Raw genomic sequence first — 94,556 nt, 5'->3', positions numbered from 1 at the left:
AAAAAACGCAGAGTTTGCAGAGATACACAACTACTACACAACAAGGATCAAGAATCCCCTGAAGAAGAAACAATCACTAATTGCCTTAAGCTGTAAACTAATTCGGGTGTTCTATGCAATATTAACAAAAGGTACAGAATACGATCCAGAAAAGCTAATTAAGGACATTCATCGTCCAGTTGAGCATTTAGCAGCGTAATTAGAATAGCAGCGAAACCATAAGAAACAAACGATCTGTGGGTTAAAGCGTCACCACAGAAGCGAGCAATCCAGGTAACCTAGCAAAACAAAAGAGCTGGTAGTCAGTCGCATATTTTTCCATTAGAGCAAGGACTCGGTAGAGGAGCATAACTGACACCCAATCATGGATAGGTGGAACGAAGGAATTTAGGGCAGATTTATAATCTTGACCCTGTTAGACATGGGAGGTTTACCACCGTGAGAATCATGGGTTTACAACGGCCAACATATCCACAAATAGTAGACGTTGGCTTTGCCATATCCAATTTCTCCGAATTAGACATTTTATGCGAATTCTATCCGTGGTGAGCTAATTTGGTTAGCTAGGAATTCTATGAAAATACGAGATATCTAAAGAAAATATCAAGATATTATAGGGAGGATTATTTATGGCCTTTTGTACAAAATGTGGTTCTAAACTTGTTGAAGGAGAAACACATCAATGTCCGATGCAAAGCGCTGTTTCGCAACAGACAATATCAGAAGATCAAACCGCAGCAGTAGCATACACGTCAACAAGTTTAGCACCTATGATGGGCAAAATTAATCTACATCAAATAATAGCGCTTATAAAAAACCCCTTTTCCAGTATTGAGCTGACTGCCGAAACAGGTATTAGTTATGGAGTACTTGGATTGATAACGAGTGCTCTAGGGATGCTTTTTTGGTTTGCGGCAGTTTATAATAACATTACTTCAGACATTATAAACTTAATTAGTCTAGGTAAAGCTTTTGGCTTGCCAGGTGGTTCAAGTATTCAGAGTTTGCTACAACTAAGCTATATCAAAGATTTTTTTGTGGTTGCCCTAATGGTAGTAGTTTATATTGCTTCTATGCACTTTATCTCAAATGTCATGGGGTTACGGAAAAAAGATATAAAGCAAACGGTTGCTGTTTTGGGATCAACCCAATTGATTGCTACTGTGGGATTTATTGTATCGGCATTAATCTCTTACGTCAGTATTCCGACTTCAATTTGTTCATTAGTGATTGTTTTAATTACGAATATAATAATCGTCACTATAGTTGCTTGTGATTTTTATGATATTCCAACCAGTAAAAAAGTTGGGGTCGCAGCTTTGACAATTGCAGTAAACATCATAATCTCTGGATTAATTCTCCAATACTTCTTTAAAACAGAAATGCTTTCAATGATTAATACAATATTCAAAACGAATTATTTTTCATTTAATGATTTTTACTCAGCTATGATGCAAAACATTTTTAGGGGGTTGTAATAATGTTCTGTGGATCATGTGGACAAGAAGTAACAAATCAAGACAAGTTTTGTGGTTCATGCGGTGCCGCAGTGCCCCAAGATATACTGGAAGGAGGTATTTTAGAAGGCCAAAATACGCCAGGTAAAAGGGAATTTATACCTGAGTCTGTTACACAAGTAATAGAAACTGTTAATCAGATTTCTGAAACTGCTCAAGTACCTATTCAAAGGGAAGTTACTGTAAAAACATCGATGAGTAAAAAATCAAAAGTTGTAATCGGTGTTGTTGTCGTTATTGCCCTGATGCTCTATGGGGGGTATCAATTTGCACGTAGCAAATTTATCATTGTATCGCCATTTTTGTTGCAACAAAAGTTTACCATGGCAATTAAGAGTCGAGATATGACAACACTTAGTTCTCTTTTAGACTCTGAAAGTTCCGATTTAAAAAATTCTAATTCGTTAGCAGCATTTAAAACGAGTCTGACTGATGATGTTATGGCCTCTTATTTACAAAAGCTTCAACAAGAAGTTGACCAAGTTCAAAGCAGGAATGCTTATGCTTCGACTTCAGATCATGGATGGCTTACTATTAAACAAAAATCAACTTGGTTAGGAAAAAGTTGGGTTCTACATATAGCTTCAGTTGGTGTAAAAGCTAAGCCTATCGCACAAGATACTGTCGCGTTTTCAATTGGTAATCTTAAGAGTGCAGACGGAGAGATTGCTCATTTGTGGCCATCTTCATATGCATTTAAAGGGACAGTATCGAATGATTATGCAAAGCAAGATGTTTCGGGAAATGTAAGTTTTTTGGATCAACTGGGAAATATTCAGGCTTATGGGGCTTACGATGACAGTCTTGATATGAGTGGATATATAACGAGCAACTTAACTTTAAATGTGCCCGATAGTATATCTAATCCACAGGTTCTAATTAATAGCAAGGCAATTTCGATTCCAAATAACGGGATAAATATTTCACCTGCCCCTTCAACCGGCACACTAGAATTAAAAGGTACTGTGTTAGGAGTAAGCATCGATGAAAAAGAGCCATTTGATACTCCAAATATAGACTTGAGCAATTTGATGAATAAGGGTATTGCGAAGCACGCATTAGCCGTCATTTATAATGCACAATCTAGTGAATACAAAGCTTATAATGATGGAAATGCTTCCGAACTGACTAATGCAGACCCTAATGGCAGTTATTATACGCAAAATGCTTCTTATATAAATGGATTTACTGCGCCCCCCTCAAAGCAAGTATTACAAAAAGTAATAGTAGATCCTCAATCCGTGCAAATTAGCAATAATACAATATCCATTCAAGACTCAGAGTATTCTAATAACTCATCGGACGCTGTTAATATGACTTATTCTCTGCAGCAGGGGCCAAGTAAAAAAGAGTGGTGGGTTACTCAAGCCTTTAGTAGTTATCAAACAGTCAATGATCCAACTGGTAACTTTACGAAAAGCAGTTAGATCACGTGATTTAACGACGTGAGTCAAGAAGTCCTCCACCTCTTAGCGTTCATTGCTCGCGACAGCGAGAGCGTAGGTTGGGGATGAATCAATCAGTGGTTGAAACTAGAACAGCTTTGCGAAGGCAGGCGTGCTGAGTTTGGTTATGTAAAAGCCCATAACAATCATTTTGAAAACGAATATTGTAATTTGATGGCTCGGAAAAAGTGTGAATCTATGAAGTTGGAAATTTGAATTGTGAAGGCAAGTGGCGTAACTTCCGATTATTTGTAAACCTCCAGAGTGATGCATGTTATCACATGGAGGTTTTTATTTGGCATTGTAGAAGCAAAAACATAGCTAATTTGGAGTATATTCTATTAACTATAGGTATGGAATAAAAAGGAATGACGAGTAAAGATTGGTGGGCTAAACACGTATTTAATAGGGTGTAGACTCTACGGGGCGTGGATTGTTTTCATTATGGGCAGCATATACAATAAAGCCGAGGTGAACAAAATGGATATGAGAAGAAAAAAGCAACTTCTTGAGGAATATAAAAATAGACGACCCGAAATGGGCGTGATTTCTTACCGTTGCATAGCAACTAATGAGTCTTTCTTAGGTATTTCCAAAGATACGAAGGCCGATTTTAATAGTACCAGCGCCAAACTTGATGGAAACTATCATCCTAACAAAAGGCTCCTAGAACTTTGGAATCATTACGGTATGAAAGGCTTTGAGCTTTCCGTAATGAAAGTCCTTAAATATGAAAACCTCGCCGAAGATCACACCGCCGAACTGGAAGCGCTGCGTGAGCAGTGTCTGGCACAGGACAAACAAGCAAGGAGAATTTGGAAATGAACAAGGATATTGTAATGATTGCCGATCAGTATGACCGTATCGATGGGAGAAACGCCTATAAGTCAGATATCAAACGGCTGACACTGGGCGCACCAACTTTGGAAAGCAACAAGAATATGCAAATTGCAGTGCAAATCTGGAAACAAGAAGCGAACGGCGAATTAGAACTCAGTGCTGAGCTTCCCATACATCAGGTGATTGATCTGATGATTTTTCTAAGCCGCACCCTGATGTATTTTCGTGAAGCCTATAGGCTGCCGTTGTTATACGACCCGGAGAAGCCGATAGTGGAACGGATTGGTGTGCAGGGCGGCGTAATGCCAATCGCAGTCTATACCGAGAATCCGAATATAGACGAGGATATCCAAAAGTTTTCACAGGCGCTAAGCGATTTAGGAGAGCTGAATGGCGAACGGCTGCGCGTGCTGTCTCGTATATTTGAGGAAATGGAGTATTATTAAAATGGAAAATCAATGGCTTCTGTCCCCTTCCAGACAGTTGACGGAAGTAGAAAGATCTCTTGTTTGGCAAAAGCCTGTCACCCACATTGAAAGTGACGCTGAACGCCGCATATGTTCAGAAGTAAAGCGTAATTGGACGCGCGGTGAAATGAAAATTACAAATATCCTTTTAGAGGGAGACGCCGGTTCCGGCAAGACACAGCTTGCCAAAGCTCTCTCCGCTGACTTTGGACTTCCCTATACTAAGGTGACCTGTTTTGCGGATATGGACAAATCCGACGTCTTAGGTTCTATCCTGCCGATGCTGCCGGAGGATGAAAACAATACTAAAGGCGTAACTTACAAATATTATCCCTCAGAAATTGTGCGAGCTTATGAAAACGGCTGGTTGCTGGAAATTCAGGAGCCTACAGTAATTCGTGACGCAGCGGTACTGATGGCACTGAACTCGGCGTTGGAGGCGGACGGCAGCATCAATCTGCCTACTCGGATTGTGCATCGTCATCCTGATTTTATCGCTGTTATTACTACAAATCGGGGCTACAATGGCTGCCGCCCGTTGAACGAGGCCCTGCGTGACCGTGTGCAGCACAGTGAAAAGATGGATTTACCCCCCATTGAAGTTATGTCGGCAAGAGCGGCGGCTAAAACCGGCTGTACTGATGAAGAATTGCTATTGACCTTTGCCCGTGTAATTGTTTTATTGGATCAAACTGCCAAGGCAAACGCCATCAAGGGTGTTGCAGGTATGCGCTCCTATTTTTTCTGGGTGGACGCTGTACTTCAGGGCTCGGAGGCGGTGGATGCACTATATCACAAGGTAATTTATAAAATTACTACCGACCCCGATGAAATCGTTATTCTGGAACAAGCCTTATCAAAGCATGGAGTGTTATCAGAACTGGAAGAGATATCGGAACGGCAAATCAATACCAACGGCCAGGTTATGGAAATCCATACTGAAGGAACTATGGAGACAGAGTTCTTTAACACTATTCCGGATGACATCCCGGAGGTAGTCCTGCGAAAGTCAGCTGACAATGAAGGTCATTTAAATGATGATGCGGAAACCGCAGCCGATACGCAAAGCTCAGACCACGGCGAGGACGGAGACCCTATATATCACGAGTTGCAACAAAAAAACAATGTGGAATTAGAGCAGCAAAGGCGAGATTTTCGCAAACATCTGAATCGTCAAGCACGGGAAATAGTTAAGGGTTCTTCCCATGAGAAAGTCAATTTGATTGTTCACAGACCGGAAGCAACGATCGCCCATCACCGTGAATATCATCAGATTGCCTCGATGCTTATGCCAATAATCCGGGAGTTGGTACGAAAAACCCTTCCGCTTTTGGAACACGAAGTATCCGCGGAGTTTGCAAAATCTCGTCTTTACGGGACGAAATTCCATGCGGAAAAGCTGGCATCTCCTGATTTTCACTACTATTCCCAGAAATGTCCGCCGGATGAAGAACCTTCTCTTGCGGTGGCACTACGAATTGACGAGTCGGCCTCTATGAGCGCTTTTGGGCGATTGGATGCTGCCAAGCAGGCTGCGGTTGCTGTTTACGAATTTTGTGAAAGCTGCAAAATACCCATGCTGATTTATGGGGATACTGCAGACCGCTCATCTCTGGAGCAGATGTCGCTTTACTCCTATATCGACTACGAAAATCCAGCCTTGAACGACAAGTATTGCCTGATGGCGATACAAGGGCACAGCAACAACCGAGATGGCATGGCGCTGCGAATCCTGGCAGAAAAACTAATGAAAGCATCGCAAAATGCGAAGCTGCTCATCAGCATTAGCGACGGTCAGCCAAAAGCTATGCCCAACTATAGCGGTGAGACAGCCATAAGTGATATGAGAGAAGTAATACAGGAATATAAGCGCAAAGGGATAGTGTTTTTAGCCGCTGCCATAGGGCAGGATAAAGAGACTATTTGTGATATTTACGGACAGGAACACTTTTTAGATATCACTGATTTACGGCAGCTTCCGGCGAGGCTGGTTCAAGTTATTGCTAAATATCTATAGCATGGGATAAACTCTTAAGATACCAGAGGTGATTAATGTGGACTGCGCCAAGGTTGGGCGTTTAATTTTTCATCTACGAAAAGAAAAGGGTCTGACACAGCAACAGGTTGCAGATTTACTGAATATCAGCAATAAGACCATATCCAAATGGGAGTGTGGTTTGGGTTGTCCCGATGTAACGCTCTGGTCTGAGCTCTCGGCAGTCTTGGGTGCTGATATTCAAAAAATGCTGGAGGGAAAACTTGATCCAAATCTGCCTGACATAGGAAAGATTGATAAAATCCGATTCTATGTATGCCCCGGCTGCGGAAACATTCTAACGAGTACAGGGAACGCCTCTATTTCTTGCTGCGGGCGAAAACTGCGACCGTTGAATCCGGTGCCTCACACAGCAGAACATGAAATTACAGTGCAAGAAATGGACTTAGACTACTATATATCCATTTGTCATGATATGATGAAGGACCACTATATCACTTTTGTGGCGTATGTGCTTTACGATAGAGTATTTCTCATCCGCTTGTATCCTGAGCAGAGTGCAGAAGCCCGTATTCCAATGATTAAGAAGGGTGGAGATTTATATTTGTATTGTACAAAGCATGGTCTGCAAAAATACTCTGATCTTTGCAACTAACAACCGTGTTCTTTCACTACGGTATATTAAAGAACGCAGTTAATAAAAGAGATATTTCTATGCGAAATTCCGGTTTGATTTATTCCAGATAGTTAAAGTTGAAGAACCCGTCTCTTAATAAGATGGGGTTATCAAATGATCACTTAATGCTATTCTATTCCATTTTTGCGAATTGATCCGAGTCGAAAACAAATGAAAGCACCAATGCCGTAGAAAGTAATACAGCAGCAGTCCAAATAGCCTTTTCATGAAAAATTCCCGATTCTAAAGCTCCTATGGCAGCTCCTGCTAAAAAGGAAATCAGAATACAACTATATTTTAATGCCCTTTTTAGAGCCTGCTTATCCTTTCTTACAATTCCTTTGTAGTAATTATCAACACAAGAACGCATATTTCCACTGCAAAATATACTCGCGTAATTTTCATCTATTCCAAATTTACGAAATGCACAGTATTGAAAGGATGCTGCAAAAGCAATAAGAGAATCAGCTATTATGTTCGGATAAGAGCATGGAATAAATCCAGTAAAAAATAAGATAAATATTGAAGTTGCCAGTATTCTACGCTGCCATAATAGCGGATTTTCTTTAGAAAGCGAATAAAACATATGCCATGCCACAAAGAACCCTGCCCAGAACGACATAATAGGCACAAAGGGATGAATCATCCCTAAATAATTTTTCTTTGACAACTGGAAAGCAACGAGTACGAAATTTCCTGTCTGTCCTGTAGCAAACACTTGTCCACGAACAGTATAAGAATATACATCCATTAAACCACCTGCCGAAGCAAGCAACATTCCAAATCCTAACTTTTCGGTTATTTGTATATTATTTTTTTTACAGCCCAATTTATGCACCTTAATTCTCAAATTAGTATTTGAACCCCACTTCTTATTATATACTTGCTACTTCATAAATTAAAAGGGTGGCAAATTACCATGCCGACCGGAGAAAAGCTTTAACACAGGACTCCACAAACCTCAAGTAGAAATATCCTCTTGATAAAGGTAGACGGAGGGGGTTAGTGGGGAATTTACAATCGTGAATTAAAGGGTCAGATCATCGCCAAGGGCACGGGAACCTTTTTCTATAAAGGTAATTTGTTAAGCGAGTAAATTCTTAGCTATAATCAATCTGAATGGTCATTTTAATATTAATAGCCATCTTCTAAGAAGATGGCTTAATATATTTTGTTCTAATTACCCAAAAAGACGGAGACCAATAACAAAATTATAGTCACTGTCTTTTTTGTCTGATATTGTGATTTTGCAATAGCATTCTTTATGATAGAATAAGGCACTTACACTTTTGGGAGCTGTTTTTGCCTTTTTCCTGACCGTTGGGCTTTATATTTCTGGTGTTCTTCCTTTTTTAGCTGCTTTGTCAGGATTCTTTATATCCTCAAGCATTTTTACAAAATTACGTGCAGAGGGTAGCTTATTTTGTGGCAATAAAATCATAAAAAATCAGCTTAAAATGTATGTCGGAATACAAAATAGGCAAGTGATGAAAGTGAGATAAGAGGATGGCTGTGATTGTTTTAACAGATAGCACAAGCTATTTGAGTGAAAAGATCAGAAAAGAGTTAAATATTAAAATGGTATCTTTAAATCTTTCTTACGGAAATGACAGCATGAGAGAAATTGACATGGATAATGATCGGTTTTATAAAATGATGGCCTCGAATGGAATTCCAACATCCTCACAGCCTTCAGTGGGGGATATATATAGAGAAATGCTTGATGTGGTAGAGAAGGGTGATAGTCTATGCTGTATTTTCTTATCATCTGATATGAGCGGTACTTTTTCAACAGGTCAAATAGTAAAAAAGATGGTTTTGGAAAAACATGAGAATGCTATGATAGAGATTGTTGATTCTAGATCCAACTGTATGCAGCTTGGCTTTGCTGTTGTCATGGCAGCGCGAGCAGCACAAGCGGGTAAGTCCTTGGAGCAGGTTAAAGAAGCGGCATTAGACAATATTAAAAGAAGTCGGTTCTTATTTATTCCTGAGAACTTAGACTACTTAAAAAAGGGTGGAAGAATTGGCGGCGCTAGTGCTTTGCTAGGAAATCTATTTAAAATTATCCCGATATTGACTGTAGAAAACGGCAAGACAACAGTTATGATGAAGGTAAGAACTAAAAAAAATGCAGTTTTGGCTATGATTGATACAATGCTGCAGGATATAAACAGCTTTGATTTAGGTGAGGTTGTTGTTCATCATATCAATTGTCTGGACGAAGCAAAAGAGCTTGCAAACGTGATTAAAGAACATCTTAAAGTAGTCGTAGATATAATGGATATTGGTCCAGTCATTGGATTACATGTTGGACCAGGAGCAATCGGAATTGCTTATTATACGCTAAAGGCTATGAGATAACTTTGGAGACATCAAAGATTATTTTGAATACCTCGATTAAAACAACCTTTACCTCATGTTTATTTTAATGATATAATGTTACTTAAAAGGAAACTCCCGTTTTATTCTTGAAGTGTCATGACAATTAAGTTTTCTTAATAATACCAAGTTTAAGATGAGAAAAAAGTGAAGAAGGTGCTCTATGAGTTTTGAACACAGTGATGTAAAAATTAAATTTGATGAAAATGCCAGTCAGTATGATGGTCAAAGAAAAAAGCTTATTCCCTGTTTTGATGATTTCTATTCTATAGCAATTTCACTTGCAGAAACTAAAACTAAAAACCCCCAAATATTAGACATTGGTGCTGGAACTGGCTTATTATCTTCTTTCATATTGGAGAAATATCCGGATGCCTTTGTGACTTTGATTGACCTGTCTGAAAAAATGTTAGATATGGCAAAAGAAAGGTTTGTCGCTAATCAGAATATCACGTACATAATTGATGACTATACCAAGATTAAATTCGATAGAAAGTATGATGTCGTGATTTCTTCACTTTCAATACACCATTTATCTGCTGATGAGAAAAAACAGTTATATCAAAATATCTATTCTAGTTTAAATCAGGATGGAGTTTTCATTAATGCAGACCAAGTTCTGGGGCAAACCCACTTCATGGAATCGTTGTACAAAAACGATTGGAAAAATAAGGTCGAAAGAAGCGGCTTGTCTAAGGAAGAAATTCAATCAGCATATGAAAGAGCAAATTTAGATAGAATGTCAACATTATCAGACCAACTGAAATGGATAGAGGATAGTGGCTTCTTAGATGTAGATTGCGTTTACAAATATTATAATTTTGTAGTTCTTTTTGGAAGGAAATAAATATCAGAACGAGCCTCGCGAGATGAATGATAACTTCACATCCATATTCCAAACAGCTGCAAGCTAGAGGCCAGTTTGTTTATAGGTAGATTGAGCATTGTTTATGACGATGCTCTTTTCGTTTTTGCACCATCCTGCGAGAAAAAATAATAAAAAATTATTATCATAGGAGGAAATTCTTATTATATCTCGAATATATAAAATATACAGAATTACAGAAAGAAGATGAATTTATGGACTACAAAGAGGTGTTGAATTTATACATTCCCCTCGTGGATTTTATTGCAGACATCATCGGTCCCCATTGCGAAGTGGTTTTGCACGATATTATAGATGTAGAAAACTCTGTGATTGCAATTCGTAATGGATATATAAGTGGGCGGTATATAGGATGCCCTTTAACAGATCTGGGATTTAAGTTATTACAACAAAAGACCTTTTTGAATCAAAATGCCCTTGTGAATTATCGAAGCCGTACTGCCAGCGGCGAAAATTTAATATCTTCGACCTATAAAATTAAAGATGCAAAGGGTGAATTGATAGGAATGCTCTGTGTGAATATCTTAAATTCTCCCGATGATCTCATTAATAAAATTCCAACTGAATTTCCATTAACTGCAATGTTGGGTAATGTAGTTCGTATGGATGACACTGAAGAGGTAAAAGAGTCATTAAGCACGTCTTTGGATAGCGTGGTTGATGATGCGATAAAGAGCATAATAACCAAGTACAAGATTTCTGCAGAAAGAATGTCCAGCGAAGAAAAAAGTGCAATTGTTCAAGAACTTCGTGAAGACGGAATTTTCAAGATAAAAGGTGCAATTGCGAAGGTGGCTGCTACTTTAAGGACCTCGGAAAGCACAATTTATAGATATTTAGCTATGAAAACAAATTAAGTTACTTATCTCTAAATGGTTCTTGCTAGTTTTCGGGGTTCCCTTGATTGCAGCAGTGTAGTGATGAAAAACACTGTATTGTAAGCAGTGGTTACTCTGATTGAAATATAGATTATGGGGTACAAATAAAAGACAAGGAGAAATTATTATGAACGAAGCGATCAAAACAGAAAAAGCTCCTAAAGCTGTCGGTGCCTATTCCCAAGCTATAAAGGCTGGAGGTTATCTTTACACGTCGGGTCAGATCCCCATTGATCCTAAAACGGGTGTTTTTGTCGAGGGTGGAGTTGAAGCTCAGACGAAACAGGTCATGGAAAACTTAAAACAGGTTATTCAAGAAGCAGGGTTAGACTTTGATGATGTTATAAAAACCACTATTTATATTCTCGATATGGGAGATTTCGCTGCTGTTAATAAAGTTTATGAACAATACTTTACGAAGACTTTACCAGCTCGCTCTTGTGTCGGTGTCGCCAGCTTGCCGAAAGGGGCTTTGGTAGAAATTGAACTTGTTGCATCCTACCAAAACAAATAAGGACGTGATGAAATGTCGGCCTCATTGAAAGAAATACAAAGGGCTCGAGAAACACTAAATGGCGTGATTTGTAGAACGGGATTGGCATATTCTAATATCATCAGCGAGATGAGCGGCAATAGTGTTTATCTAAAAATGGAAAACCTCCAACGTACAGGTTCGTTTAAAGTCAGGGGGGCCTACAACAAAATAGCGAATTTAAGTGAATCTGAAAAGAAAAACGGAGTCATCGCTTCTTCTGCCGGGAATCATGCTCAGGGGGTAGCTCTTGCAGCAACCACGTTCGGTATCAAGTCGACCATTGTCATGCCGAAGCATGCGCCGTTGTCCAAGGTGATTGCTACGCGTGGGTATGGAGCAAACGTAGTCTTATATGGCGATATTTACGATGATGCCTATGCAGAGGCCAAACGAATTCAGGCGGAAGAAAACGCCACCTTTGTTCACCCCTTTAATGATCCTTTGGTCATGGCGGGGCAGGGAACAATTGCCTTAGAAATGTTAGAGGATTTGCCAGATGTAGAAGTGGTGGTCGTGCCAATCGGTGGAGGCGGCCTAATCTCCGGGATGGCGGTAGCTATAAAGGAATTAAACCCGAAAATAAAAATTATTGGAGTACAGACTAAAAATTGCCCTGGCATGGCGGAATCAATCGCCCAGAAGCACGTAGTAACTGTTGATGGAATCCCGACCATCGCTGATGGCATCGCTGTCAAAACACCCGGGGATTTGAGCTTTGATATCTGTCAGCGCTATGTCGATGATATTGTTACGGTCGATGAAGAAGAGATAGCGAGTACAATTTTATTGTTACTCGAAAAGGTCAAGACTGTCGCTGAAGGTGCTGGTGCTGCAAGTGTCGCCGCTGTCCTGAATAGGATTTCTGACTACAAGAACCGTAAGATAGCAGCGGTAATCAGTGGCGGAAATATTGATGTCAATACTATGACACGCATCATTAACAAGGGACTCGTTAAGTCTGGACGAAAGGTGTTTTTTGACACTGTTATTTCAGACAAGCCGGGCGTGCTCTGGCAATTGTTGCAGTTAGTTGCTGATGCAGGCGCGAATGTACTTGCTGTTACACATAGCAGGGAAAATAGAGATGTGGCTTTGGGTTGTGCGAGAGTGGAGTTGGAACTGGAAACTGCAGATGAGGAACAAATTCAGACTATAAAGCAATTAATGGAACAACGTCAGTATAAGGTAAATATTCGATAAGAAGGACGTGTAATAATGCAAGAAAAACAATTAACCAGAGGACTTAAGGCTCGGCATATTGAATTGATTGCACTCGGCGGCACGATTGGCGTTGGTTTGTTTATGGGGTCGGCGAGTACCATAAAATGGGCTGGGCCCTCTGTGTTACTGGCCTATGCCTTGGCTGGGATCATTATGTTTTTCGTCATGCGTATCATGGGAGAAATGCTGTTCCTCGAACCAGTGACAGGTTCCTTTGCTACCTTTGCGAATAAGTATATAAGCCCTTTGGCTGGATTTATGACCGCTTGGAGTTATTGGTTCTTATGGGTTACGGTGGGGATGTCGGAAGTAACTGCAATCGGGATTTATGTAAACTATTGGTTTCCGAGCATTCCTCACTGGCTGCCGGCTTTGGTCGGGGTAGGAATCGTTGCAGCAGCAAATTTAGCTGCTGTGAAATATTATGGAGAATTCGAATTTTGGTTTGCTATGATCAAAGTCATCGCCATTGTCTTTATGTTGGTTATTGGTACAGGCGTGATTTTTTTCGGGTTAGGTAACGGTGGTCATCCCATTGGTCTTTCAAATCTCTGGAGCCATGGCGGGTTTTTCGCCGGTGGGCTCAACGGTTTCTTATTTTCCCTTTGTATCGTAACGGCAGCCTTCCAAGGCGTAGAATTAGTAGGGATTACAGCAGGTGAAGCGGAAAATCCTAAACGAACGCTGCAAAAAGCCATTAAGAATATCATCTGGCGTATTTTGATCTTTTATGTGGGTGCTATTTTTGTCATTGTTACCATTTATCCTTGGAATCAAATAAGTATACTTGGCAGTCCCTTTGTGTTGACCTTTGCTAAAGTAGGGATTGTTGCCGCTGCTGGCATCATTAATTTTGTTGTCCTTACAGCAGCTATGTCAGGGTGTAATAGTGGGATTTATAGTGCGGCGAGAATGCTCTATACCTTAGCCAGTAATGGCCAAGCACCTAAATTCTTTGGTAAAGTATCTAAAAGTGGTGTGCCCAGAAATAGTATTGCAACGACGATTGCCTGTTTATTGTTGGGAGTTTTGTTAAATGTCATAGCTCCAAATTCAAAATTGTTTATCTATATTTATAGTGCCAGTATTCTTCCAGGAATGGTTCCGTGGTTTGCCTTAGCTTTCAGTCAATTTAAGTTCAGGGAGAAATGGAAAAATGAAATCAATGATCATCCCTTTAAGTCTCCCTTATTTCCGATCAGCAATTATATCACCATTATATTTTTGGCACTCGTCTTGGTTGGAATGTGGTTCAATCCTGATACTCATTTATCATTAATAGTGGGAGCAGTATTTCTCCTGATTGTCATTGTGGGGTACTACGCTTTTGGCATGGGAAAAAGACAGACAAACGAAGAATCAGAGACTAGACAAGAGGTTGCTAAATAGAATCCCCATGGCCGTGATTTAACATCTTCCAGAGAGGTTATGAATCAATCCATAACCTCTATTTTATTTCAAAATCAGAAAGAATCGAAAGAAGGGCAAATTTTCATGACAAGAACGATGCAAACGATGGACGGGAATACAGCTGCGGCTCACATATCTTATGCTTTTACCGATGTAGCGGCCATATACCCCATTACCCCATCAACAAATATGGCAGAGCATGCGGATGAATGGTCCACCCAGGGTCGTAAAAACATTTTTGGCCAAACGTTAAAACTTGTTGAAATGCAGTCAGAAGCAGGTGCAGCGGGAGCCGTTCATGGTTCCTTGCATGCCGGCGCGTTAACGACGACGTATACTTCATCCCAAGGCCTGTTGTTAATGATCCCCAACATGTATAAAATCGCAGGTGAACTTTTGCCCGCGGTGTTTCATGTCAGTTCTCGAGCGCTTGGGGCAAATGCAATCTCTATCTTTGGTGATCATCAAGATGTAATGGCCACACGCCAAACCGGCTTTGCTTTGCTCGCTGAAAGCAGTGTGCAGCAAGTCATGGATTTGGCAGCAGTAGCTCATTTGTCTGCCATTAAAGGACGAGTCCCGTTTTTGAACTTTTTCGATGGATTTCGGACGTCGCATGAAATGCAAAAAATAGAAGTCCTTGACTATGATGAATTGGCTCAACTAATCGATCGGGATGCTGTCGATGAATTTAGAAGAAGAGCACTAAATCCTGATCATCCGGTTATCAAAGGGACAGTCCAAAACTCGGATATCTATTTTCAGCAACGAGAAGTTTCCAATCGGTATTACCAAGCTCTTCCTGAGATAGTGGAAAACTATATGGCTGAGATCAATAAACTTACAGGTCGGGATTATCATCTTTTCAATTTCTATGGTGCACCTGATGCTGAACGAATGATTATAGCTATGGGTTCGGTATGTGAAGCTATAGAGGAAACTGTTGATTATTTGAACGCCCATGGCGAGAAAGTAGGTCTATTGACGGTTCATTTGTACAGACCTTTTTCCCTAGAACATTTCTTAAAGTACATTCCTAAAACTGTGAAAAAGATTGCGGTTTTGGACAGAACGAAAGAGCCGGGGGCTTTGGCAGAACCGCTGTATTTGGATGTTAAAGCAGCATTTTATGGTAGAGAATGGCAGCCGGCAATCGTTGGCGGTCGCTGTGGCGTTGGTGGCAAAGATGTTGTTCCTGGCCACATTCAGGGGATTTTTGAAAATCTGAACCAACAGCAGCCCAAGGACAATTTCACCGTGGGTATTGTGGACGATGTTACTAATACCTCCTTGCCGTTTGGTGAAGATATTGATACCACAGCGCTTGGAACGACGGCTTGTAAATTCTGGGGGCTCGGTTCGGATGGAACAGTTGGCGCTAACAAAAGTGCTATTGCCATTATTGGCGATCATACCGATATGTATGCCCAAGCGTATTTTGCTTATGATTCTAAGAAATCCGGTGGTGTTACCATTTCCCATTTGCGCTTTGGTAAAAACCCTATAAAATCACCTTACTTGATCAATAAAGCAAATTTCATCGCTTGCCATAATCAGTCTTATGTCGATAAATATAACGTATTGGAAGGTCTAAAGCAGGGCGGAAATTTCCTTTTGAATTGCAATTGGACGGAGCAAGAACTGGATGAGAATCTACCGGCAGCTATGAAGCGTTACATTTTCAAGAAGAATATTAATTTTTATACCTTAGATGCTATTGGTATCGCTCAAAAAATTGGTCTGGGTGGAAGAATTAATATGATCATGCAAGCTGCCTTTTTCAAGATTGCCAATATTATTCCCGTGGAAGATGCAGTGAAATACTTGAAAGATGCTGTCGTAAAATCCTATGGCGCTAAAGGTGAAAAAGTTGTCAAGATGAACCATGATGCCATCGATAAAGGGGTGCAAGGCATCGTGAAAATTAGTATTCCCGCTTCCTGGGAAAAGGCTCAAGATAAAAGCAGGACTGAGGATAACGTGCCAACATTTATTAAAAATATTTTGATTCCCATGAACAGGCAAGAAGGTGATCAATTGCCGGTTAGTGCTTTTGTTGGTATGGAAGACGGCACCTTCCCAATGGGTACTGCGGCTTATGAAAAACGCGGTATTGCCGTTAATGTTCCTTGCTGGATACCGGAACATTGTATTCAGTGTAATCAATGTTCTTATGTATGTCCCCATGCTGCTATCAGACCTGTGTTGATTAATGAAGAAGAAATGAAAAACGCTCCTGCAGGTTTCGTAAGTATTGCCGCCAGTGGTGCGAAAGGCTTGAACTTTCGCATGGCCCTTTCAGTCTACGATTGTACGGGTTGTGGAAACTGTGCCCAGATTTGTCCAGCCAAACAAAAAGCCTTAGAAATGAAGCCCCTCGAAACTCAACTTGAGCAAGCTGAGTTGTGGAATTATGCTCTGACTGTATCGCCAAAAGTCAATTCCTCAAATACGCTTACTGTAAAAAGTAGTCAATTTGAGCAACCACTTCTTGAATTTTCTGGTGCTTGCGCAGGGTGTGGTGAAACTCCGTATGCTAAACTCGTGACTCAATTGTTTGGCGACAGGATGATGATTGCCAATGCTACAGGTTGTTCTTCCGTTTGGGGCGCTAGCGCACCATCTATGCCTTATACCAAAAATCATAGCGGGCATGGACCAGCCTGGGGTAATTCGTTATTTGAAGATAACGCCGAATATGGGCTAGGCATGTTACTTGGCCTAAATCAAGTCCGGGCAAAATTAGCCCAGGACATCCGAGAAGCGCTTAAATTAAATATTGGAACAGAATTCAACACTGCCTGTGAAGAGTGGTTGGAAAATATTGATCAAGGTGAAGACACCCGTGCCAGAGCAGATAAACTTATCGCCCTTCTGGAAAAAAATAAAGGTAATAATCCGCTGCTTAATGAAATCTTCAAGAATAAAGATTTTATGGTCAAGAGATCCCAATGGATCTTTGGTGGAGACGGCTGGGCTTATGACATTGGTTTTGGCGGCTTAGATCATGTCCTGGCATCGGGTCAAGATGTGAATGTTCTGGTTTTTGATACCGAAGTCTATTCCAATACGGGGGGGCAGTCCTCCAAATCTACGCCCACAGCGGCGATGGCTAAGTTAGCCGCGAGCGGTAAACGTACTAAGAAGAAGGATCTTGGCATGATGGCCATGAGTTATGGACATGTCTATGTCGCACAAATCTCTATGGGTGCTGATAAGAATCAAACTCTTAAAGCCATCGCTGAAGCAGAAGCTTATCCGGGACCATCCTTGATTATTGCTTACGCACCTTGTATCAATCATGGGCTAAAGGTGGGTATGGGATGTAGTCAGTTGGAAGCTAAACGGGCCGTGGAAAGCGGTTATTGGTCGCTGTATCGCTACAATCCTCAATTGAAGGATGCGGGTAAAAAGGCATTTGCACTGGATTCCAAAGAACCAACGCTGAACTTACAGGAATTCCTGATGGGAGAAGTGCGTTATTCTTCTCTGAAAAAGAAATTTCCTGAGGTAGCCGAGGCTATATTTGAAAAAACCGAACAGGACTCGGCTGAAAGACTGGAAAGCTACAGGAGATTAGCGGGTCAATAGACGAAGCAGCACGTTGAGATTGTTATTGATTTAGAAAACAGTTAGGGAAGTCATAGCCAGAGAGTTTACTCTCTGGCTTTTGAATTATTTATTTCAGTAAGATGAAATTGATGAAGTCTAAATATCATAATTGTGGTAAAATAGTTAATACGGTTATTTTAGCCCTTTTTTATAGCCGAATTTAAAACTAAAAAAATATAAAGCCTTTTTACGACGGGTAAATCGCAAAATACTGTATTTTAGTCTGCTGGTACAGGCATAGAGAAAGACGTATAACCCTTGGCTTTGTGTTTTTATAATGGAGTGTAATTTTCTTGATGTTAAAAGTTGATAAAATAAGTGAAGAAACCTATTATTCGTTTATTTCTCAAGCCGATTTAGGCAATTTTATGCAGTATCCTTCCTGGTCCAAAGTTAAAACTGACTGGACCAGCGATTTATTGGGGTGGTTCACCTCGGATAACAAATTGGCAGGGTGTGGTTTGGTTTTATATCGGAAAATGCCCTACCTTAACCGCTACCTGGCTTATTGTCCCCGCGGCCCGATTATTGACTGGCAGAGCTCTAACCTCAAGGAATGGTTTGAACCTTTTTTTGCTTATTTGAAAAGCAAGCATGTTTTCAGTGTTAAAATTGATCCACCTGTGGTACAGGCAAAATGGTATACTCCCACAATTAAAAAGTTCTTAGAGCAAGCTCGCGAACAGGGCAGCTCGGGAAAAGTTTTGCGTGATTTGCCACCTGATGAGGACTACAGAACGGCTAAACAGGTGCAGCAGCAATTAAGGCAAATCGGTTGGCAGAAGCAGCAAGGTGATACGGGTTTCGCCGTGTCCCAACCCGAATATGTTTACCGCCTGCCCTTAAAGGGACGCAGCTTGGATGAGGTCTTCGCCTGTTTTCATACTAACTGGAGGCGCAACGTTAAAAAGGCTGATCGTTTAGGCGTCAAGGTCCGAGTCGGGACAGAGCAGGATTTACCGGCTTTTTATGAGTTGCTGAAGGTAACTTCAGAACGGGATCAATTCAAGGTGCGCAGTTTCTCCTACTTTTCTAATATGTATCAGTCATTAAAGGCCGAAGCAGCAGACCGTATTGCCCTTTATCTGGCGGAAGATGAAGAAGAATTACTGTCTGCCACTTTAGCCGTCCATTCCAACTTCCACTCGTGGTATCTTTACGGGGCCAGCAGCAATGTAAAACGGGAGAAGGCCCCTAATCATGCAATCCAGTGGCGTATGATTCAGGATGCTTATCAGCTTAAAGCTCACACTTATGATTTCAGAGGCATCAGCCCTACTCTGGATGAATCTGACCACCTGTTTGGGTTGTTGCGATTTAAATTGGGCTTTGGAGGCGAGGCCTGTGAAATGATTGGTGCTTGGGACTATCCCCTGCAGCCTTTATTACACCGGGCTTTCCTGCTGTATTTAAAACGGCGGTAGGGTGCTGAAACAAATGGGGGTTGCCCTCACATTGCTCCTTGTTCTGTGGCTGAATAATATCAGCATAGAATAAGGAGCTGTTTTATTATGGTGCGAAAATTAAAAAGGGAAAAGTCAGGAATGCGCATAATTGTATCATTTCTGTTGATGGTTGGAATAAAGTTCCGGCCCGTGGAACACGAATACAATTGCTAAACGGACACCGTGGGAGGCCTCACGGACAGGTGGAAACAGCGTATGAAACCTCGTTGAAACAAGATTATAGTGTGATAACATTTAGGTCATCGGGAACGTAGAGATTTCCGCAGTAGTATTTTTTCCCCTCGGCTGTATATAGCTCTTTTCGATGAGTTATATTCGTGTCTTCTGTATGCCATAGTACAAGGTTTTTAGCATTAAGGTGAGCAGCAAGTTCACAAGCATCTTTAACCGTGCTGTGATGTTTCTCATAGGGTTTGAATTTTTCTCGGTCATCATATAGACAGAAAGCCTCACATAAAAGCCAATCGCTGTTTAAGACATATCTCTTACATAATTGGTTAAAAGGTTCGTCACCTAAAAAGGTCAGAACTTTTCCGTTACTCAGTTGAACCGTAAAACCAAACTGTTTTACCTTGGTTGAGTGAATATCAAAGAAAGTAAAGTTTTGACCTATGAGGTTTTTCGATTGCCCATCGGTAACAGGGACAAGAATAATTCGATTTCCGATTAAGTCCGTTAATTTTTCATCAAGTGTTGATTCTACGAGAGTAATGATATTGTTAATTAACTCCTCATGGCAATAAATCTTTAGGTTATCGTGATACTGACCTGATAGCATGGACGAAGCGATCATTCGAATAATCCAAACTATCCCGAGCAGATGGTCGGAATGCTTATGACTTACAAAAACGTGATGAATCTCGGTTAAATCAATACCGACTTTTTCTAAAGCTGTCAAGATGCCATTACCACCTCCGGCATCGACTAATAGATATTCATTGTTCTCATTTGCGAGGGCAAAACATGTGTTAAAGCACTTAGTTACTCCAGCATGTCCGGTTCCTAAGACAAATAATCGATTCATTGGTCTTCACTCCATTGTCAGCTTAATTTTGCATTGAGTAAATTTAAGATTCTATTTGTGGCAATAACTAATTTTAATAAATTACAATTTATGGAATCTTACTAAGATAGCACGTTGAATTTAAAATTAACTTTTCTTATTGCCCCTGTCAATAAACAATTTTCCAGAATTGAAGTTTTGAAGTTTAAATATGATGGAAAATGTCAATAATTGCTGAAAAAATGCTCTCTCAAAAGTATAATTAGTTGAAGACCATAATCATTAGTATTTACTGTGGGTTATATATAATTTCTGTTGTCGTCAGTGATTCTTAACCATTGATCCAGTTTTTAAGTCCCCCACTTCAATAAGTGGGGGTGTGTCCTTCGTTAACTTCAGGTGGGGTAGAGTCCCCCTTCGCCGCTAAGTATTCCTATTGAGAAAGGCGGCTCGGCAATAATGTCCACTGGACATTATTGTATCTGAAGCCCCGAGTTCAGCTTTGGCTGAATGAGTTCACTGAGAAGGATTTAGTTTAAACTTTGTGGGAGGAGAGTTATGATGGAGCTTTTGGAAATGGACGGCCTTATAAATGTGAATTTAAAAAAGGCTCATATATTATCCGGCAAGGTGAAAAGATGGATTATGTATATTACTTAATAAGCGGCACCTGTTATCGAACGTTAATTTCAGAAAAGGGTGATGAAGTAATTTATGGTGTTAAGGAATCCAATAATTCGTTTCAATCGGTACTAGGGGCCTTAACGATATTTGAAAATGGATTAAGTGATTATGACTTTATTGCTAAGAGCAAGTGCATTTGTTATAAAATACCGAAGGAAATATTTTGGCAATATGTGCAAAATGATCCGGTTGCCTTAAGCCAATTATTGCAAATGGCGATAGGACTTATTCGGGAGTTAGTTGACTCTTTGCAAGCCAGGAACGAGGGTAAGGTAGGCAACCGTTTGTGTAAATTTCTGCTGACGAATTCTCAAGTTGATCAGGGTTTGCTGCTGGTCGATAAGCGCTTTACTAATGCGACAATCAGTCGTTTCTTAGGTATCCATAAGGTTACAGTAGCTAAAATATTAAGAGCTTTGAAGAGTGAAGGTATTATCAAGAAAGAAAAAGAAGGCATTATAATTCTCGATGAGAACAAATTAGAAAGCTATGCAAATGATGAGGGAGTTATTGATTACTAATCATGTGGATATAAGTACACGTTTTATATTTAACTCAGGGCGCGAGGGAATGCAGTGTTCACCTCTCGCCCTTTCGTTGTTTAAACGGAAAAATAAACTTAGGCCGCAAGAAGATCAATATGTGTGCAGACAGAGCATTAGGGGCAGAAGCTCGTTTTCTTTATTCGAAAATTTAATAGCAGCATAGGTTATTCTAAAACGATAGTCTATGCTATTTTCTGTGAAATCTTATAACTGTTAAAATGTCGCTAAGACGACAACCTGCAGGAAATTTTTTGATACAGGGGAGGGAAATAGAGGGGCTTAAGTGCTTCGAACTTAAGAGTTAGGGGAAATTCCATTTTCTAAAAATCGGTATCTATATCTATCGTTGTTTAGATAAGTACTTGAGAATACAAGGACAATTGGAGGTTATTTAAGATGGCAATTGGAACAGGAGCAAATTCCATCGCCGAAATGCCGGATTGCGTAAGTACTCTAACCGGAAAAAAGGTAAACAATTACTTTGATGGTTTAACAGTATGTAAGAAACATAAAATGATCTTCATGATCATTATGGTAGCTTATTTCTTTGAGCAGATTACAAATTGGAATTTTGGATTTATTGCACCTTCTTTGATTAAGTCCTGGGGGCTGACCATGGCCGATATCGGGAGAATAAGCTTCGTGTATTTCATGGCCATGACGTTCGGAGGCCTCCTGGGGGGGGTGATATCTGATTCAATTGGTCGCAGAAAAACGTTCCTCGGTTCAATTTTTCTCTTTTCAGTCGCTTCTATACTTAACGGGTTCGCCAATAATGTGCTGACCTTTACAATATTTCGGGCATTAACGGGATTCGGCGTCTTTTGCTTAATGGTAACTTCACAAGCCTATTTTTCGGAGATGGCCCCGGCTGAATGCCGAGGAAAATGGCAGAGCCTTTCCGCTGCAGTGGGATTTACCGCTGCCCCCATTATTGGCGGATTGTGCAGTTTGATTATTCCTTTAAGTCCGCAGGCGTGGCGGTATATCCTCGTTTTGGGGGGGGTGGGGCTGGTTCCCTTTGTCGTTGGATTAAAATATTTACAAGAGTCACCGCGTTGGCTGGTAGCCGAAGGGAAGGTCGATCTGGCGGAAAAAGTTGTTTGGGAAGTTAGCGGCATTCCGGTGAGTTTACAAAATGTGCCTTTACCCTCAGGAAAGAAAGAAAGTTTGTTAGGAAGAATAACTGGAATGTTTTCCAGGAAGTATCTTGTACGCACCTTAGTTCTCTTAGCCTTTGTCTTGTTAACTACGCCGGCAACTTTTGTTGTCACAAATTGGACCACAACTCTTTTGAATCAACGCGGATTAGATGTTACCGAAAGTTTGCGAGTTTCGTTTATTCTGATGATTGGCGTTCCGGTTGGCTTATATATTTCTTCGTTTATTGCGGATAAAGGCGGCAGAAAAATACCCATGGTGATCCTTTGCGCTTTGGCAAGTGTGCTTGCTGTCATGTTTGGGAAGGTTGCGGGATTTTGGCCGATTTCATTGATTGGGTTCCTATTGATCGCGGCAATCATGGCGTTTGCCTTTATCTCCTATAGTTATATTGCTGAATCATACCCAACAAGCCTGCGAAATACGGCTGTAGGGATTCATAATTCCGTGGGCCGTTTTGCCACGGCAGCCTTTCAATTGGTCATCCCGTTGATTTTTGCTCAGTATAAGTTTGTAGGGATCTATAGTATTGTAGCGATTATGATTTTGGTTCCTGCTGCGATATTAGCTATTTGGGGTGTTCGTACAGGGGGCAAATCGTTAGAAGAAATAAGTTAAAAGAGAATTGGTACTGGTTATGGAAGGAAAAACATTGAGGAGTGATTACGTTGAGAAATTTTTTAGAAACAGAAAAACACCTAATTACGTTACAACATGAGTCCGAAAAAAGATTTTTAACTGAATTTCGTTCCGGCAGCTATACCCAGGAAAATCCGCTGGTCGTCAAAAATCCATATCTGATTAACCCTCTTTCTGCCGTCATTTGTTTTAATACAGCTGAAGCAACGACAGCGGAAATTACGGTTAAAGGTAAGGCCAAAGAAGGCGATATAACTCATACTTTTGCTGCAAGTAAAGAACATATTTTGCCGATTTACGGCTTATATGACAATTACACCAATACGGTAGTGATAACGCTTGGCAATGGAAAAACATCCGACGTTAAAATTGAAGTCGAAGAATTGAATGTTAACAGAGCTCTGTATTGTCATACTACACCGGAGTATTTCGGCAAGGATCTCATGCTGATCTCCTCGACAACTCCCTTAATTGATTCTGCCAAAACGGTTGGTTTCGACTATGCAGGGGATTTAAGATGGATAATCACTAACAAACAAAGTTGGGATATTAAAAAACTAGAAAACGGAAGACTTCTTTACACATCCTATCGAACTGTCCAAAAGCCCTATTATACAGTTGGCTTCATGGAAATGGATTTCTGTGGCAAAATCTATAAAGAATACCGCTTACCAGGTGGTTATCATCATGATGGCATAGAATTGGAAAATGGTAATTTCCTAGTCGCTTCGGACAATGACTTTGAGGAATCGGTTGAAGATTATGTCGTCGAAGTCGATAAAACAACAGGGGAAATCGTTAAATCCTGGGATCTTCTTAAGATTTTGCCTAGAGAAAAAGGCAACGCGGGGGATTGGAATCACCACGACTGGTTTCACAACAACGCAGTTTGGTATGATAAAGCCACTAACTCCATTACGATGTCCGGACGACACAAGGATGCCATTATTAATTTTAATTATGACAGTGGGAAATTGAACTGGATACTGGGCGATCCTGAAGGCTGGGGCGAAGAATGGCAAAAATACTTCTTTAAAAATGTCACTAAAGGTGATTTTGACTGGCAATATGAGCAACATGCTGCCCGAATTTTACCGAATGGCAATGTCTTCGTTTTTGATAATGGAACTTATCGCTCGAAAAATAAAGCAACTTGGATTCCGCCCGAGGAAAACTTTTCGCGTGGCGTGATTTATCGAATCGACACAGATAAAATGGAAATCGAACAAGTATGGCAATACGGTAAAGAACGCGGAGCTGAATTCTATTCTCCCTATATCTGTAATGTTGATTATTATAGCGAAGGCCACTATATGATTCACTCAGGGGGAATTGCGACTTACCGTGGCAAGCATACAGACGGTTTGGGAGCTATGCTTCTTAATAAATATAAAGATGAACATATTCATCTAACCTTAGAATCCATCACTGTGGAAGTCCAAAATGATGAAGTGAAGTATGAAATGAAAGTTCAAGGCGGCAATTATTATCGGGCCAGAAGACTTTCCTTATATGATGAAAAGACCCATTTTACACTTGGCAAGGGAGAGTTTTTGGGCGGCTTTGGCGTAACATCGGAGTTCGGAAAAGTAAAATTCAAAGATGCCGAAGGCGGAGTCCCGGCCAAACATAATTTATCGTTAATTCTGGAGGAGGATCGTCTGGCTCTTCGCGCGGCCTTTAAAGAAGGATCGGAAGTGTTTCTGGAATTAAAAGGTGCGAGCGAAGTGAAGTTCTATTCCATACCAACCGTAGTTCATGATGTGACAGCTGCCTGTGTCTCCTTTGAAGAGCAAAAAGACAACGACTTCCAATTCTATGTCAGTAGGGAAGGATTAGCGGGAGACTTTGATATTTACCTGAATATTGATAACAAAAGGTATGATACCGGATTCTCAGTAAAGATATAATAGCCAGGATCATCATCGGATAAGAATATAATTGGAGGATGCTCCCCAGAAGCAGGCAGGAACGATTAAACAATCTGTTGGCTAAAGGGGAGTTTTCTCTGCCAATACATTAATAGGAAAGTAATTCTAGGAGCAACCTTCACTTACAAGAAGTAGGAGTTCTTACTAGGATAAATGATTTTGAAAAAGCCAAGGGTTTTTACGAAAATGTCTCAGGCATTAAATAATTTTATGGCTTTGATTATTAAAAGAATAACATGTGTTATCAGTTTTTTCCTATTTAGATGTCTATAATAAATACGAGTTTCGGGTATTTAAAAATCAAAACAACACAGGACCTAACGAAAAATTTTTAATAAAGAGGAGCGTTGTTCTATGGGTCAACCATTTGTTCATCCTACAGGAGTGACTATTTATAATCCCGAAAAGTGTTTTAATGGTTATACTATCATGGCTGTAAAAAAGCTTGGCTGCGTTCTTATCGATATGAACGGCAATGTTGTCCGAGTTTGGCAGGATTTGCATGGGTTTCCCAATAAGCTGCTTCCCGGTGGCTATGTTTTGGGAAGCCGTGGTGTAAGAGACCCTAAATTCGGTTATCAAGACCAAATTGACCTCGTTCAAGTGGACTGGGAAGGTAACGTGGTTTGGAAATTTGACAGAAAAGAATTGATCGCAGATGAAGGGCATGAACCTCAATGGATGGCGCGTCAGCACCATGATTATCAACGGGAAGGGAATCCGGTTGGCTACTATGTCCCGGGTATGGAATGTCAAACCAACAAAGGGAATACATTGATCCTTGTTCATGAGAATTGTTTTAATAAAAAGATCTCCGACAAAAACCTGTTAGATGATGTCTTTATTGAAGTTGACTGGGAAGGCAATATCGTCTGGGAATGGCATGCCAGTGAGCATTTTAAAGAGTTTGGTTTTAGTGAAGCGGCCAAGCTTGCACTTTATAAAAATCCCAACATGCATGAAGCCGGCGGTGGAATGGGTGACTGGATGCATATCAACTCCATGAGCGTCCTCGGACCCAATAAATGGTACGATAAAGGAGATCAACGTTTCCATCCGGATAACATCATTTGGGATTCTCGTGAAGCGAACATTATTGCAATTATTTCTAAGGAAACCGGAAAAATCGTCTGGAAAATGGGCCCTGATTATTCAGCCGATAAAAAGCTTGCTAAGATCGGGCAGATCATTGGACAACACCATGTGCATATGATTCCCCAAGGTTTACCGGGAGCAGGAAATATTCTTATTTTTGATAATGGCGGTTGGTCAGGCTATGGCAGCCCAAGCAATATTTCTAAAGATGGTACAAAAGTTAATATTTCTGACCGGTCCCGTATCCTCGAACTCAATCCTGTGACCATGAAAGTAGTCTGGCAGATCCTCGGAAGTGAGCTTATGGGATATGGTCAGCCCGGAATCTCCGACTATCGTTTCTATAGCCCTTTAACCAGTGCAGCTCAGCGTCTGCCAAACGGCAATACCCTGATAACCGAAGGAGTGGGCGGACGGTTCTTTGAAGTAACTCGCCTGAAAGAAGTCGTCTGGGAATTCATTTCTCCATTTACAGAAAATCCATCAACCATCTATTATCGTGCTTATCGTTACCCTTATAGTTATATTCCTCAACTTCCTGAACCCCAGGAAACCCCTGTACAAATGCTCGATATTCGCAAATTCCGTGTATCGGGCGCGGCGGATTGTGAAGTTCAAAATGTGGTGGGTGTTGAAGGAACCACAGGCTATCCTGCCATCCAACAAGCTTGTGTTGCCGCAGCCGATCAGGATTTGTCCTTAAAGGATGACGATGATGATGACGAGGATAGTTTCACGAAATTTTAGTGAATGAAAAACTTCTAAGGAGTGAGGAAAATGTCGTTGGAAAAGTTAAATGCCGATCAATTTGAAAAGATTATTTATAATAATGGTGAACCTTCTTTAGTGATTTTCTCCAGAAAAAGTTGTCATGTCTGTCAAGGAGTTATCCCTGTTTTAGAAGATCTAAAGCCAAACTATGAGGGGAAATTCGGGTTCTATTATGTTGACGTCGAGGATGACAAAACATTATTTCAAAGCTTTTCCCTTAAAGGTGTTCCTCAAATCCTATTCTTTAATGAAGGGGAATATCAAGGAAAGCTCGCAGGAGCCGTTGACGAAGAAAAAGTCGAGGATAAGATTGCGGACGTCCTTGAAGGGTAAAACCTCAGCATTTAGAGAAAGGAAGTCGTAGAGGAGTATGGGAGACATAACAAGTACCTATGATTTAATCATTGTGGGCGGTGGCCCGGCAGGACTTACGGCGGCTATTTATGGCGGAAGAGCCAAGTTAAAAACCTTGGTCATCAATAAAGGCACCGTTGGCGGGTTGGTAAATACAACGCGGGAAATTGTTAACTATCCCGGGTATGGACAAATCAGCGGGGAAGATCTCATGAAGGACTTTAAAAAGCACGCTGAATCCTTTGGGACAGATTTCTTACGTGATGAAGTTGTTAGAACGGATTTCTCACAGGAGGATAAAGTAATCACTACGAAAAAAGGCAAAGTCTATTCATCTAAAGCAGTTATTATCGCCTGCGGCAGTGAACCGAGACTTTTAAATATTCCCGGCGAAAAACGGCTCCAAGGCAGCGGGGTAGCATACTGTGCTACTTGTGATGCCGAGTTCTTCGAAGGTGAAGATGTCGTCGTCGTCGGCAGCGGGGATCAGGCCATTGAAGAAGGTATGTACATCACGAAATTCGCTCGTAAAGTCACTGTGATTGTGCTCCATGACGAAGGAATTCTTGACTGCAATAAAGTGAGTGCAGAGAGAGCGTTCCAAAATCCAAAAATGGATTTCATCTGGAATTCAACCCTCGAAGAAGTTCAGGGTCAAGATAATGTTGAAGGGGTTAAGATCAAGAACTTAAAAACCGGAGCTTCAACGGAACTTGCCTGTCAGGGTGTCTTTTTCTTCGTGGGCATGGTGCCTTCGACCCATTTTCTTCAAGAAAGCGGCATCGAGATCGATAAAAGAGGCTATATCCCGGTCAATGAATTAATGGAAACGAACCTCGAAGGGGTTTATGCAGTTGGAGACAATCGGGTTAAATATCTGAGACAAGTGGTTTCCGCAGCCGGGGATGGAGCTACGGCAGCTGTTGCCGCCGAACGCTATATTGAAGAAATGAAAGCGTTCAATTCAAACGTTTTGGAAAGTGATAAGCAAGTTCTTTTACTCTTCTTTAATGCCCAAGATAACAGTAGCTTGGAATTTGGCACTTTGTTAGAAGAAGTAAACCAAGAACTGCAGGAACGATACAAGATTGTAAAAGTTGATCTGACCACGAAGAAAAATCTCGCCCAGAAATATGGTATCGAAAAGGCTCCCTCCGTTGTGGTATTAGATAAGGGTCAAGAAGTTAAGCGATTGGATTGTTTAACGACTATAGAAAATCTGAAATCCCAGTTGTGTTAAAAAATTAATCAGTGGTGACATATGTGCTAGTGATATGCTCCCTTCCGGTTGTAGGTTAAATCATAAACTTATAATCGGAAAGGGGCATATCATTTTATTATTTCCTGAATTTTCAATTAAAACTTCTCTGAAAATAATACTATTCACAATCTTAATTAGATCCTTGCAGGCATAGCATATAAAGGTAGGTCGTGTTATGTGTCCTTACCCATTCCTAATAAAAAAATTATAAAAGAAAGGATGCAGATATGAAAAAAAGGGATTAGTTTTTCTTACCATTCTATTCTTGATAACTTCTTTTTTGTATCCAGTGAAAAAAGCATCAGCTGATTTTGATCGCGAACAACTTAAAAAGAGTGTCTTCAAAGTATATGTTGATTATCTCGTCAATGTAGATGGTTTAGGAGCTGCGACCATTAGTGTCCACGGGACAACGTTTGCTATTGGTAAAAAGGGAGAAAAAATAAAATATCTGATTACGAACTACCATGTCATGGATCAAAACAAGGTTATTCAAGATGTTGCCAAACAAATTGTTGATGCTCTTCAAGCAATAGGCCGATATACTTCCATCGAGAATGTTGCCAAGTATGTACATATTGAAAAAATGCATCCTTATATTATGCTTTATGACGCCCCTATCGATATAAAACTTACGAAAGCGATGGAGGTTAATGACCTGGCAGTAATTGAAATCGTCAATGATAATGAGCGCTTAAACGTAGACCCATTGGTTTTTGGTGATCCTAATACCGTTAAGACCGGAGATAAAGTATATGCCTATGGATTCCCAGGTATTGTTGACCAGCTTAATGGTTTCTATCTTGGCCGAGAAAGGGCAACGGCCCGTCCCAGTGACGTCTCTTACACAAATGGTGAAGTGAATCAAAAAACCCAGATTTCAGTTCAAGGCTCTTATCCTCTTGATGTGATCCACAGTACAGTGCCAATATCAGGGGGGAATTCGGGCGGGCCTTTGGTGAATGAAAACGGCTATGTCATTGGTATTAATACCTACGGCAGTACACAAGGAAATAATTATAATGTGGCTATGGTTCCGACCTATCTCTTGTCTTTGCTAGATAATATTGGAATATCCTATGAAAAAACCAATGGTTCAAGAAATGTTTCTTCATCATCATTTATCGGCAAGTTGACTGGCAATCCAATAGTCATCCTAGCAGCCGTAGTTTTAATTATCTTAATAATTCTTGCTATTGTGCTTATAGCTATAAACACCAGTCGCAAAAAGAATAAAGTCAACCAAGTTGAAACCTTACCGCAAAACCCTATTCAAAATAACCCGGTTCAAAATAACTTGATTCATAATCAGCCCAAGCCGCTTTTAATCGGAGTTAGTGGACATTTTGCAGGGAATAATCTTAGCGTACATGGAGCACTGATCATTGGCAGAGATCCGGCCCAATGTCAAGTGGTTTTCCCTGCTAATAACACGGATATTAGTCGCCGTCATAGTTGTCTATCTTATAACTCTGATGCGCAAAGTTTTGTTTTGGAAGACCTGAATTCTTCGAATGGAACCTATCTTTTTAATGGGCAGCGTGTAATCCCAGGACAGCCGCACTATCTGAAAAGCGGCGAGAAATTTTACCTAGGTGTGCCAAATAATATGTTTGAAGTACGAGTATAACCTAAAGTGATTGTGAGGTTTTTATATTTAGTGGGGGTGTAAGGACATGGACCTTTTACGCTGTAATCAAGGACATTATTTTGATGCTTCTGTATATCCGAGCTGTCCCTTTTGCAGTGGTCAAGGACCCTCGTCAGGGGTAACTCAACATATCAATAACCCTTCTCCAGTTAATGATATTCCCAAAACCCAACATACAGCTTCAAATGTCCCAAATGGGGCAAGCGATATTCCCGTTACCCGGGCGCTTAATACCAACGGAACTCCAAGTCGCGGAGAGAAAACAGTTGGCATTATTAAAGCGAAGACTGGGATTGATCCCGTCGTCGGCTGGCTCGTCTGTGTAGAAGGCGCTAGTAAAGGACAGGATTATCAGATCATGAGCGGCCAGAATACAATCGGCCGAGGACAAACCAATATCTCCATCAAGGGTGACGATTCAATCTCCCGCGAAAAACACGCTGTCATTATTTATGACCCTAAGCATAATCGCTTCTTTATCCAAGGAGGAGATGGGCGCGATCTTATCTACATTAATGACGCACCGGTTTTGGCGGTTACGGAATTGCATGCGTATGATGCGATTGAAATAGGTAAGTCGCGCTTGCTGTTCATCCCGTTTTGCGGGGAGGAGTTTAAATGGGACTAAAAAAAGCAGTAAGCAGCCTTATTGTTGTACTGTTAATTAGCCTAATCCTTTTAGAACCTGCTGTTACTAAGGCTGCCAACGACTCTAATTTTAATATTACACAGGTCGACTCGAAATTGCCGGACTTAAAGTTGTTTGTACGCTTGGATAACATCAATCTGGATAATGCCCAGCTTAAAAATGCCTTGAAGATCAAAATTAACGATACTCCTACCCAATTAACGGATATTCAGGATGTTAAATCCGATAATGGAGGCACGGTAAATACGTCTTACCTTATACTTGTTGACACATCTGTTTCTATGGGAAGTGAAAACCGGGCAAGTCAACTCAAGGTTATGCTGGAAAAATTGTTTGAATTTGTTGGACCGAACGATCAGCTTGCAGTCTTTGGTGTTAGCAATAAATTAGAAACAATCAAGGATTTCGCAGTGAGCGATTCTTCACAAAGCACTATTAAAACAATTCAAAATAGCATTTCTGTGGGTAGTGGGACAGGGACACATCTATATTCTGGGATACGTGACGCTATTGAGATTGGTCGGACCGCTAAGGATATTCCTGAACAGCGTATAGTTGTCTTGATTACTGACGGTGGAGTTGATGGGGACAGCTTTAGCAGTGAAGATGCCCAAAAATATGTAGATATTGACCGCTTGCCTGTTTATACCTTGATCATGAATAACAAAAACTCGCTGGAACAAGAGTTCAAGGTCGCTGCGGATCAAATAGCCCAGAAGACGGGTGGTCAATACTTCATCAGCGCGAGCGGAAAAGAGTTGTTTTCTAATTTTAAATCGTCGATCGAGAAATGCAAGGTCATTAATCTACGCTGTGAAAATTTCAAGGTCTTTAATCAACAGGCTGTTATTAATGTAGCGTTTAAAGACAGCCATGGAGAAATCCGGCAAGCCGCCAAATTCACGGCTGTGCCTGCCTTAACAGATAAAGACAACTCCAGCCAAGTTCTGGCGAAGCCTAAGCAAGAACTCAGAACTAGCTATTTTGGCGCGGCGATGATTTTACTTCCTTTTATTCTCATCACTTTGTTCCTTATCCTTGTAATGATGTGGTTATTTAAAAAGCCTAATGGCGAATCACAACGGAATAAAACAGAATCTAATGACGGCAATGAACCAAGAAACACAACCATGCTTGTCCAAAATTCGCAAGGAAGAATTTCCTTCAGTATCGGGTTGGAAGTGTTGCAGGGTCCAAATAAAGGTGAAGTGATCCAGATCCAAGCTGATCTGAATCCCCTGATTGGATCTGCACCTGAATGTGCATTACAAGTTGGTTACGACAAAAAGATTATTGGACATTTTTCGGTTATCGATGAAATGATCGTAATCCATAGTCAGATACCGGGAGAGATATATGTCAATGGAACTCCAGTGCAGGGAAGCTGTGCCTTGCAGAATGGCGATTTAATTCGGGTACCTGAGATGATGTATAGAATTGTAATGTAAGGAGTGTTTCAGTTGCGGGTTAATCACGTTCCGAAAATTTATTTAACACCCGGAAATGCGCAGCATATTGGTTCTAGGGAAGAACAGCAGGATGCCTTCTACTTCTCTGATTTTTTTGATGCACAATCCATTCAAGATAATGGTATCTTAGCTGTTTTGGCTGACGGTATGGGCGGGCACGACATGGGGAAAACAGCTGCTTCGATTGCTATAGAAACTTTTGTGGATAGCTATCAATTGTCCAACATTCAGGATTCTGTTCCCGGCCGGCTGGCTAAGGCTATCGACGCCGCCAACCAAGCAGTTGCTAAATTAGGGCTGGAGGTTAATGTCGATACCGGTTGTACTTTGATTGCCTCTGTGGTCAAGGAAGGATTATTATATTGGGTTGGAACCGGTGACAGCAGAATATATCTCTGGTGTCAAGGCCGATTGGTTAGAATTACCAGTGATTTCACCTTTGCCAGGAATTTGGAAAAATTAGTAGCCGAACAATATATCTCAGAAGAAGAGGCTATGAAAAACGACCAACGTCATTATTTGTACAGTTATATTGGTGTCCGTGATAATTTTAGGTTCGACGTTTGTCAAAAGCCTATTTTTCTTAAACAAGGGTACAAACTTCTCTTGTGCAGTGATGGATTATTTGGCACATTAAGTGAAGCAGAGATAGCTGAGGAGATGTCCGCTTTACCTCAACAAGCTGCGGATAAATTGCTAGATAAAACACTTCGTAAGAATATCCAGCATCAGGATAATGTCACTATCCTAATTATTGGGTGTTAAGCTCTTAATAGTCATTGAATAACATTCCAAAATGAAGAGACGAGGTGATTTTCTTGGAAGTTAATGCCAACTTTTGGAAACGCCTTTTAGCATATTTTATTGATAATGCGATTTATAGTACCATACTGATCCTCTTAACGGTTCCATTTTGGTTAGCGACTGCCCTCGGAGGATGGCAGCTGCTGTTGCTCTTGAACATTATCGTTGGGTGGTTATACTTTGCTCTTATGGAAAGCTCTGCGAAACAAGCTACATTAGGAAAGTTAGCTCTAGGAATTATCGTTACAGATTTGTTTGGGCAACGTATTTCCTTTGGAGTGGCAACCGGGCGTTATTTCGGGAAAGTACTATCCTTGGTTCCCTTATGTGCGGGTTTTGTGATGGCTGCATTTACGGAAAGGAAACAAGCCCTTCATGATGTCTTATTGGGAACCTTGGTCTTGAACAAAAACAGCAGTGTCGTCAATAATCGTCCACATCAGATGCCCCAAGGACAAAATGTCCGACCAATTTTATGTGGAGTTACCGGGAATTATGCGGGCCAAATGATTCAAATTGATGATAAAGGATTAATTATAGGAAGAGATCCGCTCTCCTGTAATATCATTGTCCCATCGGAAGCAATAAGCCGTATGCATTGTATTATAAAATATGATCCAAGGCAAAACAGTTTTACCTTAACAGATACTTGTTCGTCTAATGGAACTTTTCTGGCTTCGGGAGTTCGGCTGGGAAAAGGGCAAGCAATCATTCTTAAAAGTGGCGATCGATTTTTCCTTGCAGTGAAAGATAACATGTTTGAAGTGAAGGCGTAGTTGCTTTATCTACATGGAAAAATGGGTGAGAGGAGAATGATGTTGGACAATAATAATGATTTTATTAATGATGCCAACAATCTTTGCATGGGTTGTATGCAGTTACGTGGTCAAAATGAGCAATGCCTGAATTGTAATTGGGTAGAAGGTACACTGTCTGATTCACCGCTTTATCTACCGCCGCGTACTGAACTGAACAACCGCTATGTGATCGGACGTGTTTTAGGGCATGGAGGTTTCGGTATTACATATCTGGGCTGGGATCAGGAATTACACCTAAAAGTTGCCATCAAAGAGTATTTGCCGGACGGCTTAGGAACAAGAGCTTTAGGTAATAAAACCGTTTCTGTTTTTAGTGGGCAAAACGGACAGGATTATGAATATGGCCTGGAAAAGTTTCTGGCGGAAGCGAGGACCCTGGCGCGTTTTCAAAGTAATCCTAATATTGTCTCAATCATGAACTTTTTTAAGGAAAACGGTACTGCCTATATCGTGATGGAATATGTGGAAGGAATCTCTCTAAGTCAGCTTTTACAGAATAGTAATAAAGGTCGCATGCCCTTGGATGAAGCACTAACCTATATTATGCCTATTGCTGATGCCCTTTCCCTTGTTCATGCTGAGGGAGTCCTGCACAGGGACATTAGTCCGGATAATATTTATATAACGAAAAATTTTCAAGTCAAGCTCCTGGATTTTGGCGCGTCACGAAAAATCGTGAATGATGTCAACAAGAGCCTATCCGTACTTTTGAAACCAGGCTATGCGCCGATTGAACAGTATACTTCTAGAGGCGTTCAAGGCTCTTGGACGGACGAATACTCTTTAGCGGCAACTTTTTACAAATTACTCAGTGGTAAAACTCCTCCGGAATCGATTGATCGCATGCAAGGTATTAAGCTTGAGAGTTTAGTGGATCAGGATGTAAACTTGCCCTCCGTTGTAGAATTAGTTATCTTCAAAGCTTTAGCTATACAACCTCAGGATCGTTTTCAAAATATCGATGAGTTCAAAGCAGAACTGAACAAAGCACTCTCCATAGGAACCAGCCCTGCTAATACGGTAGACAAGGCGACGAACATTGACTTAGAAAGTCACCGGTCTGAGCAGAAAATTGAAGCGCCTGTCAAGAATAGCCAAACTGAAGGTGGAGGCAATCAGAATACGAGACCTGCGAGTCTTAACGGCAGTCAAAAGCTGATAATTGTATTAGTAGCTGCATTAATTTTGGTTATACCTGCCACGATTTATGGAATAATCAAATTCAACAGGCCCAAACCGGCTGATCGAATAGTTGACTCTTATCAGGGAAATATTCAAGCTAACAATACTCAGGTTAATCACAATCAATCAATCGTGTCTGAAAGCGGGAATCAACCTATTTCTACACCAAAAATTACAGATAAACAAGTAAGTAATAGAATTGTATTTTCTGTATTAGAAAACATCGTACGTCAAGACTCCAAAGGTTCATATTTCATGTACCTCCGTGACAATACGACTAAGGAAGAATATGCGAATAGCGAAGCTAATGACTCAAAAGTTGCAGGGGGGTTAGTTTATATACCAATCATGACCACAGTACTTATTGAGCATTTTAATGGTAATTTGAACTTGGATAAACCAATTACCGTTCAAGGAATTGCCGGAGGTACAGGAAAACTTACTCGACAAGATAGCGGTAGAAGCCTATCCGTTAAACAATTGCTCGAATTAATGATGCGCTATTCTGATAATACCGCGGCAAATTTACTGATTGATGAACTTGGAGGTCTGGAAAGGATCAACAATACGATGAGGTCCTTAAATATTGATGGTATCGTACTGAATAGAAAGCTCATGGACCAGCAAGCCATGAATAGAGGATTGGAAAATTACTGTTCGCCTCGGGGTATTGGATCTTTGCTAAGTTTACTAGCCGAAAATAGAATTATGGCAGCTCAAGATTGTGAATATTCTATCAGTATTATGGGGAATAACGATCATACTGGAATGGCGAAATACTTGCCTGATAATATCTTGATAAGTCATCAGACCGGTATTTTAACTGGCGTTTTTAATGATGCTGGAATTATTAATACTCCAAAAGGACGAGTTGTCCTAGTCTTAATGGGAGAAAAGGTAGACCAGGATACAGCAGCAGAAATATTTGGAAAGGTGGCCAGAGCTGTTGTTGAACAAATCCAGAAATAGCAATAGATTCGATCGCATCATCAAAATTGCCTTATATGTGGTTTTATTGTTGTTAGTATTTACTGTTATATTATTTACATATGAGGTCACAAAAAAAGAAGCGACTGCAACAAGTAAATCTGATTTAACGGACTTCGCAGTTGATTCCGGCAAGCAGTCCAGTCCAGATAATGATTCCGAAGGTAATGAATCGACTCTGGAAAAAAGTAATATACAAACTTCAAACACTGGCAAGAACGTTAAGAGTACAACTGATAAGTTGACAAGGGATATTAAGAAGATTATCCAGAACGAACGTGGTTCATATTCTATATCCTATCAAGACACGATTTCTAATAATAATTTGGTCATAAATCCCCAAAAAATGACTGCAGCAAGTATGATTAAGTTATTTGTCATGATTGAATCCTATAATCAAATTAATGAAGGGGTGATTAATGAAAATGAAGAAATAACGCTTACCAGTAGTATGAAAGTAGGCGGAACAGGCTCTTTATCAAGCAGAAAAGACGGTACTGTCTTAACAATAGACCAGCTAATCTACTTAATGATAACGCAAAGTGACAATACGGCAACAAATATATTGATCGATCGAATTACTATGGACAAAATTAATACTACTGTTCAAAAATTAGGCTGCCTTGATACCGTACTTCAAAGGAAGATGATGGATTTTAAAGCTCAAGGTGAAGGAAAAGAAAACTATACCTCTGCTGCCGATTTGTGCAATATTTTAACAAAACTATATAAGAATGAATGTCTCGGTGAGAAGTATGATCCAATGATGATTGAAATTTTAAAGAGACAGGAAAATAACACCAAAATACCACTTTTGCTTCCTGCTGGAACAGTCGTTGCACATAAAACAGGTGAACTTGATAAGGTGGAGAACGATGCCGGAATAATATTCACTCCCAAGGGTGCCTATGTTTTATGCGTTTTGTCTAGTGGTATTGTAGCTGGCGATGCAAGAACAATAATCGCCAAAGTGTCCAAGGTTGTATACAACGATACCTTGCATACTAGCTGAGGTGTGACCTCCTTAAAAATGTATTTCCAAACGGTGGGAACAGTGTTAAAATTATGTTTAAAAGGAGGAGGATTTTATGAGAATAGCTATAGTTTATTATAGTAAGACTGGTAATACCAAAAAGGTTGCAGATCTCATAGCTGAAGGTGCAAAGAAAATCGATAATGTTGATGTAAAAAGTATGTCGATCGAAGAAATTGACAATGAATTCTTGAACGAAGCCAAAGTAGTTATCTTTGGATCACCGACGATTGCGGGAACCTTTGCATGGCAATTAAAGCAATGGTTAGACGCAGCTAAAAATGTTAGCGGAAAACTCGGAGCTGTTTTTGCTACAGCAAATTATGTTGGCGGTGGTGCAGAGGTAGCGGAACTCTCAATGATTGCTGAAATGTTAGTAAAAGGTATGTTGGTCTACTCCTCAGGTGTTGCTGAGGGACAGCCTTTCATCCATTACGGAGCTGTGTGCATTAAAGATGGGGATGATGGGCAAAAAGAGCGAGCAAAAATATTTGGCGAAAGAATTGCTAGAAAAGCCGTAGAATTATTTAACTAATACACTAATCTAAGAAAGTTACATCTTGGGGCTGAATTGTTGAAATAATTAGTTTTATAGCGAGCTTTTATTGCAATTAAGGTATTTATGTGCAGACAAGTTTGTATCAACGCAATATGTTGTGTTATTAACAAAAATGAAGTATGTTTCTTCACACATTTCGAGTAGTGCGGGGAGACATATTTTTTTGTAATTCATAACAAACTTAGTTGAGAGCCTTCCTGAAGATGATCAAAGAACTGAGATCGGCTTCCAGGTTATTTATTATCCTTTCTCCATTTTTCAAAACCAACTATAGCAGCACCTAGGGCGCCAACGATCTGTGGTTGACTTGATATATTGAATTTCATCTTGAATGCGCTGGATAAAATTTTACATATCTTTGGATTGTTAGCAACTCCGCCAGAGAATGTGACCTCTTCCCGCAAGGGAATTTTTGAAGCGAGACTCAACATTTTATTTGCAATGGTTTGGACTATTCCGGAAGCAATTGCTTCTTTGGGCACCTCTTGAGCAAGGAGGCCGATAATCTCTGACTCAGCAAAAACCGTGCACATGCTATTGATGCTTACTGGTTTGCTGTTCGAAGCCAGTTGACCTAATTCATCTAATGTAATGTCAAGTATTCCCGTCATTACTTGTAAGAAGCGTCCTGTCCCGGCAGCACATTTGTCATTCATGATAAAATCAGCAACTGTCCCATCTTCATTGACTGCGATTACTTTGCTGTCCTGACCGCCGATGTCGATGACTGTTCTAGTTTGCGGAAAAAGGAAATTCGCCCCTTTAGCGTGACAGGTTATTTCAGTAACTTTTTTATCGATGAAGGGAAGGGAAACACGTCCATAGCCTGTTCCTACGATAGTATTGATATCCATTTCTCGCAGACCTGCCATGTTGAGTGCTTCCAGAAGAACTGACCGCCCGGCTTCTTTCGGGTTCCAGCCTGTGGGAATTATAGCTGCACTTCTAATGGTTCCATCAAAAATAACGGCTTTCGTTGCCATAGAACCGACATCAATACCCGCGCTGAGCACTTAACTCACCTTCTTTGTAAATTATCATCAGTTGGATTAACTAACACTGATGTAACAAAAGCCTACCTATTTAATACTCGGGCTATAAGTCTTATTTTGTCAATAACTTATTAGCTATATATTAACATGATTATTATATTATCTATTGCCATAGAATAAAATAGAAAATGAGGAATAAGAATTAAGTTTTCAGTTTTCAGTTTGAAATGACGCGTTTACGGCCTTTTTAACTTTGGGGTTATTTGAGAAAAGAATCCCAACTCATTCTTTGCAAAAGAGGATAGGATAAATGCTCCATCAACAAGAACGAACGGGCTATCATCAATTAAGATGATAGCCCTCAAAATAGTAATTATTAGAAGATAACGCCTAAAGCGATAAGAATTAAAATAGCGATGGCAATAATTCCGGCACCGATGCAGCTTCCTCCGCCGCCAACTGGAGCACAACATGCTCCGCCCATGCCATATCCACCATAACCCATTCCATAGCCCATTCCGTACATTAATTTTTCTCCTTTCAAATTAGAATACGATCCCCATTGCAATAAGCAGAAGAATAATAACTACCACTATACCGATTCCTGCTCCATAGCCAAAGCCTGTTCCACAAGCACCTGCTCCGCCAGCGCCTCCAAATGCCATTTCCTTTTCCTCCTTTTCACGAGATAGTACATTGTATGTTAGAGATGGTCTATATGGCACAATATGGAAATAGAGAAAGTACAAAATATAATTGAGAGCTCAAGAACGCTTGGATTCGTTCGGATCTTGATTCGAACAGTCAACTTTACTGAGATAAAGTTTACAAAAGAGGACAACAAAAGCGAGGACTTAATATACTGGGAGGTGTATGATTTTTACAAGGAGGTGAAGAAATGGAGTGGCTAAAAAATTTGAGCAACGCAATTGATTATATTGAAGACAACACCCAGTTGCCAAAGGGTGTGTTGGGAGTTACCGCATGCCAAAGATGGGATTGCTTCTAATTATTTTGTTGCTATTTATGACAGCGTTTTTTATGGCAAGTCTTACTTATGCTATTAGTCTTTGCTTACCGAATGAAGTCATATACGAAAAAATGATGAACGCAATTGTCCTGCCAATCTTTTTCCTTAGCACAGCGTTATTTCCTACAGATAACTTATCCGGCGAATTGTCAATTGCTGTTAATATAAATCCGTTTACTTATGTAATTAATGTTTTACGAGCTTTGATTTTACAAGGCAATATTGCTGCACGTGATATTATCTTCGTCTTGATTTTACTTTCGATGATGTGCGTTATCAGTTTATCTTGGGCATTATATAGGTTAAAAAAGGAAACAAGCTTATAATAACGTACTACAAGCGCTGCCTTTCAGCACAAAATGATTAAATTATTTTATCGTTTCATGACTTTTCTTAAATATATTAAGGTGACAGATATTGTCGAACTCATTGATTCTAATCAACACCTGGAATATAATAGCAATTGCGTTAAAATAATGTCTAAAATTACCATATGGGGTGAGACGATGAATGAGTGCTGTTGAAATATTGAAGTCTATTGAGATTGTACGAGAAAAATTAAATACTTTAGGGTCAAATAAATCACTTGTCGACCCTGAAGTTATTCAACTTAGCCAGAGGCTCGATTTATTATTAAATATATACTATAGCATGAGAGATGTTGCTTAAGTTAAAATAGTTATATAAAAGCTATCGTACATTCTTAATATGAAAACATAAAATTACGTATTGGAGTGCCTGGAAGGGTGATGAATTCTTTTAATCCCATCGCAGCGTTTTTGGCGTTTCCAATTGAATTGCTGCCGAGATTAAGTCAATCCAAAACTTTTTATGGAGAATATAAGAATATGAATAAAAGAATAGCACTATCTATTGTTATTTCGCTTAGTGTTTTATTAACTGGTTGTGGAAGTAAGCAAGTAGAAAATCCCTCAGGAACCCAAAATATTGAGAAAAAAACAATTGCAAATCTGACAGCACAGAAAAAGGCAAACGAGATAAAAAATTCTGTGGTGCCTAATTTCGAAGGAATATATAATAATACGGTTGAGATCGATGTCAATTTTAGCTCGAATGGTATGTACAATAATGAAGCTATTACAATCAAAGATTGCAAAATGTTATCCGATATTTTAACAATGATTGGAAAAAGTCAATTGGTAACAAATGAGTCAAAAATTAAAACTATGAGTGGAATAGCAACTAAGAACAATAGATTGATTCTTGTTGGCAGGGATGGGAGCAAAAAGGAAATCAAATTTGCTTTTGATGACCCGGCATTTGCAGTTGGGTATTTAGAAATTGATCACCAAAAGTATGACCCTGGTTTTAGTTTCTTCAGGTATATAAGGGATCTTACAGAATATAGGCAGTTTGATACAAACATAGACAATCAGATTGAACAATTGTTTGGAAAATATAATTGGACTGTCGACTATAGAGTTAACACTATCGATGAAACACTCCCAGCTAATCTTAAACATGAGGCGGGGGAGTATCCTGTTAAGATATACTGGGCATACAATAACGAACTATCTAAAAATATCGGGCTGGATTATAGCAAATATTTAGGGGAGAAAGTGAAGGCTGACATATATAGGCTTAGGGAGCTGCTGCCTGATTACATGAAGCCAAGAATGGATGCTCGAGGAATCGTTTTGAAGTACGATAACAAAATCGTTGGGGCGTATATTGATGCTGGTAGGCATAATTGCTTTGCCTGCTCACTCGATCGGAAAAGCTTGAATGACATTACTGGTAAAGATTGGGATAATTGGATTAGTGACTATATAGATTATAATAATGAACTAGAGCTTAAATTGTCTAAAATGAAACCGGAGGATATCATAAAACAGTATTATGATGCTTTAGACAGCCATGATCAAAAAATGCAGTTTTCATGTTTGACCCGGCAGAATTTATGTCATTATCTATCTGTAAACATGGATAATAATCTTCTGTTTAACAAGGGTTTTAATAATGCTTATGCAGATGGAGAACAGAATGTAAAATCAGCAAAATTTATTAATTTGCAAGAAGTAAGTGGCCTTGGCAATCCAGAGGGGACTGTGGAGTATGCAGTAACCATATATTTTAAATTTAAACAAGAGATAACTTCTAACAGTGGGAAACAAACCAGATTTATTATTCTTAAAAAAGAAACGGCTAAAAGTGGTTGGAGAATTGATAGCGAAGGAACAGGACCGTGAATAATAAGTAGGACTTACTGAATAACCCAAAGATCTAGGAATAACATGGTTTCAAGGCTCTAGTCGAATGGTTCACTTTCGTAAGCGATTAGATAATCCTCTTTCCTGATGAGTTTATCCAGTTTTTAAGACCCCCACTTCTTGTAAGTGGGGGTGTGGGTCCTTCGCTTTAGTTGAACGAGTTCACTTAATTATTGGCGAATTGAGAACTAGGTTCATAACTAGGAGCTATTTTGCGGTAAAATGCACTCGCATTAGATATTAATCCAGTCGCTTCGAACGAATACCTTTCTAGAACACTGGAATAGTCGTTCGCTTGAGTAACAAGGAGTTTAGCCATATTTGCAGCGTCTTCTAAAGTGTTAAAAATAAAAAGATTATACATAAATAGTACCCTGTTTTTTACGCGAAATACTAGGTGTGGTATTCCGCTCTTTTGAGCGAGCGAAATTAACACAGGTCTTTTGCCGATACTCATTAAAATACTTAAAGCCTCTAAAGAAATACAGTCTTTTGTCATAGATATAGATATAGCTTTTTGCATATTACACTTGTTGTTGATTTCAAGATCAATATTGTGTTCTTCTGCCCACTCGTTTGTCATTTTGTTGTACAAATCTCGAACCCCTACAACCGCAAGCGTGAACTTACCAATTAATGACTCTGGCATATTATCGAATTCTACAGGAGTAACGCCAATGATTATATTTCTTTTCCCCATTTAGTCCACCTCTCAACATAATTTTTGTGATGTATAAATTGCAAATTATATTGAAACATGTCAGCCTAAATTTTATATTACAAACAATTCAAATAATTCATATTAGTTTAACTTTTCTTAACTATAACACTCCTTGCAAATTAAATAAAATGACCATTTTGTATTATTCAATAAGAAAATAAAATTATACAAGATAAACAATTAACTAGAGGACTTAAGGCTCGGCATAATAAAAAACGATGAATCTCTGTACACTCGTTCAGGGATTCATCGTTTACATAGGATTGATCGTGTAATTTACCTAACTTATTATGGAGTTTGTTTTATTACTTAATTTATTCTTAGGCGCAGGCGCATAATTAAAAGTATTCTTAGTAAAAGTTCCCTTTAAACATGAACTGCATAATACAATACATAGTATTATAGGCGTTGTTATTATCAAAACTGCAATTAGGAATGAAAATGTGTAACAAATAATTCCCAATAAACCAAAAAACATTAAAACAACCTCCTGTATATTATTTTAACGCGCACAATCATCATATGCTCAAATTAAATACAAATGACGAACGCCAAATATTCTAAATATTCTTTACAATAATGGTCGATTGAATTTACTAGCTATGTTCTATGGGCGGTTGTTTAGATTTGATGCGTAGAAAACTTTCCATTTAGAACATGGCCATGAAGGTCTTGCTTTAAAGAAAGGGCAGCTTAAAGCGCAGCCTTTATGGCTGCGCTGGTTATCCTCGGTTGAGGAGCGGGGCTTCAATCACAGATTTTTGAATTCAAGTATGATTATCAATTATAAACATTCTTCAATATAATATAGAATGTCAATTGCCCTAATAATTCCTATCGGCTTTCCTCCCTCCAAGACTGGCAGTATATTGATTTTTTTAGTCATCATTATTCGAATTGCATCAGAAAGATTTTGCTCTGAATGAACAAATTCAGTTACTAGTGGACGTATTGCATCTGCAACTTTAGTATTAACGCTATAACCTAAGGAACTCTTACGATAAAAGTTTCCCCAAGACACTGGAAAATTCTCAGCGGTATCATTATTATTCAGTGTTTTTACTTTTATGGCATTGAGTATATCTCGCACTGTTAAAATACCGGCAAGCCTCTCCTCATTCCCTTCTCTTTTTAGGACTATAATGGACCGATGTTTTTTACTCTCACCTGAATAGTCTTTAAGAACTTTTATGGCGTCTCTTAAGGTATCGGTATTATAGACTACAGGATATTCAGATGAAGATGAAGATGAAACTGGAACCATTAAGTCCTTAACTTTTTTTGTTTCAGGCATAGTTAGTTCCTCCTCTTCTAATTTATTAAATATTTAGAATATACTTATTTTTATTCTATTCCTAAACGTTTGTGACATATGCCAAATATAATTGCATTCGATAGTTACATTTAAAACCAGAATAACGAAGACATATACCCAGCAAGGGCTAATTTCGCTTAAGAAACGCGATTTGCTAATCTCAAGAAGGAATTTAGTCTAACAACTTATGAATGTAAAAACTTAATAATAATTGACATATGTTCAAAAAGAACTATAATAGAAATTAAAAAGGGCATATGCCAATAACCAAAAGGAGGTAATTGCCATGCCAGGTAGGGATGGGTCTGGTCCAAGGGGACGTGGAGCAGCAAATGGAAAGGGCTTCAGTGTTTGTTCTGGAGATAATGTGAATGTACGTCGTAGGGGTAATGGAGTAGGTCAGAGACAAGCTCAATGTCAGGGGCAGGTTCAAGGTCAAGGAAGGGGTTGCAGGCGAGGTTTAGGAAGAGCACTTACGACAGCTGCTTCTGTCAATTATTGATGGATTAGCCGGGTATAGGCTGTCCGGTTAAGCATCTCTATATTCCAATCCATCCCAGTTGATAGATTACTAATTGTGACTTCTTCGCAACACGTGATAAAGGTTTGAGTGAACGTTTTGAGGGTGATTGGCTAGAGAATATAACAACTATGTTAGATAAAATGGAGGAAAAGAAAAATGAAAATTGCTGTGGCAAGTAAGAATGGAATGGTAACAGAACACTTTGGGTATTGCGAGAGTTTCAATATTTTTGAAACAGAAAACAATCAAATAGTTAAGAGTGAATCCGTACCAAACCCCGGACATCGGCCTGGCTTTTTACCGAATTTCTTAAACGATATGGGAGTTAATGTTGTTATTGCCGGGGGCATGGGAGGCAGCGCCGTCAGCATCTTTAATGATAAAGGTATTGAGGTTATTACAGGTGCACAAGGAATCGCTGAAGCCGCTGCAAAAAACTATTTGCAGGGTGTGCTTAAATCTACGGGCGCTGTTTGTCACGAACATCAGCATCATGATGAATGTGGAAATTAATGAGGAGACCTGATTATTTGAAGGAGGATAAACATGAAAAATATTCAAAACCTATTAATTATAGTTAACAGTGGCATCGATAAGCCATACAATCAGTATGCTTCTTATGTTGTAGCTTTCATGTCCAAGTATATAGCCAAGATTGAAAATGTCACGTTATATTATGGACCTTATGGAGTTAACATGTCTAAAAAGGGCATGCTCGCATCCCTTAAATTAACAGATGATCTTAAAGAATTAATCGCGAGTCAGCTGGATGGTGTAGCTAAGGATGCACTTCCAGATAATCTTGAATTAATGGCTCGTTTCGTTAAGGATAAATTAGGGATAAATATTGTTTCATGTGCTACATTTAATGTTATCGATGGTATTTCTCAAAATCTTGAAGACACATCCCAAATGGAAGATTTCATTATGCCGGTTAAACTGCCACTGGCAGCTCAGGCATTAATCGGTGCTGATAAAATATTATACTTTTAGTTTCATGTGCGTGAGTGAACTCGTTCAGCTAAAGCTGAACATCGGGGCCTCAGATACAATAATGTCCAGTGGACATTATTGCCGAGCCGCCTTTCCCAATAGAAATACTTAGCGGCGAAGGAGGACTCTATCCCACCTGAAGTTAACAAAGGACCCACCCCCACTTAAGAAGTGGGGGTCTTAAAAACTGGATAAACAAAGTAGCGATGACTTTCTTTACGATAAATTTCGCGACATTTTTGCGCAGCGCAACCGGCCTAGTTTATGAATTATTTATAAACTAGGCTTATTTCTTGATTTTTCGAATTAATTTCTGCAGTTCAAAGAACACTCAAAAAGCGTGGGTTAAACGTTTGAAAAAATTAGTGGACTCGTGCGTTGTTATGTAACGATCTTGAAGCTAAATCGGCTTCTTTTTGTTTTAAATAAGAGGAATTTAACAATTGAAGAAGAAGTTCTATTGAATCGAAAAATATTATTGTGGTTACTGGTAAGAGTTCTTTCCAAATTTGGAGACGTTTTAATGATTGAATTATAAATTTTACTATCATTTGATATTGTTACTTAAATTTTAATTAGAGGAGGACGTTACCTTGACATCATTTCTAGAGCGTTTGAGCCAATATCTTTTTCGCCATTCCAGAATTATCCGCTGGTGGTTTAACCTTACTCTTTCCCATAAGCTTATTCTTGCCTTTTTAATCAGTGCATTAATTAACCTTTCAAGCGGCGGTTTTGCTTATTACTTAGCGTTACGGGGAGGCAAATTGGTAACTCATATTGAAACTTTATTAATCTTTTCAACTCTCGCCAGTCTATTAATATTTCTATACGGACTTTATATCTCATTTCTAACTTCAAGACCCTTAAGACATGCCGTCGATTTTGCCGATACACTGGCGAAAGGTGATCTGACACCAACTTTAAGTAGTCTTACGAAAACAGACGAAATAGGGAAACTATGCCAGTCACTTGGTATAATGCTTGAAAATTTTCGCTCACTAGTTGAAAATATTTCCTATGGAGTAAAAACGTTTCAGGAATCATCTCAAACTTTGGGAGAACGCGTAGAAGTAACCGCCAGTGCTGCAAAGCAAATATCTCAATGTATCGATGAGTTAGCCCAAGGATCACAAAACCAAAGTCAGGATAATAATCTTCAGGCTATTCTTTCCACGATCGAGAAAATGTCTGCCGGAATTGAACAAATTGACCAAAGTGTATCTCTTGCGGATCAAGCTTCCACTCAGGCGCTGACCTTAGCCAATAAAGGAGATCAAGCGATTACCGAAACAAACGCCCAAATGCTCCACATTCATCAAACTGTCGATGAGACTGGTACCATTATTTCCGAACTCGGTGAAAAATCCAGCTCAATTCAAACAATTGTCGCAACCATTAAGGCCATATCGGACCAAACAAACTTATTGTCCTTAAACGCAGCTATTGAAGCCGCACGAGCAGGGGAACATGGTCGTGGTTTCAGTGTTGTAGCCGATGAAGTCCGCAAACTGGCGGAGCAATCAAACCAATCCAGTGTTCAAATTGAGCAGATCATACTGGATATTAAACATAACGTTGACAGGGCTATTGCCAGCATGACAGCAGAAAAAGACGTTGTTCGTAATGGAGTCAAAATAATTGAAGAAGCTCAGAAAACATTTAATAAGATTATGGAAACGACACAGATAGTCAATCGTCAAGTCAAGGAAGTAGCTCAATTCGCCCGAAATATTGCTGATAATTCTCATGATATTTTTTCGAAAATAGAACAGGTTGGTGCCATTATCAAAGAGACTACCCTCAAAACTGAAGAAGTGGCTTCGGGCAGTTTAGAACAAATGAAAGCAATGATGGAAATCAATACTTTGACTGAAGAGCTTCAAGCAGCCTCTCGGTCACTGCAAGAATCAACAGAAAAGTTTAAATTAGAATAGTAGTGAGAATCCCTTTGGCTATTTGCACTCAACGACGTCTTGGTAACGACACACCTTTTTGCACATAGGGCATACAACATTCTTTGAATTCTTAGGTTTCCCCCTATAATTGAACGAAACGGTGATTGTTGTCATTCTACGAGATATAGAAGCCCATTTGTTCGATTTACTAACCTGTCCACAGTTAGGACACAAAAAATACGGAATCCCTAAATTATCCGCCAAATTATTACAACCTTCCTTCAAATGCGTTGCCTATATCCATATTACAAGTAAGGGGTTTTCAATATGGGTCTATAATCAAGAGTATTCAGTTAAGATTTCTGCGTTACTAAATTTTTGGATTAAATTGCTTAAACATTAAAAGCCGTCCTACAGCAGGGCGGCTTTTAGTTCTCTCATGTCTTGGCTTTATCTTCGTAATTTCTTCTGAAATTAGATGGCTGGAAAGATTGATATGGGTTTATCAATTAAAATATGAGCTTATTGTCATTATAATCTATTATTTAAGAAATAATCATGGCCAATTTTCAATAAAAACCATTTACGTATAAATGTCGAAATATCTCGAAAATTACATGTTGGAAAACTTAAAATTTTAAAGTATTATAAACAAAAGTGTAATTATATGAGATATGGGTATCACATGCTAGCAGGAAAGCGAAGTTTATTAATAAAAAAACATCGGTTGTTTTCTAAAAGAAAGAGGTGTTATGGATGAGCGAGCGGTTCACATCTGAAAGCTTAAGTCAATTTACTGAACTCTTTGATCTCAATGAAATACAAAAGCTACAAGATCTGTTTTCAGCGGCTACAGGTGTGGCATCTATCATCACTGAACCCGATGGGACTTCTATAACAGCGCCAAGTGGTTTTTGCGATTTGTGTAAAGAAATAAGGAACACTGAAAAAGGTCTATATAACTGCCAAAAATCAGATTCGGTTATCGGGAGTCCCAGAGAAGACGGACCTAATATTCAGCGATGTTTAAGTGCCGGACTACTTGATGGCGGAGCAAGCATTATTGTTAATGGAGTACATATTGCTGACTGGCTGATTGGACAAGTTCTCGAAGAAGATTCTAAAATTACTGACTTACTAAAATATGCAGATGAACTTAATATTGACCGGGATATATATCGTAATAAATTAGCTAAAGTCAAACGCATGTCTAAGCAGCAATTCGAAAACGTCTGTGATTACCTTTATCTAAATGCACAACTGCTCTCCAAGTATGCAGTGAAAAATATTTCTTTGGTTCAAGAGATTAATAGCAAGATCAAGAATGAAGTAACGATTAAGAATCTTAATATTGAACTTGAAGTCGAGATCAAGAAAAGAACTGATGAATTAATTATGACAACAAACTAAAATGCTCGAAGAGTCTAATGCAGAGTTAGAAGAAATTAATGCGATACTTGAAGAAGAAATTATCAAACGTCAAAAAGCAGAAGATGATCTCAACAAATTAAATGAAGAATTAGAGGCGAAAGTAGCGGAGCGTACCTATCAACTCCAAGAATTAAATGCTATTTTGGAAGAAGAAATAGCAGAAAAGATACTTGCCGAAGACAAGCTAAAAAAAGAGAGAATTTTTACAGATGCGTTATTTGACAGTGCGCCTGGCATGATTTATTTGTACGATGATAATAGCAAGTTAGTGAGATGGAATAAGAAACATGAGGAGATAACTGGGTATTCTTATTGCGAATTAAATAATAGACATATAATGGATTGGTATCAAAACGATTTGGAAAGTCAAACTGCGGTCATAAAAGGTATCGAAAGGGTAAACAAAGAGGGCTACGGAGATGCTGAGGCAAATTTGCAAAAAAAGGACGGCACTACAATACCAATGTACTTAACAGCTAGTTTGGTGAGCATTGATGATCGACAGTATTTTGCTGGAATAGGGATTGACATGACTGAGAGAAATCAATTATTAGAAAGACTAAAAAAATATGAGATTCTGGCTGAAAAGGCACACGATGCAATATGGTTCCTTGATAAGGAAGGAAATATCCTTGAAGTCAATAACACTGCGACGAGTATATATGGTTATACACAGGAAGAATTTTCATCCTTAAATGTTTCTGATTTGAGACATTTTTACAATTCTTCAGCTATTATAGCTCAAATGGAAGCAGCTGATAAAAATGGCATAACTTTGGAAACTGTTCATTATCGCAAGGATGGCACGCCATTAGATGTCGAAGTAAGCACACAAGGAGCTTATTTAGGATCTGAACGGGTTCTTCTCAGTATTATAAGGGATATCTCTGATCGAAAGAAGCGAGACAAAGAAAATCAGTATTTAAGTTATCATGATGTATTAACAGGTCTTTATAACAGACGATTCTACGAAGAGGAGATAAAGCGGCTAGATACAAAAAGAAACCTCCCAATTTCTATTATCATGGGCGATGTTAATGGTTTAAAGCTCGTAAACGATGCCTTTGGCCATGATAAAGGAGACGAGCTTTTACAGAAAGCTGTAATAGCCATTCAAAACGCTTGTCGAACTGGTGATATAATTGCTCGATGGGGGGGCGATGAATTTGTAATTCTTTTACCTAAGACTAATAAAGATGAAGCAGAAAACATTGTTAATAGAATAAAAAAACATTGTCGGTCTTTGAGTGTTAACTCGATACAAGTCAGCATTTCATTTGGGTGGGAAACTAAGAAGAGTGCCGCAGAAGATATATTAAAGGTTCTGAAAAGTGCTGAGGATTCAATGTATAAAGTTAAAATTGTTGAAAACGAAGGTACGAGGAATAATCTGATTAACACTGTCATTAACACCTTACACGAAAAAAACCCAAGGGAAGAACAACATTCCAAAAGAGTTAGTGAATTATGCCAGTATATAGGGAGAGCGATGGGTCTATCTGAAATTGAAATAAGGAGACTGAGGGTTGCTGGTCTGCTTCATGATATAGGAAAAATTGCTATCGAAGAAGGTATACTTAACAAACCGGGGAAGTTAACTGAAGCTGAGTTAGAACAGATAAAGAGCCATCCCGCTATCGGCTATAGGATAATAAGTACATCATATGAAATGTTAGAGTTGGCAGATTATATATTGGCACATCATGAACGATGGGATGGGAGCGGTTATCCGAAAGGGTTAAAAGGAGAATCAATACCGAGGATTTCAAGAGTTATTGCTCTGGCTGATAGTTATGATGCAATGATAAGTACTCGCCCCTACAGAGATGCCCTCACTAAGGAACAGGCTTTATATGAAATTCAAACAAATTCCGGAAAACAGTTTGATCCTGACATCGCCCAAGTATTTTTGAAAAGTTTGCAAGAAGGTTTGAATTTCTAGAAAGTTAAAGGGGGATTTTAAGCCAGAGAACTCGTTCAGCTATAGCTAACCCAGGCAAAAGAACAAAAAAACCGTCATCCTTGGTGGCGGTTTTAAAGTAAAGTATTATTGTTAATGATAGGCAAGGAACCTTTGCTTAATCTTGTGCTTGAATTAACTTCTTAATTTCTGCAGCAGACAATACTTTTCCATAGGATTTAACCTTTTCGTTAATCACAAATCCCGGAGTTCTCATGACGCCATACTTCATGACTTCTTTAATATCCTCAACTTTTGTTATTGAGGCTTCGATTCCCATCTCTGCAATAGCTGCTCTGGCATTAGCCTCTAATTTCTTACAGTTGGCACAACCGCTGCCTAGGATTTTAATCTCCATTTTCAGTTCCTCCTTAAGTAATAGATTCTTGAATGCTCTTAATATGGGCAATAGCAAAATCATCCGTTAGTTCGATAATTGCTTTTACTTTTTCGCTGCTAATACGGTAATGAACATTGAGACCAACTCTCTCGCTGACGAGTACACCGGCCTCTTTGAGGATCTTTAAGTGCTGTGATAAGTTAGATTGACTAAATTCTACATCTTCAGTAAGTTTACAGACGCATTTTGCTTCATCAAGCAAAAATTTGACAATCTTATAACGAATAGGATGGCCAAGCGCCTTTAAAACTTTGGCACTTAATTCTATTTGGTTCATGATGTTCATCCTTTATCCAGTTTTTAAGGTTCCCACTTCTATAAGTGGGGGTGGGCCCCTCGTTAACTTCAGTGGGTTAGAGTCCTCCTTCTGAAGCCCCGATGTTCAGCTTTAGCTGAATGAGTTCACAGGTGGTTGTTTATTGAATTAATTATATTATAAAATACTAATATTATCAATTTACATTCCACGCTTCATCAAATGATGACATGGAAAGCGTGTGCAATTTTACGACAAATTTCATGACATTTTTGCGATATAATACACGTGGTTATACAGTAGGTATCTTATAATGACAAGGAATTTTTTGAAGCATGTATCGTAATTGGGCGCTTGATACATGTGGAATAAGTAGTGCAACCGGCCTAGTTTACAAATAGTTTATAAACTAGACTTTTTTGATTTTTGGATTTATAAAGTAAAACTAAACTTCAAGCTCCACCCTTAACGGAATGGGTGAAAAACTAGTAATGATGGGTAATGTCTAGCTTTAACCATGGTCCTGTAATTTATTTGCTTTTTATCAAATTTAAAGAAGACTGTCCTATCAAAAAGAACAGTCTTCTTAGGCGAATTGAATGTTATTGAAGTGCAAGCGTCACGTGGGGTAACATACCGGGGAAAACGTAGGCCTGAAGTAGAATGATTATGCCGACAACCACCACAAATCCGAGAGAGTGTTTAAAGGTGAAACGGAACAAACTTGATTCTTTACCCACTTGATTGGTACCAGCTGCTGCAACAGCCAAAGATTGGGGCGAAATCATTTTACCCATAACACCTCCGGAACTGTTGGCGGAAACTGCCAGGACTGGGTTTAAGCCTAACTGCGAAGCAGTTGTCATTTGCAGTTTGCCAAACAAGGCGTTGGAAGATGTGTCCGAACCGGTTAAGAATACACCCAACCATCCCAAGATAGGAGACAGGAACGGAAAGATTTTTCCGGTGGAAGCGAACAGTAAACCAAGTGTAAAGGACATTCCAGAGTAGTTTGCCAGATAAGCGATTCCTAATACGGAACCCATCATAATAATCGGATAGAGAAGTTGCTTGAATGTCGCTCCAAAAACCTTGATTGTCTTTGATGGCTTCAGTCCGAGGACAAAGGAAGAAATGATAGCAGCTAAAAGAATAGCTGTTCCTGCGGCAGAGAAGAAATCCCATTCATAGTTCGCAGGATAAAGAGTAGGTTTGGGAACAATCGGTGCTGCTTTATAAATTAAGCCATCAAGACCAGGCCAATGTTTAATGTTGATAAACCATCTCAGGTCTTTAGCTACAAAATCTTTGAAAGCAGGTACTCCCCAAATACCAACAAAGATGGTTAAGATAATAAACGGTGTCCAAGCTTTTAAAATTTGAGCTCCAGTATATTTGACAGCGGTATCTGATTTAGTATCTTTTTCATGCGGGAAACGCCAAATAGTTTTTGGCTTCCAAACTTTGAGGAAAGCTGCTGTGCAGACAAGAGATACAAGAGAAGAGATGATGTCTGGAAGATAAGCTCCTAAATAATTAGAGGAGAAAAATTGTGTTATAGCAAAGGAACCACCCGCTATAAGAACAGCTGGAAGCACTTCAACGGTCTTCTTCCATCCAGCCAAGACAATGATAAGGTACATTGGAACTAAAATAGAAAGGAATGGCAATTGGCGTCCAACTGCTTGGGAAATAACATTGGCGCTTATTCCTGTAACTGAACCTGCGGCAATGATTGGGCTGCCAATGCCACCGAATGCAACAGGGGCGGTATCTGCGATTAAGCAGAGGCCGGCAGCATATAGAGGTTCAAACCCTAAACCTATAAGGATAGCTCCAGCAATAGCAACCGGTGCACCAAAACCTGCTGCACCTTCCAGGAAGGCACCAAAGGAAAAAGCAATTAACAAGGTTTGAAGTCGACGGTCATCCGAGAGTGATGCGATTGATGATTTAATGACATCGAATTGCCCAGCTTCAACGACCAAATTATAGAGAAATACAGCCGAAAAAACAATCCAGGCAATCGGAAAGAGTCCGTTGAAAACTCCCAAGATGCTGGCGGAAATCGCCATTGAAACGGGCATTTTGTAAACGATAACAACATCTAGAATAGTTAATATAAGAGTGGTTACACCAGCAATGTGACCCGTCATTTTTTTAACAGCTAAAGCCCAAAATAGATAGAGGATAGGTACTGCGACAGCGAGTGAAGTAAAACCAATACTACCGGCTAATGCTGAATAATTCTGTGTCCAAGGCATCGAAAACCCCTTCCTTCTTATCAAGCTTTTCAAAATAGTTAGTTAGAATATTAGTGCGATTGCGATTAGTTTCTCGTTTCGCCCCGAACATGGAGGTCTGCCACTTACTACGTCATGAAATACCTTAGTTAAAGATCGGATCCCCCCTTTAGGATTAAATTAAGAATTTCGTGAATAGAAGTTATATATAAATTTTAACTGTTTTTGCGCAAATTATCAAAAAGTTTATTTTTTCACAAATATTCGACATGATACTTAAAGTGTGATAGAATATACGACAATATTTGCATAACATTCCATACAGTAAAACACAAAATGACTTAACTGCTCTTTTTTCATAATATAGAACAAGAAACTGTTTAACCTGGATGTTCCATTTTTAAGAATCGATACGGCACTTGGGATAGCCGTAGCCAATCTTATAACGAAGAGTTTCTGCCTATTATTGCCGATTACAACGATAACTACTATGTAATATCTAAGTAAACAAGAAGAAAATGAGGTGTGCTTAATGTTTAGAGAAATGAGAAGAAAGAAACAACTATTGTCCGAAGAAGAAACAAGTGAGATTATTAAGGCTCACTCGGCAGGTGTGTTGTCTGTAACGGGCGATGACGGCTATCCGTACGGAATTCCGATTAGCTACGCTTATATAGATGGTAATCTTTATTTCCACTGCGCAAAGGAAGGTCACAAGATCGATGCAATCAAGCGCAATGATAAGGTGTCCTTCTGCGTCATCGATAAGGATGAGGTCATTCAGGAAACCTTCACGACTCATTTTCGCAGTGTTGTCGCTTTTGGCAGAGCTAGGATTCTAACGGAAGATATTGATAGGAGAGCTGCTCTTGAAAGTCTTGTCGGAAAGTATTCCCCGGACTATATGCAGGAAGGGCAGAAGGAAATCGAGAAAGACTGGAGTAGAGTCTGTGTGGTAGAGGTCAAGATCGAGCATATGACTGGCAAGGCCGCAAAAGAAATTGCAAAATACAAAGAGTGATAAGCTTGTCTGCTTCCAATTATTTTACTGATGCCGCCCTATACTGAAATGGGGCGGCATCTTTTCAGCAACGGAATCCATAGGTGGTGTTTTCGGTTTACTCTTACGGAAGAATAGTATTTTAGTTTAAGGGGTAAAGCTAATTTATAAGAATGATCATTAATATTTTTTACATCGAATTCAAAAATATCGAGCCGGTGATTCCGAAAAATAAGTAAAAATAAGGGAGTTGAAAACTATGATTTATGATTTGATTATCATAGGTGCGGGCCCAGCAGGTATTAGCGCCTCGATTTATGCTGTTAGCAGAGGGCTGCAGACATTGGTTATAGAAAAAAACCAAGTGGGTGGAACTATCCGACAAGTCTCAAACGTTACCCATTATTCTGGGATTACAGAAAATGAAACTGGTAAGACCTTTGCGACGAGAATGTATAACCAAGCTATTAAAGCAGGGGTAGTTTTTAAATTCGAGGAAGTAACTGCTGTAAATTTTGAAGCGGAGATCAAAGAAATTGAAACAAATAAAAGTATTTACCAAACCAAATCAGTGATTATTGCCAACGGTACTACTCCTAGATCTCTTGGTATACCAGGGGAGCAAGAATTTATTGGTAAAGGAGTAGCTTATAATTTGTCAGATGATTTAAGTCTATATAAGGAAAAGGAAATTTTTGTTGTGGGTGGCTCGGATGGTGCTTTAAAAGAAGCCTTGTTTCTGTCAACGTTGGCAAAACAAGTTAACATCATCCATTTTGAGGAAAAATTAGGAGCCGTAATAGAGTTTACATCAAAAGCAGAAAATACTTTGAATATGAAAATTCGTCTGCATTCCAGACTTACCAATATTAGAGGGAGTATGAGTATTGAAAAATTGGAGATTACAGATATAAATACTAATGAGACTGAAATCATAGAAGCTGCGAATAGTTATGTGTTTATCTATGCCGGGTCAACACCTAATTCACTAATGTATCCTACGGTTAATAAAGAGAATGGATATATTGTTGCAAATGAGAGAATGCAAACTAATATCCCTGGTGTCTATGCTGTGGGCGATATATGTAAAAAGCAGGTGAGACAAATAGCTACAGCCGTTTCTGACGGAGCAATTGCCGGGATTCAAGTTGCGTCTTATTTGAGTGGGAAAGCATAATAGCATTTCTGGTTTTCACTTTTTTGCTGCACGTAAACTTACTAATATTTTGTGTATACCCGATATAATCATTAGGTATTGGTAAATAGTCGGCTCGTTACTTATAATTTTAAGTATCGTGTAAAATGTGTTGGGAGAAGTGAAACAATGAAATGCTAAATGGCTATCTGTTAATTATTTTAGCTGCTATAGGCTATGGTGCTTTACCCATATTCATAAAATGGGGGTTTAACATGGGTCTAACCATAGATGTCATGTTATTCTCGCGATTTTTCATAGCCAGCAGCTTAATGGTTTTTATCCTATTTGTCAGTAGAAAAAAGGGCTTCAAAATAACTAAATCTTCTTTTATCCAATTAGCCCTCCAGGGCTTTCTCTTTTTTGGATGCTCATATACATATTTTTTATCCATTAAGCATATGTCTGTCATCATTACAAATATATTGCTTTATACTTACCCTCTAATGGTTGTACTTATGTCTGCCTTAATTTTTAAAGAGAAAATATCATTCGTTAAGGGAGCAACTTTGCTTATTGCCTTTTTCGGTTGCTTGCTGGTTATAGATGTTACAAACATGTCTGGGCAAAAAATCAGTATGTCGGGCCTTTTTTATGCTGTTGTATCCGCCCTATTTTATGCTCTATACAATATCAATGGTCAGTATCTTTCCGAAAAGTCGAGTCCATTTACCGTATCCGTTTGTACAACCATCATTTGTTTATTTGCTACTATTGCTATTTATCCTCCAATCAATGTCATTTCGTGTCACTCCCAGTTGGCTCTTTGGACTGTAGGCCTTGGGACAGCCATGTTATGTACAGGCATTCCTCTTTTTTGTTATCAAAAAGGTCTATCCCTTTTAGGTGCAAGCCGAGCTTCTATCTTAAGCACTATAGAACCTGCAATAACGACCTTATTAGCTAGTTTCCTTTTAGGAGAAACACTAACTAGCGAACAACTGCTTGGAGGGTTGCTTATTATATGCGGAGGTTTGCTGCTTAAATTAGATAAATTAAAAAAGCCCTATCCTTTAAACCATCATTTGAGCCATTAAGGGTAAATACATTTTTGATCCAGTTTAAGCCCCCCCACTCCTATAAGTGGGGGGTCCGTCGTTAACTTCAAGTGGGGTAGAGTCCTCTTTCGCCGCTAAGTATTCCTTTTGGGAAAGGCGGCTGCAATAATGTCCACTGGACATTATTGTATCTGAAGCCCCGATGTTCAGCTTTGGCCGAACGAGTTCACTTTATGAATTCTTTTCTCTGATTTCAAGCAGCAGTTTGACTATAAGGAGAGTCAATTATCTTATGCGAAATAATGTATTGACAATGAGTTGACTGCAAGGATATAATGTTTCTGTAAAGTAAACAATTGGAATAGTCATATGAATCTTGATTTAGAGACGTTTAAGGATAGTGACAGTTATGGAAGATTTATTTATTAGCAAACAACTAAAACAAGTTCGGCTGGAAAAACAGTTGACATTGGACGAATTAGCGAAGCGTACTGGTTTTACTAAAAGTCTATTGTCTAAAATTGAGAACAATAAGGTGTCGCCGCCCCTTAGTACTTTGATGAGAATAACCCGTGCCCTTGATGTTTCTTTAAGTGAGCTTTTTAGAGCTGCTGAAGCACGGCATATTGAAATTGTGCGAGGGAATCAGAAATCGCAAAGACCTATGAGTAAAGTTGACGGTCAAATGATGGAAAGTCTCGTGCAGGGTTTTCCACAGCAAAAGTTTGAACCAATACTAGTTACAATAGATAACCAAGTTAGTCATGAGCTTAAGCTTTATGACCATCCTGGGCAAGAATTTATTTATGTTCTAACCGGTAAAATGAAGTATGTATATGGAAATGAAGAATATTTTGTGGAAGCTGGAGATTCGCTGTACTTTTATGCTGATGTACCACATGGCGCAATCCCGATGCAAGGAGAGAAGGTTACCTATATTTCGATTCTCAGCCTCTAATAAGCTAATCTGCAAGAGTATTGAATACTGTTTGCAAGGAGAATTAGTTCATTATTTTTGCCCGCTTTGTTTCCTGCAGGTAAACAAAGTTTCATTCTTAACACTATTTAGGGAGGGGATAAAATGTCTAGAATTAATTTTAGTAAAGCAGCAGATGTTTATGAAAAAACGGCTCTCGTACAAAAGTCAGCTTCCAAAGTTCTACTGGATCTATTGTCTATTAAAAATGGCGATGATGTTCTTGATTTGGGATGTGGGCCTGGCAATATATCAACGGAGATTGCCAAGATGACCAAGGGGCGAGTGGTTGGAATCGATGTGGCACCGGGCATGATTGAGAAAGCCCGCCAAAGCGGAACAGCATCTGACAATGTAACTTTTGCTGTACGAGATGCTGCTGATTTTGAATTCAGTTCAGAATTTGATGTAATTTTCTCTAATTCCGCTTTCCAATGGTTTAGAGATCCTGATGTAGTTTTAAAACGATGTTTCAAAGCTCTGAAGCAAGGTGGTCGCATGGGTATCCAGGCACCTGCAACTAGAAATTTTTGTACCAACTTTGTGGCAGCGGAGGAGAAGATTCGGAGCAACCCCGTAACAAGTGGGGTATTTTCTGACTACAGAAGTCCTTGGCTTTTCTTGGAAGACGCTAAGGACTATGCAAGACTATTTGAACGTAATGGTTTTAGAGTTAGTCATTGTCAGATTGTGCAGGAAGAAACTCTTTATAGTGTAAATAAAGCATTTCAGATTTATCAATCAGGAGCAGAAAATGGGTACTTAAACCAGGATTATTATCAAGTGTCGTTATCGTTGGATTACGTAGAGAAGTTCAGAGAGCTTTTTAGAGAAGCCCTCAGTGAGCAGGCTAGGGAAGATGGCATGGTGCCAATTGTGTTTAATCGCATTTATTTGATTGCTCACAAGTGAGAGTAAAGTTACACTTAATATTACATTAGTATTTGTGCTGCTTGCGTCAGCGGCGGAATGGAGGTTACTATGGATAATACGAATGAGGTTAAGAAAAATTTTGGGCAAAGAGCATATGAATATCGATTGAGTTCTACCCACGGTAATCCGAAAGATTTGGATAGAATGATTGGGCTAATCGATCCTAACTTTAATGACGACGTGTTGGATGTTGCTACAGGAGCAGGTCATACTGCGATCGCTCTAGCCAAATTTGCCAAAAAGGTGACAGCAATTGATATTACCCCGGAAATGTTAGCTGAAGCTAAAATTGCTTCAATTCAAGACGGTATAAGTAATATAACTTTTAGGACAGAAAATGTACACAACTTAAATATTTCCGACGGGCAATTTGATATTGTTGCCTCAAGGTTTGCAGTACATCATTTTTCCGATGTGCGAAATGCCCTTCGTGAAATGTGCAGAGTATTGAAGCCTGGAGGTAAGTTATATATCCTTGATTGCTCAGTTGTTGATGGTGATGAATCTGAGAAGGTAATTAATCGTATTGAGTTATTAAGAGACAGTTCTCATCAGTATTCTTATTCACCGCGATTATGGAACCAATTATTACAGGATTTGCCGCTGACAATAGTTCATGCATCGTTGCTTCAATCAGAGTATAAGTTACCAGTCTGGTTTGACAGGATGGGAACAAGCCAAAGCAATAGGGAAGAGATCTTTAAGCTGCTTAATAATTTATCAAGTGAATGCAAAGTCAACTATCCTTTTGGAAATGATTATATAACTACTTATCGTTATGAACTTTTAGCAACTAAGAACTAGCATGTATAAGTGCTGAGTTTACAAGTCATCAGTTAAAAGAAGCTTCCTTGGAAATGGGCAGGAAGGCGGATTGAAATTTGATAAATTTCATATTCCGGATATTAAGATATAAGAGGCAATTGTTATGTTGGAAAAAGCGATTTCAGATGCAAGGTTAGATGATAACTATCTTAAGAATGTAAGTTTTGTCAATGATGTTCTCACAGATGTTGATATTTCAAAGATTGAATTTGAGTCGGTAGAGTTTGTCAAGTGTCAATTTATTAATTGCAATTTTTCACGTACTAGCTTTTATGATTCAGATTTTATGAATTCCGATTTCTCAAATTGTAATTTTGAAGATAGCTATTGGAAGAAAGCGCAAATATCAGAATGTAAAGGCAGTGGAAGCAATTTTAACCAAAGCCATTTTAAAGAAGCAGTGTTATCTAATTCTTCCTTCCGTTACACAAATTGCACATTATCAGTATGGGAAAACTGTACGATTAGTGATTGTAACTTTCAAGAAGCATTTCTTTCAGAGGTAAAGTTCAAAAAGGTTAACCTCAAAGCGGTTGATTTTCAGAGAACAGATTTCTTTAAAACTTCACTAAAAGGAATTGACCTATCAAATTGTTTAATCGAGGGTATTACGTTATCCGATACGTTCAGTGAGCTCAAGGGTGCAAAGATAAACGCCTTGCAAGCAGTTGATATAGTACAAATTTTAGGGGTAAAAATTATATAACCCTTAATTTAAGGAGTTGATTATTTCCATGTTTCGAGAGGAGATATCCTCAGTCGAGAAGTGGTATATTGTGGTAATAACTCAAAGCTTTTAGTTTTTTAAAAAAACCTCTGTATCACGATAAAAGTGAAAACAGTGGTTTTTTTGTTAAAAAGGTAATTGAGTTATTGTGATTACAATAATATAATATAATAGTGATTTGTGCGCATAACTACTTAATTATTGATGGAGGCAGTATATGGAAAGAGAAAAAGTTATTAATGATGTAAGGACAAAGGCGGAAGGATACTTCCAGAGAGGTGAGTTTTTTTGTTCTGAATCTGTGATCCATACTCTCAATGAGTTGCTTGGCTGGCCTTTTGATCCTTCAATTAGCAGATTGGCTTCAGGCTTTCCGATCGGGATCGGAAAATCGGGTTGTGTTTGTGGAGCCATAAGTGGTGGTGTAATGGCCTTAGGTATGGCTTACGGCCGAGATCATGGCAATCCAATGAATAGCAAAATGCTTCCTATTGCTGCTGATCTTCATGATCATATTAAAAAGTTATATAGAAGCACTTGCTGTCGAGTCATTACAAAAGATTTAGTCTTTGATTCTCCTGAACGCAAAGCTCACTGTGTAAAAATAACCGGAGAAGTTGCGGCTTGGATAACAGATAAATTGTTGGATGATGAAGAGTTAATTAATACAATTAAATCTGTTAACATATAGGAGTTTAGTCTTATGAATTTTAACTCAATGCAAACGATAACAGCGGCAGGCCTTTTTTTGCTATTCGGTTATTACCTTCAGAGTAAGATAATTTGGTTAAGAAAGTTGTACATCCCAGCTCCGTTTATTGGAGGTATTTTGGCTTCTGGCCTCTTTCTTTGCTTTAAAAGTATTGGACATGTTAAATATAATTTGGATTATTCTATGCTCCCGGTGTTTGTTGCCGGATTCTTTGCTTCAATTGGACTAAGAACAGATCGTACTTTTTTAAAAAAAGGTTACAAAGGTCAAATCCTATTTTTGGGAATTGTTATTTTTGTAGCATTATTTCAGAATGTCGTTAGTTTATTGGTTAGTAAGGCTGTCGGCTACAATCCATTTCAAACGGTCATATTTGGATCAATGGGCTTGATGGGGGATGCTTCTATACTCCAAGGGGTTCCCAGTCTAATATCAAGAGGGCATGCTTATCTTGGACTGTTTAATGGCTATTCGGTGTTTGGAAACATTTTTGGTACGCTCTTAGGGGGCTGCCTTTTTATTTTATTAAAGAAGCGAACCCAATTGGAATCGCCTAATATAACACCAATTGAGTTTAAGCCTTACGAATTCTTACAACATCTTTTGATTTTTTTATTGACTATATGTCTGGGTCTGCTCCCTACACAATTGGGGTTTGGCAAGTGGATAAACCCGGCAGGGGGGGCTTTTCTTGCAGGGCTTATTATCCGACAGTTGTTTGAATTAACAGGCAAATCTTCGATTCAATCACCGAAGGTAAATATTATTGGCAATTTTTCTTTATCCATGCTTTTAATTATATCTTTCATGTCGATGGACCTCACCGCGCTTGCGAAACTTAATCCTGCCGCTATTTTAATTTTTGCCCTCCAGGCTTGTATACTGATGTTTTTCAGTTTTTATTTTGTTTTCCGTTATTACAAAAGAAACGCCTTAGCCGCCTATGTAGCTTCAGGGTTAATCGGTTTTAGTTTAGGAATGCCAGCAAGTACTATGTCTACCCTTCAATGTATTGGAGAACAGGAAGGGGCTATTCCAATAGTTTTATACATTGTCCCCCCAGTGGGTGCATGGCTTATTTCGGTGTTTAATCCATACATTATTAAGTTATTCCTTTAGCTTTTTTTCGTGGCAATAGAAAATATCAAAGAATATAGAATCATGGTAGTCTTTACCGGGATCAATAATTCATTGCCAATTTTGTTGCTAAAGTCTCCCTCATATTCCGAGGGAGACTTTTTACATCTAAGACAAAAAAGGAGTACCTCCCTAACTTCTCGAAAAAGTAAGTGACCCAACCAGTCCATTCCTTTACAACATTATAATAGATTTATAATACAATCAAAATGAGGTGATATATATGGCAAGGATACTTATTGTGGAGGACGAACATCCTATTAACGAATTCACGGCGTGTGTTTTCTATTACGGACTCGGCCCCTATTGAAACCAAGGGAATGGATGCCAAAAAAGCAGCAGAAGTTAGTAAAGTTTATACACCATCTGCTAAAGACATAACAAAAGAGCAGGCCGCTGATAAAATTGCGGCAAAAATTGTAGAAATAACCGGAAGTGATTTGAGCGGCTATACCTCTGTGATGCAGTTGTTCCCTATTAAGGAACGGGATACATGGTTTGGCAGTTTTACGTCGGCAGATGGTAAAACCATTTATTCCTCTAAAATTGACGCTGTTACCGGAGAAGTCTGGTCGATTAACATGTTTGTGCGCGCAGGCGGCGGATACAGTGAAAAAGCTGGGGGGACTTGTGATTTGTCTAAAGATCTTTTAAACAACTCAGCTGACGTTTTCGGATATGATATCGAAAAATCCTAATATACAAGGTTAATCGGGAATAGTGAGCTCAAGAAGAAATAGTCGCTATGATAAATGCTGGATTATTTAAGCAAGCGTCCGGAGAAAATTAGCAAGCCAAAACAAGTAAACTGGAGGGTAATCAATCGGGCCAGCATGTCCCAAGCTTTCCCATCCCCCCAAAAATGCTTTTTTTTATTGAAACGTTCCAGATACTCAAAGACGATCATGAGAAAAGCCATATAGAGACCATAGACAATGTAATGCCACTCGATTCCATGCCAAATTCCCATTATAAGAAAAAGCAAGAGGTAACCAAGAGCGGAAGTAGTGTAGCGACTGTTAAAACGTTTCTTTTTGGCACTGTCGAGAACGAAGCGCATATAGATATAGTCTCTGAACCACATTGACAAAGAGATATGCCAACGGTTCCAGAAGTCTTTAATATTTTTGGACCAAAAAGGGACTTTAAAGTTTTCAGGTGTTTTTACGCAGAAAAAGCGGCTCACTCCGATAGCAAAGGCGCTGTAACCGGCAAAATCAAAGAAAAGATAAGCGCTGTAAGTATACATATAACGAAATGTCGCCCACAAACTATGAATATGATTTAATGGTATGATCATATATTGGTTAATCAAATAAGCCAAGATAAACTTATATAGAAAACCACGCAATATGTATTCTAAACCTTCGGTAAAATGAATGAGATACTCTTGCCGAGTTATTGTTCTTTGAAGATCCGAGAGAAACCTGCGGTAGCGGTCAATGGGCCCTGAGGCAAGAGTAGGGAAAAATAAAACGTAGCTAATGAAATTTCCCAGATTAACCTCCTTGATTAAACCATCTCTGATTTCAATTAGCGTTCCAATGATTCTAAAGCTCACATAGGATATTCCTAAAAAACCAAGAACGGTATTCTCGGGGGATGTCATTTGACTTGGCTTAGATGCAGATTGTCCTATGCTTTTTGAGAATTGACTAAGCATCTGTGAACTTGCAGTGATTTGTGTATTAGTAAGTGTTTTAGATAGTTTTTGGACTCCTTGCGTAATATGATTTAAATTTTGAGTTGCTAAGGACTTTGCTCCAGAAAACGCAGCTGTTGTTGCGCCAACGTTTGGAACAAAAAATGGCGATAATTTAACCAATATTAACGGCAATAAGCTTCCTGCAACAGCAAGATAAAAGATTAAAGAGCTGTTTTTAGCCTTTTCTGATTGACGATAACGTAGATAAAACCAAATAACAAGGTATTCCCAGATAAAATAGATGACGGCTTGAACAAAAAAGGCTTGAGGTTTCAAAATTAAATATAACATACCAATTGACGAATGCATGATCCACAGCGATCGGGTTTTGGGAGATGCTTGGGCTAAGCCTATAATTATTGCTGGAATAACAGGTATGAGCAGCCATAAGAAAAACGAGAAGTTATCATATGGAATCATTTTAGCCTCCTTGAAGTGCTTTACGGTCAACTTTGCCATTCATTGTCAGGGGGATACTTTCAATGAAGCTGTAGCGTTGTGGCAGCATATAGGCTGGCAATATCTGCCCTAATTTTAAGCGTATTTGCTGCCCCATTTCTTGCTTAATCGATTCCGGTTCTTTAGTAAAACCTTTAAAATTATTGCTTAGTTTGACAAATGCTTGGAGAGCAGCATTTTTGTTCCGGCGTACAATTGGAATTACAACAGCATTTTCAACTTCAGGTAACTTTCGTAACTGTTCTTCAATTTCGCCTAATTCAATCCGATAGCCGTGCAGTTTTATTTGAAAATCCCGCCGACCTGTGTAATATAGTTTTCCGTTGAGCCAATAGCCGATGTCGCCGGTACGATAAGCTTGTTGGGAGATTCCATTTTTCGTCCACTTAAAAAAAACACGTTTTGTCAGCTCGGAATGGTTAAGATAGCCTATACTAACGTTGGGCCCTGAGATGACAATTTCGCCGCTTTCCCCAGGTTTGAGTAAGCTTTGGAGGTGTTCTTGAGAACTTACGGCGGAGTTCACTTTGTCTAGAGCATCGGGATCACATATTAAGATTTGACAATCTGCAGAACTCTGTCCTACAGGGAGTGGCCCGGGACGTTTAAGGATTTCCGCAGTAATATTTACACCCGTTACTGCCACGGTGCACTCCGTTGGGCCATAGAGGTTTATGACCTTGGCTTGCGGAAAGCGTTCTAAGAGGCGCAAGGCGACATTGTTGGGAAGAACTTCTCCACAAAAGAGAAAGTAACGCAGCTTGGGCAAAAGCTCTTCAGTGAAATTCGGATCCATGAGGCATATCTCGGCAAAGGAAGGTGTGGAAATCCAATAACTTATTTGTGATTCGTGTAAAGAATAAAATAGATCCTTAGGGTTACTGATTTGCTCCTGATCCACACTCCACAAAGTACCACCATTGCTTAAGGACATGTATAAATCCAAAACGGATAAATCAAAGGAAAAAGGGGCTTGATTGAGAAAAATCTCCTTTTGCTGTTCTGGTAGATAGTCGCGATTTACCCAAGCAACAAAGCTTTCTAACGAACGTTGGGTAATTTGCACACCTTTTGGTTCTCCGGTGCTTCCGGAAGTGAAAATGATATACCATACATCATCGATACCGATTTGCCACTCCGATTGCGGTTTAGCATTTTGAGGTGCTAAATCGAAAATCGCTGGAAGGTGAAGGTTATCTAGGTAAATGAGGCTTTTTACCTTCATTTTCTGTGGTAAAGTTGTAGGGGAGAGAATAAGTTCTGCACCGGAAGATTCTATAATTTTGAGTATACGATCGGTGGGAATCGACTTATCGATGGGAATATAGGGATGCCCCGCTTTAATGCAGGCTAAAAAGAACACAAGCATTTCGCTTTCTTTGTGTCCGTAAATGATAATAGGTCTTTTCGTTCCTGAATTGCGAGTTGCCTTCTGAAAAAGCCAATAGGCCAAAACATCAGAATAGGTTTTTAGATCCGCATAGGTTAAAACTTGTTCTTTATATCTATGCGCTAAGCGCAGCGGAGCTGATTTAGCCCACTGATCGATTTGCTGCAAAAGCATAAAACCACCCTCTTGAACTATATTTAAGCGAAAGAAGTTTCTAACACTGTAAATCTTAATTTCTATCGAACTAAAAGCAGTCCTGAAAATTGTGGTTAAAAACCGTTGTATATGAATGGAGGCGGGGTATGCTGTTTCTGGACCAAATAGAGAAGGAAAAGCCCCATTATTATTAGGTAGTAATAAACTACACGGGCGCAAAACATTGTCTTAGGGTTTTTGATGAACGAACTGATCCAAAGTTTCATCGAATTCAACCCATCCTTTCTCACTGGGATGTGATGGATCATCCATGAAATATTTGTCATACTCGTGAGTAGAGAAATCCGCTAGAGAAAATCGGTAGTGATCCGCCATCTCTCGAACTTGATTATAATACTTCTGACGTTGTTCTTTGGGAAAACCGGTAAAATCATACCATGGGCCATTTACAGGCTGAATCAAAAATATTGGATCTGCTCCTTCATCCTTTAAAACCTTCATTAATAAATTAAGATCTGAATATTCCGGAGAAGGATAAAAATGGCTCTTAGTTGCAGAGTTTTTGAATTTTTGTGGGTTCTTGATCTTTTGTTGATAAAATTTATTACCGATTCCAAAGGGATTATTGGTTTCATTTTTTTGGACATCGGCGGAAGCTTTCTGCAGCATTTTGGACCAGGCTGGCAAAACTCTCTGAATAGAGCCGCTTGAATTTTTGGCTATTTCCTTAGCCGGAAGATGGTGAATGACTTGATATGTTTTTACGGCGTCTTGGATTTCTAAAGCGGACATTTCAACCCTGGCTGCTGGCCAGTAGACAAATTCCATTATATTTGAACCTATATCTCTTTGACCGTAGTATTTAAGCAGCCCATCTAAAATCGGATATGATTTCTTTACCTCGTCAAATTGAATAAGGCGTCGTGCCAGAGACGTTTTAGTTTGACGAGACAAAGTAGGGTTGAAAATCATTTCATATGCTTGTAAGGCCGAAAAATTAGCAGCGAAGGTATTCTGAGAGATTCCATTACCGCTAAACCATTGGGCCGAAAGTGAAAGAACAATTTTTTTACCTTTTAGATTTTGGGCTCCTGCATAAAGCGCTTGAATCAAATCTAATGAACCTGCATGTCCAACAAGATAGGGTGTCCATCCGGTAGGCCGGCCAGCGAAGAGCTTTGTCGGATTATATGGGCCTCCATGTCCAAATTCAGAAGAACCATACATCGGGACTACGTGTGGATCCTTTAAAGCCATACTTTGTAAAAGAGTTCCTCCGAAAAGAGAGGGGATCAGATTTTCACTTGCAGTTTCAATTACCCCTGGTTTGATATAGCTGCTTACCCACCATTGAGAGAGTGGTCCAAGTGCAAGTATGCTCAAAAAACAAAGGAGAAGCGCCAAAACCATTGGCAGCAGACGTCTACGGATCATTTCATTTTCCCCTCAAGATATTGTATAATCCGCTCCGGAGTCGACCACATTTCTCTGTCTACTTCTGTCGGTGCAATATCGATGTTCAGTTGTTCATGAATCGTTAGCATCAATTCAACTAAGCCAAAAGAGTCTAAGAGGTTATTAGCAAAGAGATCTAGGTTGGGGTTGCTCTCAATTTGATCTGTTCCGCAAATATCCGTAAGTGCTCCTAAAATTGTCGTTCTGATGGCCGATTGATAACTCATTGTTGTCGCCCCTTATCATAATTTTAATTCTTTGAAAAGCCAAATGTTATGAGATCTTGGCTGCGTTAGAAAGATTATAGTAATCCTAGCTTAAAATTAGCTGAGAACAAAGAAGAAATGTCATATTAAAAAAGTCCGGCAGATTATCAGTGAATCTAATAACTTGTGAATATCGACGGCTAACCGTTATATGAAAAAATCATAAAGTAATGTATGTATGTAAGTTAATTAATTAATTAATAAATAATAGGTACTGCTTTGTAGAGATGTATTGATGCCTAGATCGGGCGAAAACTGTTGAATACGAATCTAAGAGACCTGGACTTTAGCAAGGTTCCAGGTCTCTTAAGAATCTCTCAATATAACTATCTTTTTAAACTAAATTTTACGCTTATATTTCTCAATGAATAGCAACAGCCAGTGAACTCGTTCAGCCAAAGCTGAACATCGGGGCTTCAGATACAATAATGTCCAGTGGACATTATTGCCGAGCCGCCTTTCCCAATAAGAATACTTAGCGGCGAAGGAGGACTCTACCCAACCCTAAGTTAACGCAGGACCCACCCCAACTTATAGAAGTGGAGGTCCCAATGACTTTTTTAAAATTATGATATAAGTCTAATATTTGAGAGGTTATTCATTACGCATTGAATCTTTCAACTTTTACAAATTCATGGAGCTGTTTTGAGACTGAAACAATTTCATCACTAGTAGCTGCCATCTCCTCAGTTGCGGCAGCTTGGTTTCCAGCTGAAAGGCTTGTGATTTTCATCTTCTCATCAATAAATTCAATTGCACTTCTGATTTTCAGAAGAGATTCTGCTACCTCTTCTGCTGATTCTTTACTCAATTCCGAAAGTTTACCCATTTCTTTAGCTACAACACTGAATCCTTTTCCTGAATCTCCTGCTCTTGCCGCTTCTATAGATGCATTCAAAGCCAGAAGATTCGAATTCTTAGAGATGTTTTTTATATCACTAATTGTTTGGTCGATGTTCTTTAGTTTTTCTACTGTTTGCGAAGTGAAATCATCAATTTCCTTAATAAAACTTGATATTTCCTGTGAACTCGAAGCAACTTCCTCTATACCAGCGTTAAGTTGCTCCAAGGATGAGAAAATCATAGATATTCTTTCCTCAATTTTAGTCTCCTTTTCGATATTTTGCATTATATTTATTAAAGCACAGACCTCCCCGTTTTCATCGCAAACTGGAGTAAGAAGCCCTTTGGCTGTAACACCAAAGGATGTTTTGGGGATTTTCGTAAATACTTGTTTTTTGTTTCTGATTACATAATCATGAGTCTTAGTTTTTTCAATTGGATCTCCAACTTTTACCTTTCTGTCAAGTTTACCAGGTGCATAAGCCATGACAGTCATATTTTTAGTATCAATTACAACTATCGTGATATCCTCCTGCATAACTTCATTTAACGCTGGCATGATTTCAATAAATTGGTTAAGATATTTTATTTGCATTTGTTTTACCACCATTCTTCACAAATAGTATATAATTTTAGAATAGAATATAGTTGGAGATTACGTAAATCGCCCGAAGAATCTAAATTTAATTTTCAGGTCCTGTTTATTCTTATCCGATAACGACATTAATCTTCTATCTATTAACTACCTAATTGTATACTCATAAATGTAATAATAACACTTATAAATCTTCAAAACTGTAGTCCGAACTGCTATAATTCAAATATAACAATTTAGAATTTTTATGGCGACAGCTATTCCTATATTACAAATATTAAGGAGAATTGTAATGGAAAGTGATATTTCTAACTTTTGGTCACCCTGGGTTACAAATACAATGTTCTCTTGGAAAAAGGTCTTAGGATTTGCTACAAAAAGACAGTATGAAAAGAATGATACAATACTTTGGAATGGACAGATCGTTGATGAACTGTATTATTTAGATGAAGGCCAAATTAAGATGAGTTATCTCAATTTTGAGGGCGAAAAAAAATCTGTATGGTACATTGAAAGTGGAAATACTTTTGGAGAAGCACCTTTTTTCCTAGGAAGGGAATGTAGTATGTTAATCACTTGTGAAAGAGATTCAATCGTGTATGCTTTTGACCGTAAGGTAGTTATGGAAATAATATTACATAATTCTGAAATAATGGTTGATATGCTAACTCGAATGGCAAGCAAAATTCAAACTCTTACACGACAAATTTATGATTTGAGTTTAAATTCACCGAAAATGCGATTGTATAGAATGTTATATTTCATGTCGCAGACTAGACCCGGCAATACCGCCAACATATCCCAACAAGATTTGGCAGATCTGCTTGGCCTTCATAGAGTTACAGTAAATAAACTATTGGTTGCTTTAAAAAATGATGGGATTATTGAACATGATATAAAAAGAAAACGAATTGTTGTCAGCAATCCTTCAACTTTATTAGAATTAATTGAAAGGGAACAAAATACATAGGCTAAACATAAAGCTCAGTAAAATTTAAGCTTATTATTTAGTTTGAAAATCATTTATATGGAAAATCCTTAAAAGACCTTGAATTTATGCTAACGCAAAAGTCTAGGTCTTTTCTATGTTGAAAAATGGTTAAAATTACTCAACGAAATTTAAAAATGGCTACAAATCGTTTAAGAAAACTGCAATAAAATTTTTATATTGTATTATTGTAGCCTCAACAACAGTAAGAAAATAATTCTTGATGTTATTGTAATCACAAGAACTATTTAATTCATAAAAGGGAGCTGGTATGCGAAGGCGGATAAACAGGTGTCATAAATATATGAGTCAAAGAAATAATTGGAGGTTTTGTATGAGTAATAATAACGCTCAATTAAGAAATCAAGAAGAGGTAACCCAATTCAATCGAAGCATTTTATACTGGATTATATCCCTCGGTTTACCAGTACTAATTCTTTTTATTCCTACAACGGCACACTTTACTAGTCATGTAAAACAATTCTTTGCTCTTTCTCTTGGGGCTATCTTTTTATGGGCTTTTGAAATTGTCCCAAACTTAATCGTTTCACTGATTTTACCGGTATTGTACATGCTGCTTGGTTTAGCACCTGTAAATGTTGTATTTAGTGCATGGTCTAACTATATCCCTTGGATAGTATTAAGTGGGATGATTCTCACAAGTATTGCGGAAGAGACTGGACTGCTAAAAAGAGTAGCCTGTTGGTGTATCTTAATCACGGGGGGATCTTATCGTGGTATCATTTATGGCCTGACTATTGCCGGGGTAATATTATCTTTACCAATTACTGATTTAACAGCTAGAGTTCTCTTATTTGCCACGATTAGTTACAGTATTTGTAAAGCATTAGAGCTTGAGAACGGCGGAAAGTCTAGTTCGGGTATTATGCTCGCCGGTATTTTTTCTGCCTTGAATCCTGGTTATATTTTCTTCACTTCAACAACTCAGACAATGATGGCTTATCAATCAGCAGCCAAATTAGGAGTAAGCAGTAGTTGGACGTCCTATCTAATTAATAACGGCTTAATAACCTTAATTTGGTGTTTTCTCTGTGCTGTCATTTTAGATTTGCTTTTTAAATCAGAGCGGAATATTAATTCAAAAGCATATTTCCTAGAAGAGAAAAAGAAGTTGGGCAAATTATCTCTTGCTGAAAAGAAAATGATTGTGATTTTGGCTCTTATCGTTATTGCGATTTTGACCGAACCCTATCATAAGGTTCAAATTGGCTGGTTGTTCCCATTGTTTGTTGGAGTCATTTACTTACCAGGTGTTGGTTTGGCAAAACCTGATTCACTAAAGAAACTTAACTTCCCGATAATTATTTTCGTTACAGCAACACTGACTATTGGCGCAGTTGCCAGTAGTGTTGGAGGCAGTAAGTTCTTAGCCGACTTACTTACACCTATTATGAGTGGCTCAAAATTATATACTTTAACATCAGTATGGGTGTTTGGAATTATCATTAAATTTTTGTTGACACCTTTAGCAGCTTTGGCGACATTAACTGAGCCAATTGTTAGATTAGCTCAACATGCCGGATTAAATCCAGTGCCTGTTCTTTATGTCTGGAATCAAAGTATGGAACAAGTAATTTTCCCGTATGAATATGCTCTGGTTCTTCTCGCATACAGTTATGGCTACTTATCACTAAAAAACCTAATGAAAGCGTTTAGCATTAAACTAGTTTTTAATATTATTTATTATTCTGATTGCTGTGCCTTTCTGGAAGCTAATAGGTTTGTTTTAACGAGCGAGTTTTAAGACTGAGACATTTGTGTAAAACAGATATTTAATTAATGAGGAGAATAAATATGGTTAAATACGAACGGATACCCCACATTATTACAAGACAAAATGAACTTGAAAAGGCCTTTCTTGATAAGTTTGAAACGGGTAATTATACACTGGACAATCCCTTGATCGTTCTAAACCCTTATGAAATTGCTCCCTTAACTGTTATGCTTCTATTTAATACACCGGTGGCTTGTGAAACGACCATTGTTGTGAAAGGAAAGAAACATCCAGGGGATATTCGCCATACATTCCCTTGTACAACAAAACACATTCTTCCTGTATATGGCCTTTATGCGGACTATGAAAATACTATTGATATTATTCTTTCTAATTCCGAAAGAAATACGATTCAAATTAAAACTGATCCATTACCCTCTGATGTTGCAGTTGCTACATCTATTAAAACAACGCCGGAATATATGGGCAATAACATTATGCTCCTTACGACAGCTATGCGTTCAAAGCCTGCCGGTTATGATTACGCCGGTGATATACGTTGGTATTCTAATACGAACTTTAACTTTGATTTAAAGCGTATGCCGAACGGGCATCTTTTGGCTGGCACTGAGCGCCTGGTAAAAATGCCTTATTTTACGAGTGGTTTATATGAAATGGCTTTCAGCGGTAAAATTTTCAAAGAATATGTATTGCCCAGCGGATATCATCATGACCAGTTTGTGATGGAGGATGGCAATATTTTAGTGCTCACCTTTGATTTCTATTCTGGAACGGTAGAAGATACTTGTGTGCTTCTTGATCATAAAACCGGTGAAATCCTCAAAACATGGGACTTCAAAACAATATTACCTCAAGATGTGGCTGGTTCAGGCAGTCAAGATGAGCATGATTGGTTCCATAACAATGCAGTCTGGTATGACAAAAAGACTAATACCCTGACTCTTTCTGGGCGGCACCAGGATGCCATTATTAATCTTGACTATGAGACAGGCAACTTGAATTGGATTATTGGAGATCCAGAAGGTTGGCCTCAGGACATGGTGGAAAACTATTTCTTCACTCCTGTGGGTGATGGAGATTTCGATTGGCAGTATGAGCAGCATGCCTGTGTTGTCTTGCCGGATGGTGACATCATGGTTTTTGATAATGGGCATTTCCGGGCTAAGAATAAAGAAAACTACCGTGCAAATAAGGATAACTTTTCTCGTGGAGTACGCTACCGGATTGACACAGATAAAATGACGATTGAGCAAATTTGGCAATATGGAAAAGAACGCGGTGCCGACTTTTTCTCTCCTTATATCTGTAATGTTGAATATTATAATGAAGGTCATTATATGGTTCACTCCGGGGGTATCGGCTATGAGAACGGTGTAACAAGTGAAGGAATTCTAGCGGTTAGAAAAGCTAGACTTCCCGAATTCAAGGACAATGTTTATACCTTCAATTCTATTACGTGTGAGCTTTTAAATGATGAGTTGGTTTATGAATTACAGGTTCCGGCTAACTGCTATCGAGCCGAGAAACTTCCTCTTTATTATGCGAATGAAATCGCAGAGCTCGGCGCAGGCCAGAAACTCGGACAACTAATTAAGACGCAAACCACGCGGATGAAAATAAAAGCCAGTGAAACGGGAGAATTTGTTCCGGACCATTATGAAGCAAAGATTATTGAAGAAGAAGATCGTTTTAATTTCAATGGGATCTATGAAAGTGGCGATATAGCTCAGATTCTTTTAGTGCATGAAAGCGGAGACACCTTAAGATACCCGATTAATACGGTGGCTCAAGACTTCAAAGCCATGTGTGTAGGAACATTTCAGAAAGCAGATCCTCGGAATGTTGATACATTTATTAACAAAACAGGATTATCTGGCAAGTATCAAGTAAAACTAATTGCTGACGAAAAAGTTTATGAAACAGGTGTTACAATCCAAGCATAACATATCTGTGTATTTGCTCTTATTTGTCGAGGAGGATAACGATGTCATTACCAAAATTAAATGCTAATAGTTTCGAAGAAAAGATTTATGATGCAGGTGAAGCTTGTCTAGTCGTTTTCTCTAGAAAAACCTGTCATGTATGTAAGGAAGTCGTTCCCAAAGTTGAAGAGTTACAGCCCCAATATGAAGGTAAGTTTGGATTTTACCATGTTGATGTTGAGGAGGATAAGCCATTATATCAATCTCTGTCACTCAAAGGAGTTCCTCAGATTCTATTTTTTAAAGATGGGGAATACCAAGGTAAACTCACGGGGAATGTGGATGATGAGGAAATAGAAGAGAAGATTGAAGAGTTTCTTTAGTGAACTCGCTTACGCTAAAGCTGAACATAAGGGCTTCAGATACAATAATGTCCAGTGGACATTATTGCCGAGCCGCCGTTCCCAATAGGAATACTTAGCGGCGAAGGAGGAATCTATCCCATCTGAAGTTAACGAAGGACTCACCATCACTTACAGAAGTGGGGACCCTAAAAACTGGATAAACATAGCAAATAAGAGAGAAGGATTGGAAGACGTGGAAAACTCCTATGATTTAATTATAATCGGTGGAGGACCTGCAGGGCTAACAGCGGCAATTTATGGCGGAAGAGCCAAACTTAAAACCCTGGTTATCAATAAAGGTACCGTTGGCGGGTTGGTAAATACCACGCGGGAAATTGTTAACTATCCCGGATATGGACAAGTCAGCGGAGAAGATCTCATGAAGGACTTTAAAAAGCACGTCGAATCCTTTGGCGTAGAACTTCTGCGTGATCAAGTCGTAAGAACGGATTTCTCACAGGAAGATAAGATCATCACCACGAAAAAGGGCAAAGTATTTTCGGCCAAGGCAATTATCATCGCCTGCGGCAGTGAACCGAGACTTTTAGATATCCCTGGTGAAAAACGCCTCCGCGGCAGCGGAGTCGCATACTGCGCCACGTGTGATGCCGAGTTCTTCGAAGGTGAAGGTGTTGTTGTTGTCGGCAGTGGGGATCAGGCTATTGAAGAAGGCATGTACATTACTAAATTCGCTCGCAAGGTTACCGTGATCGTGCTCCATGACGAAGGTATTCTTGACTGCAATAAAGTGAGTGCAGAAAGAGCATTTCAAAATGGAAAAATGGAATTTATCTGGAATTCCACGCTAGAAGAAGTTTTGGGTCAAGATAATGTTGAAGGGGTTAAGATTAAGAACTTAAAAACCGGTGGTTCAACTGAACTTTCTTGTCAGGGTGTCTTTTTCTTTGTGGGTATGGTACCTTCGACCCACTTTCTTAAGGAAAGCGGCATTGAGATGGACAGAAGAGGGTATATCCCGGTTAATGAATTAATGGAAACAAACCTTGAAGGGGTTTATGCGGTTGGAGACAATCGGGTTAAATATCTGAGACAAGTGGTTTCAGCTGCCGGGGATGGAGCCGCTGCAGCTGTTGCCGCTGAGCGCTATATCGAAGAAATGAAAGCTTTTAATTCGAACGTCTTGGAAAGTGATAAGCAAGTTCTTCTACTCTTCTTCAATGCTTTAGATAACGAGAGCTTGGAATTTTCGACTCTATTGGAAAATGTAAACAAAGAACTTATGGAACGGTATAAGATCGTAAAAGTTGATATGACCACCAAGAAAAATCTAGCACATAAATACGCTATCGAAAAGGCGCCCTCAGTTATGGTATTAGATAAAGGCCAGGTAGTTATGCGTTTGGATTGTTCAGCAGCAAAAGAAGACCTAAAATCCCAGTTATGCTAAAGACTAAAGACTAAAGAGTAACGAGTAAAGACTGAAGACTGAAGACTTTAAAATCAAGCACTCTCCTGTCAACAGAATTGGCAAGGAGGGTGTTTTTCATTGTCATTTCTTTGTGAAACAATAGTAACTATTTTTATACAGGTTTAACGGGCTTGGAATGAACATATTGTTGTAAATGAGAAAATTATAGCGAATGTTAATTGCTATCGCAACTAACATTCGCTATAATTAGTTGCGATAGCAATTAATTTAGAAAGGAATTATATCATGGAAAAACATTCAATAGGTAGATATATCGCGTCAATATACCGTTATCAAAGCATTCTCATTAATAAACAGTTTGAACAATATGGTATTGGTTGTGGGCAGCATACTATTCTAATAAATATCGCTTTAAACCCTGGTATTAATCAAAAGGATTTAAGTGAACGAGTTAAAATAGACCGTGCCAATACCCACAGAGCTATAAAAAAGCTTGAGGCGCTGGGCTATATTCATACCGATAGAGATGAAGACGATAAACAAATCATTAGATCCTGTTTAACAGAAAAAGGGGAGAAATTGATGCCCTCAATTAAAAGCGGTTTACATGACATAACAGAAATAATGATTAAGAATTTTGAGGATCCAGAAAGAGAAGAGATAACTAACTTACTGCAGAAAATCGAGGAAAATGTACAAAAGTACGTTAAATCTTTGAGAGATGATAGTTGACTTTTTCGATATCATTGCGGTAAGGAAATATAAAGTAAGAGGAGTTTATATATGTTTGGTACTGAAATTCACAGTGTAGCAAAGAGATTAATGCTTATTAGGGGATTACGCAGTATTGGGCAAGGAGCGATGGTTGTAGATATTACCCTTTATTTAGCAGCACTTCATTGGAGTGGTACTATGATCGGCGGGGTAACATCAGCTGCCGGCTTGTTCGGAGCAATCCTGATCTTGTTAGTTGGTATTATCAGTGATAAGTTAGGAAGAAAACCGTTTTTGCTGATATTTGAGTTAATGACCATGGTAGCAGCCGTTGCCTCTTGTTTTACTACTAAAGCGATTGTACTTGTTTTAGCCATAGTAGTTGTAGGGTTTGGTCGGGGTCAAAGTGGTGCCGCAGGTCCTTTCAGTCCAGCCGAACAGGCTTGGCTGGCTCGCTGTGTAAAACAGTCCCAGCGCGGAAAAGTATTTAGCCTGAATAATGCGATCGGTTTTATAGGGATGGCTCTGGGGGCAGCCATCGGCGGTTTGCCTGGCTTGATGCACGTAAGCAGTCCGCTGTTGGCCTACCGGCCGATTTTTATCCTGGTGGCGGTGTTCTCTCTAATATGTACCGTTGTTTTACTGAATACTGAAGAAATAAAAGATGATTCCGATAGTCCGGTAAAAACGGAAATTAAAAATGAAAAAGTCATCCCAACCAGTGAAACTAATATACGTCGTCAGGAAAATATGGCCATGCTTAAATTTGCCCTGGTAAACACAATCAATGGTATTGCGGTCGGGTTAACCGGACCAATGATGGCGTATTGGTTCAGTCTAAGATATCATGTTGGTACAGAAGCAATTGGTGTAACTCTTTCGCTGTCATTTCTGTTGACAGGAATATTTTCAGTAATCAATGGATTTATGGCGGACAAGTACGGCATGGTAAAGTCTGTCACCTGGATGAGAGTAATTGGGTCTATGTTAATGGTGGCACTGCCCTTTATGCCGAATTTTAGTTTAGCTTCATTTATCTATGTGATTAGAAACGCTATTAATCGTGGTACACAAGGCAGCAGATCAGCCTTAAGTGCCAGTCTGACCCGTGATAAGCGAAGAGGTCTGGCTACAAGTATCAATGCCTTGTCTATGCGGCTGCCATCAGCTGTTGGTCCTGCCATATCAGGATACATGTTTGAAACAGGTCTTTTGGCATTACCTTTGATCTTAACTGCGGGCTTGCAATTGATTAATGCCGGGCTTTATCAATGGGTTTTTGGCAACTATGATAAAGCGAAGACTAATCCTTAACTTTAGAGTAAAGGGCTCAATTAGATCATGTGAACGCTTTAGAGATCAAGGCTTATTTGTGGATAGCGGCGAAGGAGGACCCACCCTCACTTAAGTGGAAGTCTTAAAAACCGGATAACTTAAATCCCTCTTGCCGTAATGGTGGGAGGGATTTTGTTCGCGATTGAAGAAACAACCCATCGTTTTATTCAATTGCGAAATTGCAATGTCAACGTATATTAATTCAGTTTCTATGAGGATAAAACAATTCCTTATAAAATCCTTATAATTGCCTTTTATAATGTTAACAAACAAATGAAGGGATGATGAAAATGGGAAACACCATTTTACAGACCAAAGATCTTTGCAAAACATTTAAAGGGCAGAACGTGGTAACCAATATTTCGCTGTCTATCGCAGAAAACTCAATCTACGGCCTGCTTGGGCCAAATGGTGCTGGTAAGTCAACAACGCTGAAAATGATCACAGGTATGCTCCGCCCGACATCCGGTCAGATACTTTTTGAAGGGCATCGGTGGCGGAGAAAAGATCTTAACGATATTGGCTGCTTGATCGAATCTCCGCCCCTGTATGAAAATCTGACGGCTTATGAAAACCTGAAAGTCAGGACGACGTTATTGGGCCTTCCTGAATCCCGTATCAGCGAAGTGCTCGCCATTGTTGATCTAAAGGACACGGGGAAAAAACGCGCGGGACAATTCTCCATGGGTATGAAGCAGCGCCTTGGTATTGCTCTTGCCCTTTTGAATCATCCGAAATTATTGATCCTGGACGAGCCGACCAACGGTCTTGATCCCATAGGTATTCATGAATTGAGGGAACTGATCAAGTCATTTCCCCGACAGGGTATTACCGTGATTCTCTCCAGCCACATTTTGTCCGAAGTTGAGCAGATCGTTGACCACATCGGCATCATTGCCAACGGCGTTTTAGGCTATCAGGACGTTGTTAATCCCGGACAGAATCTCGAAGAATTGTTTATGCAAGTCGTCGCGATGAATCGGAAAGTGGGGTGAGGCAAGTGTTCAGGCTTATTTCCAGTGAATATCAAAAACTAAAACGCACGTTCACTAAAAGGGCTGCCTTCTTAGCGCCTATTGTCACAATGCTGCTTTGTGCTCTATTGGGAGCAGGGACATTTTTTCAGTCCGGCAGTTTTAATTGGTGGTACACGATGCTGCTGCCCGGTATGCTTTCCCTCATCTGTGCCGGTATCGTGCAAAAGGATAAAAAGAAGCTGAATTACCGTGGAATTATGAGTCTTGCTATTGAGCCAAGGAGAATCTGGTTGGGAAAGGTTGGGGCCTGCATCCTGCTCTATGGTATATCATGTGTGGTTTTCTTCATTGGCGTAACAATTGGCGGGCATATATTTGGAAGCTTTTTCACTCTGGCTCAAAGTGGCACAGCAAGTCTTCTGCTGTTTGTTACCTTCTTATGGCAAATACCCTTTTGTATGCTTATCGCGGATAGATTGGGCTCTTTTGCTGCTATCTTTATAAACCTTGTGGGAAATATTTTAGGCGTTATATTTGCGGCCAAAAGTATATATTGGTGGATACCTTTTGCAATTCCGACACGGCTGATGTGCCCTGTTATTCATGTACTGCCAAACGGATTAACGGTTCCGGCAAACGATCCGCTGCTTTCATTCAGCGTAATAGTGTCAGGCGTTCTCATTACTTTGGTTTTATTCATAGTTTTGTCCGTGCTTACCGCCTTACCATACCGCAGACTGGAGGCAAAATAAATGATAGAGTTTATTCACTGCCTGCAGGCTGATTTTATCAAAATCAAAAGAAGGCCTGTATTATGGATTCATTTTCTTATTCCAATTGTCGGAATCTCTATTTTGCTTCTAATCTTCGCCTTCTCCAAGCAGTCTCCCGGGTTGAATGCGCTCGACTGTCTGGGGGCAATCGCTCTCTCATTTCCGACGCTTATCGCTATTGTCTGCTCTATGATTGGCGATCAGGAGACGGAAGCAGGTAATTATCAGCAACTGTTAACGAATCCATCCAAGCTGCGGCCCTTTCTGAGCTTGTCTGCCTTGCTCCTGTTGCTCGGGTCTGGCGCTGTGTTGCTCGCCGCTCTTGGTTTTGAAGCAGGATTTGCCGTTATCCTGCATCACGTACCGATTGGACCGGAATTTTATTTATCCGGAGCTGCAATTTTGTTTAGCAGTAATATTTTTCTGTATTTCCTGCATCTATTTTTAAGCTTCCGCTTCAATAAAGGAGTTTCCATTAGTATCGGTATTGTGGAAAGTCTGTTGTCTGCTCTGCTGATTACGGGCCTTGGTGACGGAAAATGGATGTTCATTCCCTGTGCTTGGGTCCTTCATTTTTTAAAGGTTTTCGGTATAACCAATTTTGGCGGATCTATGCCGACGGCCTGCGGCTTACGGACAGGTATTGTGCTATGTGTCCTTGAAACCCTATTGATATTTGTTTTCTCTATTATCTGGTTTTTGAGCTGGGAAGGGAAGAGAGCAGAGGAATAGCTGCTTTTGTCTCTGTTGCTTACAAACAAGAGAATCGCTATACTTTAGAAGAATGGGGATGGTTTTATGGCTAATATATTGACGGTTGACGATGATCAAGGGGTTCTTGTTCTGCTTAGGAACATTCTGTGCAAAGATGGACATACTGTCGTTACTGTCAATGAGCCTAAAAAGATATTTGATTTGCAGTTGGGACGATTCAATTTAATCCTTCTTGATGTGATGATGCCGGGTGTTGATGGATTTGTGCTTTGCCGGCGGATACGGGAAAGGGTGGATTGCCCTATTCTGTTTCTTACAGCAAAGTCGATGGAAGGTGATGTTATGACGGGGCTTAGTGAGGGTGCCGATGATTACCTGCTGAAGCCTTTCGGTGCCGGGGAACTCCGGGCGCGCATTAGCGCCCATCTGCGGCGGGAAAGCCGACCCAAGCATAATATGCTTTGCCTGGACGCCATTTCTTTTGATCTGTCTGGTAAAACAGTGATGGTTGATGATCAATCTGTTCCGTTAACGAAGGGTGAATATGATATTTGTGAATTTCTCGCCTGCAACCGAGGACAGGTTTTTTCCAAAGAAAAGATCTATGAGACTGTTTTCGGCTTCGATGCTGTCGGTGAAAGCAGTGCTGTCGTGGAACATATCAAGAATATCCGCGCCAAATTCTCCTCCGAGAAGGTATCGCCGATTGAGACCATTTGGGGGATTGGTTACCGATGGCGCTGAGAAATAACGAACATCGGCGTCAACCTCAAAAACTGCGCCGACTTTTCACAGGGTATCTAGCTGTTTTTTGCCTTGGAACAATTCTGTTTGTCGTTTCGCTCTTCGCAATCTTCGACCTACTTCTGACAAATAGCGTTATTTTGCCGGCCAACTACGGGGAAGTGCAGCTATCCGTCATGAAAGAAAAGATTGCAAGCAGCAATACTGTCACACCGGATATGATACCGGAAACATGCAGCTATGGAGTTTTTACACGGCAAGGCAGGTTCGTTTCGGGAAATTTTAATAAAAAAGATGCTGCAATGGCATGGGATTTGACGCAGAAGCAAGGACGGGACCGAGATTTTATATATTACTATTTACCTATTCCCCGCCGAAATGAGATTTGCATTGTCCGGTATACGCTGCTTGCGCAGTTCAGCTCGCCGGTTTTGCGTCAGTTTTTGCCCTCCCCGGAAATCCTTTTTGAACTTGTATTGGGTCTCGGATTCCTATTGGAAGTTTTTTTGCTAGCATCCTCCTTCGGAAGAAAACTGACGAAAAAACTGCACAGTTTGGAAAAGGCAACGGAAAAAATTCAGAATCATGATCTGAATTTTTCTGTTGAATCGAGCGGAATCTATGAAATCGACAATGTGCTGTATTCCATAGACAAAATGAAAGAAGCTCTAAAAGAGTCTTTGCAAAAGCAGTGGGATCAGGAGCAGACCCGACGGGAACAAATCTCGGCACTTGCGCATGATATTAAGACGCCGATCACCATTATTCGCGGAAATGTAGATTTGCTGTCTGAAACAAACCAGACAGAAGAGCAGAAGAGTTACACTGGCTACATTATAGACAGTGCTCGTCAGATGGAACAATACGTCAGAACGCTGATCGAAATTTCCAAGGCTGAAATGGGATTTTCTCTACATAAAGAAATTCTTGACACAGGTACTTTTATTACGAAAATCCATAAGCAGATTTCTGCACTAATGGCGGTCAAGAGGTTGTCTCTTGATTTTAAAACCAGAAATCTTCCGCAAAGCTTGCACGCAGATTCCGATTTGCTGCAACGGGCAATTTTGAATATTGCTGCCAATGCTGTAGATTTTTCGCCGCAAGGTGGGACAATCGTTTTCGATGTTGGCTTTGCAGGCGATACTGTTCAATTCTGCGTCGTTGATTCTGGTAATGGTTTTTCGGAGGATGCCCTTAAAAATGCCACACAGCAGTTTTATATGGGCGATAAAAGCCGTTCGTCAAAAGCCCATTATGGAATGGGGTTATTTATTGCCAATTCCATTGCTGTGCAGCATAAGGGAAGACTATTGGCAGAAAACTCTTCAGAGACTGGTGGGGGTATGGTAACCATTCGAATTCCAATTGAATCGGGAGAGGGTAAATTGAAGTAATTACATTTTTTACCGGATTAATCTTCGTATAATAACAGATAATATTTGAAATCGTTTTTAAGTTGTCTCTCATAAGGAAGCTATTACTGAAGTTGGAGAGTAAAGTTTCCTTAATGGGCCCCACTTTCAAATAAAGCTTAGCGGAGGAATTCGTGAAACGATTCATTAAAGGTTTGTTTAGACTTTTTATTTTCATGTTCGTGGTTTTATGTATTGGCTGGTTTGGTTTAAAGTTTTACTTTACCTATGATTACCGAATATCTGACCAGGTGCGAAGTATTGTAGTTAGTCAAGTAAAAGTTCATCATACCCGTTATCTAACTTACAATGAAATACCGGAAATGTATAGGAACGCTGTGATCTCAACTGAAGATCGGAGCTTCTTTACAAATCAGGGTATCGATTTCAGAGGAATTCTACGTGCAATATTGGTGGATTTAAGTGCCAAACAGCCTCTACAAGGTGGGTCCACAATCACGCAGCAGTTAATTCATAATACTCTCTTGAGTGATATCAAAAAATCATTGAAATGGAAATTACGGGAAAGTGTTTACGCTATTGGTATCTATGACACGCTGAGTAAGCAAGAAACGTTTGAACTGTATGCCAATGTCATTTACTTTGGACATGGGGCTAATGGACTGTATCAAGCGGCAGAGACTTACTTTGCTAAAGCTCCTTCACAATTAAACGATGGAGAACTTACTATGCTTGCTGGACTGCCCAATGCACCAAGCGTATATGACCCATTTATCAATATGGGGCTTGCTCGTGAGCGACAAAATCAGGTTATTCAATGTATGGTTGATTATGGTGTTATTACTGAATCTCAGGCGAAGCATATTTTCGATGAACCTATAGAGTTAAAGTAAACTCGGCGGTAGATTGGCTCATGTGCAAACACTTATGAAACCTTTCGAAGGTTCTCACAGAATGTGAATTATTAATAACATTGGGAGAAAAAGCTCATAAATTTTGCCTCTCGCTGCAATTTTGATTGAATGAAGTTGACAATAATCACATTAAAAGCCGCCCCACTGCAAGGGCGGCTTTTAGTCTTTTTCATGGTTTACTTTATTACTCTTTTGGCACCAACATATGCTTTCCACCAGTATGAGTTAAAGCTGCTTATTGTAACGCCTTTGTGACTAGTGGCATTAATGAATTTTCCGTTACCGAGATAAATTCCAACATGAGTTACAGTATGGCGTGAATTAAAACTAAAGAATACTAAATCACCTGGTATAAGACGGCTGGCTGGGGTAAAAGTTCCAACTTTATACTGATAGGTACTTGTTCGCGGAAGATTGATGCCTACTGCCTTGAAAGCATCCATTGTTAGGCCGGAACAATCAATACCTTGATAGCTTGTCCCACCAAAAACGTATTTGGTACCAATATAACTTTCAGATTTCGCGATAACCTTCTGGACTTCTGCGGAACGAGTTGAATTAGTAGAAGCACTTGCTACTGGAACATAAGATAAAACTCCGATTAAGACTGCTATAATTAATGTTGTAAATTTCTTCACCATGTTAACCTCCAAGAATGAATTTGTTCTTGCGAGAACATGATAAAGGATACCATAGTAACAACTCTGATATCATTAGTGGGTTGTTGGTTTTAACTCTATATATTTACAATTAACGGAGTTGTTTCGGGATGGATATTGGAATATTCCTTATCGTTAATTTTCATCCTAAATTGTTACTCTAAACAATTGATATTCTTAAAAGCAGATCGGCAACTGTGGCCACAGAAGCCTACCGATGTTCATTTTAGAAGTTAGTTGAAAAATAGTTGAGATGGTTAATAGCCAACCCAACATATTATGGGGTGCCGCTTACGGTCATCTATGGACTCTCACTTGCATTAATCATGATTGACCAACTTCCTTCCAGGAAACCCGTTTTACCTAATGGACAAATTGCGAAGGTTGATTTTATATTTATAAGACGATAAATTCGTTGATTGGCTTAATATATTTTTACAAAAATATCCGATAGAAAAATTGTTTATCCGGAATATCCAAACATGCTCTCTTAATGAAGAAGTATAAATTTGCTATAATTAAATAAAAGGCATTGCTTGAGGAGTGAAAACGTTTGAATTCAGATAAAGATTTTGATTCTAACACTATTGTACGAGAAAACGATAGTCCCATCTGTGAAACTGTATGCGTACACCCAGAGGTGATTAATAATTTTGATAATAAACTTATCCTTTATGAAAAAGCTGATGATTTAGCCGAATTATTTAAAACTTTGGCTGATCCGACGCGAGTGAGAATAATCGATGCTCTTGCCAAAGCTGAATTATGCGTGTGCGATTTGGCAGAACTATTAAACCTAAGTCAATCTGCAACTTCTCACCAATTACGTGTTCTGCGCGGCAATAAGCTGGTAAAATATCGGCGTGAGGGAAAAATGGTTTATTATGCTTTGGACGATGAACACGTTTTAAGTTTGTATAATCAAGGGCTTGAACATATTAACGAGCATACAAATAGGTAAAAAATCTTATTGTATGTAATGAGCATATTTGTTACAATACATATGAACAATTAAACATATGTTGGTATGAATAGACATAGGAGTTATGACGACGAGAGGGGGAAAAAAGTGATGACAGAGAAAATAGCGCCAAAATGCGGCCAAGGGCATAATCATGACCACGAGAATAATCTTAATACTGATCATAAATATACCCAGAGTCATAACAATCAGGAGCGATTTAAATATCGAATTGAAGGTGAGTTTTGCCCAAACTGTGCCGCCAAGATGGAACGAATATTGAGTTCTACGCCCGGTTTTGGGGAAACAACCATTAATTACGCTGCAAAGACAGTTTTCCTTCCTCCGATGCTCATTGATCAAGCCCAAGAAATAATGCGGGGGATTGAACCAGGTGTCAAATTGGCAGCAATCAAAGAAAAAAGGGCTCTTGAAGATACTAAAAATGATAACGAGGACCATTTAGATCGCAAGCAGCTGCTTACAATCCTAGTTGCGGCAGTTCTTTTGGTGATTGGATTGGTGTTTGGTTCCCATTGGCATAACAGTAATTTGGAAGTTCTGGAATATGCAATATACTTGAGTGCCTATTTACTTGTCGGTTTCGAAGTATTGGAGAAGGCTGTAAGAAATATTATCCGGGGTGCGATCTTTGATGAGAATTTCTTGATGGCCCTGGCCACAGTTGGGGCAATAGCCATTCACCAACTTTCGGAAGCTGTCGGTGTTATGCTTTTTTATTCTGTCGGTGAACTTATAGAGAACCGAGCGGCTGACCGTTCCCGCCGTTCCATTAAGGCTTTGGTTAATATTCGTCCCGACTATGCTAATTTGCTTAATCAACTTGACGTCACCAAAGTCGATCCTGAAGATGTCTTAGTCGGTCAGCAGATTCTAGTCCGCCCAGGAGAGAAAGTTCCGCTCGATGGTGAGATTTTACACGGAAGCTCATTTGTGGATACTTCAGCATTAACAGGGGAGTCTGTTCCGCGTAAGGTGAACGTCGGGGATACGGTTCTGGCCGGTATGATCAACAACTCCGGTGTCTTGACGGTTAAAGTTATGCACGAATTCGCCGATTCCTCCGTGCAAAAGATATTAGATTTGGTAGAGAACGCTAGTTCACGTAAAGCAAATACAGAGAAATTTATTACGACGTTCGCTAGGTATTATACCCCCGGTGTTGTGGCCGTCGCTTTAGGGATAGCTTTAATTCCGCCGCTCTTCATGGGTGGAGTTTTCAGTGAATGGCTATATCGGGCCATGACGATTTTAGTAATCTCGTGTCCTTGTGCTCTCGTCATTTCTGTCCCTCTGGGTTATTTCGGAGGAATTGGGGGGGCCTCCAGGCAGGGAATTTTAGTTAAAGGAGCAAATTATCTCGAAGCTTTAACCAATGTAAGGACTGTTTTGTTTGACAAAACAGGAACTTTAACGGAAGGAGTCTTCCAGGTAGTGAAAATTGCCCCGGTTCAAGGTTTCACGGAAAATACCTTGCTCGAATTGGCGGCTAAAGCGGAAATTCATTCGAATCATCCCATAGCGAAGTCTATTCGCGAAAAATTCGGGAAGATTCTTAAGGCCGATGAGCTCGATCAATATCAAGAAATCAGCGGCCAGGGGATTCAAGCAACGATCAAAGGTCAATATGTCTTAGCGGGAAAGGAAGAACTTATTAAGCAAGCGGGAATTGAAGTTCCTTCAATTGAAAATAAAGAAGCGGGAACCTTGGTCCATCTCGCTATCGATGGAGCATACGCAGGTTATATTTTGATAGCTGACCGGGTTAAAGTTGGGTCGCGCGAAACGATTGCCCGCCTAAATACTGCCGGGATAAAGACTGTCATGTTAACAGGTGATCAGGAAAAAGCGGCACAGGCGATTGCAGATGATTTGCAAATTAGCGAGCATCATTCCGATTTGCTTCCTGAGCATAAAGTAGCCTGGCTAGAAAGCTATTTGAAACAGTCCGGTAAAGGTAAAGTTGTTTTTGTCGGTGATGGGATTAACGATGCTCCCGTTTTAACACGCGCCGACATCGGCGTTGCCATGGGCGGTCTGGGATCTGATGCAGCGATTGAAGCAGCCGATGTGGTTTTGATGGAAGACCAACCTGGTAAACTTATTGATGCCATTGATATAGCACAATATACCAAGAAGATTATTTGGCAAAACATTGCTTTCGCCTTAATTATTAAGTTAGTATTTATAATACTTGGGATGTTTGGTGCAGTTAATATGTGGGAGGCTGTTTTTGCCGATGTGGGAGTTGCCGTACTTGCTATTCTCAATGCAACACGTATTATTAGATATTCAATTCCCGGTCAAATGGCGGAGGGTGGTGGATATTCTACTTCTTTGCGAGGCAATCCGTTAAACGATATGTCATAGTTTTTTGACAGGAGACAAACGTATCGCGTCGATTTTAAGGCCGTAAACGTACAGAATAACTCTGTTCGATTACGGCCTTTTTGTTTTGTTTTTTGTGGTTACGGAATTTTGGCAGGATCAATGAAAACATTTGTTGCAAAGTCTCCCAAACGACTACAAGTATTTCTCAGCTCATTGGAATAATCTTTCCAAAATGGGATATCTGTATTGCAAGCGGGGTATAAAATAGTATTAACTATCTCAGAAGGGTATTGGGATGACGATGTATTTTGAAGAGACCGGAAATAGAAGCATGCCTTCGATTGTATTTATTCATGGCGGCGGAATAAGCGGATGGATTTGGCATAAGCAGGTTGAGCATTTTAGCGATTACCATTGTCTTGTACCTGATTTACCAGAACACGGGAAAAGCATAAATGAAGGGCCGTTTAATTTAAGAGATTGTGCTGATCGCATAGCGGAACTCATCGAAAACACAACGAATCATCGTAAAGCTCATGTAGTTGGTCATTCTCTTGGAGGCAAAGTAGTAATCGAACTCCTCGCCAGACGACCGGATTTAGTGGATCATGCTGTCGTAGCCAGTGCATTATCTAGACCAATGTATCTATTAAGTCTTGTCCATACGCCATTTATCTATAAACTCTCGGCAGCTATGTTGAGAAATAAAGCGATGCAATCGTTTATAGTAAAGCAGTTTAAGTTTCTTGATAAAGTCTCAATCGATAATTGTATGGCCGATTTTAGAAGATTAACTGCAGATTCGCTATACAGGTTATACGACCAACTATATCAATTCGGAAAGATTCCTATTTTCGAACTAAAACATGCCAACGTCCCGACTCTAATATTAGCTGGGGAAAAAGAACCAAAAGCTATGAAGCAATCTGCAGCCGATATTGTGGAGGCCCTTCCTAGATCAAGAGGTATAATAATAAATGGGGCTGACCATACGTATCCATGGACTGCATCTGATAAATTCAACGACTTAATCAGAATGTGGATTAACGATAAAATATAGAGAATTAGAAGAGACAGTAATCAATAAAGGTGATAAGTTAAGATAATGAACTATTTGCTTGCTAGAAATGGACAAAGTAATGCTTGGAATGTGGGGAACATATTACGGAGTCTGTAAATGGAAGTCGTCTGGCCGGGAGAGTTGGAGTTTGGGAAGCTAAAAATTAAGTAAAATAAATGGAAAATATTGACAAGTACTTTAATATAATAGAGCATAAACAAACATTTTGGAAGGATAAATTATGACGAAATCCTCACATTTGAATTGCTATTATGCTAAACCAAATACTATGTATTTTAGCCACGGATACCCTAAAAAAACAATAACCACAACAGCTGTGATAGATTGGTCAAGACTATTATGGCCCAATGGATGTTTCTTAACCCCAGCTATTATAGGTATTGCGGGGGCAAGTATTTTAGGATTCAGTGTGACTATTTTAGATTCATCGTGCACTTTAGATAAGGGGATGGCAGAGCATGAGGTGTTTGAACGTTCAGAAGTAAATTGTACGAATAAAAGCAGTTGCGCTAATGAAAAAATCGCATCACAAAAAGCTGTATTTTTAGTAAATATTTATACTTTGATTGCAACAGCAAGCATTTCCCTATATATTATTGGAAACCTCTTTTTAGTTATGCCGCAATTTTGGCTTACACTTAGTACGATAATTGTTGGAGCTATTACGGCTATATTGCTATTTTCATCTATGTATTTTTATGTGTATCGTATTAACCCCGGATCCTTTAGTTCTAAATATTTAGGTAGTAATATTTTTTATCAATATTTTTCCTTTATTTATTTTAGTGCTACTAATATTTCTGTTGGGTCTTTTGGGGATATTCTACCGCTGACGATAGGATCCCGCACATTGGTGATTATGGAAGTATTATTCTTCCTGTTCATATTAAGCTGTGGCATTGCTGTCATTCATAAAGCAAAATGAACAAATTTTATGGAGATCCCATGCACTGAGACTAAGTTAAATAGGTGGAGGGGAAAACGGGTGAAAACGCTAAAGATTTATCAGGTTGACTCATTTACTACGGAAAAATTCAAAGGTAATCCTGCTGGAGTTGTCTTAAACGCAGATGATCTTTCAGAAAAAGAAATGTTGCAAATTGCCAGAGAACTGAATAATTCAGAAACAGCATTTATCTTGTCGCCTGACAGTGATGATCATGATGTGAGGCTTAGATATTTTACTCCAAAAGTTGAAGTTCCGGTTTGTGGACATGCCACTATCGCAGCCCATTACATTAGGGCTCTAGAATATAACCTGGATTCTACGACCGTGATACATAAAATTAAAATCGGAATTTTACCAGTTGAAATAAATAGAGTTGGGAATGACTACTCTGTTGTAATGACTCAAGGAAATGTCGAATTTTATCCGCCTCTCGGTAGGCGAGAAAGAGAACATATACTTAAGGCTTTGGAAATTAATGAAGAAGAATTAGATAAGAGATGTCCAATTCAAATTGTATCTACTGGACATTCCAAAGTTATTATCGGAATTCAAACTAAAGATAAATTGAATTCCTTAGCACCAAACATGCTGGCATTAGCCGACATTAGTAAAGTAATCAATTGCAATGGCTATTTTGTTTTTACAATGGATTCAAGCGAAAAAGAAATTTTAACACATGGAAGAATGTTTGCACCAGCCATAGGTATTAATGAAGACCCAGTGATAGGAAATGCCAATGGTCCCCTTGGTGCATATTTAGTGGAACATGGTTTAGTAAAACATAATGATTCTGTCTTTTCCTTCAAAGCAGAACAAGGAGAAGCAATAGGTCGGAGTGGCGTTGTTGAAGTGACTGTGAAATTGAATAACGGAAAACCGAAACAAGTTAAAGTTGGAGGAAAGGCTGTAATTGTGTTTAAGACCGAAATGAGAATCTAAGTCTTAAAAAATTTCTTACCTACCTATATGAGCGTTTTTTGGGGCAAAATAAGACAGATAATGTATTTGACTTAGTAAGTAATCTTCAAAATAAAGATCCTCTTAATTAATGGGTGATTTCGTCTCTACCAGCTTCTTTAAGTTTTCTGTTGAAAGCTTCAAAAACTATTGGGTCTGCTAGCCAAACCATAGCTTGGGCGGATACTAATCCATAAACTAAATGGTTCCATAATGCCGAGTAATACGTTTTTGTTAATCTAAATTTTTTTAGGATACCACTTTTTATACCACCTATAAGACTGCCAAGGGAAAGCATTGATATGAGAATGCCTTTAATTAAATAATGATCTTTACCAGTTTTCTTAAGAATATAAAATAACGGAATTCCCCAAATTGATCCAATTCCAAAATGGGCCAATTCACCCAAAACAAAATTCTTCTTTTGTTTTGTTCTGTAGGGAGGAACAAATAAAGCGGCTGCTATGTAACCATATAAGGTCTCAGATTTGCCTGCTTTAAATATTAGGAAATTTGAAATATCCATGAACATAGTTCCAATTAAACCGCTCAATAATCCAATTGAAATTGAGTCTTGTAATTTCTTAAATTCTTTTATTTTTATAAATAAGATTGTTAAAATATTCAGCACTTCGAGTAATCCCCCTTTTACTCAATAACAGTCAACAAAGTATATTTTGCTTACATCACTATCATTTTATCGATATTAAATAATGTAAAATATGTAAGCAATTCCTCGACAGTATTGAATCATAGTTAATGACAGCTCTTTTCATAATCATTCTTAACTGGATTGAAATCGATGATAATCCCCAAAAGGCGTAGTTGGTGAACAACTCATGACTATGTTCTGCACAACGATCATAAGTTTGATGTTGAACTAAAATAGAAAACTAAATTTGTAAATCATTACGAGGTGAAATAAAATTGTGAATTTGGCATTTCGAATTTCTTCTTTATATTTCTGTGTGAAAGATATGGAAAGAGCAATTGACTTTTACGAAAAATTATTAGGGCAAAAGGTTACAGAGAGAAATGAAATATACAGCGTTTTTAATATAGGTGGTTTTAGATACGGGTCATTTGCGAACCAGAAGATGAATGAAAAGAAAACGTGGGGGAACAACTGTTTACCAAGTTTTGAAGTTAATGACATCAACCTGATTCAAAAGCGGTTAGAAGAACTTAATTGTCCAATTATTTTTCCCTTAACTATTATTGGCAAGAATGAAGTTTTAGAATTTACAGATAGCGAGGGCAATGACATTGAAATCACTTGTCCGCTATAAATATATGAAAAAGATTAGTAGTCATCGCTAATCCAATTATGACTGTTTCTTCAGATATATAACCATCTACTATTGCTTAACTTAAGGTGCGAACAGGATTTGAAATGGCCCATAAATGTTAAATAGGTTGGAGAATTGTGCATGCAGGATTATATTAGAGGTAAAGAATCTGTCATAATCGTTTTACATGAAATATATGGAATTAATCCGTATATTAAATGGGTTTGCGAACATTATTCAGAAGCTGGATACGATGTTATATGTCCGAATTTTATAAAGCCTGAGGTTTATTTCGATTACGATAGAGAAGAAGAAGCTTACAAATACTTCGTTAATAAAGTTGGCTTTTCTCAGATGGTTCATGAAGTTGGAAGAATACTTACGAAAGCAAGAACAGAATACAAAAAGATATTCCTTTTAGGATTCAGCGTTGGGGCAACAGCAGCATGGTTTTGCAGTGAGAACGAAAATTCTGTCGACGGGGTAATTTGCTACTATGGTTCTCGAATCAGGGATTATCTAAATATAACGCCTAGATGCCCAACACTGCTTATTTTCGCAAAAGAGGAAAAGTCTTTTAATGTTTCGGAATTGATAAGTGTTTTAAGAGAAAAGAAGTCTGTCAATGTCTATGTCTTGAACGGCAAGCATGGTTTTAGTGATCTTTTTTCGAAGAACTTTAATAAGCAATCGCAAAAAGCAGCACAGACATTAGTAAATGAATTTATGACAGCTCGAAGAGATACAGGCGCGGCTACCTGAGGAGAAATAATGTATGAGAAAAGGTGGGTTTGAGGTTGACGCAAGATAATAACCAAACAATAACGGAATTACTAAGAAAGCGAATTTCTCTTAGGAAGTTTGCTGATCAACCCCTTAAGCAAGAAGATGTGGATTGGATTATAGAGGGAGCTATGAGAGCACCTACAGCCGGGAATATGATGCTTTATTCCATGATATTGATTACCGATGCCAATAAAAAGCAGATTTTAAGCGAGACTTGTGATCATCAGCCTTTCATAGCCAAGGCTCCCTTGATAATTGTTTTTGTTGCGGATTACCAACGCTGGTTTGACTATTACCAGAGTTCCAATGTTAAAATGTTTTGTACAGATCATGGCCTGGAATTCCGCGGCCCTGATGAAGCAGACTTATTATTAGCATGTTCAGATGCTCTTATTGCAGCGCAAAATGCAGTTATTGCCGCCGAGAGCCGGGGGATTGGTTCTTGCTATATTGGGGATATAATGGAAAACTATGAGAAACATCGCGAGTTATTGAACTTACCTGAATGGGTATTTCCAGTTGGTATGCTCTGTTTCGGGTATTATCCCGAAGGAGCTCGATTGGCCCCTAGGCCACGTTTTGAGCGCAAATTCATTGCTTTCGCAGAGCAATATCATCAATTAACTCCAGAAGAACTAGCTGAAATGTTAGCTATTCGGGAAAGTGCTTTTTCTCCGGGGAATCCTTTTGGAGCAAAGAACTTCGGACAATGGATGTACGCTAGGAAAACTGGTGCACAGTTTTCAACTGAGATGGCTCGTTCAGTACGAGAAGCTTTAAAGAGCTGGAGAGGTGATTTAATTTAGTAGACTTGCTAAGTACCTAAGTACAATAGGAAACAACACCTAATTATAAAGGGTAACTGGTGGTCAAATACGGATTCTTGAGTGTGTAGTCTTCTGAAGTGACCATAGCTTCTAATTCAAAGATAGAGGAATTGGTAGGTTGTATAGCGCCAAGTCCTCAATGATTATATTGCAGATGCGTGGTGAGGATAATGGATGAATTAATTCAAAAGATTGTTGAGTTTAGAGATTCTCGAAATTGGAGGCAGTTCCATAATCCAAAGGATCTAGCGATATCATTAAGCATAGAGGCCAGTGAACTACTCGAAAATTTTCAATGGAAAACTAGTGATGAGAGCGTAACAGTTAATTTCGAAAGAATTCAAGAAGAATTAGCAGATGTATTGATATATGCTTTACTGTTGTCAAATGAATTAAACATTAATCCTGAACAAGCTATTATCGATAAAATAAAGAAGAACGAAGAAAAGTATCCTATTGAGAAAGCCTATGGATCTAATAAAAAATATAATGAGCTCTAGTTACTATGAAGATCGAGATACCAAATCGCGTCCGCTACTCCTGCACGCGCTTGCGCCTAAAACTCAACGTAATTGTGTCATTGAATCCGCTAAATAATATATATTAGATTTTTTTGGAAGCAAGAGGTTATTTACATAGAGAGAAGGATTTAATTTTATGTTAGCACATGTTGGTACTAGGCAGATTGAAACAGATAGATTAATTTTGAGGAAATTTAAATATTCAGACAGCGAAGACATGTTAAACTATTGGGTCAGTGATCCTGAAATTCAGTCAATGTACTCCGAACCAGTTTACACAACCAAGCAGGATGTAAAAATGAATTGTTGGATAAAATATATATCAGTTTCTATGAAAAATGATAATTATTACAGAATGGGCTATACTATTAAAGGAAACCGATGAATGTATAGGGCAGATTGCATATTTTTTGGTAGATAACAATAATCATCTTGCAGAAATTGAATACCGTATTGGGAGAAACTTTCAGAGAAAGGGGCTTGCTACTGAAGCTACAAAAGCCGTTATTCAATTTGGGTTTAGCAAAATGAATTTACATAAGGTACAAATATGTCATAAGTCTACAAATATTCCTTCTCGTAAAGTTATTGAAAAATGTGGGTTTATTTATGAGGGAACATTACGAGACTTTTTTTATATGGATAGTCAATATGTAGATAGATTGTATTATTCAATATTAATTGATGAATTTAAGTCCAGGTAATTGTTCTTCTAACAAGGTTTTGCTAGTCTACTGTCCTGATCGTACAATAAATTGTTAATCACACATCGATATGGATAAATATACCACTAGACATAATGAGCCAATTAATGTTATCATAGTTGAGCACCAAAACGGCTGAAAGAATCCACTAACCTGGATGTAAGGATTTAT

88 protein-coding genes, 1 pseudogene and 1 riboswitch are annotated in these 94,556 nt (G+C 39.1%); of the genes and pseudogenes, 72 read left to right on the top strand and 17 right to left on the bottom strand.

Annotated elements, in window-relative coordinates; genetic code table 11:
* The 7 genes and pseudogenes from DEAC_RS22985 to DEAC_RS19480 all read left to right on the top strand — a co-directional run.
* Window positions 1-199 (top strand): annotated as a pseudogene (locus DEAC_RS22985) (IS110 family RNA-guided transposase); the annotation flags it as partial.
* Between the two features lie 430 nt (window positions 200-629).
* Window positions 630-1,478: a hypothetical protein gene (locus tag DEAC_RS19505; RefSeq protein WP_047811751.1), complete on the top strand. Its 849-nt coding sequence runs from the start codon at window positions 630-632 to the stop codon at window positions 1,476-1,478.
* A gap of 2 nt (window positions 1,479-1,480) precedes the next feature.
* Entirely contained in the window at window positions 1,481-2,944 is a 1,464-nt protein-coding gene (locus tag DEAC_RS19500; RefSeq protein WP_047811750.1) for a zinc ribbon domain-containing protein, read from the top strand.
* Window positions 2,945-3,448: 504 nt separating this feature from the next.
* The gene (locus tag DEAC_RS19495; RefSeq protein WP_427846283.1) at window positions 3,449-3,787 is read left to right on the top strand and encodes a GIY-YIG nuclease family protein; all 339 of its coding nucleotides are present in this window, start codon (window positions 3,449-3,451) and stop codon (window positions 3,785-3,787) included.
* Window positions 3,784-4,248, top strand: coding sequence for a DUF6530 family protein (locus tag DEAC_RS19490; RefSeq protein WP_047811749.1), 465 nt, complete (start codon window positions 3,784-3,786; stop codon window positions 4,246-4,248). Before DEAC_RS19495 ends, DEAC_RS19490 begins: the two co-directional genes overlap by 4 nt.
* A gap of 1 nt (window position 4,249) precedes the next feature.
* A complete protein-coding gene (locus tag DEAC_RS19485) occupies window positions 4,250-6,286 on the top strand; it encodes an AAA family ATPase (RefSeq protein ID WP_047811748.1) in 2,037 nt (678 codons plus the stop codon).
* A gap of 37 nt (window positions 6,287-6,323) precedes the next feature.
* Window positions 6,324-6,920: a helix-turn-helix domain-containing protein gene (locus DEAC_RS19480; RefSeq protein ID WP_047811747.1), complete on the top strand. Its 597-nt coding sequence runs from the start codon at window positions 6,324-6,326 to the stop codon at window positions 6,918-6,920.
* A 154-nt stretch (window positions 6,921-7,074) separates the two neighbouring features.
* Here DEAC_RS19480 and DEAC_RS19475 read toward each other — a convergent pair whose 3' ends face one another.
* Window positions 7,075-7,779 (bottom strand): YoaK family protein, encoded by a 705-nt coding sequence (locus DEAC_RS19475; RefSeq protein WP_242847221.1) that lies wholly within the window; start codon window positions 7,777-7,779, stop codon window positions 7,075-7,077.
* Between the two features lie 451 nt (window positions 7,780-8,230).
* On the opposite strand from DEAC_RS19475, the gene DEAC_RS19470 reads away from it, so the two are divergent.
* The 9 genes from DEAC_RS19470 to DEAC_RS19430 all read left to right on the top strand — a co-directional run bounded on the left by DEAC_RS19470 (window position 8,231) and on the right by DEAC_RS19430 (window position 19,289).
* On the top strand, window positions 8,231-8,443 hold the full coding sequence (locus DEAC_RS19470) for a hypothetical protein (protein WP_047811746.1): 213 nt from the start codon (window positions 8,231-8,233) through the stop codon (window positions 8,441-8,443).
* 4 nt (window positions 8,444-8,447) lie between these two features.
* Window positions 8,448-9,305 (top strand): DegV family protein, encoded by an 858-nt coding sequence (locus DEAC_RS19465; RefSeq protein WP_047811745.1) that lies wholly within the window; start codon window positions 8,448-8,450, stop codon window positions 9,303-9,305.
* A gap of 181 nt (window positions 9,306-9,486) precedes the next feature.
* Window positions 9,487-10,170 carry a class I SAM-dependent methyltransferase gene (locus DEAC_RS19460; protein WP_047811744.1) on the top strand — a complete coding sequence of 228 codons (684 nt, stop codon included), beginning with the start codon at window positions 9,487-9,489 and terminating at the stop codon, window positions 10,168-10,170.
* A gap of 233 nt (window positions 10,171-10,403) precedes the next feature.
* On the top strand, window positions 10,404-11,066 hold the full coding sequence (locus DEAC_RS19455) for a helix-turn-helix transcriptional regulator (protein ID WP_047811743.1): 663 nt from the start codon (window positions 10,404-10,406) through the stop codon (window positions 11,064-11,066).
* Between the two features lie 148 nt (window positions 11,067-11,214).
* Window positions 11,215-11,601, top strand: a complete 387-nt coding sequence (locus tag DEAC_RS19450) for a RidA family protein (protein ID WP_047811742.1) — start codon at window positions 11,215-11,217, stop codon at window positions 11,599-11,601.
* A gap of 12 nt (window positions 11,602-11,613) precedes the next feature.
* Entirely contained in the window at window positions 11,614-12,822 is a 1,209-nt protein-coding gene (gene ilvA / locus DEAC_RS19445) for a threonine ammonia-lyase (RefSeq protein WP_047811741.1), read from the top strand.
* A 15-nt stretch (window positions 12,823-12,837) separates the two neighbouring features.
* Entirely contained in the window at window positions 12,838-14,232 is a 1,395-nt protein-coding gene (locus DEAC_RS19440; protein WP_047811740.1) for an amino acid permease, read from the top strand.
* Between the two features lie 105 nt (window positions 14,233-14,337).
* Window positions 14,338-17,844 carry a pyruvate:ferredoxin (flavodoxin) oxidoreductase gene (nifJ, locus tag DEAC_RS19435; protein WP_047811768.1) on the top strand — a complete coding sequence of 1,169 codons (3,507 nt, stop codon included), beginning with the start codon at window positions 14,338-14,340 and terminating at the stop codon, window positions 17,842-17,844.
* Window positions 17,845-18,161: 317 nt separating this feature from the next.
* Window positions 18,162-19,289, top strand: a complete 1,128-nt coding sequence (locus DEAC_RS19430) for a lipid II:glycine glycyltransferase FemX (protein ID WP_047811739.1) — start codon at window positions 18,162-18,164, stop codon at window positions 19,287-19,289.
* A gap of 259 nt (window positions 19,290-19,548) precedes the next feature.
* On the opposite strand, the gene DEAC_RS19425 is transcribed toward DEAC_RS19430, so the two are convergent.
* Entirely contained in the window at window positions 19,549-20,355 is an 807-nt protein-coding gene (locus DEAC_RS19425) for an MBL fold metallo-hydrolase (RefSeq protein ID WP_047811738.1), read from the bottom strand.
* A gap of 521 nt (window positions 20,356-20,876) precedes the next feature.
* On the opposite strand from DEAC_RS19425, the gene DEAC_RS19420 reads away from it, so the two are divergent.
* The 14 genes from DEAC_RS19420 to DEAC_RS19355 all read left to right on the top strand — a co-directional run bounded on the left by DEAC_RS19420 (window position 20,877) and on the right by DEAC_RS19355 (window position 37,903).
* Window positions 20,877-21,539 carry a Crp/Fnr family transcriptional regulator gene (locus DEAC_RS19420; RefSeq protein ID WP_047811737.1) on the top strand — a complete coding sequence of 221 codons (663 nt, stop codon included), beginning with the start codon at window positions 20,877-20,879 and terminating at the stop codon, window positions 21,537-21,539.
* 420 nt (window positions 21,540-21,959) lie between these two features.
* Window positions 21,960-23,342, top strand: coding sequence for an MFS transporter (locus tag DEAC_RS19415; RefSeq protein ID WP_083996341.1), 1,383 nt, complete (start codon window positions 21,960-21,962; stop codon window positions 23,340-23,342).
* Between the two features lie 50 nt (window positions 23,343-23,392).
* Window positions 23,393-25,273 (top strand): aryl-sulfate sulfotransferase, encoded by a 1,881-nt coding sequence (locus DEAC_RS19410; RefSeq protein WP_047811736.1) that lies wholly within the window; start codon window positions 23,393-23,395, stop codon window positions 25,271-25,273.
* Window positions 25,274-25,648: 375 nt separating this feature from the next.
* The gene (locus DEAC_RS19405; RefSeq protein WP_047811735.1) at window positions 25,649-27,136 is read left to right on the top strand and encodes an aryl-sulfate sulfotransferase; all 1,488 of its coding nucleotides are present in this window, start codon (window positions 25,649-25,651) and stop codon (window positions 27,134-27,136) included.
* 30 nt (window positions 27,137-27,166) lie between these two features.
* Complete coding sequence (locus DEAC_RS19400) at window positions 27,167-27,493, top strand: thioredoxin family protein (RefSeq protein ID WP_047811734.1); 327 nt, start codon at window positions 27,167-27,169, stop codon at window positions 27,491-27,493.
* A 37-nt stretch (window positions 27,494-27,530) separates the two neighbouring features.
* Entirely contained in the window at window positions 27,531-28,754 is a 1,224-nt protein-coding gene (gene trxB, locus DEAC_RS19395; protein WP_047811733.1) for a thioredoxin-disulfide reductase, read from the top strand.
* A gap of 286 nt (window positions 28,755-29,040) precedes the next feature.
* A complete protein-coding gene (locus DEAC_RS19390; RefSeq protein WP_047811732.1) occupies window positions 29,041-30,405 on the top strand; it encodes a trypsin-like peptidase domain-containing protein in 1,365 nt (454 codons plus the stop codon).
* 46 nt (window positions 30,406-30,451) lie between these two features.
* Window positions 30,452-31,054, top strand: a complete 603-nt coding sequence (locus tag DEAC_RS19385) for an FHA domain-containing protein (protein WP_047811731.1) — start codon at window positions 30,452-30,454, stop codon at window positions 31,052-31,054.
* The gene (locus DEAC_RS19380) at window positions 31,045-32,523 is read left to right on the top strand and encodes a VWA domain-containing protein (protein ID WP_083996339.1); all 1,479 of its coding nucleotides are present in this window, start codon (window positions 31,045-31,047) and stop codon (window positions 32,521-32,523) included. The genes DEAC_RS19385 and DEAC_RS19380 overlap by 10 nt, the downstream gene beginning before the upstream one ends.
* Before the next feature lie 12 nt (window positions 32,524-32,535).
* A complete protein-coding gene (locus tag DEAC_RS19375; RefSeq protein ID WP_047811730.1) occupies window positions 32,536-33,309 on the top strand; it encodes a PP2C family protein-serine/threonine phosphatase in 774 nt (257 codons plus the stop codon).
* Between the two features lie 53 nt (window positions 33,310-33,362).
* The gene (locus tag DEAC_RS22410) at window positions 33,363-34,124 is read left to right on the top strand and encodes an RDD family protein (RefSeq protein WP_053006525.1); all 762 of its coding nucleotides are present in this window, start codon (window positions 33,363-33,365) and stop codon (window positions 34,122-34,124) included.
* Between the two features lie 21 nt (window positions 34,125-34,145).
* Complete coding sequence (locus DEAC_RS22405) at window positions 34,146-36,317, top strand: serine hydrolase (RefSeq protein WP_152671448.1); 2,172 nt, start codon at window positions 34,146-34,148, stop codon at window positions 36,315-36,317.
* On the top strand, window positions 36,274-37,347 hold the full coding sequence (locus tag DEAC_RS19360; RefSeq protein WP_152671447.1) for a serine hydrolase: 1,074 nt from the start codon (window positions 36,274-36,276) through the stop codon (window positions 37,345-37,347). Before DEAC_RS22405 ends, DEAC_RS19360 begins: the two co-directional genes overlap by 44 nt.
* A 76-nt stretch (window positions 37,348-37,423) precedes the next feature.
* Complete coding sequence (locus tag DEAC_RS19355; protein ID WP_047811729.1) at window positions 37,424-37,903, top strand: flavodoxin family protein; 480 nt, start codon at window positions 37,424-37,426, stop codon at window positions 37,901-37,903.
* A gap of 257 nt (window positions 37,904-38,160) precedes the next feature.
* Here DEAC_RS19355 and DEAC_RS19350 read toward each other — a convergent pair whose 3' ends face one another.
* Entirely contained in the window at window positions 38,161-38,940 is a 780-nt protein-coding gene (locus DEAC_RS19350) for an acyl-CoA dehydratase activase (protein ID WP_047811728.1), read from the bottom strand.
* A 355-nt stretch (window positions 38,941-39,295) separates the two neighbouring features.
* The gene (locus DEAC_RS23980; RefSeq protein ID WP_047810665.1) at window positions 39,296-39,445 is read right to left on the bottom strand and encodes a hypothetical protein; all 150 of its coding nucleotides are present in this window, start codon (window positions 39,443-39,445) and stop codon (window positions 39,296-39,298) included.
* A 458-nt stretch (window positions 39,446-39,903) separates the two neighbouring features.
* Here DEAC_RS23980 and DEAC_RS19330 point away from each other — a divergent pair, with 458 nt between their 5' ends.
* The 3 genes from DEAC_RS19330 (at window position 39,904) to DEAC_RS19325 (ending at window position 42,159) form a co-directional block, all read left to right on the top strand.
* Window positions 39,904-40,275, top strand: a complete 372-nt coding sequence (locus DEAC_RS19330; protein WP_053006522.1) for an ABC transporter permease — start codon at window positions 39,904-39,906, stop codon at window positions 40,273-40,275.
* Window positions 40,276-40,459: 184 nt separating this feature from the next.
* Window positions 40,460-40,618, top strand: coding sequence for an aspartyl-phosphate phosphatase Spo0E family protein (locus tag DEAC_RS22980; protein WP_083996331.1), 159 nt, complete (start codon window positions 40,460-40,462; stop codon window positions 40,616-40,618).
* Window positions 40,619-40,797: 179 nt separating this feature from the next.
* Entirely contained in the window at window positions 40,798-42,159 is a 1,362-nt protein-coding gene (locus DEAC_RS19325; protein ID WP_047811761.1) for a DUF4830 domain-containing protein, read from the top strand.
* Between the two features lie 187 nt (window positions 42,160-42,346).
* Here DEAC_RS19325 and DEAC_RS19320 read toward each other — a convergent pair whose 3' ends face one another.
* Together DEAC_RS19320 and DEAC_RS19310 are read right to left on the bottom strand one after the other, a co-directional pair.
* Entirely contained in the window at window positions 42,347-42,880 is a 534-nt protein-coding gene (locus DEAC_RS19320) for a hypothetical protein (RefSeq protein ID WP_242847220.1), read from the bottom strand.
* 805 nt (window positions 42,881-43,685) lie between these two features.
* Window positions 43,686-44,195: a CBS domain-containing protein gene (locus tag DEAC_RS19310; protein WP_047811724.1), complete on the bottom strand. Its 510-nt coding sequence runs from the start codon at window positions 44,193-44,195 to the stop codon at window positions 43,686-43,688.
* Between the two features lie 307 nt (window positions 44,196-44,502).
* Here DEAC_RS19310 and DEAC_RS19305 point away from each other — a divergent pair, with 307 nt between their 5' ends.
* From DEAC_RS19305 to DEAC_RS19280, 6 genes are all read left to right on the top strand, one after another.
* A complete protein-coding gene (locus DEAC_RS19305) occupies window positions 44,503-44,718 on the top strand; it encodes a DUF5320 domain-containing protein (RefSeq protein WP_047811723.1) in 216 nt (71 codons plus the stop codon).
* Between the two features lie 177 nt (window positions 44,719-44,895).
* Window positions 44,896-45,252, top strand: a complete 357-nt coding sequence (locus DEAC_RS19300) for a NifB/NifX family molybdenum-iron cluster-binding protein (protein ID WP_047811722.1) — start codon at window positions 44,896-44,898, stop codon at window positions 45,250-45,252.
* Between the two features lie 33 nt (window positions 45,253-45,285).
* On the top strand, window positions 45,286-45,732 hold the full coding sequence (locus DEAC_RS19295; RefSeq protein WP_047811721.1) for a hypothetical protein: 447 nt from the start codon (window positions 45,286-45,288) through the stop codon (window positions 45,730-45,732).
* Window positions 45,733-46,325: 593 nt separating this feature from the next.
* Entirely contained in the window at window positions 46,326-47,669 is a 1,344-nt protein-coding gene (locus DEAC_RS19290) for a methyl-accepting chemotaxis protein (protein WP_047811720.1), read from the top strand.
* Window positions 47,670-48,386: 717 nt separating this feature from the next.
* Window positions 48,387-49,040 carry a PocR ligand-binding domain-containing protein gene (locus tag DEAC_RS24730; protein ID WP_047811719.1) on the top strand — a complete coding sequence of 218 codons (654 nt, stop codon included), beginning with the start codon at window positions 48,387-48,389 and terminating at the stop codon, window positions 49,038-49,040.
* Between the two features lies 1 nt (window position 49,041).
* On the top strand, window positions 49,042-51,003 hold the full coding sequence (locus DEAC_RS19280; RefSeq protein ID WP_345788184.1) for a sensor domain-containing diguanylate cyclase/phosphohydrolase: 1,962 nt from the start codon (window positions 49,042-49,044) through the stop codon (window positions 51,001-51,003).
* 136 nt (window positions 51,004-51,139) lie between these two features.
* Here the strand turns inward: DEAC_RS19280 and DEAC_RS19275 are convergent, their stop codons facing one another.
* From DEAC_RS19275 to DEAC_RS19265, 3 genes are all read right to left on the bottom strand, one after another.
* Window positions 51,140-51,379 (bottom strand): thioredoxin family protein, encoded by a 240-nt coding sequence (locus DEAC_RS19275; RefSeq protein WP_047811718.1) that lies wholly within the window; start codon window positions 51,377-51,379, stop codon window positions 51,140-51,142.
* Window positions 51,380-51,392: 13 nt separating this feature from the next.
* Window positions 51,393-51,698: an ArsR/SmtB family transcription factor gene (locus DEAC_RS19270; RefSeq protein ID WP_047811717.1), complete on the bottom strand. Its 306-nt coding sequence runs from the start codon at window positions 51,696-51,698 to the stop codon at window positions 51,393-51,395.
* A 290-nt stretch (window positions 51,699-51,988) separates the two neighbouring features.
* Window positions 51,989-52,073, top strand: a riboswitch (cyclic di-GMP riboswitch).
* A gap of 206 nt (window positions 52,074-52,279) precedes the next feature.
* Window positions 52,280-53,941 (bottom strand): L-lactate permease, encoded by a 1,662-nt coding sequence (locus DEAC_RS19265; RefSeq protein ID WP_047811716.1) that lies wholly within the window; start codon window positions 53,939-53,941, stop codon window positions 52,280-52,282.
* 511 nt (window positions 53,942-54,452) lie between these two features.
* Here DEAC_RS19265 and DEAC_RS19260 point away from each other — a divergent pair.
* The 10 genes from DEAC_RS19260 to DEAC_RS19215 all read left to right on the top strand — a co-directional run bounded on the left by DEAC_RS19260 (window position 54,453) and on the right by DEAC_RS19215 (window position 63,121).
* On the top strand, window positions 54,453-54,941 hold the full coding sequence (locus tag DEAC_RS19260; RefSeq protein WP_047811715.1) for a pyridoxamine 5'-phosphate oxidase family protein: 489 nt from the start codon (window positions 54,453-54,455) through the stop codon (window positions 54,939-54,941).
* Window positions 54,942-55,179: 238 nt separating this feature from the next.
* The gene (locus tag DEAC_RS19255; protein ID WP_047811714.1) at window positions 55,180-56,097 is read left to right on the top strand and encodes an NAD(P)/FAD-dependent oxidoreductase; all 918 of its coding nucleotides are present in this window, start codon (window positions 55,180-55,182) and stop codon (window positions 56,095-56,097) included.
* Window positions 56,098-56,249: 152 nt separating this feature from the next.
* A complete protein-coding gene (locus DEAC_RS19250) occupies window positions 56,250-57,152 on the top strand; it encodes a DMT family transporter (RefSeq protein ID WP_047811713.1) in 903 nt (300 codons plus the stop codon).
* 370 nt (window positions 57,153-57,522) lie between these two features.
* Window positions 57,523-58,071: a helix-turn-helix domain-containing protein gene (locus DEAC_RS19245; protein ID WP_047811712.1), complete on the top strand. Its 549-nt coding sequence runs from the start codon at window positions 57,523-57,525 to the stop codon at window positions 58,069-58,071.
* 123 nt (window positions 58,072-58,194) lie between these two features.
* On the top strand, window positions 58,195-59,001 hold the full coding sequence (locus tag DEAC_RS19240) for a class I SAM-dependent methyltransferase (RefSeq protein ID WP_047811711.1): 807 nt from the start codon (window positions 58,195-58,197) through the stop codon (window positions 58,999-59,001).
* 69 nt (window positions 59,002-59,070) lie between these two features.
* The gene (locus DEAC_RS19235; RefSeq protein ID WP_047811710.1) at window positions 59,071-59,826 is read left to right on the top strand and encodes a class I SAM-dependent methyltransferase; all 756 of its coding nucleotides are present in this window, start codon (window positions 59,071-59,073) and stop codon (window positions 59,824-59,826) included.
* 124 nt (window positions 59,827-59,950) lie between these two features.
* Window positions 59,951-60,553, top strand: coding sequence for a pentapeptide repeat-containing protein (locus tag DEAC_RS19230; protein ID WP_047811709.1), 603 nt, complete (start codon window positions 59,951-59,953; stop codon window positions 60,551-60,553).
* Between the two features lie 238 nt (window positions 60,554-60,791).
* Window positions 60,792-61,265: a C-GCAxxG-C-C family protein gene (locus tag DEAC_RS19225; protein ID WP_047811708.1), complete on the top strand. Its 474-nt coding sequence runs from the start codon at window positions 60,792-60,794 to the stop codon at window positions 61,263-61,265.
* Between the two features lie 12 nt (window positions 61,266-61,277).
* Complete coding sequence (locus tag DEAC_RS19220; RefSeq protein WP_047811707.1) at window positions 61,278-62,405, top strand: sodium/glutamate symporter; 1,128 nt, start codon at window positions 61,278-61,280, stop codon at window positions 62,403-62,405.
* A gap of 338 nt (window positions 62,406-62,743) precedes the next feature.
* Window positions 62,744-63,121: a hypothetical protein gene (locus tag DEAC_RS19215; RefSeq protein ID WP_207642587.1), complete on the top strand. Its 378-nt coding sequence runs from the start codon at window positions 62,744-62,746 to the stop codon at window positions 63,119-63,121.
* A gap of 62 nt (window positions 63,122-63,183) precedes the next feature.
* Here the strand turns inward: DEAC_RS19215 and dltB are convergent, their stop codons facing one another.
* The 6 genes from dltB to DEAC_RS19190 all read right to left on the bottom strand — a co-directional run bounded on the left by dltB (window position 63,184) and on the right by DEAC_RS19190 (window position 69,292).
* A complete protein-coding gene (gene dltB, locus DEAC_RS22970; RefSeq protein WP_083996329.1) occupies window positions 63,184-64,548 on the bottom strand; it encodes a D-alanyl-lipoteichoic acid biosynthesis protein DltB in 1,365 nt (454 codons plus the stop codon).
* A gap of 1 nt (window position 64,549) precedes the next feature.
* Complete coding sequence (gene dltA, locus DEAC_RS19205; RefSeq protein WP_047811705.1) at window positions 64,550-66,151, bottom strand: D-alanine--poly(phosphoribitol) ligase subunit DltA; 1,602 nt, start codon at window positions 66,149-66,151, stop codon at window positions 64,550-64,552.
* Between the two features lie 95 nt (window positions 66,152-66,246).
* Window positions 66,247-66,318: a hypothetical protein gene (locus DEAC_RS24875; protein ID WP_427846285.1), complete on the bottom strand. Its 72-nt coding sequence runs from the start codon at window positions 66,316-66,318 to the stop codon at window positions 66,247-66,249.
* Window positions 66,319-66,361: 43 nt separating this feature from the next.
* Window positions 66,362-67,567: a D-alanyl-lipoteichoic acid biosynthesis protein DltD gene (gene dltD, locus DEAC_RS19200; RefSeq protein WP_047811704.1), complete on the bottom strand. Its 1,206-nt coding sequence runs from the start codon at window positions 67,565-67,567 to the stop codon at window positions 66,362-66,364.
* Window positions 67,564-67,815 carry a D-alanine--poly(phosphoribitol) ligase subunit DltC gene (dltC, locus tag DEAC_RS19195; protein WP_047811703.1) on the bottom strand — a complete coding sequence of 84 codons (252 nt, stop codon included), beginning with the start codon at window positions 67,813-67,815 and terminating at the stop codon, window positions 67,564-67,566. Before dltC ends, dltD begins: the two co-directional genes overlap by 4 nt.
* A gap of 640 nt (window positions 67,816-68,455) precedes the next feature.
* Window positions 68,456-69,292: a methyl-accepting chemotaxis protein gene (locus DEAC_RS19190; protein ID WP_047811702.1), complete on the bottom strand. Its 837-nt coding sequence runs from the start codon at window positions 69,290-69,292 to the stop codon at window positions 68,456-68,458.
* 292 nt (window positions 69,293-69,584) lie between these two features.
* Here DEAC_RS19190 and DEAC_RS19185 point away from each other — a divergent pair, with 292 nt between their 5' ends.
* The 13 genes from DEAC_RS19185 (at window position 69,585) to DEAC_RS19125 (ending at window position 83,278) form a co-directional block, all read left to right on the top strand.
* A complete protein-coding gene (locus tag DEAC_RS19185) occupies window positions 69,585-70,262 on the top strand; it encodes a Crp/Fnr family transcriptional regulator (protein WP_047811701.1) in 678 nt (225 codons plus the stop codon).
* Window positions 70,263-70,614: 352 nt separating this feature from the next.
* Complete coding sequence (locus DEAC_RS19180) at window positions 70,615-72,045, top strand: SLC13 family permease (RefSeq protein ID WP_047811700.1); 1,431 nt, start codon at window positions 70,615-70,617, stop codon at window positions 72,043-72,045.
* A gap of 44 nt (window positions 72,046-72,089) precedes the next feature.
* Window positions 72,090-73,979: an aryl-sulfate sulfotransferase gene (locus DEAC_RS19175; protein WP_047811757.1), complete on the top strand. Its 1,890-nt coding sequence runs from the start codon at window positions 72,090-72,092 to the stop codon at window positions 73,977-73,979.
* A gap of 41 nt (window positions 73,980-74,020) precedes the next feature.
* A complete protein-coding gene (locus DEAC_RS19170; RefSeq protein ID WP_047811699.1) occupies window positions 74,021-74,341 on the top strand; it encodes a thioredoxin family protein in 321 nt (106 codons plus the stop codon).
* A gap of 214 nt (window positions 74,342-74,555) precedes the next feature.
* On the top strand, window positions 74,556-75,770 hold the full coding sequence (locus DEAC_RS19165; RefSeq protein ID WP_427846284.1) for an FAD-dependent oxidoreductase: 1,215 nt from the start codon (window positions 74,556-74,558) through the stop codon (window positions 75,768-75,770).
* Window positions 75,771-76,037: 267 nt separating this feature from the next.
* The gene (locus DEAC_RS19160) at window positions 76,038-76,484 is read left to right on the top strand and encodes a MarR family winged helix-turn-helix transcriptional regulator (protein ID WP_047811697.1); all 447 of its coding nucleotides are present in this window, start codon (window positions 76,038-76,040) and stop codon (window positions 76,482-76,484) included.
* A gap of 51 nt (window positions 76,485-76,535) precedes the next feature.
* Window positions 76,536-77,780: an MFS transporter gene (locus tag DEAC_RS19155; RefSeq protein WP_047811696.1), complete on the top strand. Its 1,245-nt coding sequence runs from the start codon at window positions 76,536-76,538 to the stop codon at window positions 77,778-77,780.
* A 311-nt stretch (window positions 77,781-78,091) separates the two neighbouring features.
* On the top strand, window positions 78,092-78,796 hold the full coding sequence (locus tag DEAC_RS19150) for a lantibiotic protection ABC transporter ATP-binding protein (protein WP_047811695.1): 705 nt from the start codon (window positions 78,092-78,094) through the stop codon (window positions 78,794-78,796).
* 5 nt (window positions 78,797-78,801) lie between these two features.
* A complete protein-coding gene (locus tag DEAC_RS19145; protein WP_047811694.1) occupies window positions 78,802-79,530 on the top strand; it encodes a lantibiotic immunity ABC transporter MutE/EpiE family permease subunit in 729 nt (242 codons plus the stop codon).
* Window positions 79,531-80,283 carry a lantibiotic immunity ABC transporter MutG family permease subunit gene (locus tag DEAC_RS19140; protein WP_047811693.1) on the top strand — a complete coding sequence of 251 codons (753 nt, stop codon included), beginning with the start codon at window positions 79,531-79,533 and terminating at the stop codon, window positions 80,281-80,283.
* A gap of 66 nt (window positions 80,284-80,349) precedes the next feature.
* Complete coding sequence (locus DEAC_RS19135; protein ID WP_047811692.1) at window positions 80,350-81,009, top strand: response regulator transcription factor; 660 nt, start codon at window positions 80,350-80,352, stop codon at window positions 81,007-81,009.
* Window positions 81,000-82,406 carry a HAMP domain-containing sensor histidine kinase gene (locus DEAC_RS19130; protein ID WP_047811691.1) on the top strand — a complete coding sequence of 469 codons (1,407 nt, stop codon included), beginning with the start codon at window positions 81,000-81,002 and terminating at the stop codon, window positions 82,404-82,406. The genes DEAC_RS19135 and DEAC_RS19130 overlap by 10 nt, the downstream gene beginning before the upstream one ends.
* 194 nt (window positions 82,407-82,600) lie before the next feature.
* Window positions 82,601-83,278, top strand: coding sequence for a biosynthetic peptidoglycan transglycosylase (locus DEAC_RS19125; protein ID WP_047811756.1), 678 nt, complete (start codon window positions 82,601-82,603; stop codon window positions 83,276-83,278).
* Window positions 83,279-83,475: 197 nt separating this feature from the next.
* On the opposite strand, the gene DEAC_RS19120 is transcribed toward DEAC_RS19125, so the two are convergent.
* On the bottom strand, window positions 83,476-83,940 hold the full coding sequence (locus DEAC_RS19120) for a C40 family peptidase (RefSeq protein ID WP_053006519.1): 465 nt from the start codon (window positions 83,938-83,940) through the stop codon (window positions 83,476-83,478).
* A gap of 571 nt (window positions 83,941-84,511) precedes the next feature.
* Between DEAC_RS19120 and DEAC_RS19115 the strand changes: the two genes are divergently transcribed.
* From DEAC_RS19115 to DEAC_RS19095, 5 genes are all read left to right on the top strand, one after another.
* A complete protein-coding gene (locus DEAC_RS19115; RefSeq protein ID WP_242847219.1) occupies window positions 84,512-84,919 on the top strand; it encodes an ArsR/SmtB family transcription factor in 408 nt (135 codons plus the stop codon).
* A gap of 111 nt (window positions 84,920-85,030) precedes the next feature.
* Window positions 85,031-87,310, top strand: a complete 2,280-nt coding sequence (locus tag DEAC_RS19110; RefSeq protein ID WP_282434466.1) for a heavy metal translocating P-type ATPase — start codon at window positions 85,031-85,033, stop codon at window positions 87,308-87,310.
* A gap of 256 nt (window positions 87,311-87,566) precedes the next feature.
* On the top strand, window positions 87,567-88,331 hold the full coding sequence (locus DEAC_RS19105; RefSeq protein ID WP_047811690.1) for an alpha/beta fold hydrolase: 765 nt from the start codon (window positions 87,567-87,569) through the stop codon (window positions 88,329-88,331).
* 241 nt (window positions 88,332-88,572) lie between these two features.
* Window positions 88,573-89,277, top strand: a complete 705-nt coding sequence (locus DEAC_RS22400; protein ID WP_053006518.1) for a hypothetical protein — start codon at window positions 88,573-88,575, stop codon at window positions 89,275-89,277.
* Window positions 89,278-89,337: 60 nt separating this feature from the next.
* On the top strand, window positions 89,338-90,240 hold the full coding sequence (locus tag DEAC_RS19095; RefSeq protein WP_047811689.1) for a PhzF family isomerase: 903 nt from the start codon (window positions 89,338-89,340) through the stop codon (window positions 90,238-90,240).
* Between the two features lie 106 nt (window positions 90,241-90,346).
* On the opposite strand, the gene DEAC_RS19090 is transcribed toward DEAC_RS19095, so the two are convergent.
* On the bottom strand, window positions 90,347-90,889 hold the full coding sequence (locus tag DEAC_RS19090) for a hypothetical protein (RefSeq protein ID WP_047811688.1): 543 nt from the start codon (window positions 90,887-90,889) through the stop codon (window positions 90,347-90,349).
* 298 nt (window positions 90,890-91,187) lie between these two features.
* Between DEAC_RS19090 and DEAC_RS19085 the strand changes: the two genes are divergently transcribed.
* The 5 genes from DEAC_RS19085 (at window position 91,188) to DEAC_RS24725 (ending at window position 94,385) form a co-directional block, all read left to right on the top strand.
* Window positions 91,188-91,547: a VOC family protein gene (locus tag DEAC_RS19085; RefSeq protein WP_047811687.1), complete on the top strand. Its 360-nt coding sequence runs from the start codon at window positions 91,188-91,190 to the stop codon at window positions 91,545-91,547.
* A 141-nt stretch (window positions 91,548-91,688) separates the two neighbouring features.
* The gene (locus DEAC_RS19080; protein ID WP_047811686.1) at window positions 91,689-92,309 is read left to right on the top strand and encodes a dienelactone hydrolase family protein; all 621 of its coding nucleotides are present in this window, start codon (window positions 91,689-91,691) and stop codon (window positions 92,307-92,309) included.
* A 35-nt stretch (window positions 92,310-92,344) separates the two neighbouring features.
* The gene (locus DEAC_RS19075) at window positions 92,345-93,139 is read left to right on the top strand and encodes a nitroreductase family protein (RefSeq protein ID WP_047811685.1); all 795 of its coding nucleotides are present in this window, start codon (window positions 92,345-92,347) and stop codon (window positions 93,137-93,139) included.
* A gap of 191 nt (window positions 93,140-93,330) precedes the next feature.
* On the top strand, window positions 93,331-93,660 hold the full coding sequence (locus DEAC_RS19070) for a nucleotide pyrophosphohydrolase (protein ID WP_047811684.1): 330 nt from the start codon (window positions 93,331-93,333) through the stop codon (window positions 93,658-93,660).
* Between the two features lie 359 nt (window positions 93,661-94,019).
* Window positions 94,020-94,385, top strand: coding sequence for a GNAT family N-acetyltransferase (locus tag DEAC_RS24725; protein ID WP_345788183.1), 366 nt, complete (start codon window positions 94,020-94,022; stop codon window positions 94,383-94,385).
* Window positions 94,386-94,556 lie beyond the last annotated feature (171 nt).

The organism is Desulfosporosinus acididurans (assembly GCF_001029285.1).
Lineage (GTDB): Bacteria > Bacillota > Desulfitobacteriia > Desulfitobacteriales > Desulfitobacteriaceae > Desulfosporosinus > Desulfosporosinus acididurans.
The sequence above is the reverse complement of the archived record's forward strand: the minus strand, read 5'-3'. Positions and strand labels throughout refer to the sequence as shown.

Excerpts from the sequence above, each read along its gene's own strand:
- DEAC_RS19220 (WP_047811707.1), top strand. The coding sequence starts at position 61,278 with ATGAATTTTAACTCAATGCAAACGATAACAGCGGCAGGCCTTTTTTTG.
- DEAC_RS19235 (WP_047811710.1), top strand. The coding sequence starts at position 59,071 with ATGGATAATACGAATGAGGTTAAGAAAAATTTTGGGCAAAGAGCATAT.
- ilvA (WP_047811741.1), top strand. The coding sequence starts at position 11,614 with ATGTCGGCCTCATTGAAAGAAATACAAAGGGCTCGAGAAACACTAAAT.
- DEAC_RS19185 (WP_047811701.1), top strand. The coding sequence starts at position 69,585 with ATGGAAAGTGATATTTCTAACTTTTGGTCACCCTGGGTTACAAATACA.
- DEAC_RS19125 (WP_047811756.1), top strand. The coding sequence starts at position 82,601 with ATGTTCGTGGTTTTATGTATTGGCTGGTTTGGTTTAAAGTTTTACTTT.
- DEAC_RS22400 (WP_053006518.1), top strand. The coding sequence starts at position 88,573 with ATGACGAAATCCTCACATTTGAATTGCTATTATGCTAAACCAAATACT.
- DEAC_RS19150 (WP_047811695.1), top strand. The coding sequence starts at position 78,092 with ATGGGAAACACCATTTTACAGACCAAAGATCTTTGCAAAACATTTAAA.
- DEAC_RS19225 (WP_047811708.1), top strand. The coding sequence starts at position 60,792 with ATGGAAAGAGAAAAAGTTATTAATGATGTAAGGACAAAGGCGGAAGGA.
- DEAC_RS19430 (WP_047811739.1), top strand. The coding sequence starts at position 18,162 with ATGTTAAAAGTTGATAAAATAAGTGAAGAAACCTATTATTCGTTTATT.
- DEAC_RS19485 (WP_047811748.1), top strand. The coding sequence starts at position 4,250 with ATGGAAAATCAATGGCTTCTGTCCCCTTCCAGACAGTTGACGGAAGTA.
- DEAC_RS19455 (WP_047811743.1), top strand. The coding sequence starts at position 10,404 with ATGGACTACAAAGAGGTGTTGAATTTATACATTCCCCTCGTGGATTTT.
- DEAC_RS19070 (WP_047811684.1), top strand. The coding sequence starts at position 93,331 with ATGGATGAATTAATTCAAAAGATTGTTGAGTTTAGAGATTCTCGAAAT.
- DEAC_RS19330 (WP_053006522.1), top strand. The coding sequence starts at position 39,904 with ATGCCAAAGATGGGATTGCTTCTAATTATTTTGTTGCTATTTATGACA.
- DEAC_RS19465 (WP_047811745.1), top strand. The coding sequence starts at position 8,448 with ATGGCTGTGATTGTTTTAACAGATAGCACAAGCTATTTGAGTGAAAAG.
- dltA (WP_047811705.1), bottom strand. The coding sequence starts at position 66,151 with ATGCTTTTGCAGCAAATCGATCAGTGGGCTAAATCAGCTCCGCTGCGC.
- DEAC_RS19300 (WP_047811722.1), top strand. The coding sequence starts at position 44,896 with ATGAAAATTGCTGTGGCAAGTAAGAATGGAATGGTAACAGAACACTTT.
- DEAC_RS19380 (WP_083996339.1), top strand. The coding sequence starts at position 31,045 with ATGGGACTAAAAAAAGCAGTAAGCAGCCTTATTGTTGTACTGTTAATT.
- DEAC_RS19250 (WP_047811713.1), top strand. The coding sequence starts at position 56,250 with ATGCTAAATGGCTATCTGTTAATTATTTTAGCTGCTATAGGCTATGGT.
- DEAC_RS22980 (WP_083996331.1), top strand. The coding sequence starts at position 40,460 with ATGAGTGCTGTTGAAATATTGAAGTCTATTGAGATTGTACGAGAAAAA.
- DEAC_RS19140 (WP_047811693.1), top strand. The coding sequence starts at position 79,531 with ATGATAGAGTTTATTCACTGCCTGCAGGCTGATTTTATCAAAATCAAA.
- DEAC_RS19490 (WP_047811749.1), top strand. The coding sequence starts at position 3,784 with ATGAACAAGGATATTGTAATGATTGCCGATCAGTATGACCGTATCGAT.
- DEAC_RS19305 (WP_047811723.1), top strand. The coding sequence starts at position 44,503 with ATGCCAGGTAGGGATGGGTCTGGTCCAAGGGGACGTGGAGCAGCAAAT.
- DEAC_RS19295 (WP_047811721.1), top strand. The coding sequence starts at position 45,286 with ATGAAAAATATTCAAAACCTATTAATTATAGTTAACAGTGGCATCGAT.
- dltD (WP_047811704.1), bottom strand. The coding sequence starts at position 67,567 with ATGATCCGTAGACGTCTGCTGCCAATGGTTTTGGCGCTTCTCCTTTGT.
- DEAC_RS19120 (WP_053006519.1), bottom strand. The coding sequence starts at position 83,940 with ATGGTGAAGAAATTTACAACATTAATTATAGCAGTCTTAATCGGAGTT.
- DEAC_RS19155 (WP_047811696.1), top strand. The coding sequence starts at position 76,536 with ATGTTTGGTACTGAAATTCACAGTGTAGCAAAGAGATTAATGCTTATT.
- DEAC_RS19130 (WP_047811691.1), top strand. The coding sequence starts at position 81,000 with ATGGCGCTGAGAAATAACGAACATCGGCGTCAACCTCAAAAACTGCGC.
- DEAC_RS19160 (WP_047811697.1), top strand. The coding sequence starts at position 76,038 with ATGGAAAAACATTCAATAGGTAGATATATCGCGTCAATATACCGTTAT.
- DEAC_RS19495 (WP_427846283.1), top strand. The coding sequence starts at position 3,449 with ATGAGAAGAAAAAAGCAACTTCTTGAGGAATATAAAAATAGACGACCC.
- DEAC_RS23980 (WP_047810665.1), bottom strand. The coding sequence starts at position 39,445 with ATGTACGGAATGGGCTATGGAATGGGTTATGGTGGATATGGCATGGGC.
- DEAC_RS19105 (WP_047811690.1), top strand. The coding sequence starts at position 87,567 with ATGACGATGTATTTTGAAGAGACCGGAAATAGAAGCATGCCTTCGATT.
- DEAC_RS19265 (WP_047811716.1), bottom strand. The coding sequence starts at position 53,941 with ATGCCTTGGACACAGAATTATTCAGCATTAGCCGGTAGTATTGGTTTT.
- DEAC_RS19385 (WP_047811731.1), top strand. The coding sequence starts at position 30,452 with ATGGACCTTTTACGCTGTAATCAAGGACATTATTTTGATGCTTCTGTA.
- DEAC_RS19310 (WP_047811724.1), bottom strand. The coding sequence starts at position 44,195 with ATGCCTGAAACAAAAAAAGTTAAGGACTTAATGGTTCCAGTTTCATCT.
- DEAC_RS19500 (WP_047811750.1), top strand. The coding sequence starts at position 1,481 with ATGTTCTGTGGATCATGTGGACAAGAAGTAACAAATCAAGACAAGTTT.
- DEAC_RS19325 (WP_047811761.1), top strand. The coding sequence starts at position 40,798 with ATGAATAAAAGAATAGCACTATCTATTGTTATTTCGCTTAGTGTTTTA.
- DEAC_RS19135 (WP_047811692.1), top strand. The coding sequence starts at position 80,350 with ATGGCTAATATATTGACGGTTGACGATGATCAAGGGGTTCTTGTTCTG.
- DEAC_RS24730 (WP_047811719.1), top strand. The coding sequence starts at position 48,387 with ATGAGCGAGCGGTTCACATCTGAAAGCTTAAGTCAATTTACTGAACTC.
- DEAC_RS19460 (WP_047811744.1), top strand. The coding sequence starts at position 9,487 with ATGAGTTTTGAACACAGTGATGTAAAAATTAAATTTGATGAAAATGCC.
- DEAC_RS19405 (WP_047811735.1), top strand. The coding sequence starts at position 25,649 with ATGGGTCAACCATTTGTTCATCCTACAGGAGTGACTATTTATAATCCC.
- dltC (WP_047811703.1), bottom strand. The coding sequence starts at position 67,815 with ATGAGTTATCAATCGGCCATCAGAACGACAATTTTAGGAGCACTTACG.
- DEAC_RS19245 (WP_047811712.1), top strand. The coding sequence starts at position 57,523 with ATGGAAGATTTATTTATTAGCAAACAACTAAAACAAGTTCGGCTGGAA.
- DEAC_RS19190 (WP_047811702.1), bottom strand. The coding sequence starts at position 69,292 with ATGCAAATAAAATATCTTAACCAATTTATTGAAATCATGCCAGCGTTA.
- DEAC_RS19110 (WP_282434466.1), top strand. The coding sequence starts at position 85,031 with ATGACAGAGAAAATAGCGCCAAAATGCGGCCAAGGGCATAATCATGAC.
- DEAC_RS19280 (WP_345788184.1), top strand. The coding sequence starts at position 49,042 with ATGCTCGAAGAGTCTAATGCAGAGTTAGAAGAAATTAATGCGATACTT.
- DEAC_RS19180 (WP_047811700.1), top strand. The coding sequence starts at position 70,615 with ATGAGTAATAATAACGCTCAATTAAGAAATCAAGAAGAGGTAACCCAA.
- DEAC_RS19425 (WP_047811738.1), bottom strand. The coding sequence starts at position 20,355 with ATGAATCGATTATTTGTCTTAGGAACCGGACATGCTGGAGTAACTAAG.
- DEAC_RS19230 (WP_047811709.1), top strand. The coding sequence starts at position 59,951 with ATGTTGGAAAAAGCGATTTCAGATGCAAGGTTAGATGATAACTATCTT.
- DEAC_RS24725 (WP_345788183.1), top strand. The coding sequence starts at position 94,020 with ATGATAATTATTACAGAATGGGCTATACTATTAAAGGAAACCGATGAA.
- DEAC_RS19415 (WP_083996341.1), top strand. The coding sequence starts at position 21,960 with ATGGCAATTGGAACAGGAGCAAATTCCATCGCCGAAATGCCGGATTGC.
- DEAC_RS19320 (WP_242847220.1), bottom strand. The coding sequence starts at position 42,880 with ATGGGGAAAAGAAATATAATCATTGGCGTTACTCCTGTAGAATTCGAT.
- DEAC_RS19450 (WP_047811742.1), top strand. The coding sequence starts at position 11,215 with ATGAACGAAGCGATCAAAACAGAAAAAGCTCCTAAAGCTGTCGGTGCC.
- DEAC_RS19270 (WP_047811717.1), bottom strand. The coding sequence starts at position 51,698 with ATGAACCAAATAGAATTAAGTGCCAAAGTTTTAAAGGCGCTTGGCCAT.
- nifJ (WP_047811768.1), top strand. The coding sequence starts at position 14,338 with ATGACAAGAACGATGCAAACGATGGACGGGAATACAGCTGCGGCTCAC.
- DEAC_RS19240 (WP_047811711.1), top strand. The coding sequence starts at position 58,195 with ATGTCTAGAATTAATTTTAGTAAAGCAGCAGATGTTTATGAAAAAACG.
- DEAC_RS19080 (WP_047811686.1), top strand. The coding sequence starts at position 91,689 with ATGCAGGATTATATTAGAGGTAAAGAATCTGTCATAATCGTTTTACAT.
- DEAC_RS19440 (WP_047811740.1), top strand. The coding sequence starts at position 12,838 with ATGCAAGAAAAACAATTAACCAGAGGACTTAAGGCTCGGCATATTGAA.
- DEAC_RS19400 (WP_047811734.1), top strand. The coding sequence starts at position 27,167 with ATGTCGTTGGAAAAGTTAAATGCCGATCAATTTGAAAAGATTATTTAT.
- DEAC_RS19505 (WP_047811751.1), top strand. The coding sequence starts at position 630 with ATGGCCTTTTGTACAAAATGTGGTTCTAAACTTGTTGAAGGAGAAACA.
- DEAC_RS19255 (WP_047811714.1), top strand. The coding sequence starts at position 55,180 with ATGATTTATGATTTGATTATCATAGGTGCGGGCCCAGCAGGTATTAGC.
- DEAC_RS19355 (WP_047811729.1), top strand. The coding sequence starts at position 37,424 with ATGAGAATAGCTATAGTTTATTATAGTAAGACTGGTAATACCAAAAAG.
- trxB (WP_047811733.1), top strand. The coding sequence starts at position 27,531 with ATGGGAGACATAACAAGTACCTATGATTTAATCATTGTGGGCGGTGGC.
- DEAC_RS19170 (WP_047811699.1), top strand. The coding sequence starts at position 74,021 with ATGTCATTACCAAAATTAAATGCTAATAGTTTCGAAGAAAAGATTTAT.
- DEAC_RS22405 (WP_152671448.1), top strand. The coding sequence starts at position 34,146 with ATGGGTGAGAGGAGAATGATGTTGGACAATAATAATGATTTTATTAAT.
- DEAC_RS19215 (WP_207642587.1), top strand. The coding sequence starts at position 62,744 with ATGGATGCCAAAAAAGCAGCAGAAGTTAGTAAAGTTTATACACCATCT.
- DEAC_RS19275 (WP_047811718.1), bottom strand. The coding sequence starts at position 51,379 with ATGGAGATTAAAATCCTAGGCAGCGGTTGTGCCAACTGTAAGAAATTA.
- dltB (WP_083996329.1), bottom strand. The coding sequence starts at position 64,548 with ATGATTCCATATGATAACTTCTCGTTTTTCTTATGGCTGCTCATACCT.
- DEAC_RS19260 (WP_047811715.1), top strand. The coding sequence starts at position 54,453 with ATGTTTAGAGAAATGAGAAGAAAGAAACAACTATTGTCCGAAGAAGAA.